The organism is Pirellulales bacterium (assembly GCA_035499655.1).
Classification (GTDB): domain Bacteria; phylum Planctomycetota; class Planctomycetia; order Pirellulales; family JADZDJ01; genus DATJYL01.
This window is the reverse complement of record DATJYL010000197.1, coordinates 1-89,376: the sequence shown is the minus strand read 5'-3', so window position 1 is coordinate 89,376 and position 89,376 is coordinate 1. Positions and strand designations below refer to the sequence as shown.

Sequence of the window (89,376 nt, the reverse complement as noted above, 5' to 3'; positions counted from 1 at the left end):
ATGAACACCACGACCACCGGGACCGTGACCATCGGCGCCACGCAGGTCCAGCGCAGCGGGGACGGCCCGGTGAACTACGACGGATTAACGACGCTGACGGTCAACGGCACGGCGGGGGCCGACACGCTGAACGTGACGGGTTCTTCTACGGCATCGACCAAGTTGGACGGCATGGGGGGAAGCGATCAATACGTGGTCACGCAGAACCAGTTGTTGGGACCGTTGAACGTGGCCGATAGTGGTGCAAGCGGCACGGATACACTGACCAGTAATACCACCGCTGCCGGTCCCGAAACCATTAACGTTTTCAATAATCAAGTGATTCGAGTCGGACAGCAGACCATCACTTATAGCGGTATTGAAGCGCTGACGGTGAATGGGAGCGCGTCGGGAGACACTATTTCCATTAACAATCCGACGGCCGGAAGCACTACGGTCAACGGCGGAGATGGAAATGATTCCATCACCTTGCAGCAAAATGTGGCCGGCAGCACGGTCATTTTGCACGGCAATAACAATGTCGACACCATCAACGTCCAGAACGTGGCTCTGAACAGCAATGTGCAGGTCTTTGGCGACGACGGGGACGATACCATTAACGTGGGGAGCAACACGGGTGCTACCGGCGTGTTGGATGGCATACAAGGCGCTTTGACGATTAACGGAAGCGCTAACGATACTGCCTCCCCCGGCGATTCGCTGATCTTCCACGATCAGGGGCAAACCGTCGGCCAAACTTATACGCTGACCAATACCACACTTACGCGCAGCAATCTGACTCACGCCACCATTACCTTTGGCACCGTGGAAACGCTGGAAATCGACAGCGGATCTGGAAGCGACAAGTTCGTGGTGAATTTTTCTTCCTACCCGGTTAGCCCGCTCATGACGGTGAAATTCGACGGCGGTGGGCAGCCTGCGGCCAACGGCATGGACACCGTGCAAATAAACGGCACGGCTAATCCCGACACCATTTTAGTGGGCGTGTTTGGCTCGGCCGGCGGCGAACCCATCCAAATCAACAACATCGAGTGTTTGCAAATTTTTGGCAACGCCGGCAATGACGTGCTGGTGAACGACACGAATGTGTCGTCGTTGATCGATGGCGGCGACGGCAACGATTTATTGGTGGGCGGAGATGCAACCGATGTCATTTTCGGCGGCGCCGGCCAAGACCAAATTTACGGCCGTGGCGGCGGCGACTATTTGTTTGCCGATTACGAGTTCAATAACCGTTCGCCAATTATTCCCGCCGGAACAGGCAATGCCATTGACCAGGTGTATGGCGATTTGGCGCCCCCCGCCTCGTTAACTTTGGCCGGCTACCCGACCATCCACTTGCCAAGTTTTTCCGCGGGCACAGCGGGGATCGACACCATTGTGGTTGGCCCAGGCGACATCGTGAACGCAGGAGGCCAAGTCGGCGATACGATCATTGGCTCCGGATTGGGGCAGTTGTCGGTGCTAGATTGGCTGCGGGCACGGTTCCTGCAACCGACGAGCAAGAACATTCAAGCCGCCATCACCGCCGCCCTGAACGTGCCATGCACCAAAATCAATTAATGGGCGGGCGAGCCGTTGAGTTTCAACTCGTTTCGCAAGAAATCGTTAGCCGGCGCTGCACTTACTTATCGTCCTTCACTGCTGTCTTCGTAATCTTGCCGTACAACAGCCCGCCGTGGTCGCCGCCGTCCCACATGCCGGCATATTTGCCGTCGAAAATCATCACTCGGGCGGTAAAACTTCCCATTCCCGGCACGGGCACTTTATCCAGGGTGATCACTGGCGTATCGCCTGCCCAAACCACTCGCAACGGCAGCGGCAAAGTTACGTCGTGGGTTCCGTACTGGATGCGGGCATTGAACAGCCAAATATCGCCCTGCATTTTGGAGACCGATGTAATGAAGTATTTGTCTTCCTTGGCCGGAGCGCCGTTTTCGTCACGGTTGTTGGTGAAGTGCCCTTGCAGGGTGGCGCCGGAAAGCGCGTCTTGGAATTTCTTTTCCAGCTCTTCTTGGTTGGGCGGGTTTGCGGAATTATTTTGCAAAGCCGATGGTTTTTCGGGCGCAGCTTTTGGCTCCTCTGCCTGTGCAAGCTTGCTGGTCCATTGAGCGGTGGCCAACGCAGCAGCAATCAACCATGCGCCGGCAGTCAACGATGCGGTTAACGACGAGTGGGAAAATTGACGTTTCATGGCGATTTCCAATGTCGAATTTTCATCGGCGATATCCCACGCCAACTCGCGAGGTTTACGCCTAGTTAGTTTACAGCGCAGCAGCCGCAGGCGAGTAGTCTTGGCCGTTATAAACTCCGTAAATACTTCACGGCCTGGCCGAGTTCGAATTCAGGATCGTGGGCCGTGTTACGCTGAATGGTGAAATAACCCCGGTATCCGCGCTCTTCCAGCGCCCCCAAGAGCGCGGGAAAATCGACCGAACCGCGGCCGAGCGGCACTTCGATGCCATGTCGCCGGACCAAATCATGCACGCCATCGGTGGCATGCACGTGCATGATATGCGGTCCGAGTAACTCGACGCATTGCTGTGGGCTAAACCCATTCATGACAAGTTGGCCGGGATCAACATCAATGCCGATCGAAACGTCCGGCAACGCGGCAATTAACCGCGCCAGATCAGCGGGGCTAGCGCTGCCGGTTTGGGCCGCCAGGAAAGCCCCGATGTGCTGACCATGTCGGCCCAAATCCGCAAGCACTTGCAGCAGGAGATTCCATTGCGGCCCTTGCGGCTCCGGCGGAATGTGTCCTACGTGGTTGACCACGACCGAGGCCCCCAGGACCTGCGCCATCCGCATGGCTTCCTTCGTGCCGGCGATTCGTGCATCAAGTTCTTGCAGCAGATTATATCCACGACGGGTGCGGTAACTAACGGCGCATACCCGTAGCCGGTGGTCGTCCAACGTTTTTCGCAATTGCCGCAGCGCGGTTTGGGAAAGTTCCGCCGGCTTTAGTTGCCCGCGGGCGTCGATTTCAACGGCATCGGCCCCTAACTTGGCTGCCAACGGAATAGCCCTTCGAAGCGGCACGCGTAAACTGGGCAAATGAATGCCTATTTTCAAAGAGGGCATGATTGATGACGATCGAAATGATTCAGAAGTTGCAAGCTGTGCGCGCCAAATAGAAAATCTTGTGCCTCGCGTGTCAGTATAGACATGCTGTATGTTGCATGCCCAGTATCGCCGGGCCAATGTCTTAGGCACGGCCCACCATCGTCAGACCACAATCAGGCCCAGGATGAAGAGAGGGAATCATTTAGCAATGCCCTGCTTTGTTGTGACCAGGGCGGCTTGCAAATTGGCGAGGCATGGTGCATCCTCAAGGTTGCCATGCTTACCGTCTCCGCCATCGCCGCATTTTTGGAAGATTTTGCTCCCCATCGGTTGGCTGCCGAGTGGGATAATGTGGGACTGCTTGTCGGCGATGCCAAACGTAATGTGCAGCGGATCATGACTTGCCTGACGGTCACGCCACACAGCGTCCAGGAGGCGGTGTCTGAAAAGGCCGAACTGATTGTTGCGCACCACCCGTTTCCATTTCGAGAGTTCAAACGCATCAGCGCTGACACTACCGAAGGGCGCATGCTCTTGGAAGTCATCGAGGCGGGCATTGCCGTGTATAGTCCGCACACAGCTTTTGATTCGGCCCGCTCCGGCATCAATCAACGATTGGCCGAAGGATTAGGATTGAGCGACGTCGGCCCTTTGGTATCGGATATCGCCGATCCGAAATTGGGCGCGGGAAGGTATGGGTTTCCGGAAGCCTCCGCCACGTTGGGCCGCGTCGCGACACGGTTGAAAGATTTTCTTAATTTGCCCGGCGTGCACTTGGTTGGCAACGCACAGATGCCGGTCCGCGCTGTGGCCGTGGCTTGCGGCAGCGGCGGGGAATTGCTGGAAGCGGCGCACCGCGCCGGTTGCGATTGTTTTGTCACAGGCGAGACCCGATTCCATACGTGCCTGGCGGCCGAAGCAATGGGCATGGGCTTGATCTTGGCTGGTCATTTTGCCAGCGAGCGGTTTGCGGTCGAACGTTTAGCGGAAATGCTTGCCGCGCAATTCCCCGCGGCAACAGTTTGGCCGTGTCGTGCGGAGCGCGATCCTGTGCAGTGGGTGTGAACGCGTCAAATCATAAGCGTTGGCCGGAGAGCAAAACCTGGAAATCAAGGGGCTGCCCCAATCAACCGCCGCTTATAGATTTCGATTTCCATGCTTTTAAAAGTGTCAACTCTGCCGATTACGCCCCAAATTCCGCTTCGTTGACTCGTCTTATTGTCGGTCTAAAATGGTCGTTGCCGTTCGTGCCGCAAAAAATAAAAGGGGAAGGGCGAAGTAGGAAACCTCAAGTTTACAAGTTGGCAGTCTGATCGCGGCACAAGTTTTGCCAGGCTTGTAAGATCGCTTTGTAGATTTGCATTTCAAAGTCATCGCGTCAGGGTATTATGGCCACTCGATTTTTAACCGCCTTGCCTGTGTACAACGAGGTGCGACACGTCGCTGGGGTACTGGACGAAGTGCTCCGTTACAGCCGCGAAGTCTTAGTGGTCGACGATGGCTCAATCGACGGCACTGCGGAATTGTTGGCCCAACGTCGCGATGTGCACGTGGTTCGGCATCCGAAAAACCGCGGCTATGGAGCGGCCTTGCGCAGCGCGTTTCAGTTTGCGCTATACAATGATTACGATGTGTTGATAACCATCGACTGCGATGGACAACATCAACCGCGATTGATTCCGCAATTCGTGTCGGCCTGCGACGGAGTCGATATTGTGTCGGGCAGCCGCTACCTCAAGCAATTTGCAGGGGACAGCGCTCCACCGGCGTCCCGGCGAAAAATCAACGAACTCATCACAGCTGAAATTAATTGCCGGTTGGGATTGAAATTGACCGATGCTTTTTGCGGCTTCAAGGCCTACCGGGTGTCGGCGCTGGAAAAACTGAATATCACGGAACCCGGCTACGCCATGCCATTGGAACTGTGGGTTCAGGCGGCACACCAAAACTTCAAAATCGTGGAACTGCCCGTGCCGTTGATTTATTTGGAGGAAGCCCGATCGTTTGGCGGATCGCTGGACAATTCCGACAGCCGCCTGCGACATTATCAGGAGGTGATTGACCTTAGCGTAGCGGCGCTGCGGGGCGAGGTGCCTCCCCAATTTCGTAAACATGTGGTCTGTTCGGGAGCCGCATCGTGAGCAACCCTTGTTCTACGGCAAGGGAATGCTGGCCCAAAAATTGCCCCGAAGAATCAGCCGGAAACAGGTTGATCCATTCCGATGCTCTCCTGCCGGGGCAACATGTGAACGGCGATCATCCGCAAACACGCTCGAATAATGAGGATTTCAACGCGACTACGTTCCGTTGGTCCGATTGGTCGCCTCGGGTGACGCGGCTGAACGCGCCGCGGGAACATGGCGCTAAACTGATTGAGCCTCCGCTATCGCTGGCCGGCGAAATGATGTCGCTCAACAAGCGCACCATCGCCCAAGCCGGTTACAATGTGCAAGGGCGTGGGTTAACGCAGTTGGCAAGTGAAGCCCGAGAACAACTGCTGGCGGAAGCCCTGCGTTACACTCGCAGCTATCGAAATGCGACGGTTCCGGCCAACCCTGGACACGTAATTCTGGCCGGACATCAGCCGGAAATGTTTCATCCTGGCGTCTGGCTTAAGAATTTTGCGCTGGCGCGACTGGCGAAAGATCACGGCGCGGTGGCCGTCAATTTACAAATCGACAGTGATGCGATGAAAACCGCGTCGCTGCGTGTGCCCAGCGGCTCCCTCGATCAGCCCCGCTTGGAAAATGTGCCTTTCGATCGCGCAGCGGCAGAAGCGCCGTTTGAACAACGGACGATTTTGGATCGCGCGTGTTTCGATTCGTTTGCCGATCGGGCCAGTAAGCATTTGCAGTCATTGGTGCCGCATCCATTTTTAGCGCGTTTTTGGCCACTGGCGGTTGCACGCTCTCGGGAGACCAATCATTTGGGCGCTTCGTTGGCGCAAGCTCGGCATCAATGCGAAGCCGCCTGGGGGTTGCAAACCTTGGAAATTCCGCAAAGCCGGGTATGCGACTTGCCCGCTATGCGTTGGTTCATGGCGCATTTGTTGGCCCACTTGCCTCGATTTTGGGAAACGTACAATGCGGCGCTTCTGGAGTATCGCCGGGAACACAAAGTGCGTTCCGCAGCGCATCCGGTCCCGGCGCTGGATCGCATGGACGACTGGCTGGAGGCGCCGCTGTGGATTTGGACGGAATCCGATCCGCGCCGTCGCAGGCTTTTTGTCCGACATCGGAAAGACGAATTGTTGCTATCCGATCGGGAACAATTCGAAGCCGCGTTGCCGCTTGTCCCCGAAAATGCCGCTGCGGCCGTAGAGCGGTGGGCGGCGCTTTCGGCTAATGGCATTCGCTTGCGAACCCGAGCGCTCATTACCACTATGGCCGCCCGGCTGCTGTTGGGCGATTTATTTGTGCATGGCATTGGTGGGGCGAAGTATGATCAGCTTACCGATCGCATCATCGAACGGTTCTTCGGCGTGGCGCCACCAGGGTACATGGTTGTGTCTGGAACACTTCGTCTGCCCCTTTCTCATTCTGCTGCTCCTACTGACGATGTGCCTCAACTTCGTCAGCGGATTCGCGAGTTGTATTTTCATCCGGAGCGATTTTTGAAGCAGCCTGGCCCCGATCGCATCACCACAGATCAGAATACAGCGGCCTTGGTTGCTGAAAAGCGCCGCTGGTTGGCAACGGTCGAAACGCCAGATAATGCGCAAATGCGCTGTCGTGCCATCCGTCAAGTCAATGAAGCACTGCAACCCGCGGTGGCGGCGCTGCGGGAATTGTGGGCTTCGGAGGCGGCCAAGCGGGCCGACCGACAACGGGCTGAAGCATTGCTAATATCGCGGGAATACGCATTTACTTTGTTTCCGGAAGTGGACTTGACAAATTTTTTGCTCCCCATCCTGGAAAACTCCGGCGCGAATGGTTAAGTTAATGCTCAACGGATGGATCGTTTCTCCAACAGCAGGGATTCGCGATGAGCAGAACGACCACTTTGCAGGTCGTATCACACGGGAGATCATCGGCGATACATTCTGGTCGTCGTGTTAAGTCGTCGAATGGTTCCCGTCAACGGCTTGCAACCGCTGCCAACCCTAAGCAAAAGCCTTCCAGCCTGCGCTCTGAAGCGGGCCGAGGGAAACCAAAGCTTGCCTCACGCTCAACCAAGGGCACTCGGCCCAAGCTGTCGAAGGCGGAAACTCGGTCGGTGGCCAATCAGCCCACGGCGATAATCCGGGGAGCTAAAGGAGCGGAAAAGATATGTTTACCCCTCAGGCAAGCGCGGCTGGGTGACGCATTGCCTAATTTGATGAGGCAAGATGTCTTTTCCGAAACGACGCCAACCGGTGAAGCGCGCTTGGTGTTGGGACGCAGCGGTGACCATGCGGCCGTGTACCACTCGCTGCTGGCGATTTTTCAAGGCCCTTCGCGGGAAGAATTTCATGTTCAAACGGAAGATCCATTTTATGAGCCGACCGACCGTCTGCTGGTGAAACGCGGCTATCGAGTATTATCGCACCTGCAGCTTACCCATCGTACGATGCTATTTGGCAAGCTGGAGTTGCCCGTGGCCGGTTTTCATTGGCTGGGTACGTTGCCGGAATTTCGCGGTCAACGGTTTGCTACACGGCTCTTAAGCGAAGCGGATCGGCGGATTGCCGCCGCCGGTGCTGTTTTGGGGCTGGTACGCACGCGCATTCCCCGGTTCTTTCATCGGGCAGGTTGGGCGTTGTGTGGGCGGCATTGTTTCTCTCAAGGCAAGGCGCGCGAGGTGCTGGCCCGATTGCACAGCGAGCAGGCCTTGCGCCCGGCCAAGCCGTTGAACATTCGTCTTTGGCGGCATGTGGAAATGCCGGCCCTGATGCGCATTTATCGGCAAAACACTTTGGGCGCTTATGGGCCCTTGGACCGCACCGAGGCATTTTGGCGCTGGCTCGTCGGACGCAAAGCGTACGATTCGCTGTTGGTGGCGCTCGATGGACCCGACAAACTCGAATTAGAAGAATCGATTGCTCCGATTGTCGGCTACACTGTGCTGCGAAATGAGCGGGTGATAGAATTGCTTGCCACTCCCCATCATCCCAATGCAAATCAGCAATTGCTGGCCCGGGCTTGCAGCGACGCCATCGAGCATAACCGGCAGGACCTGGTGCTGAATGCACCGCCGAATCATCTATTGCATCGATTGGTGGTTGCCGCAGGCGGCAGGTATCACCATCAGGAAGCAGACCAAAATGAAGTGTTCATGGTCAAAATTGGCGACCCGCTCAAATTTCTGGCGCTGATAGCGCCAGAATTGGAAGTCCGAGCCAAGCAGGCTGGGTTGCCCCGCGACACCGAATTGGGATTACAGGTGGACGGAGCAAAATGGCGCTTGGTTTACACACGCCACGGTTTTCGAGTGCGTAGCGGCAAATTGGGCCGCAGTTATTTGACGCTGAATCGAGCGGAGTTTACTCGTCTTGCATTAGGGCACGGCACGGTTCGAGAAACGGCATTCGCCGGACGCTTACAGGGCTCTACGCGAAGCGCGCTTGATTTGGCCGATATTCTTTTCCCCCGGCTTCTGCTTTGGCGTCCATGTTGGGACGATTTGGCTGTGTGATCGTTCGATGCTAAGCACCCTCCCGGAAAAGACTTAGCTTGGTCTAGCTGCAGTCTGATCGAGCTGGGCAAGCCAATGTCGAAACTCCGCAAAAATTGCAGCACTCCAAAGGGGCCAGGAAGTCCAAGGAATCTCGGAAAAATCCTGGACCCATGCAACTACACACTTTATACTGATGACCTCAGGGGGGCCGCAATCTTTCGCATTGAAAAGTCTCGGAGTTGCGGAAATGAGAAGGGCGGGTCACAGCCATGCGCCGTGTTTCCATCTCGTTGTGTGCACAATCTTCTTTTTTGGCGGCGCTTTGGGTCTGATCCAAGTGTCCCATGCGGCCATCACGCGCACCGTTAGCGGAAACAACTGGATTATTTCCAACGGCGCGCTGACCGCTACGTTTAGCACCACCGGCTCCGACATTACCAGCCTCGTGGTGGCCGGCCACAGCGACAACATTTTGGATCCCAGCAATTCCAAGCTGTACCCGGAATTTGCCGGCACGCCCTTTGGCAGCGGCACCATGACGGCCAATTTTCAGCAGACCAGCAATTACATTGACTTCTGGACCACCACGCAATCCAACCTAACCTTGAACTCTTCCGGCAACCCCACCAATCCCATCACCTATTCGTTTCATTACGTGATGTTTAATAACGATCCGGCGATTCATATGTATGAAGAGGTGAGCCATGCGTCGACGGATCCTGCCACCAGCATCGGCCAGGGGCAGTTTTTAATGCGGGTCGACCCAACGAAGTTTTCTACGCTGTACCAGTTCAACACCGGCCCCAATAACCCCGGCGCAACGGTCACCAATTTGCCCACCACGACGGCCCAATTGGCGGAACTCAATGGCAGTTCCACCGGTTACGGCAATGCCAATCGCTTGGATTTAGCGGAAGTGCTCGATTTGAATGGCGACGCCGATCTGGAGCAGTTGATCGGCCGTAATTTCTTGAACAAGTACGACTATTCCTCCTACACCCAGTTTTGGCAGGGGCAAACCGAAGTGGGGCCCAACTACGCTGTTTCCACTGTCCTCCCTTCCAAAGAGACCATGACCGGCGGTCCGACCAAGCAAAACTTGATGTTTACCAACAACATTTTGATGGTGGAGTTTTTGTCGGGCCATTATGGCGACAGTAACTATTCCTATGTTCCACCGCAGGGTGTCGACAGCAGCCGGCTGTTTGGCCCGTACGTATTCCGGGTGACGCCCACCAACGGCGAAACGCCTGCGCAGCTTTACCAAGACGCCATCAACTCGGCCTCGTCGTACATTCCGTTGTACGATACGGATTCTACCCTGCTGGCCAACGGCTACGTTTCTTCCACGCAGCGTGGTTCGTTGCAGATATCCCTTGGAAATTCCGCCGGCTGGAGCAATAACGTCAACAATAATACGCTGGTGCTTTCGGACCCCAACACCAACTTTCAGGAATCGCACCAGGGGTATCAGTATTGGGCGCAGGTAAACTCCAACGGCACGGCGTCGATTTCGGGAATTGCCCCGGGCACTTACCGGATGAGCATTTACGAGTACGGCCAATGGGGCGAAACCCGCGTCGACGGCGTGCAAGTCAAAGCCAACCTGATAACCATTCCGCAAAATGTAAAGTTCACGCCGGAAAACTTCGGCACGGCGGCTCCCATTTGGACGCTAGGCACTCCGAACCGATCCGCCAACGAATTCCTGAACGGGCATACCGCCACCGGCGCCGACAATCGAAATTATTACGGATCGTATAACTACTGGCAGGAAATGGCTGATTTGGGCAATAACGGCAAGGTGGTGTATTACGCCACAGCCGTCGGCAGCACGCCGGCCACCAACGATCCCAACAAATGGATTGCCAATCAATGGGGTTTGTTCAATCCCGCCCTGTATAATCCGGCCGACAATTCTAAAGACTTGTATCCGACGTTGGTTCCCGCCTACGTGACGGCCGGTGGCGGCCCAAGCATGTATACGGGTTCGCCCTGGGAAATTCACTTCACCACCACCAGCGCTCAATTAAACCAGGGGCAATACGTGGTTTTATCGGTCGGCCTGGCCGCTAATGAGGCCAGTTTGATCGTTACGCTCAATGGCCATACCGAGATCTGGCACTTCGGCGGCAGCAACAGCGATCCCATGGTCCGCAGCGGAGTAGCCGGCGTGTACAAGTTTTTGGCTTTCCAGTATCCCACTTCGGATTTGAATGCCGCCGGGACCGACAATGAATTTACATTCGGCGTGAGCCAAAACGACGGCGTAATGTACGATGCCATGCGCATGGAAATTACCAATACTTCCGCCAATCCTAGTGCCACCGGTTGGTTCGACTACGATTACATCACCGGCTCTAATACCCAAACGGCCTCCGGCGACTCCACGGGCCTAAGCGCACCGTTGGTGTTTGTGGTGCCCGAGCCCACGTCGCTGGCGCTGTTGGCAATCGGTTCAATGATTTTTCTAAGCCGCTCTATCAAAAGAAAACCATAGCAGAGATTCGGCCGTTTCTCATCCATCTCATCGGAAAAGAGCGACGAACCCGCTACTGTGGCCACTCAATCAAGCGGGCTTCTGTCCACGAGCCGCCGTGCTTGCTTAAAGCTGTGTGATGCAGATTGAAACACGCTGAGAATCCAGCACGGAAGCCTACATTCCGATGGCCGCTTTCGCTTCCTCCACGACATGTTCCGGTGTAATGTGGAAGTTTTTGTAGCACGCAGGGCCGGGAGCGCTGGCGCCGTAACTGTCCATGCCCACAAAGCGTCCCTCTCTGCCAATGTAGCGGTCCCAACCTTGACGAATGCCCGCCTCGCAGGCCACGCGGGCGGTGACGTCTGGCGGCAGCACGCTGTTGCGATAAGCTTCGTCTTGCATTTCGAACAGTTCCCACGAGGGCATGCTGACCACCCGGGCCGCAATACCTTGCGAGGCAAGTTGTTCGAAAGCCGCTACGCAAGTGGAAACTTCGCTGCCGGTGCCGATTAAAATCACGCGTGGCTTGCTCCCTTGCGCATCGATTAAGGTATAAGCGCCTTTGGCCAAGCCGCTGGCCGCAGCGTATTTGGTCCGATCGAGCGTCGGCAAATTCTGACGCGTGAGAATTAGCGCAACGGGACGATCTCCGATGTTCATTGTGGTTCGCCACGCTTCGGCCGCTTCGTTGGCATCGCCGGGGCGAATGACAACGGCCCGGGGGACAGCCCGAATGGCAGCCAAATGTTCGATGGGCTGATGCGTGGGTCCATCTTCACCCAGGCCGATGCTGTCGTGCGTGAAAATGTAAATGGCCGGCAAATGGCCGATCGCGCTCAAGCGGAATGAAGGCTTGCAATAATCGAAAAAGCAGAAAAACGTGGCCCCGTAGGGACGGAGCTTGGACAGCGCCATGCCGTTAAGCGCCGCCGCCATACCGTGTTCGCGAATGCCAAAATGGAAATTGCGGCCGCCGTAATTCTCTGGCGAAAAAGCCGAGGAGCCTTCGAACGTTTGCAGCGTCATGGTCGAGGGGGCCAAATCAGCAGCGCCCCCCAATAGCCACGGCACGCGCTGCGCCACGGCATTCAGCACTTTGCCGCCGGAAACTCGCGTGGCCAACCCTTTGGCGTCGGGGGCGAAAGTCGGGATGCCGGCATCCCAATCGGCGGGCAATTCACGGCGCTCCATCAATTGCCACTGTGCGGCCAGCTCAGGAAATTGCTTGGCGTATTTTTTGAATTTCGCTTGCCATTTTTTGTGCAACTTTTTGCCGCGGGCGGCAACGCCGGCTTGGAAGTTCTGCCGCGCTTCCTCGGGCACCAAAAATTGTGCGTCGGCGGGCCAACCATAGACTTCTTTCGTGAGCCGAACTTCGTCGGCGCCCAGCGGTTCGCCGTGAGCCTTGTTGGTATCTTGCTTGTGGGGCGAGCCGTAGCCAATGTGGCTGCGGACGATGATCATCGTGGGTTTGTCTTTGGTGCGGAGGAATTTTTTGTACGCCTTGAGCAACGCTTCCGTATCGTTGGCGTCGGGGCAGCGGATGACATTCCAGCCCAGGCCTTTGAAGCGCGTGGCCACGTCGTCGGTGTAGGCGATTTCGGTATTGCCCTCGATCGTGATGTGGTTGTCGTCGTAAATCCAGCACAAATTCGAAAGCTTGAGGTGGCCGGCAATCGAGGCGGCTTCGTTCGAAACGCCTTCCATTAAATCGCCGTCGCTGCACAGCGTGAACACATTGAAATCGAACAACTCAAAATCGGGCTGATTAAAATGCGCCGCCAACCAGCGCGAAGCAATCGCCATGCCCACGCTGTTCCCGCAGCCCTGACCGAGCGGACCGGTGGTCGTTTCCACGCCGCTGGTATCAACGGCTTCCGGATGCCCGGGCGTGCGGCTGTGCAGTTGGCGAAATTGCTTGAGTTGATCGAGCGTGACGGCCAACTCGCCGGTTGGCTGTCCATGCTCGTCCAATTGTTGAACACCGGCCAGGTGCAACAGCGAATACAGCAACATCGAAGCGTGACCGCAAGAAAGCACAAACCGATCGCGATTGGGCCAATCGGGGTTTTCCGGATCATACCGCAGCACATGCTGCCACAGCGTGTAGGCCACCGGCGCCAGCGCCATGGGAGTGCCGGGATGGCCGCTGTTGGCTTTTTGCACGCCATCCATCGCCAAAGTGCGAATCGTGTTGATGGTGAGCAGATCGAGATTGGCCGTTTCGATAGCGGGGCCGCTGTTTCCGGCCGCAGCAGTTTCAGTTGTGGTGGACATGATGATTTCGCGTCCTTTGTCCGAAGGGGGTTGTGTTTTGCTTCTGATGTCGGATACACAAGTGTAGCTGCGAGAAATAGGCTTGTTCGCTGAACCTGATTGCCCGGAAAAACCCTAGAAATCCAGTCGATTTTTCCAGCAAACCTGTTCAGTTTATCCGGTCCGCGCAGGCAGCGTCAATTGGCCGCTTGGCATCAACCCTTGGCAGCGTGCAAATGGCCGGCGCTGGATTGGAAATATTTTTTGCGGCGTGAGTTTGCTCGGTCGACAGCAGCATGGTCGGCAGCGGCGCTCTGCTGGAGTTTCAGGTCGCCTAAATTAGCCTGGCAATATCGGCATCCCACGGTTTCGATGTGGAAGTTAATGAAGCCGCTCTCCTCTTCGAGCAAAATGCCCAACAACTGGCTGCCCAATTGTTCTCGGCTGGGGCAACTCAGGCGGTAACGACGCCAAATTTCGCCCAACGAATGCACGCCCGAATCGCGGCGGGCGACCATCTCGGTAAGTTGCTGCGTCAATTTCGGATCATGGCGCAGTGCCTCTTCAATCGCAGCCATGCTTTCCACAGGCAGCGCTTCGTCAAGGTAGGCGATAAGATCGGCTGGAGTGAACATAAGCTCGGCAATTCATTCGCCTTTTTCCAACGAGTTGAGTTCCGGAAACACGGCGGCGGAAAGGTTCTGACGTTCCAGCAGTGTGCGCAGTCGGGCCAGAAAATCAAACTTTTGGTTGGCCACTTGCTGTTCGGTAATGTTTAGTTTGGCGGCCACGTCTTTATTGCTCCAGCCCCGCACGAAAAGCAATTCGGCGCAGCAGATTTTCCACCATTCGCCGCGGCTCCGCCAACGGTCGATTTGTTCGCGCATGGCGGCCGCCAAGGCCGCGGTTTCCAATTCGCGCCGTTCACCGCTGCGCATCAACGAGCTGGCCGGGCGGTCTTTGCCGGGCAGGTTCCAGCCCCCGCTGCTTGATTCCAATGTCGAAAGCGGCAGCGCCGGCCGACGCCCCTCGCGCCTGAGGTGATCGGTGAGCTTATGGGCTGCGATCGAGAACATGTAACTTTCCAGCGAACGGGTCGGATCGTAATTCGGCAGACTGGTCAGAAAACCAATCAATGTTTCCTGCACTACGTCTTCGGCGGCGTCCCGGCGGTGGAGGCGGCTTTCGACGAACGCCAGCAACCGCCCTTCGTACCGCGCAATCAGTTCGTTCCACGCCGCATCGTTTCCGGCGCGAATCTGCTCGACAAGCACAGCCTCGGCGGCGGGCATGGCAACCATGACGGATCGTCAATGTGTGGTGTTACAAAATCCGATGCGTTCGGCGAGTCTATGTTTTCGCAGCCGTCTCTTCAAGTTCCATGCGGGCCGCAGACTTGGCGGCAGTCATCCGCAAGTAAATGTAAACACCCCCCAACATTGCCAGGCTAATCGCGGCCATGTCGCCCAGCTGCTGCAAATGATCCCAGCCCACAATTTGAGAGTAGCGCCGTTCCACTTCGTCGCGAAATTTCTTGTCGAATACTAACTGTACGTAAAACTCCTTGCCCATGCTGGCCGTATCAGAAACCGGATAGGTCAGCCCCTTGCAGTGGGCCCGCAGGTATTCGGCATCGATGTTCACGATTTTTGATCGACCTTCGCCCGGATACAATTGCTCGTCGATCACCTGATCGGCCGCCAAAACCATTTTTGCAGCGAGCATTTCGTCGCGCACCGCCGGATTGTTATCAGCGGCATCCAAATGCACGACGTAAATCCAATCTTCGCCATGACGACGGGGCGACTGGCTGATCCAATCTGGCGGCGTATTGGAATTGGAATCAGCGTTTTTCGTTGCTTTCGATTCGGCTTCGCTCGGGTGATCGGCTGCCGCTAACGGGTCATTCGTGTTTTCGCTCGGATGAGAGACAGCCGCATCGCGCGGAGTTGTCTTCTGGGCATTGGCCGCAATGGTTGGTCCGCGGAAATTATCTATGAATACTTGGTTGGGAGGATTCACCACGATGTTGGGCGGATTCATGACCGCAACAGGTCCTGGCTGCTCCACCTTTGAGTGTGACTGCACTCCCACGAATCCCCACAACATTAGCAGCAACACAATGAACACCGCAAAAAGTCCGAGACCATGCGGATGAAACAGCAGATGGATGGTAAAACAACAAAGCTTAAAAACAAACACGGCCAACAGCACCGCGCCGATGATCAGCATCAGCTTTACGATGCCGGGCTGCTGCGCCAGTAACATCGGCGATGCAAACAGGAACATGTTCATGGATTCATCTCCGGCAGTGGGCGCGGCAGCTTGGCCCGCTCGGCAACCGTCAACCAGGGACTGGCCAATTGCACGGCAATGGCGATGGTGACCGTTAGCATCCATCCCCAAGGCTGCGGAAAAGGCCAGAACAAACCGATTAAGAAGGCACAAAACAGCGTGACCGCCGTGTGCCAAATGCTCAGGCGCGTGCTGCGCAGTGGATCGGCCAGCCGCCACCAGCGAACAAACACGAACAGAAAGCCAAAATAGGCTAAAAACGCAACCATGCGCGGCGAACCTATGCTATCGAAAAAGTTGTTCACTAAAGCGGTGGCGGGAATATCGCCCATTCTGGAATCGAAATGCAGGGGCACCGCCAGCCATGCCGCCAAACCAAACGATGCCACGGCGTAAACCAACCCAATGATGAGCATGACAAAGCGGCGCAGCACCGGATCGCCGCGCCTCCCCTCCCAAAATTTGGCGGGAACTAATACCGCCCACGATCCTAGCACGGCCGACGAAGCCAGCCACATAAATTGCACCGGATCGGGCGTTTCGCCGCGCAAAATCATGACGACCAATCCAACAACCAGGCAAGCCAGCGCCGCCAGCAACATTGAGCCCAGAAGCTGTGTAAATCGTTCTCGTGGTGTACCGGGGGTGTAGAGCGGGGTGTCGGAGATCTTCTGCCACCGCCGCCTGGTCGGGCTTACGCGCAGCGTTGCATTGGCGGAAGCAGGTTGTTGTGCGTTCTCAGGAGCTGGAGCCGTAGCATTGGGCTGGTTCGCTCCGTACGTCATCTGAAAAATCGGCGGTGCGGTTTTCTGAGAAGAACTGCCAGCTGCTTTCTTTGCTTGATTTTTTCGGTACAGCCAATAAATCACGCCCACCACCAGCAGGAATTCGCCGAAGGTGGTCCTCGTGCGGCCTTGTTCAATCAGTCCGGCCGAAGATTCAGCAAAGAAAAACAGCACATACAATCCGGCCCCCAAGATCAGCAGCTTTTGCCACGGCTTGAAATTCTTTCGCTTCCACCACGCGCTGAAATCGCTCTTGGTTTCGCGCGCCCATCGGGCAACTGGATCCTCTGGTGCAGTGGGTTGAACTTTTGCCGAACCGGCCGCCGGGGCTGGTTGTGTGGCATTTGCTCCGGCAATTTCCGGCGCCAACGAAAACCCAGTCGATTGGACTGCCGCTCCACCAATGGCTGCCCCAGCATTTGCCGCGGGCCGCTCTCCCATGGCAATGGCAGGGCCCGCAAACCGCGCACCCGCAGTTAAGGCGGCGCCGGCCGGCACAGGGGGCAACATGTCGATCAACTCGTGCACCGTGCTAAAGCGCTGTTGCGGATCTTTGGCCAGCAATCGCGAAATGATCGTGCGATACGGTTCGTCCAAGCGGCTCAAGTCGGGCTCAGCTGTCAAGTGCTTCATCAAAATCTCGCCGACACTTTCGCCCTCAAACGGCACGTGACCGGTCAGCATTTCGTACAAAATGATGCCCAGGGCATATATGTCGATTTCCTTGCCATACCGCCCATTGGCGATTTCCGGCGCCATGTAATGCACGGTGCCCACGCTGCCGGTTTGCCCGCTCCGACGGCTGCACGACATAAATTTTGACAAACCGTAGTCGCCGATTTTGACGATTCCTTCGTCGACAAAAATATTGCCCGGCTTCAGATCGCGGTGCACAATGCCGTGATCGTGCAAATAGGCGACGCCCGCGGCAATGCCGTGAATCCAAGCCAGCGTTTCGGGCAGATGCAAGCCATTGGGATTTCTGGCAAGCACTTCTTCCAGCGACTCGCCGGACATCAATTCCATGACGACCCAGTTGTCTCCTTGAGCATCCTGCTTGACGTCGTACAGCGCCAGCAAATTGGGGTGCTTGAGGTTTAAGCACTGGGTAACGCCGCGCAGCTCGACATCCCAATTGTGGCGGATCAGCTTCAGGGCCACCTCTTTGCCCGCATCGCTGGTCGCATAGTACACTTCGCCAAAGCCGCCGTGCCCGATGCCGCGCTTGATGGTGTATCCCGGTAAAGGGCGCGCTCCGCTGGCATACGTGAAGCGCCCCGTCGCGGCGGCGGCCGAACTGGGTGCGTTGGCGGCTCCGTCCGGTTTGCTTTCGTGCGGTTGCGTGGCTTGTAAATTCATGGCGGGAAGTGGCGTTCCGCTCTGCAATCAGCGGCCAGCCAAATCAAAGGATTCTTTATTATCGCAAGGCCTGATAACTTTTGCTAATACCACGAAGTCAAAGCAAATCGTCACTGTTTTAGCGGCTCTAACGAAAACGCAAATTCTTCTCCTTCCACGCGCGATCCTGATTTCAAAACGCAGCGCTCTGCCGTCTTAGTTGTTCCGTCAATCATAATCTTTGCCGAAGTGCGGCAACCCAGCTCGTCGGCCTGCCGAAACAGCACCACCTCGTGCCGCCATTGCGGCGCCACCACGTGGCTTGTTGCGGCCGGGCCCAATATGCAAGCCTCCGCCATCAATAGCACGCCGTTGGTGGAAGGCTGAGTCCGATGCGGACTGGCAAACTCCAGCCGGGCTGTCGCGCTCAGCGGGTGCGGCCGACGAAACCGCAATCGCACGCCGCCGCCTAACTCTATCGTACTACCATCCCACAGCGGTGCCGTGCGAGTCACGGCTTTTCCGTCGACCCGCACAGACCGCAAAGCTTCGATGGTGTAGGTTTCTCCTTCCCGGCGAATCACCGCCTGCCGCCGCGATAAATCACCCAAAATCGGCACGTCTGGCGCCGCACCGTTGGTGGCCGGCTGGCCCAGCGCCACTTCGTTGTTCTTGCACACCAGATAGCTGCCGACCGCATCGACCCACAGCATCCATCGATCGGGCATTTTGGTCGACCCGTTCACGGCATCTCTCCAGCGTACGACCAACGGCCACCAAAATGGCCGTGGCGAATCCCAGTCGTTATTCAACGGACGGATCATGTCAGCGTAATCGGAACCAGAACTAGGGAATAGGGGCGATCTATTAGTGAACATCCAAGTCGTTGTGCGCCGCGGGGGTATGCCCGCGGCGGCAACGCCTATTGCTACTTACTGACGCTGACTTCGGCCACCTTCACATCGCTGGTGTTCGAGCCAGCGGTGGCGGGACCATTCAGATATTCCGTCACTCGCTGGGCGATGTTGTCGGTGGCATTGGCCGGCTGATCGACGGGAATTTCCCCTTGCAGGTCCCCTTCGACGTTGACCATTTTCTCTTCGACCGACAGCCGGGTGCGTAAATCGCTGATTAAGTCTTTGCAGTGGCCCAACTCGCTGTTGTCGAAGTTGTAGCTGCTGCTGGTTTGAGCGACTTCCACCATTTTCAGCCGCGCTTCCAAGTTTTCCACGTCGACTTCAAGCTGGCGCTTTTGGGCCAGCATTTCGTCCAGCTTTTGCCGGGCGGCATCCAGACTTTTCTGCCGGGCATCCTGCATTTCGTGCAAGCTTGCCAGCGTGGCGTCAGAAGTTTTGTAGCGTTCCAATCGGTTCGCCAGATCGCCTTTTACTTGATCGACAGTATAAACGCGGCCGGCAAATTTTAACGTGCTGCCGCCGCTGGTTAGGTCGTCTCGCAGCGAAGTTAAATCGGCCCGGTCTTTTTCCTGCTTTTTGCTCAGTTGGTCAATCTCCTGGCTCAACCGATCCACTTCCACTTCTTCCTTGGCAATGATCTGCATATTCTTACGAATTTCCGGCATGATGTCTTTCACCATGTTGCGGGCCCGGTCGATCTCAAACTCCATCGGCACCGCCTGCTTGACGGAATCTTGCACCCAACCGGCCGCCGTGCCGACATAGCTGTGCAAATGCTTGCCAAAAATCAAAAAGGCCACTGCGGTTCCAGCAATTCCCCAAAACAAAACGCGGCGTAACATGGTAGGACCCTCCAGTAAAACAACATGGACCGTAATCAGTTGTCAGTGGTCGGTTGCAACGGACAACAAGCCACGGACTACGGACAAATAAATTGCTTGCCACAGGTGTTCTTCGCCCAGGATTGCGAAATCTTGGAAGAGATTGCGTTTTTTGCACTTGGACACTTAATGGCGGGCGAAAACTACGCTCATCGACATGCCCAACCTGTTGCCGCCACGTGTGTTACAATCTGAGTGGAGGCCGCCATGTCCGATCCAATACCTTGGCAAGATTTCGTTCGCCGCATTCATGCCGGCCCTGGCCAACTGGTGCTGGCGGTTACCGGCGGCGGCAGTCGGGCCATCGGCGATTTACTGTCAGTGCCCGGCGGTTCGCGGACCGTGTTAGAAGCAGTCGTTCCGTATTCGGTGGCGTCGCTGGTAGAGTTTCTGCATGCCCGGCCGGAGAGTTTTTGTTCTGCTCGCACCGCCCGATTGATGGCCATGGCCGCGTTTCAACGGGCCAGGCATTTACAGAAAGAAGCACCCTCATCCCAGCCCTCTCCCATCAAGGAAGAGGAAGAACAGCGGCCGCCCGTCGGCATTGGTTGCACGGCCAGCCTGGCCAGCGATCGGCCCAAGCGTGGTCCGCACCGCATCCACGTCGCGCTGCAAACCGCAGCGGCAACAGTTACCCATTCATTGGAACTCGTAAAAGGTCGCCGCAGCCGACTTGCAGAGGAGTCGATTGCCGCCCAAATGGTGCTCAACGCTGCGGCCGAAGCGTTTGGCATTGCCGAGCAGCTTTCGCTGCCACTGCTTGAGCCCGAAGATATTCAATCCACGCGCACTGTCGCACCTTCGCAGTGGCAAAATCTATTGCTTGGTCGAACTGAGAAGTTGTTGATACCGAGTCCGCAGTTAGCCCCCGGCGAGTCGCCGGGGGGCAAACCCAGGAAACCCCGTGCCATTTTCCCCGGCGCATTCAATCCGCTGCATGCCGGACATTTGCAGATGGCCGAAGTTGCCGCAGCCCGGCTTAGCCTGCCGGTGGAATTTGAATTATCCGTCGAAAACGTTGACAAACCGCCGCTGGATTACACGGAAATTCAGCTACGTGTTGCCCAATTCAACGAAAAACACTTGCCGCTATGGCTAACCCGCGCGCCCACGTTCGACGAGAAGTCGCAACTGTTTCCCGGCGCCACGTTCATCGTCGGGGCAGATACGATGCTCCGGATCGGCCAACCGCGCTACTATGGGAACGATCCGGCGGCCGCCAACGCAGCTTTTCAAAGAATCGCCGAGCGTGGTTGCCGGTTTCTAGTTTTCGGCCGGCTGGTCGATCATCAATTTCAATCATGCGGCGATTTGTCGTTGCCCCAGGCGTTGCGACAACTCTGCGATGAAGTTCCCAGCGAATTATTCCGACAAGATATTTCGTCGACGGAATTACGGAAAACAGCGACTAGCGATTAGCGGTTAGCAATTAGCAACGAGGCACCAATCTGTGCTTCGCTAATTGCTAATTGCTAATCGCTAATCGCTTCAATTACATTCTCTCGACGACTTCAATCCCCAGCAGTTCCAATCCCTGCCGCAGCACCTTCGCCGTTAAATCGCACAGCGCCAGTCGGCTTTGCAGCAACTCTGGAGTTTCGGCTTTGAGCACCGGACAGTTTTCGTAGAACGTGCTAAACCGATTGGCCAATTCGAACAAATAACTGGTCAACTGATTGGGTCGATAATCGGCCAACACCAGATCAATGGCTTCGGATAGTTGCAGCGCGGCCAAGGCCAAAGCCCGCTCCGCCGGATGCAAAAGCGATATGGTTTGCGGCCCAGCCGGCCGGGCCATTTCCCCGGAATCGCCCAATTGCTTCTGCCCTTTGATAAAAATCCCCCGCACTCGGGCATGCGCGTACTGCATGTACGTGGCGGTATTGCCGTTCATGGCCAACATTTTGTCGTAATCGAACACGTAGTCGGTGGTGCGGCTCTGCGAAAGATCGGCGTACTTAATTGCACCAATACCGACCTTTCTCGCAACATCAATCCGCTCGGTTTTTGTCAATTCTGGCCCATTTGGCTTTGCATCATCGTTTTCTTTGACGATCCCCAGCGCTTTAACTTCAGCTAATCCCAATAAATCGTCCAGTCCGATGGTCTCTCCCGACCGCGTTTTGAACGGCTTGCCGTCTTTGCCTAGTACGGTGCCGAAGCTGATGTGTTTGAATTCGACGCTGGACCATTCCGGATGCCACTTCCGCGCGGTGGCAAACAACTGCACGAAATGCAAACTCTGCCGATGATCGACCACGTACAAAATGGCGTCGGGATGCCAGCGATCCATGCGGTAAGCAATCGTGGCCAAATCGGTCGTGGCGTACAGAAATGCGCCGTCTTGCTTTCGGATAAGAAACGGCGTTTCGTAACCATCCAAAAACACACCAATCGCACCGTCGCTTTCCCGTGCTATGCCTTTGTTCACCAGATTGTCGACCACCGCCGCCAGCCGATCGTGATAAAAGCTTTCACCAAGTTGTTCATCGAATTTCACGCCCAGGCGTTTGTAAATCCGCTCGATGTCGCTTTCGCACTGTTGCCGAATTTCGTTCCACAGCCGTAAATTCTCCTCATCGCCGCCGTGTAACTTAGCCGTTTCGCTCAGCACGGCCTCTCGAATCTTTGGATTCTCTTCGCCCAAGCGATTCACGAAGGCATACAAAGCGCCGAACTCGCCTAGTTTTTCCGCCGCGCCACTGGCTTTAACTTTGTCCCGAATTTCTTGGCTTTTGTATCCATAAATAATCATCCCGAACTGGGTGCCCCAGTCGCCCAGGTGATTGTCGCTAATCGCTTTATGGCCGGCGAAATTCAGCGTCCGGTACAGGCAATCGCCGATCACGGTGCTGCGGATGTGTCCCACGTGCATCGGCTTGGCGACGTTGGGGGCACTGTAATCGACGATGTAGGTGTGCGGCTTTTCTACCATGGGGACGCCCAATCGCGCATCGACAGAAGCGGCCGCCGCTTGTTGTTCCAGCCAGTCGGTTTTTAGCCGCAAGTTGATGAACCCCGGCCCTGCAATTTCCGGCGGTTCGCACAAACCTGCAACATCCAGGCGGGCGACAATTTCTTTCGCAATCTCGCGCGGCGGCTTGCCCAATCGCTTGCCGAGTGGCATCGCACAATTGGCCTGATAATCGCCGAACTTCGGGTCTTGACTGGCCCGCACTTGAGAAAGCAAATCCGCCGGGCTATCGACCATCCCGCTCAGTGCGGCGGCAAAGCGGCGGTGAAGTTCGTGCAGAATGTTCACGGCAGTGGAGGTAAGGCGAGATTCGAGTGAAGTGAGTCGCGAAAGTTGAGGCGTTGCTGCCCTGTAGAGTTTGACACTGTCTTGGGACTTTGCCAATGGCGTTCACGCCGCCGGTCGATTGGCGGCTTCAAGCTGAATGACAGGCTGCGGCAGCAATGGTTCAATGCGCGCCCATGTGCGGGCAGTCGCGCCTTGCTGTGCTTTCACCAACTCCACGGCGTTGCGACCTAAACCATCGGCGTAAGCTGTATCGCTTAAACAGCGGCGGACGAAAGCGGTCAGTTCTTCGCCGCTAGCGACCCGCACCGCAGCGTCATTGGCCAACAGCAGCGCCACGACATCGCGGAAATTCTGCGTGTTCGGGCCAAAGCACAGGGCCACGCCATAAGCGGCAGGCTCAATCATATTCTGTCCGCCTCGGCTGGAGAACAAACTGCCGCCCACAAAGCCAATTGTCGCCGTGCCCCACCAGGCGCCGAGTTCTCCGACGGTGTCGACCAACAGAACCGGAGATGAGGAGTGAGTGGTGAGGGGTGAGTTAGTTGATTCGCTTAGCGCGGATCGTCTTTGCCACTTCAATCCGCTGCGATCCAGCAGCGCCGCCACTTCGTCAAAACGGTGCGGATGGCGCGGCACAATGACTAACCTTAATTGTGGATATTCGCCAGCCAGCGATTGAAACGCCGCCAGCGCCAATTGTTCTTCCGGCTGTTGCGTGCTGCCGGCCAGAAACACAACATCGTCAGCGGAAAATCCGGCCAATTTGCGCAGCGATTGCGTGCGCGGATTGTGGCGGTCACACTGGGCGCCGTCGAATTTCAGCGAGCCGGTAACGCAAACTCGCTCCGGCTCGACGCCCAAGTTTCGAAATCGCTGAGCGTATTCCTCGTTTTGCACGGCAATCACATCGATTGAATTTAACACCGGCAGCAGCCACCGGCGAATGTGATGGTAACCGCGAAAACTTTTTTCGCTCAGCCGGCCATTCACAATGCCTACCCGGGCACCGTGTTCTCGGGCGGCCCGTACCAAATTGGGCCACAGTTCCAATTCTGCCAGCACCAGCAGCGACGGCCGGATGCGGTTCATCGCCCGGCGTACTGCCCAAGAAAAATCGAGCGGACAGTAAAACACGGTGTATTGAGCGTATTTTGATTTCGCCAGGTCGTAGCCGGTTTTGGTGGTCGTGGAAATGACGCACTCGACGTCGGGCCGGTGCATGGCAATGTGTTTGAGCAACACGCCCAGCAAGTTCACTTCCCCCACGCTCACAGCGTGCAGCCAAATGCACGGACGGTTTGAATTTCGCCGCGGCGCCGCTCCCCAAAACTTGGCGGCAAATCCTTCCCGATATTTTCCACGGAAGACGCTTTGATAAATCAACCACGGCGCGGCCACGATCAGCGTGAGAAAATAAGCGGCGTTTAAGAAAAGTGCCGTCATGGGAATCCATTCCCGACTGATGTTGCGATTCGGAATCTCTCAGGCCGCCTGGCCGCCTTGCTTTCGCATGCAGCAGTTTTTGAATTTCTTGCCGCTGCCGCAGGGGCACGGATCATTGCGGCCCACGCGATCTTGCCGATTGCGGATCGGCTCGATTTTTTTATCGCTTTGCATGTTGTCGATGGCCGCTTGCTGTTGCTGGCCGATGTTGCTCGTGGGCGGCGGCGCTTCCTCGTGGGTGGCGGAGGTTTCCTTCCACGTGGAACCCACAAAGATTTCGTCCAACTGTTCCATGCGGAAAATCAAATCGGTGACGCGATCGCCGATGTTCGTCCACATGGCTTCGAAGGTTTGCATGCCTTCGCGCTTGTATTCCACCTTCGGGTCCACCTGGGCATAGCCCCGTAGCGACACGCTGGAACGCAAGTGGTCCATGGCCAACAGATGATCTTTCCAAGCCGCATCCAAAATTTGCAGTACCAAGTTGCGTTCCAGGCGGCGCATTTCAGGCCGGAAATGGTCGTCGACCGTGAGTGCGGCGCGAATTTTCAGATGTTCGTGATCAAGCTGTCCAATTTGCTCCGCCGGAAATTGCGGATCGTACTCTTTGAGCTTGGCGACCAGCGCCTGAACTGGCGCACTTTCCAGCCAGTTTGACCCCTGAACCGTGCGAACGGTTAACGACGCCCCATTCTGCTCAGGGTGTCCGTTGGGCGCGTTACTGAAAATGTCATCGACCAGGCGCTCGATTTCGGCTTGCGCCTCCGCCGCGGCACGCAAATTTTGGCGGCTATGTTCGACCAACACAACCCGAATTTCGTCCTGCTGCTTGTTCCTCAAGTCGTCAAGCGATAAATCCACGTGAAACCGGTCGCGCGCCCACACGACCAACTGATCGCGGTCGTAGCGCTTTTGCCCGGCGCTGTCCCGGGTGGTGAAGTGCAGCAAGCCCGCCATCACTGGAAATTCTGCTTCCTTCATTTCGTATGCTTTGCGAGCCTTGCGGCGCAGCAGCTCGACGAATGCGTCCGGCTCCAAATCTCGTGCCTCTTCCGGCTGAACGACAATTCCAAATTTATATTGCGCCCAGCCGCAGGCCGTGCGCACGCCCAAATCGGGTTCCAAAAAGCGGGCGCCCTCACCCAGATCGATCTGCCGGATCGACTCGCGTGCTTGCTCGATCATAAATTCGGCCACGCCGTCGCGGCCGTGCTTTTTCAAATCGCGATCGCGAAAGTTCGTCTTCCAGCGCGAGTTGGAAAATTTGGCCAGCGCCTCCCAATTCCAGTCTTCTTCCGTATTCTCGGGAAGATTTTCTTCCACCGCTTCAAACACTTGCGATTCGGCGATTCGCTCGGCTTCGTCCTTGGCCTGTTGCTGGGCGGTTTGGAAATCGAGATTGCGGAATTCCTTGGATTCTAATTCCACCGACAGCAGATTACCCGCCCATTTGGCAAAAGTTTCCGCGCCGTAATCTTTATCCAGGAACACAGTCAGGTTGTGTTCGATCTGGCGGTCAATCATGTCCAGAATCAACTGCTTGCAGTTTCCGCCGTCGAGAATCCGCTGCCGGTACGAATAGACGCGCTTCCGCTGCTCGTCCATCACTTCGTCGTATTCCAGCAGGTTTTTGCGGATGTCGAAGTTGCGCTCCTCGACTTTCTTTTGCGCCCCTTCGATCCGGCGCGAAACCATCCGGCTTTCAATGGCCTCACCCTCTTTCATGCCCAGCCGGGTTAGCACACTCTTCACCCACTCTCCGGCGAAAATCCGCATCAGGTCGTCTTCCAGCGATAGATAAAAACGGCCCGAGCCGGGATCACCCTGGCGCCCGGAACGGCCCCGCAGCTGGTTGTCGATGCGGCGGGCCTCATGCCGTTCGGTGCCGATGATGTGCAAGCCGCCCAAGGCTTTCACCTCGGCCCCTTCGGCCTTCGTCTGTTCGTGTTCTTCAATTGCCTTCACCAAGGCATCCCATTCGTCGCGTGGCACTTCCAATCGTGTCGGATATTTATCTTGAAGCTTGGCCCACGCCATGGCGTCGGCATTGCCGCCGAGGATAATGTCGGTGCCGCGACCGGCCATGTTGGTGGCAATCGTAACCGCTCCTTTGCGGCCTGCCTGGGCCACAATTTCCGCCTCGCGCTTGTGATGCTTGGCGTTGAGCACCTGATGCGGAATACCGCGCCGCTCTAAAAGTGCCGACAGCCGTTCGCTTTTTTCAATCGAAACGGTACCGACCAAAATCGGCCTCCCGCGCTTTTGAAGCAACTTGATTTTCGAGCGCAGGATGGTGCGCAGCTCGCGGTTGTCTTTGTCGTCGAAAGTGATTTCTTGTTCGTTCTCGCCTTTCACCGTTCCGACCAGCCAATTGCCGTCGGTCAGCTCCACAGTATCCCACTTGTGAATCCGTTCGATTTCATTGGCCACTTGGTTGAATTTGTCTTTCTCGGTGAGGTAAATCACGTCGGCGTGGTTAATGCGTTGCAGCGTCCGATTGGGCGGAATGGCAATCACATCGAGCTTGTAGATTTTCCAGAACTCGTTCGCCTCGGTCATGGCCGTACCGGTCATCCCGCAGATTTTTTTGTACAGCTTGAAGAAATTCTGCAGCGTGATCGTGGCCAGCGTTTGCGTTTCTTCCTTCACGCGCACGCCTTCCTTGGCTTCGACCGCTTGGTGCAGCCCGTCGCTCCATTGGCGGCCGGGCATTTTGCGGCCCGTGAATTCGTCGACAATGATGATCTCGCCGTCTTCAATGACGTAATTCACGTCGCGCTTGTACAGATGATGGGCTTTCAGCGAGTTGTCGATTAGATGCGGCCATTCCATGTTGCCGGCCGTGTAAAAACTTTCCACTCCGGCAAACCGTTCCGCGGCCCGGACCCCTTCGTCGGTGAGCACGACTGTATGTTCTTTCTCCTTGACTTCGAAATGAGCGTCTTTGGTCAGTTGCCGCGCCAGCTTGTCGGCCTTGGTGTATTTGGCGACGTCGTCGTGCGCCGGACCGGAAATGATGAGCGGCGTGCGCGCTTCGTCCACAAGAATGTTGTCGACTTCGTCAATAATGGCGTAATGCAACGGTCCTTGCACCTGCTGGGTGTGCTTGGGAAAGTGGTAATCGTCCCGCGCAGCCGGCCGCATGTTGTCACGCAGGTAATCGAAGCCGAACTCGTTATTCGTGCCGTAGGTAATGTCGCACGCATATGCTTTCTGCCGCTCCGCACCGTCCATGCCGGCTTGGATCGCCCCCACGGTCAGCCCCAGGTTCATGTATACCGGCGCCATCCATTCCATGTCGCGGCGAGCCAAATAATCGTTCACCGTAACCACGTGCACGCCTTTACCTTCCAAGGCATTCAGATATGCCGGCAGCGTGGCCACCAGCGTTTTGCCTTCGCCGGTGATCATTTCGGCAATCGAGCCGCTGTGCAGCACGATGCCGCCGATCAATTGCACATCGTAGTGCCGCATGCCCAAAAAGCGCCGGCCGGCCTCGCGACAAACGGCAAACGCTTCGTCCAGCAAGTCGTCCAGGGTTTCGCCTTCATTCAACCGCTGGCGGAAAAGCGCGGTTTGCTGCTTCAAATCCGCATCGCTCATGGTCTGGTATTTGGGCTCCAGAGCATTGATGCCGGCGATTTTCGGCTGTAACTTCTTGACATATCGGGCATTGGACGAACCAAACAGCGACGTAATGCCGCGCTCCACCGACCGGCTTAGACCGGTGAAAAAATTCCCAATGACTTCCCACAGTTGTTCCCAAAATTCCATCGTCTGGCCGTTTTCCAAAGTGAGCAGCTTTCGTTGGACGCGCGCGTACGGGATGCCAGTTCGGCAGAATCCCCGTGCCTGTTACAATAATGCAAGGGGCGCGCCAACTTCCAATAATGGACGTAAGAGTTTGCCGACAAAGAAGTTTATAGCGATTTGGTAGAGTGGGTCAAGAACGGTTCGGCGATTGGTAAACGTCGTAAGTTGTTGGGGCATAACGCCATCGTTTCCAACTAGTCCGGTTTTACATTCTTATTGCTCGCTGTTTCCTTCCATCTTTTCGTTATGCCCTTGCAACCGCAAACCGCTGATATTCGAGGTCAATTGATATTCCTGGGAACGGGGACATCGGTCGGGGTGCCTTGCATTGGCTGCGGCTGTCCAACTTGCACCAGCAGCGATCCGAAGAACCAGCGGACCCGTTGCTCGCTGGTGCTGGGTTTGCCCGAGGGGAATTTGTTGATCGATACTCCACCAGACTTGCGCACTCAATTGTTGCGCGAGAAAGTTGGTCTGGTGCATTCGGTGCTATATACCCACGATCACGCCGACCACGTGTTCGGCCTGGACGATTTGCGGTTATTTCCGCACTACCTTGGTCATGCGCTGCCGGTGTACTGCGAAGATTTTGTGGAGACCCGAATTCGCAAATCGTTCGATTACGCCTTTGCCGAAGACAATCACGGCTACGGCGGCGGCGTGCCGCAGTTAGACCTGCGACGAATTTCGTTGGAGCCGTTTACACTCTTGGGCCAGCCGATCATTCCCATCCGCTTGTGGCATGGCAAGTTCCGAGTGCTCGGCTTTCGCATCGGCAATATCGCTTACTGCACCGATACCAACGGCATTCCACCGGAAAGCTTTTCGCAACTGAACGGGCTGGATGTGCTCATCCTCGACGCTTTGCGCCCACGACCGCACGTCACGCATTACAGCCTGGATCAGGCTGTGGAAGTTGCCCAGCGTTTGCGGCCCAAGCGCACCTACTTCACCCACATGTGCCACGATTTGGAGCACGCTGCCACCAACGCAATGCTGCCGCCGAGCATGGAATTAGCCTACGACGGCCTGCGGCTGGAACTGTGTTAGGCTTGGTAGTGGGCCAATTTGAACATAGCCCGACTGTGTCAGTCGGAAAAAGCGGCTGTCGGAATTTCAAATTGTCCCACCACCGTTAGGCTTTATCCGATAGACGATAGAGGACGCTCTGTGTAAATTCATAGCTATAGTGCGACTGCGAGAGAATCGCTTCCAGGGAGTATTACCAAATGCAACCGACCAAGGAACTCGCCGACGAATTGTTTCGCGAGAAAATTCGTAATGCCCGGGAAATGAATCCTGCGGACAAACTGCTGGCCGGACCGCGGTGGTTTGACGAAGGCTGCAGAAATCTCCAGTCAAAACTACAATGCGCGTTTCCTCAAGCATCTGATGTTGAAGTTCATACGATGCTTGATGAATTCATCAAGATAATGAAACGGCGTGACTGGATTTGAATCAGCGGATGCAAGTGTTTTCACTGTGCTATTGTCTGTAATGGTGCGATCAGCACAGGACGTGGGAACTGCTCGATTCCATCCGCCAATCGATTCCGCCAGTTAGTTAGGGCTTCGACATCTTCCCCCATAAAGCCGCCGATGGGATCGGCGAGTCGCGCCATTCTAAACAGCATTGGCCTTCCGCCGCAGCAGCGCGCGACAACCGATGGCCGCCAGGCCGCCCAGCGCGACCAACACAAGTCCGCTCGGCTCGGGGGCCGGTACGAATTCACCGTATTGAAAATCTGACAGATTCGGATACGTCGCAGTGCCGCCAGCGGTGAACGAAACGTCTTGTATAGGTTCGCCCGACTCCGTATCAATGATCCCAATAAAATCTATCGTTGGTGCGCCCGAAGTGGGAACGGTAAAGGTAAGGTCTGAAAACCCAGTGTCAACATAAACCTGGACGGATTGGGGCACAGGTCCAATCCCATCAGTAACGGTGTAAAATCCCGTGCCGACAGCAGTTCCTAATGGACCACTCACGTCGAGTTCACCTACTGCCACCGCACCCGCACTTCCCGGCCCTTGCAAGACGGTTGGACTCGATCCGGTTGGCCATTGGTCGTATATTGGCGGATAATATGCTGGTTGGATAGCATAAAGAAAGTTTCCACCACCGGTCACGTTGCCGACGAATTCTATTCCCGTTGCTGTCAAGCCGCTTGGGGTGCTGTAATTCGTCAGCGCGCCGCTAGAATATGAATTGAAATCAATGGTCGATAGACCAGCGGTTTCAGCGTCGAATACGGACCGATCTGCCACAACATAAATGGCACCGTAGGACTTTGTTGCGCAAAGTAAAAGTACGATTACAGATAACCTGCTAGTCGTGCGGGTGAGTTTTACCAACGCTGTAATGGCTCTCGCAATGCAATTCACGAGCGGTTCCTTCATCGATGAGTGAATCGGAGTGGAAACGAAACCGCTCTTCTCTTTTCCAGAACTGCCCAGCATACCCCCCCCCCCCCCAAGTCAACTGTTTTGCAGCACCGGCGAAGATTTTTTGGAAAATTTCTCGAAACGTGACACCAAATAGCCGGACGGCCACGCCGTCCGGTCCGGATGCTGTGAGCATTCGGCTACAGTCGCAACAGATTCTTGAAAAATGGCCCTAATTCTCCGCTGTCTCTGTTTCCTTCTGTTCAATGAACAAACCGCTAACACACGTTAATTGGCGATAGTCCGGAGAAAAGCTACTGGCAATCCATTGCTGCTGATCAGCGTGAATCAGCGGTTTGTTCCATCAATTCGCAACGGCGTTCAATCGTAGTGCCGGTTTTTCTTCACAACGCAAGCCGCCGCAGGCGAAGGGCATTGCTGATCACCGAAACGCTGCTGAAGCTCATCGCCGCTGCGGCAATCATCGGATTCAACAGTGCAGCATGGCCGAAGATGGGATACAACACTCCTGCTGCAATCGGCACACCCAATGCGTTGTACACGAAGGCGAAAAACAAATTCTGACGGATGTTGCGCATCACGCCGCGGCTCAGACGCCGGGCTTTGGCAATGCCGCGCAAGTCTCCTTTCACCAATGTCAGTCCGGCGCTTTCCATCGCCACATCCGTGCCGGTCCCCATCGCAATACCCACCTGTGCTTGCGCTAGCGCCGGCGCATCGTTGATTCCGTCGCCGGCCATCGCCACAATATGCCCCTCACTCTGCAAATGTTTAATCGCGTTCCCTTTTTCGCCCGGAGCAACTTCTGCTAGAACTTCGTCAATGCCCAATTTTTTTGCCACTGCCTGGGCTGTGGTGCGGCTGTCGCCCGTCAGCATCACGATCCGCACACCATCGGCGTGCAGAAACCCAATCGCCTCGGGCGTACTTGCTTTGATCGGATCGGCCACGCTTAATAATCCGGTCAACGTGCCGTCGATGGCCACAAACATGACGGTTTGGCCATCGCGCCGCAGCGTTTCCGCCCGATCCAAAGCAGCCTTCGGCACGGCAATTCTCAACTCTTCCAATAATTTGACGTTGCCGAGCGCCGCATCGTGATTTTCGATGTTTCCCGTCACGCCCTTTCCGGTGATGGAACGAAACTTCACGACGTCAGGAACTGCGAGTTGCCTTTCCTGGGCGCCGGTAACAATCGCCGCCGCCAACGGATGCTCGCTGGCCTTTTCCAGCGCGGCGGCTAGGCGAAGGAGTTGTTCGTCCGACTTGTCATCAGCGCTACCAACGGTCGCGGCTTTATATCCTGCTTCCTGCGCCCTGCTCCCTGCGCCCTCCACCGTCATCAATCGTGGTTTGCCTTCCGTCAACGTGCCAGTTTTATCGACCACTAGCACGTCGACTTTTTCCAACACTTCCAATGCTTCCGCGTTTTTCACCAGTACGCCGGCCATGGCGCCCCGTCCGGTGCCTACCATAATTGCCATCGGCGTTGCCAGTCCCAAGGCACAAGGACAAGCAATGATCAAAACCGCCACCGCATTGACCAAAGCGTAAGCCAATCGTGGCTCCGGCCCCACGGTCGACCAAAGGGTGAACGTAAGAATCGCCACGCCAATCACCGCCGGCACAAACCATGCGGCCACGACATCGGCTAATCGCTGGATCGGCGCGCGGCTGCGCTGGGCCTCGCTCACCATGCGAACAATTTGCGCCAGCAACGTCTCGCTGCCGACGCGCTGCGCCTGCATCACCAGCGAACCCGTGCCGTTGACCGTGCCGCCGGTGACACGGTCGCCGGTTTGTTTTTCCACCGGGATTGGCTCGCCGGTGATCATCGATTCATCCACGCTGCTGGCGCCTTCCAGCACTTCACCGTCCACCGGCACTTTTTCACCAGGCCGCACCCGCAGCCGATCGCCCACTTGCACCTGATCCAGCGGCACATCGTGTTCGCTGCCATCGGCATTCATTCGACGTGCGGTTTTGGGGGCTAATCCCAGCAATGCGCGAATGGCGCTGGAAGTTTGCCCCCGCGCTCGCAATTCCAAAACTTGCCCCAACAGCACCAACGTGATAATCACAGCGGCCGCTTCAAAATAAACTTCAACTTGTCCGTTGTGCCCGCGCAACGATTCCGGAAACCATCCCGGCGCAAACGCGGCCACCACGCTGAAGCCGTATGCGGCGCCCGTGCCCATGGCAATCAGCGTGAACATGTTAGGCGAGCGATGTACCACCGATTGCCAACCGCGCTGGAAAAACGGCAGCCCCGCCCATAGCACGACCGGCGTGGCCAGGGCAAACTCGATCCACCGCAGCGTAGCCGCGCCGAACCAATGTTGCAGCGGCATCCCAGGCAGCATGTCGAGCATCGCAACAACTAGTAGCGGCGCACTCAATGCCATGCTAATCCAGAAACGGCGCGACATATCGGCAAGTTCAGGATTGGCTTCTTCCCCAACGATGACATTTTGCGGCTCTAACGCCATGCCGCAAATCGGGCAGCTTCCCGGCCCGTTTTGCCGCACTTCCGGGTGCATGGGGCACGTGAATTGAACACTCGCTTTTGCTCCCTCTCCCTTTGGGAGAGGGCTGGGGTGAGGGTGCAATGCATGAACCGCTATTCCGCGTGCTGGCTGCAAAACGGAAAGCTGTGGTCCGCTGGCGACCGGGACGGAAGACAAATACACATCCGGCTGCGCTTGGAATTTTTTCAGGCAGCCGGGATTGCAAAAATAATATGTCTGGCCCTGATATTCGAACTTGCCCGCGGCGCGAGCCGGATCGATCAGCATGCCGCACACCGGATCGCGCACTTTTTCGCCGCCGGCCGTCGGCAGCCTGTTGGCATGGCCAAGCTTGTGATGATGTTGTTCGCTCATCGTGTTGCGTTTGTCATTGCGACGAGATTGGCGAGTGTGCGGCTCGCGGCCCCGTTATCGATGATCATCTTTGCCCTGCTGGCCGCAGTCTGCAACGTTGTTTCGCTTCCAGCAATCCACGTGGCTGCTGCGCTATTCGCAATCACGATGTCGCGCGCAGGTCCGGGCTTGCCTGCCAAAACTTCGCGGATCATCTCGGCGCTTTGTTCCGCGTTTTTCACAACCAGCGAATCGAGCGAATCGGCCGTCGGCAAACCGAACAGGCTGGGAATCCACTGAAATTCGCGAATGCTGCCATCAGCCATCACTTCCGTCGCCTCCGTCGGACCAGCGATATTCACTTCGCCAAGTCCTTCGCCACCGCTAACAACCACTGCATGCTTGGTGCCCAACTTAGCCAATGCTTGAGCCATGACTGGCCGCGACTCTGGCCGGCCGACACCCAGCAATTGAAACGGAGCGCCCGCCGGGTTGCACAAGGGCCCTAGCAAATTGAAGATGGTGGGCATACCCAAGCGGCGGCGAACTTCAGCCACCCGCTTCATCGAAGGGTGTACCAGCGGCGCAAAGCAAAAACAAATCCCCAATTCATTGAGACAACGCTCCACGCAGGTTACCTCGGCCGCAATGTTGACGCCCAAAGCGGCCAATACGTCGGCCGACCCAGTGCGGCTGGTTACCGCTCGATTGCCATGCTTGGCGACTGGCGTCCCTGTAGCGGCCGTCACCAGCGCCGCCGCCGTGCTGATGTTGAACAGCTTCGAACCGCCGCCGCCGGTGCCGCAGGTGTCGATTACAATGGAATGCCGCGTGCGAATTGGCGTCATCTGCTTCCGCAGCGAAGCTGCCGCACCGGCAATTTCGTCAACCGTTTCGCCTTTGGCTCGCAGCGCGGTCAAGAGCAGGGCGATTTGCTCCTCGGGTACGTGACCTTCCATCACCGCGTCGAAAACGGCGGTCGCCTCAGACTGCGATAAGTTTTCCCCGGCCGCCAGGCGACCAAGCGTTTCTGTAAGCATGGAAAATACCGTGGAGAATAGGCTGGCAACAAATTCTATCGCAGCAGAAAGAATGGGGAATGGGAACTTGCCCTGCGACGGGTAATGGGTCAGTTTGATCAATGAGGAATGTAGCGACGGCTGTCCCCGGCCGTTTTTTCGGCGATTGTTGCGTCAGCCGCTGAGGACAGCCGCCTCTACATTTCAAACTGACCCACTACCGCGCGACGCCAATCCTAGAATATACCGGCTGCATGCGTTACCATCGTGTCAGCGATATTCGTTAACAGAGCATACGCCGATTAAAAGGTTCGTTCATGATTTCTCGCCGCACGATGCTTGGGGCTTGTCTGTGCGTCTGGTTGACCGGCGCAGCGGCATATGCCCAACAGTGGACGCGCTTCCGTGGTCCCAACGGCCAGGGGCAAAGCGAAGCGGCGGCAACCATTCCCATCCAATGGACCGAAAGCGACTATAACTGGAAAGTGGAGCTGCCGGGCGTGGGGCATTCGTCGCCGGTTGTTTGGGGCGACAAGGTGTTTGTCACCGGCGCCGATCCCGATACCGCCACGCGCCATGTGCTGTGTCTTAGCGCCAAAGATGGACAAAAAATTTGGCAGAAAGATTTTCCCGGAACCAAATATCACGTCCACGCGCAAAACAACTTTGCCGTCAGCACGCCGGCTTTGGACGACAAGCGGATTTATTTGGCCTGGGCCTCGGCCGACGAGTTCACCCTGCAGGCGTTAACCCACGATGGCGATGAAGTGTGGAAAATCAATCTGGGACCATTCATCAGCCAGCACGGCTTTGGCACTTCGCCGATTGTGGTGGACGACGAGGTCATCATCACCAACGATCAAGAAGGCGATCAACGATTTCTGATTGCCGTTGACTCGGCCACCGGGCAAGAGCGCTGGAAAATTCCTCGCAAGTACGCCGACAACCGCCAGAATGCTTCGTATGCCACCCCCTGTATCCTCGATACGCCGACCGGCCGCGAACTCATCGTCTGCAGTTGGGCCTACGGCATCACCAGCCACGATTTGAAAACCGGCGCCGTGAATTGGGAAGCGCCGGTGTTCAAACTGCGGCCCGTCGGTTCGCCCGTCTTGGCCGACGGTTTGATTTTAGCCAACTGTGGCGAGGGGCAGGAGGGCAAGGGAAATAACATGGTCGTGGCCATCAAGCCCGGCAACAAAGATGGCAGCCCGTACCAATTGGTCTACAGCATTCCCAAATCGTCGGCGCCGTATGTGACCACCATTTGCACCGCCGGCGATTTGGCGTTCCTGTGGGGCGACGGCGGAATTGTCAGTTGCATCGACGTGCCCACGGGCAAAGTTCACTGGCGGCAGCGGGTGGGCGGAATTTTTTACGGTTCCCCGGTCCGCGTGGGCGACCGAATCTATTGCATCTCCCTCGATGGCGATGTGGTCGTGCTGGCCGCCGCGGACGAATATAAGCAGCTGGCGCGCAATCCGCTGGGCGAAGGCAGCCAGGCCACCCCCGCCATCGCCGACGGCAAAATGTACCTCCGCACCCTGTCGCATCTGATTTCCATCGGCGGGAAATAATTCTTCTTGATTGTCCTGGTGAAACATCCTTTGAAACCGTTGATTTTTGCTCGCGTTTTGCTCATGGCTCGGTCTGCAGAGCGATCTACAAAAAAACACCGTCCGGCCTAGAATTCAGTGATGACACCCACGACTGCTGCTGAACGTCGCCGCTTGGAATCGTTGCCCCGCGCCGAGTTGGAGCAATATCAACTGCTGCGGCTCAATGCGCTGCTGGACCAGATCTTGCCCGCCAATCAGTTTTACGCGCAAAAGCTGGCCCGGATGAAACGGCCCGTAGATTCGCTGGCGGAGTTCGCACGCTGGCCGTTCACGTTCAAAGAGGAACTTGTCGTTTCGGCCAGCGGCGGTGATACAGCCCGCAACCACACCTGGCCGCGGGAGCGATATTCTCGCTTTCATCAAACTTCCGGCACCAGCGGTCGGCCTTTGGCCGTGCTCGATACGCCCGACGATTGGCAATGGGTGCTGCAGTGCTGGCAATACGTGCTGGACGCGGCGAACATTCGCGCCGGCGATCGCGTGTTGATGGCCTTTTCGTTCGGCCCGCACATCGGCTTTTGGGGCGCGTATGAATCGTTTTGCCAGCGCGGGGCGTTGGTTATTCCCACCGGCGGCATGAGCTCGCTGCAACGCTTGGATTTGGCCCGCCACAATGAGCCCACGGTGTTGTGTTGCACCCCCAGTTATGCTTTGCATTTGGCTGAAGTGGCGGGACATCACGATCTGGACGTCGCACAATTCGGCGTGCGAGTCTTGGTTTTAGCGGGCGAACCGGGCGGATCAGTGCCGGCCGTTCGCGCCAGGCTGCAACAATTATGGAACGCGCAGGTTCACGATCACTGCGGTGCCACCGAAGTGGGTCCCTGGGGATTCGGCGATTCGCAAGGTCAAGGATTATACGTGGTCGAAGCCGAGTACATTGCCGAGTTTCTGTCGTTGGCCACTGGTGGCCCGGCGGAAGATAGCGAAGAAGCGGAATTGGTCATCACCAATTTGGGTCGAGCCGGTTGTCCCGTGTTGCGCTATCGCACTGGCGACGTGGTGCGACCCACCTGGCGGCATCCAGGAACCAACCGCTTCGTGTTGCTTAATGGCGGCGTATTGGGACGCAACGACGACATGCTGGTGGTTCGCGGCGTCAATGTGTTTCCCAGCAGCATAGACCATATTTTGCGCAGCTTTCCCGAAGTGGTGGAGTACCGCGCCACGGTGTACAAAGTTTCCGAAATGGACCGCTTGCGGATCGAAGTGGAAGATCGACTGCAACAGCCCGATCGAATTATGCAGGAATTTAAATTGCGGATTGGGCTGCGCGTCGAGGTAGAAACCGTTCCCTTGGGTTCGCTGCCCCGATTCGAAGGAAAAGGGAAGCGATTTATTGACAAGCGGGAGCGGCGAGGATGAGTTCTACGTCATCTCATCCGATTAAACTGTCTCGCACGGGCGAAAATGCCTTAATCATCGATTGGAGCGATGGCGCGCGCCGCCAGTATTCGTTCCGCGAACTGCGCGATGCCTGCCCGTGTGCCACTTGCCGAGAAAAACGTTCCGCAGCCCCGCCATCCGCCAACTTGTTGCCCGTGCTGTCGGCAGCAGAAGCCCTGCCGCTGCAAATCGCTAAGATGGAGCCCGTGGGAAATTACGCTTACTCCATCGAATTCAGCGACGGCCACAGCACCGGCATTTATACCTTGGACCTGCTGCGGCAGTTGGGTCAAGAAAGCAACTAGCAAGCGTCTGCTCATCGCTATCCGCTAATTGCTAGTCGCTAATTGCTAATTGCTAGCCGCTTTACATCAAACTGCCCGATTGCGGATCCACGCCCACGCCTTTGGTCAGTTCGATCAGGGCATCCATCACGCCGAGCAACGCACTGGGGTCGAGCATTTCCCCGTCGTCCTCTTCCTCATCGTTGGAAACCTGTTCGAAATGCAGAATGTCGAACTTGGCATCGCACTGGGAAAGCTGGGCCAGCTTGGGTCGATCCGTAGCATCGACATTGCCTTTCATGTCCCGTTGCAGCTCATCCACCTGGTCCGACACTTCTTCGCCTGATACGTAGCTGATGTCCATGGCTGCGTAATCTTGCGGCGAACGAAGCGAAAGCGAATCAATGTGGCCGGCCTCGTCGGCCTCGCCGTTGCTCAATTCGAAACGTGGATTAATTTTGAGCAAGCGGCGCTTGACCTGTTCCAGCATCGGCCGCCGCGCCGAATCGAACAGCACGAAATAGGTTTCGCGCCATTTGTAGTCGTGATTTTCGAAAGTGGACATGGGCAAAGTTTCTCGCAGGTCGGCGCCAGCCGGAAGTAAATCAGAGGTACACGTATACGAGAATCATATCACTGCGGTTCTTCCCATTCTTCGTCTTCTCCCCCCACGCTGCCTTGCCAATTCTCCAGTGCATTCAGCACGGCATCGCGCTCCTCGCGCTTGGCCCACACCGATTCTCCTTGTTCCAAGCGGATTTCGTAGTTGCCCTCTTGGGTGCAATCGTCATGGCCGCAAAAGTGCGGCACCGCCGCGATCCACACGATGCGGTACAAGGGAATATGCTTGTCGTCAACAATGCAAAAAATAGACATAAATGCAAATCGCTGAGCACGAAGTTCGACCCGCGAATTTTGTCATTAGTTTTTAAGGTGAATCGTTCCAGACAATCGCTTCTCTTTGCAAGTATATACGCTTCGCTTAGCCGTTTGCCAATTCCGTTGCGCGGCGGGCCGCCGCTTCAACGGCGGAAATCAACGCTCCCCGTACGCCGTGGTTTTCCATGACGTGCAGGCCGGCAATCGTCGTTCCGCCGGGACTGGCAACGCGGTCCTTGAGCACGCCCGGATGATCGCCCGTCGTCAGCACCATTTCCGCCGCCCCTTTCACGGTTTGAGCCGCCAATTTCAGAGCGACTTCCCGTGGAAGTCCCAGCCGTACGCCCCCATCGGCCAATGCTTCAATCATCAGGTACACGTATGCCGGACCCGAGCCGGACAATCCGGTGACCGCATCCAAAAGTTTTTCATCCAACTGTATGGCCACGCCTACCGAGCCCAGCAGTTGGGCCACCAGCTCGGCGTCCGCCTGGGTAGCGCCGGGTCCCAAGCAGTACGCACTGGCGCTTTGCCCCACCAGGCACGGCGTATTCGGCATCACGCGCACCAATCGACACGGCCCCAACCCTTCCGCTAGTGCCTGCAAGCGGATGCCCGTCACGATGGAGATTACCAATTTGTCTTTTCCCAGGGCGCCGCGCAGCTCGGCCAGCGCGGTTTTGGCTTGTTGCGGCTTGACGGCCAGCACCATGATGTCGCTGCGCCGGGCAACCTCGGCATTCTCGCGCTCCGTACTGCACCCCGGCAGCAAACGCTGGAATTCCGCCAGGGCCGCGGCCACCGGATCGGCAGCCACCATTTGCGTTTCTGCTAGCAAACCGGCGGTGGTAAATCCACGAGCCAGCGCTCGCGCCATTTGTCCTGCTCCAATAAATCCAACCGTTTGCTTGAGCATGTCCATTTAAATTTGTCTTTTGCCGCTTGTCCTTTGCCACCGGTTAACTGTCAATTTGCATTGGTCAACTTTGAACAACTGACTACGGGACAAATGACCTTGCTAGCAATGCTACGTTACCCAGGCGAAACGGACAACCGCAGGGCAATTTCCGGGTAAATTCGTCTGGATCGAACTGCCGTTTTTTGCGACACTCCGCCACCTTTTCAGCGAGGATGCTGGGTCGTTCCGTCGGCGGAGAATTCCCTTGTCCGGCGGCCCAAACCATCTTCCAAGCACTTTTCTCAGTCGCAATTCGCTCCACAATCATCATCCCAATCGTCGCTTCGCCGAATAAGGTGCTGCGTCGTTGGGAATCATCGATTCAATCAATTGTCTACTATCTCACGGAGGAATCGGGCCATGTCGATGCGTCGTATGTTAGGCGCGGTATGCCTATTGGCGGTTTTATCCGTTGGCGTTTCCGCTTGGAGCCAAGGGTTGCCCTGGTTGCCGCTGGCTGCCGGCTCGCAGCAACAAACTTCCACCAATGACGCCCGCGGCGTGCAAAAAGACGATTCTCAATTGACCGTCGTCGAAGCCAACGCGGACGAAGCCCCACCCATGGTCGACACCGCCAGCAAAAAAAAGAAAAGCTCCTTTTGGAACAATAAAATCTTTCATCCCTCGCAATGGTTCTCGAAATCAAAGAAGTAGATTTCGGGTTGTAAAGGCGACGCTATGATTCGTTTCCGTCGATTCCTCATGCTGGCCCTGCTCGCCGGTGCGTTGCTCGCCGCCGCACCCGGCTGCAGTTTGTTCCGGCCAAAGCAACCCGAAAAACCGCGCACCGTGGAAGAGTGGATGGCTCAAAAGCGCGTGCAGCCGTAAGCTGTGTAAAAGGATGTTGACTCACATGAATTCAAAACGCTTTGGCATACTGAAGTTGGCGGGGCTCTGGCTGGCGATGCTCGTCGCCCCCGGATGCATGACCACGCATCCCAAGTCAGAAATCCCCAAACCCAGCCACGTCGCGGCGACCGCCAACGATTTCCCCACCGCCATTGAAGCGGGAATTCCGGCCTCAAACGTCAAAAAGTAAGCCGAAATTCGCACTTTCGCAGTCCATGCACCATCAAAAGCGGCGATTTTCTCCATTCGCCATCTTCCCAGGCCTGCGTATTTTTGCTATCAATACGCATTAGCAAACGGTTGGGCTGTCAGCAGCACACGCATGTTTTGGCCCGGAAAACGGAAGCCGGTTAGCTGCTCCCACCATCGTTGTTCTACCTCACGAGTTTTGGCAGTCGTCGGCCGATTTGCTGATTTGTTGATTTGTTCCATGGGTGCGGCAAGGCCCTGGGCTGCACCGGATAGTTGCCTTCCAGTTTGCCGAGGTTGGCGGTCCGCCGCTTTGCTTGGTTGGCCGATGGCAACAAGCCACGCATTTTTGTTCTCCGTTTGAATTGGCCATGTGTTGTAACCCCATTCACCGCCGTTGGCAGTTTGCTTTGCTGCTGGCAAGTGTGGCGGTGTTGCTGGTTCTCAACGGCGCCATGCTTTGCAACGGTCCGCTTCAAGCGGAAACCATCGCCGCCCCGCCCTCGACCGAGCTTACCCCGCGAGATCTGCACGTCTGGGGCCGCTTTGACCCGGGCACGTGGAAAAAGGTGCGTATCGTCACCGACACGCTCAACGACCGCGGCGAAGTGGTCGATACCACGATCACCGAAACCAAAACCACGCTGGTCCGCGCCGACGCCAAACGGCTTACCCTCCGGATCGAAGGCACGGTCGAAGTCGATGGCCGCCGCTTCGAAAGCCCGCCTCAAACCGTCGAATACGGTTACTATGGCGAATCGCCGAACGATTCCACCGAGCTGAAATCGCTGGGCACCGAGCCCCTCACCGTCGACGGGCGGCAAGTTCCCTGCCGCATCGAACAAGTTTCGGCCAACACCGGGCGTCAAAAGCAAGTCACCGAGTTGTTCCTGTCCGACGACGTAGAGCCGTACGTGCTCAAGCGCGAAACCCGCTTCTTCACCGCCGATGGCAAATCGCTCGACGAGCCGCAAACCACGGTCGAAGTCATCGCGCTGGACATGCCCTACAACGTGCTGCACGAGGTGAAATCGACCGCCTACGAGCGGACCATTCAGCGCAGTGCCCGCGGCACCAACGTCACCCTCGATGTCACCAGCGTCGACGTGCCCGGCGGCATCGTAGCCCGCACTTCCAAGGAGCTGGATGGCCAAGGCCGAGTGATCCGCCGCAGCACGCTGGATTTGGTCGATTACCACGTGGTCGACAACGACGACGATGGAACTGCCGATAACGGCGCCGGCGACAAAAACAGCGCCCAAAATCTCACCCGCCGCCAAGCCAAACGCGCCCGCAAACAGCAGCATTCCTAAGCGGTGCCGTTCCACACTGCTGTATCTCAATCCGTTTAGCCGCGACGCGCCAGCAGAGCGCTGGAAATCATAAAGCCGCGACCGTTGGTCGCGCAGGGCGTTAGATTTGGCGAAACCTATTGTTTAACCGCGACGCGCCAGCGGAGCGAGCCTCAACCGCTAATTGCTAATCGCTAACCGCTAATTGCCATGTTTGATTTCCAACGTTTTCTCGACGCCCAAGAGCACGTGTACCCGCGCGTCGTCGCAGAACTCCGCGCCGGCCAAAAACGCAGCCACTGGATGTGGTTTATTTTTCCGCAAATCGCCGGTCTAGGCCGCAGCGCCACGGCCCAAAAATTTGCCATCGCCTCATTGGCCGAAGCGCAAGCCTACGCCGCCCACCCGGTGCTCGGCCCACGCCTGCGCGAATGCACCGAGCTTGTGCTAAACATCGACAACCGCCCGATCGACGAGATCTTCGCCTACCCCGACCATCTGAAATTCCATTCTTGCATGACGCTCTTCCAAACCGCGACGCAGCATTACCCTGAAACTCACTCCCAAGACGCCGTACCCGACGATAACACGGTATTCGCCGCCGCCCTTACCAAATACTTCTCCGGCCACCCCGACGCCAACACACTGGCCATATTGGGCGTATAAACCCGCCCCACCGCTCCCTTAGCATAAAGCTGCGATCATTGGTCGCGCAGGGCGCTAGATTTGACGAAACCGATTCTTTTACAACTGAAACAGCGCGCGTAGCTTGCCGTCAACTTCGGTACTTGTTTTCGCTGAGATAGCGCCCAGCCGACGAACAATCGCACTGGCATGAATGGTTGCTAGTTTGTGCAATCGAAGGACCGACTTGGTTTTGAGATTGGTTGATGCACCGTCGGGATTCACAGGATCAATCACAAGATCGGTCGGCAACAGAACCGCCGGAATCACTGACGAAATATATGCCACCACCACTTCCGGCACGCTGCCCAAACGGTCAGTCAGCAACAACACAGGCCGCAGCTTCATGCCCGGAGCGTCGCCAAAGGGAAAGCTGGCCAAATAAATATCGTCAGGGTGCATTCACTGGCGCTCCATCGTCCAGCGTGTAAATATCTTGACGAGAGTCGCTCAACTCCTCGGTCCATTGGTTCGCGATTCCCGCCATCCAGGCTTGCTCGCCATCGTCCTGCTCGCCGGCTGGCAACACCAGAATCGTCACCGGCCCCGGCGGAACCGAATCCGGCGCACGCGCGGAAAGCAGATGCTGTTCGTCTACTTGACCGGTAATCGTGATGGGATTCATAGAATTTGCCAGTTTAGCGTTTGAAGTAACCATTAGCCTGCGCCAGAACGAAAGTCACGGCTTATACTAACATAGCCAGTGGCACCGGCGGTTACTCAAGTTAGTTTCAGGCCAAGTCGAGATAGTTCAATCGATACATTAACGATTGAGGGCTTACTTTATACTCTTTGGCCAAATCCTCAATCGCTTCATCATCATTGATGTCAAGTATATGATTGCTGAAATAATCCTCGAGAAACTCTTTCGGCATTAGTAGTTCAGCAGCAAATAGATTCGCCTCCATTTCATCAGTGTTAATGCCTTCACTGGATTCGGCATCTCTGAATCGTAAGACTCGGTCATCGAAATATAGGGATTCACTATGAAGAAAATGGTGCCCAAGCTCATGGGCGATCGTGAAACGTTGCCGATTCTCGAGGTGATGCCTGTTGACACCGATTATCGGAACTGCGCTGCGACGATCCAGAAACCCTGAAATAGATCTATCGTTAGCGTATTCTCTTACAACTTTGATGCCTTCATCTCTTGCGATTCGTTCGACGTCTACAGAAGGCGCAGTAATTCCGTGATTCAATAGAATCTTCGTGGCAAGGTCGCGAATGTGTTTCCGTCGCACTCGCATAATTTATCTGAGGACGTTAACACAGTTATTTTGGATGGCGCTTTCGATCCACTGTCGCGCTTCGGCCCTCAGACTCCTTGGAAAAATCGCTTCGTGTGATGTGGCGATTCCGTTCGGAAGCAATTGCTCAGGTGCTACGTGCAAAGCGGCTGCAATTTGTATGAGTGTGTGTGCCAATACCTTCTGTCTGCCGAGTTCGATATTTGCGATCGAGGCTCTTGTCAACGATATCGCACGCCCCAACTCGTCTTGGCTGAGATTGGGCCCGCCAGGATGAGTTCGGTATTGCCGGATTAACTCGCCGATCTTTTTGTAGATCGGGTCTGCCGCTTCTGACTTCGTGGCTGCCATGTCCTAACTATAAGCCCCAGAAACACCTACGTCAACAAGTATGCGTCGCAAACATGTTTTTTTCAGAAACAAATAATTATATAGATTCTGAAATTTGACAACCGGCGGCAAAATTGTTAATCTGACCATTATCGTTACTGTTCCAACGACCGTTGCTGGTAAGGTTTATCGGAAAAGTAACGGACGCGCTGTTTCCGCAGCGCGTCCGCACTGAGCCGTATGAGGGCCCATTCGAAGAACCTCATTCTCGGCAAAGTGCGGCTCAGTTGTCAAGCGCTGGATTGTTCCAGTGCTAGTCGTTTGTCGCACTGTCCTTTTTATTAAAGGAGACGAGGATGAAAAATGAATTTGAATTGTTTCTGCACCGGGAGGGTGTTCAGCCAGAATGTCTGGTCGCCACACCTGAAGAGACGCTTCGGAAGCTGCTGAAGCAGGATGGTGTTGGCATCGATGTTGCGTCCTTCGCAATCGAAGTTGTCGCACCAGACGGTATCGAGTCACCGGGCGATGACGATTTGGTTAGCCCAGAGTTTGACGCTACGCTGGCTAGCATTGGTGTAAAAAGCGGCTATCACATTTTCTGTCACCGTTGCCGTAGTGTTGCTGTTGTCGTGCATTATCAAGAACGCACGGAAGAACGACACTTTGCGTCGAGGACGCGCATCGGTTATGTGCTTGATTGGGCCTTGAGCAAATTTCCGCTCGCCGAGGGTCAAGATAAGAAGCACATGTTCTTGCAGGTCAATGGTACCAAGGTCGGTGCCCGTCGGACGCAGGATCTTTGCGAGTTCGTCCACGAAGGAAAATGCCATCTGACCTTTGACCTCCTTCCTGATCCTAAGATTCAGGGCTAAAGCGAGGACCTTATGACGCCTGATGAACGCGCAATGCGCGCCGACCTAAAGTCCGCGCGGTTCATGATTGGCTCAAACGAGGGCCGGTGGGGAGTATGCGAACCATCGCTGCTCCCGCCGGACCTGATTTGGCCAGATATAGTGCTTTGGGTTACGGCCAACGGAAATGGATTGGCTCCGAAATATTACTTTAAGTGGAATTGTGAAAAATATCCGATCGACGCATTAACCGGGAATCTTTGGGATCCCGAAACCAAAAACTGGCTGAGCATGGACAAGCGGCCGCAGATCGCCGGGCGCGGGGAAAAAGTCTTTGTAAACCCGACTTCGCTGTACCATCCTTACGATCGCGTAGCAGCGAACTCGCATGGTCAATGGAAGACAGAACTGCAACGACTGGTATGGGATCGAAATCATTCGATAGTCGACCTGCTAGAAGAACTTCATTTACTGTTGAACTAAATGGACCGCAACTTAGAGATTCCAGTTTTTGTATGGTTTCGATTGGTACGCTGCCTTCGTAAGGCCGGACGTGGTATCCATGAAAGTGGCGCGTTCTTGCTAGGCGTGCGGGGTGAATGGGCCGACAAAGTGACATCGTTTGTTCTCTACAACGAGTTAAATTCCCACGCGCTTGATACAGGGATTATTACCTTTGCTAGCGATGGCTTTTCCAACCTCTGGAAGGTATGCCGCGAAAGAAATGCGAGAGTATTAGCAGATGTTCACACGCATCCGGGAATTGCACTGCAAAGCAATAGCGATCGACAAAATCCAATGATCGGTGAGGTGTCGCACATGGCGATCATTCTGCCCAATTATGCAATGAATTGGTGCTTGAGCTTGCGCGGCGTTGGGTTTTTTGAATATCGCGGTAACCTTCAGTGGACGGACTGGACAAAATTAGAACATCGTCGTCAGCGGATCCATTTAAGCCTTTGGTAAAGGTGCGCGCAATGTTAGATCGAGATACATTTTCGCGGCGAGACAAGATTCTTATCGAAAAATTGAACATTTGTCCGGCGGAGGCTACCAGTATTTTATCGAAATCGCAGATCATGTTGTGCTGGGGGAAGGAGGTTGTGGGGTCAGCCGTATGGCAATCCGCCATATTGACGGCGGCGAATACAGCAGTGCGTTGTTTTCCTGGCATGGTGGTCTGCGACGGAGCAAATCCCGGACAAGACATGCCGCTTGCCGTTCCATTTGGTAGCGCGGTGAATTTTGCGGATGCGCTCAAGCGAATCGGTGTTCGCAAACCTCCACGAGCCGAACACACGTCCCGCATTGTATTTGGAAGTCGCCGCGATGTGTGCAATGGTTTGCACGTTACTTTTGATGGTTGGGCTGCAGCAGTTGGTCCTGGTGAAGAGGTCCGGCTGTTGGAGCGCGAACATAATCCGCTTGCAGGCGTTGCCGCAGGTGCTCTCGCAGTTTCTGAACTTTTTCTACGGATTGCGCGTGTCAACATTGAGGCGACCAAGCGGACAATTGGAATGTCGCTTTGGCGTCCTGAACTGTCGTGGGATGCGCTGGATGCGGTGGGTATGCCGCTAGAGGTTGTTCCGAATGAGGCGTGGTTGCTGGGATTAGGTCATCTCGGTCAAGCCTATCTCTGGTGTATTGGATTGTTGCCTTACAGTGACCCCAGTGATATGAATCTGCTGCTCAACGACTATGACACGCTTGTTACTGGTAACTGGGATTCAGGATCGATTTCCAGGAAGCGTGACCGCGGGAAGCTAAAATCGCGCGTGGCACTTCGTTGGTTGCGCGCACGTGGGTTTAGTCCTAAGCTTCTGGAAAGACCATTTCAAAAGGGGTGCCAGGTTGTTGGCAGCGATCCAGGCCTTGGGCTTTGTGGATTTGATGGTAAGGGACCGAGAGAAGCATTGGATCAAGTTGGCTTTCAATTTGTGACTGAAGCCGGACTCGGAGGAAGGTCTGACAATTTTGATGCAATCAGTATCCACAGTTTCCCAAATGGTCAGAAAGCAGCAACGAAATTTTGGCCCTCATCAGCAAGTCCGTCGATGGATGAATCAGCAATTTTAGAAAATGTTTTTTATCGGAGTGTTGCCGCACACGACGGTTGCGGCCACATGCAATTAGCTAGTGTTAGTGCAGCGGTTCCGTTTGTTGGTGCAGTCGCCGCCACAATTGTGCTTGCTGAGCCGCTTCGGATTTTGCATGGCGGAAAGCGCTACGACTCAGTCGACGTTCGCTTGGAATCCCCAACCGAGATCAGCGCGGTTCCTAGCACTGATGAAAGCCTGATCAACATCTCATATCAGTCAGTGCAATCTTTTTGGCCTCGACAAAAAGTTGATTCAAGTGCTTTCATTAAGAATTAACTAGATCTACACAAATTGGGCCACCCGTTGATTACAATGCGCGCCGCAGCGCTGGGGCTGTGCAGGCGGCAATCGTCGGAGGTTGGGCGGTTGCTGCGGCTGGGTCTTTGGCAACCTGATTCCGTTTTATGGGTGAACTCCCAGCTTGAATGCTGCGCTGTTTGCCGATTTGCGGCCGAACCCGCTCCGCTAGCGCGTCGCGGTTAAACGTTACGCAGCTATGTCGGTACGCTGTGACGCGTTGAAAGCGGATTCGCTCAACAAGCGCGCCGAATCGGCGTTGAATTTTGCACTGAGCGATGCGTACGACGCAACGTCTTAGCACTTGGTCACTTAATTGGCCAAGAGCGGGGATACATCACGCCTCGAAAAACTTAAGGCGTCGAGTTTTGTGCGCTCGGTTACTCAAACGGCCCGCAATTTCCCGAGGAATGGGAAGTTGCGTGCGGGCAAAACTCCCGGTGTTTTGCACGCAAAATCGAGTTCCCGTGTTTTGCGCACAAAACTCGGCCCGCAATTCGCAAAAAGCCCGAGAGAAATGCTGCTTGGATCCGATCTTTTGCACCAATCGGTCAAAACTAAGGTGCAAAAGTTCGGTCAGAGATTGGTACTCAGTTCTGAACCATTCACCCTCACCCCGGCCCGTATTTCAATGCAACTACCGCCCTGCGTGCGGTCGACTTGGGTCGACCGTACTCGGTTGCTAGGGAGAGGGAGAAAATTCGAGCGGTCCGTTCCGGGTTTTGGTTTTGTGCCACCGGGGGAGTACAATCAGGCCAAAGCACGGCGGTGAGCCGGACGTTTTTTACGCCGGGCGTAAAGCGATTTGCTCTGCCCGTTGGACGCCTGACCGCGCGAAGCGTGACCCTGCGATGATTGTCCTTGGGAAACGTGGCCGTGGTTGTTGTGTGTCCGCGCTCGGGCGTGGCCTCGGCGAGTTTGCGATCCGCCTCGTTCCCAGCGAGGGCGTGGCGGTCTGCCTTGCGGTTCGGAACCGGCGGCACGGTGATCAATCGCTGCTGCCTGCATGGCCGCGGAGGTGGGCGCGACCGGAATGGTTTTTCGCACAACTTTTTCAATATCTCGCAGGGCGCGGCGTTGGCCGTGTTCGCAAAAAGTGATGGCGATGCCGCTGGCGCCGGCCCGGCCGGTGCGGCCAATGCGGTGTACGTACGATTCCGGATCGGTCGGCAGATCGTAGTTGATGACGTGGCTGATGCCATCGACATCGAGCCCACGGGCGGCCACGTCGGTCGCGACCAGCACGTGTAGCCTGCCGGTGCGGAAACCCAACAGTGCCCGTTCCCGGGCCGATTGCGATTTGTTGCCGTGAATGGCATCGGCTTTGATGCCCTGCTGACCAAGTTTGCGGGCCACTTTATCGGCTCCATGCTTGGTGCGTGTGAAGACCAATGCTCGATCGCAGCCGTTTTCGCGAACCACGTGCTGCAAGAGCGCCTGCTTGTGGCGATGCTCCACGAAGTGCACTTGCTGTTCGATCCGTTGAACGGTGGTCGCCGGCGGCGTCACGCTAACCCGCACCGGATTATGCAGCAGGCTGTGAGCCAGAGCCGCGATGTTTTCCGGCATGGTGGCGGAAAAGAACAACGATTGCCGTTGGCGAGGCAAATGCGAAATGATTTTTTTCAAATCGGGGAGGAAGCCCATGTCTAGCATGCGGTCGGCTTCGTCAAGCACAAAAATTTCGAGTTCGTTCAGGCGGACGTGGCCCTGGGACATTAAATCGAGCAGTCGGCCCGGCGTGGCGACCAAAATATGAATACCTTTAGTGAGCGCTCGAACTTGAGGTCCTTGGCCGACGCCGCCGAAGATTACCGTGTGGCGAAAATGCAGGTTGCGGCCATAAGTGGCGAAACTTTGTCCGATTTGCGAAGCGAGTTCGCGGGTGGGAGCAATTACGACAACGCGCGGAGCCCGAGGGACGGCGGCGCGGCGGTGCTGGTCGATGCGTTGCAAAATGGGCAACGCGAAGGCCGCGGTTTTGCCGGTGCCAGTTTGGGCGCAACCGAGGACATCGCTGCCAGCCAGCACGTGCGTGATGGTTTGCGATTGGATGGGGGTGGGAGTGGTGTAACCTTCGGAAACCAGCGCACGCAAGATGGGCTCAACGAGCCCCAATTCAACAAAACTCATGCAAACTCCTAGAGGCGGAATCAAGATCCTGCACGGCGAACCCAGAAACGGGCGGCTGCCGAAACGAGGCACAAGACGACAGGCCTTGGCCGCAGGTGATGAAACGAGCCCTGTAAAACTTCCCAGGGCCTAATGCGATAAACGCCTGTAGGCGTTATTCAAAGAACCATTGAACCTGGAATGATCCTATGGATTTACCGAGAGGATCGATCAGTGAAGTATAGCACACGGACCTGTGAAACGCTAGTTCATGGTGGGGTGGGTCGAAACCAAGCCCGCTTCAATAGCGTGTTGCGGATAAACGTTTTTATGCCGTACGTTCGAGATTTTGGCTTTGGTTCAGCTTGTTGTACAGCGTTTTCAAACTGATCCCAAGTTCTTCGGCGGTTTTGGGTTTGTTGCCGCCGTTGCGTTCCAGTGCTTGGTAAATGGCCTGCATTTCCAAGTCGCGCAGCGAGATGGGAGCGGCGGCCGGAGTGAGTGGTGGAGTGGTGGAAGGGTGAGTGGTGAGTGGAGTGGTCGCACCGCTTACTGAAGTGCGCGGCTCTACATGGGGCAAAGGAAGCGAATCATGGCTGGAATTTTGGGCGTGAGCACCGTCGATCCGCAGGCGGCGGAGGCCGAAATGTTCGGGCAGATGTTCGCCGGTGATCGGCAGCTCGTCGCACAAAATCGAAGCGTGCTCCACCACGTTGGCCAGCTCGCGCACGTTGCCGGGCCAATCGTGGTGTTGCAGCTTCTCAATGGCCTCGGGCGTGAAGGCCACGTCGCTGGAGCGCAGGTGCGGGCGGAGTCGCTTCAGTAAATGTTGCGCCAGCAGCGGCACGTCGTCGATGCGCTCCCGCAGCGGGGCCAAATGAATTTCGAAAGTGTTGACGCGGAACATGAGGTCCTGGCGGAAATCGCCTGCCGAAACCATTTCGTCCAGTTGACGATGGGTGGCGCACACCACACGCACGTCGACCGTGAGCGATTGATTTTCGCCGACCCGCCGGATTTCGCCGCTTTCCAGGACACGCAGCAGCTTGGCTTGCATCGGTTTGGGAAGCTCGCCAATTTCGTCCAGAAACAGCGTGCCGCCATCGGCAACTTCGAACAGGCCCACCCGGTGCTCGTCGGCCCCGGTAAAGCTCCCTTTGCGATGGCCGAACAGTTCGCTTTCGATCAGGCTTTCCGGCAACGCCCCGCAGTTGATGGCCACAAAGGGCATTTCGGCCCGAGCACTTTGATCGTGTACGGCGCGGGCGACCAGTTCCTTGCCGGTGCCGGTTTCGCCGGTGATGAGGACCGTGGAATCGGTCGGCGCGACTTTGGCAATCAGTTTTTTCACGCGCTCGATTTCCGGCGAGTTGCCGATCAGTTGCGAAGTGCCTTCGACCGTTTCCAGCCGCCGCTTGAGGGCACGGAATTTGTGCGTGAGCTCGCGTTTTTGGATGACGCGGTTGAGCAGCGCTTCGATTTCCACCAGCTTGCATGGCTTGGTGAGGTAATCGAACGCCCCGTGACGCAAGGCAGCCACGGCGGTTTCCAGCGACGATTTGCCGGTGAGCACGACTGCTTCGGTATCGGGCGAAAGCTCTTTGCACTTGCCGATGACTTGGACGCCGCTGAGGCCGGGCATATCGAGATCGACGATGATGCAATCGTAGGTGTTGCGTTCCAGCGCGGCGACGGCGGTCAGGCCGTCGGGGCAGACCGTGACCTCGTGCCCCATGCGGTCGAGCTCAATCCGCATCAGTTCCTGGAGCGTACGTTCATCGTCGGCGAACAGCAATTTCAATCGTTTACGCGGTTTGGTAGCGATGATGCGGCTCCTTGTGCTTGGTGATCTGATGTCAGATGTCTTGTGGCGGGTAGTTCGCTTAGGCGGCCAGGGGTTGTTTGGCTGGGCTTGGATCGCTGTGCGCTTGATTTTCAAGGGGCGATTTTTTTGCTTCGGCCAGAGGCAACGTGACGTGGAATTGCGAACCGCGGCCCGGACCGGCGCTGGCGGCCTCGATTTGCCCGCCATGCTCGCTGACAATCCGGTACACGATCGACAGGCCCAGGCCGGTGCCTTGGCCGCCGCGCTTGCGGGTGAAGAAGGGCTCGAACAGGTGCTTGAGCACTTCGTCGGTCATGCCGCAGCCGTTGTCGGCGAAAATCATTTCCGCAAAATCGGGTTTGCGCGAAAGTTGAATGGTCAGCGTGCCGCCCGCTTCCACGCTATCCAGCGCATTGGTGACAAGGTTCAGCACCACTTGCTTGATTTCCTGAGCGTTGACCGGGGCGATGACGGGCTCGCCGGCGGGAAAGTCGATGTTGCGGTTTTGGTATTTGCCTAGGTGGCGCACCATATCGATGACGCCTTGGATCAAATCGCGCAAATCGGCGCTTTGTCGCTTGGCCGGACCCAGGCGGGAAAAGTCGAGCAGTTTTTCCGTGATTTCCTTGCAGCGGAAGGCCTCGGTCTGAATCATCTTGAGGTAACGCTGCACGACTTCAACTTGATCGCTACTGGTGGGGCACATTTCCAACAGGCGCCCTTCCAGCGACTCGGCACACAACGCGATGGAAGCCAGCGGATTGTTGATTTCGTGCGCCACGCCCGCCGCCAGGAAGCCGACGCTGGCCAGTTGCTCGCTGCGGACCACTTGCTGCGTGCGTAGTTGAACCTGACGATCCAGATCGTCGCGGATGGTGCGGAAGCGGGTGGTCATGTCGTTCATGGCGGCGCTTAGCTCCGCCATTTCGTCGTGCGATTCCAGCCGGATCCGATAATTGAAATCGCCGGCGGCGACAATGCGAGAACCTTTCACCAGCAACCGTAGCGGGCGGAAAATCCAGCGGTAGCACAGAAAAATGAACAGGCTCAGCAAGATCGTTGCCGCCACCGCGCAGATCCATGTGAGGATGATCCAGGCGCGATACCGCGTGCGGACTTCATCCTTCAGGGCTTGCATTCGTTCCTGCAGGAAACTGGGAAGCTTGGCGACCAGCCACTGCAATTGCTCCAGGTCGGACTTGACATAAGGAGTTTGGCACGCGTCGCCATCGTGATACCAGTGATCGGCGGCCGTGTCTTTTTCGATGTCGGCCAGAAGGCGCTTGACCTGGGCCAGCGCTTCGAATTCCTGACTGCGATTACCGATGCGAAATTCCGAGTGGGCGCTGTCTTTCAGCGCGCTGTCGTTCAGCGCGCTGTCGTAATCTTGCACCGTCGCCTGCGCTTGGGAAAATTCCTGCCGAAAGCTGTCGCTCAGTTTTGACTCTGATACAGGAGTCGGCAACTCTAAGTGGGGATACAGCCCCATCACCTCCAAATCCGCCAGCCAGACGCGCAAATTGCTCACCTGCTCCGACAATGCGGTCGCCAACGGCAACTCGCGAGCGCGGCTGCTAATGCTGCGCGCCAATTCGCGGTAGGCGTACGTCCCCTGGAAGCTGCTGGTCGACATCGTAACCATGATGATCAACAGCAGCGTCAGGCCTAACAACAACTTGTTCCGGATGGGCCACCGGGACAACACAAGCGACCTCCTTGTCGCAGATTGCCAATAGTGCTAGCAGCACGACGTCGTGGGCAGCCATGCCGGCCGTCATGCGCGGGGCGGGAAGTGTAGCAAATGAACTGCGGCGGCAGAAGGCAATCTTTCACGTTCGAAAGGGCGGAAATTTTAGTTTGACCCGTTTCCTAGTTTTCCTGTTGTAGCGGGGTCGATATTAACGGTGTGTAAATGCGTTTGGTGCTGCACTACCGAGGTTAGGTGCGACGCTATTGACGCTAGCAGGCATCGCTGGTACTCTCCGCCCGCTTTTTTTGCTGCCCAGAGAATGCCCGCCTTTTTACTGCCGAGAGAAAATTCTATGAGCATCGCTGTGGAGGCGCCCGTTCAGACGTGGTTTGCCCGATCACGGGGCTGGATTGGCATTGTCATTTTGGTCCCCTTCAGCGTGCTGATGTTACTGTCGATTCCCTTGTCCCTGGAAGGCAGTTGGGTCGATTTTGTGTTCGACCAGGCAGCGTGGCTCTTGTTTTTTGCCGGCGCTGCATTTCGCTGGTGGTCCACATTGTACATCGGTGGCCGAAAAACCGCGGAGCTGATTCAGGAAGGGCCCTATTCGCTGTGCCGCAATCCGCTGTACCTGGGCACGTTTTTAATGGTGCTTTCTGCCGCCGTATTTTTGGAAAGCTTGACGTTTGCCATCGGGTTGGTGCTCGCCAGTTGGGTATATTTGTCGACCACCGTGCCGGTGGAAGAACGCCGGCTGCGCAACCGGTTTGGCAAAGCATTCGACGAATACTGCCAACGGGTCCCGCGATTTTTTCCGCGGCCCGGCAGTTTCCGCAGCGCGGACACCGTGCAGGTGCGCGTGGGCGGGCTGTTGTCGGAAGGCATTCGAGCCGCACGCTGGATTTGGCTGCCGATTGTGTGCCTTCTGATTGTGCAATTGCGATCGCAGCCGAATTGGCCGCACTTATTTCATTTGCCGTAAGCAGCGGCGGAGCCACGATTTTCCCGCTTCCCCACGCCGCTTGTCTTTCTCTCCCCTACGGTGCGCCCAGCGATTCTAGCGTCGATATACTCTGCGCATGAACTGCACGCCGACGATGGCCAGAATGACGTTGCCGGCCCAGACGCCGCACACGGGAAAAAAACCGGCCTTGGCCTTCGACACGCCCAAAATCAGCAAGGGGTAATAACAGATTAAGATTGGCATGAAACACATAAAAAAGCTGCTCAGGAAGTCGGAGTTTCGCATGCAAATGGCCAGTGGCGCGCCCAACAGCACAAAACACAGGCAACTGAAGCCGTTCGCCCAGCGGCGCGAGGGCTCCATCTGCAACCGATACAGCCGCTGCTGCGCTTCAGTCAATTCCGATTGAGCGGCGGACCACGATGGACCTTCCAACTGCGAAAAATCCCCGCAGATCATTTGATAGGCTGCTTTGGCGGTAAATTGCTGCTGCAATTTCTGAATATGATTTTCCTGATCGATGCGTTCGCTCGGAATGACGTGCATCGCCAAGTACGAGGGACTGCCGCCCCCGCCGCTTTTGTGGCTGGCCTCGTTGAGCGGAATCGCCCGATCTAAATGCGGCATCTCGGAATTAAGTTCGCCGTATTGGATCGAACAGTTGTCGCACGAAATGTTCAGTGTTTGCGCGGCCAAATCGGTATGCAGCGTGGCTTCCTCGCAGATGATCGTGGTCGAGGGTTGATCCCCCTCGCCTTCCAAGGTGATGGTCGGGCTAATCAGACGCTTGCCATCCACATCGGCCACATTGATGGAAAACTTCTTCGCGCTATAGGCATGCTGTTGACGCAGCCGCCCGTAGGCGATTTCTTCCACGGCTTCCACCACCACCCGCGTGGCGCCGTCGTAGCCCCAAGAAACAGCCACATCGTTCAGCCACACTGCCCACAGGCTAACCAAAAATGCCAGCACGAAGGCCGGCCACAACAGAATCATCGGCGTAATGCCGCTGGCTTTGACGGCAATGATTTCGTTCGCCGCGGCTAATCGCCCGAACACGCTGCAAGCGGCGAACAAAATCGTGGCCGGAACCGAGAACCGCATGGCATCGGGCAACACATACGGTATCAGCTGCAACACCTGCTTCAGTCCCAAGCCTTCGTAGTACGCCAGCCGAACCACGCCAAACAACAAAAAAAACAACGTCATTCCAGCGAGAGCCACCAGAAAGACTTTGAGCAATTCAGCCAGAACATAGCGGGTAAAAATTGGCATAGTGGGAAAATTACTGTACTCGTTTCCCGCCGTTCCGGAAACGACAATTTCTCGACTCGCCACAGAACCTGTTAAAAATTCCCGGCCAGAAATTAAGATCTCGGTTCGAAGTGCTTACCCGACCGATCATCTGCCGCAGAACAACCCGAAAAAATCAACCATTTTCAGCGCGAGGCTGCGGCTGGTAATTTCCGGTTTGCACCCGCGCTTGTTGCTGGCGCAACTCATTCATCAGGAAACGCAGGGCAGTAGCGTACTCGCGGACGGCTCGTGGAAAATCCCGAGCATCTAACGCTTGTTTGCCCTCAAGACTACGAGCATTAAATGGCTCCCAATCGACCGACCACTGTTCTTCGGTGGCAGCTTCCCGCAATTGCTCAATCATCGATATCAGTTCCCGTACCAGTTCTTCATTGGGTTGGCATTCGATGGTGGCGTGTGGCCCGTTGCCTAACCGCACACCGGCAGGCAGATAGCGCATCGCTTGCTGTGTCGGTGTTAGACGCTGTAGGAAGCTAATCATGCCCAAGGCGATTGCGACCAAAATCGCGCACAGCGCGGGAATGGTCCATTGGGCGATGCCCAAAACAAGCGCGACCGTCAGACACACAGCTGCGGCAATCCACAGTGATTTGCCGCCAAGGGGAGGCGGGGGCGCAGCAGGGGGTTGCGCGGTAAGGGCCAGCGGTTCGGCCTGCCATCCGCCAGCCGACGTCAGCGCGGCATTGATTACTCGAACGACAATCACCGTGACATTGTCGGGTCCGCCGCGCAAATTGGCCAAGTCGACAAGCACCTGCGCGGCTTCTGCTGGAGGCAACGATTGCAGCAGTGCACCGATTTCAGCGTCTTGCACTTGGCCGCTCAGGCCATCGCTACACAGTAAAAACATGTCGCTCGGTTCCAGCGGATAAGGGCCTTCCAAATCGACTCGTACCTCGGCATGCGGACCTAACGAACGAGTGATAATGTTTTTAGGCACGAACCCGGGCAGCGCACTTTTGGGTACTTGTCCGGCGGCCGACATCTCCCACACCAAGCTGTGATCGAACGTCAGCTGTTCCAGACGTTGCCCGCGCAGCCGATACACGCGGCTGTCGCCAACATGGGCCACCAAGGCGCCTTGCGGCAACAGCAGCAGCGCGCTGGCAGTCGTGCCCATGCCTTGAAAATCCGGATTGGCTTGCCCGCGGCTATAAATTTGCCCGTTCACTTCCTCCACGCTCTTTCGAATGGCGTCGGCGGCGGGCAACGCGCAATATTTGAGATAATTGTGCGGAATGCCTTCCGCCGCCATCTCGCTGGCCAGTTCCCCTGCTGCATGGGCCCCCATGCCGTCGCAAACCACAAACATGTGACCGCGACGAAACCAACTTTCCGGATCGGGAGCGAGAACTTCCGCGTGGGCGTCTTGATTGTTCGCGCGACGCATGCCGACATCGGTGAGTGCGACGTATTCCAGGCAATCGTTCCAAGTCACTGCCGATGCCATGCACGAGCCTTGTCGATAGTTTTTCAGAACGCGAGAATCTGTCTACGCACTACAAGAAAAGTTATTCCGAATGCCCATACTTCAAAGTTCGAGCATCGGCCACGGCGGTGTTCCAAACGGAAAGGCAACGTTACCGTGCGATATGACAGCGTAACTTCCCGTTTGCGCTGTGCGTCGCAAAATACCCATTCTAACTGGAAATTTTGGGCGGGTGTAGTCTTGGATCGTCGGGGTGGTGGGCCAATTTGAACATAGCCCGACTGTGTCAGTCGGGAAAAGCGGCTGTCGGAATTTCAAATTGTCCCACCACCATCGTCGGCTGCAGCTTTGGCCTGTAAGGCAGGAATCGGGCTAGCAACAGTCGGGGCGCGCCGGCTATACTCCCGCGCTTTTCTCTGTGGCCGTTCGCGCCTCCCTATTTTGACCGACCGATGTCGATTGCTACCCATACAAATTGCCTCCGCCGCTTAGGTTTTGCACTGGCCCTGTTGGCGCTGGCGGAAAGCCTGTCCGGGTGCGTGGAGCGGCGGATGACCGTACGGAGCAATCCGCCCGGTGCGGAGGTTTATGTCGACGATTATCAAATCGGCTCCGCGCCCGCCTCCGCCAATTACACTTATTATGGCACCCGAAAAATTCGCTTAGTGAAGGACGGCTACGAAACCTTGACGGTTTATCAGCCGATGCCTGCTCCCTGGTACGATTGGCCGGGCATTGATTTTTTCAGCGAGAACTTTTGGCCGGGAAAAATTCGTGACGAACGTGCTTTCGATTACCAAATGAGCCCGTTAATAATGGTGCCCACCGAAGAGCTGAAAAGTCGGGCCGATCAGTTGCGCACCGCCAGTATCATGCAGACGGCGGCCGAAACGCCCGTGGTTACAGCGCCCCCGGCGACAGTCGCTCCCGCGATAGGGCCGCCAGCAATGGCGGCTCCGGCAATCGAGACGCCGCAAATCACTTCTCAGGCTGCGGGGGGTGCGCCGGCGTTGAATGCCAATCCGCAGGCGTTGCCGCCGATCAACGGGGCGCCAACGTTAATCCCGCCGGGCAATTATCCGCCGCCGGGCGGGTACCCTGCGCCCAATGCGTATCCTGCACCCAGTGCGCTGCCGCCCCCTCCCGCTGCCCCACCCACCAGTGGACCGCTGTTCAATCAGCCGGTCGTTCCGCCCGGTTGGCGGCCGATTGGCGAGGCAACAACGCCCCTGCAACGGTAAAATCCCTCACTGGCACGGACGACGGCCATTGCGATTACTTTAATCCTGGCCCAGGGCTGATGGCGTCGGTCACGATCACACCGGGATGACGCGCCACTTTGTCCGTGATGATGTTCACGTTGCAAATGATCGGTTCCAGTTCGCGGGTCAAACGATTGACGTTCGTCGCCGCCTGGCTGAGATTATTGTACAGCTCCGGATTGTTCACCAGTTGTCCCAGCGAGCCTTCTTTGCTGTTCAGCGCCCGGCTGAACTTGTTCATTTGTCCCAGCAAATCGTCCAAGCGTTCCACGCTTTGGGCAATGTTGCTGATCATCCCCTCGCCTTGTTCGTCCATGGCCTTGGTCACGGTTTGAATGTTTTGCAGGTTGTCGTTCGCCAAGGCGATGGTTTTTTGCATGCCATTGATGGTGTCGCGCGTTTCGCCCAGGAGTTTGGGCATTTCGGCAATGGATTGCTTGAGGTCGTGCTTCAGTTTCTCGTCACCGGCCACATCGTCAATGTCCTTGAGCGATTTTTGGAACATTTGCATGGTATCGTCGGTGTCTTTGATGATTTTGGAGAACTGCTCTCGATTCGTACCCAACACGTCGTTCAGATTCTTTGCCAGCTTGCCGACTTCGGTGCCGGCATCGGTAAGCGATTCCGCGGCGCGGTTCAAATTGCCTTCGATATTGGCGAAGGCTTGCAGCGGATCGGTCGATACGGCGCCGGCGAGCAGATCGCCGGGTTGAATCCGTGTCCGCTGGACCACTCTTTGGGGACCGGGCACAAATTCCAGTCTGGCATCACCGAGCAGGCTTTGTTTAATTTCCACGGCTTCGTCCCGATATAAATCGATGCCGCCATCAATGCTGGCCGTGATCAAAACGTCATTGTCGGGCGCGAACTGCACTTTGGTCACCTTGCCGATGCGAATGCCGCTTTTTTGCACGGGCGTGTCTTGCGAGACACCGGGCGCGGAATGGAATTTGATGTACACCACGTACGTTCCGCGCAGCAATGCCGGCGCTTCGCCAAACAGCAGCATCAGAATGCCGGTGATAATCAGTGCCGCCAGCACCGTGACACCAACGCGGAATTGTACGACACGTTCGTCCATGGACGGGGGTTTCAGTGGTCAGTGGGATAATTAGTGTGAGTTTTTTTGCATTTCGCGCAGGCGCGAGCCGGCCTCGCCGCGCACAAATTGCGAAACACGCTTGTCACTGCTGCGTTCCAGCGCATCGGGCGGACCGTCGAAAATCAATTGGGGTTCCTCCGGTTTGAGATTCGCCAAAGGAAACATCATCACCACGCGGTCGGCCACTTTGCGCACCGTGTTCATGTCGTGCGTCACCACGATGCTGGTCACGGAGTGCAACTTGCGGGTGTTGAGGATCAGTTCGTTGATGACGTCGCTCATGATGGGATCCAGTCCCGTGGTCGGCTCGTCGTACAGCATGATTTCCGGATTAAGGGCCAACGCGCGGGCCAGGCCGACGCGCTTTCGCATGCCGCCGGACAGTTCGGCCGGATGTTTGTCAAGCGCTTCAGCGGGCAGGCCCACTTCGGCCACTTTTTCCATGACAATGTGCTGAATTTGTTCCGAGGTTTTGTCGGTGTGCTCCTTCAGCGGAAAGGCGACGTTTTGCGTGACCGTCAGGCTGTCGAACAGCGCGGCTCCCTGAAACAAAAATCCGTACCGGGTGCGCTGGCGAGCGATTTCCTGATCGTTCAGCTGAGCCAAATTCCGGTCTTCCAGCAGGACGGAACCCTTGCTGGGCTGCCCCAGGCCGATCAGCATTTTCAACAGCACCGTTTTGCCGCAGCCGCTTTCGCCAATGACCACCAGCGTTTGTCCGCGCGGCACGGCAATGTTCAGATTGCGCAGCACGGCTTGTCTCCCAAAACGGACGTGGAGATTTTTCGTTTCGATCAGTGGTTTGGAAGTATCGCCGGTCATGCGATCAAAACAGCTTGGCTTGGCTGGGCCAAATTGCCTGAGAAAGTGCGTTCAGTCCAATGTTCAGGAACAAATCGAGAATCAAAATAATCACGAACGAGTACACAAAGGCATTCGTAGCGGCACGGCCCACCCCTTCGGCGCCGGGGTCGCAATGGAAACCGCGGTGGCAGCTGATTTGTGCAATCGCCGCGCCGAAAAACAGGCTCTTAAAAATACCAACGTATAAATCCCAGTTGCCGACATAGCGCTGCGAATTCTCCCAGTAGAAATGGGAATCAATTTGCAAAATACTGATGCTGTAAAAAGCACCCCCCACGACGCCCATGAAATCGGCCATGACGGTTAGCGCCGGAATCAACAGCAAGCAGCCCAAAAACCGTGGGACGACTAAATAGTAAATCGGGTTGGCGCCCATGCAGGTCAGCGCGTCGATTTGCTCGGTCACGCGCATGGTGCCCAACTCAGCGGCAATGGCGCTGCCCACGCGGCCGGCCAGCATCGTGGCCGCCAACACGGGGCCCAACTCGCGGACCAGCGATTCGTTAATGACTGCCCCCAACCGGCTCTCTAAGTGCATTTGCCGAAATTGATCGTAACTTTGCACCGACAGCACCATCCCAATGAACGTGCCCGTGATAGCCACCACGGGCAGGCTCAGCACGCCAATCTGGTAGAAGTTGGGCAATAGCGTGTCTTTGCGCGGCATCCGCGTGAACATCCAGCGAAATGTACGCCAGGTAAAAAGCGCGACGTCTCCGATCGTCGTAATCCAGCGGATGATGACCTCGCCCAAATCGGCAATCCAATCCATCGCTCCGTCCAGATGGCCGTGGGAGCGCGATGGCGGAGATAGTGAGGAACTGGCTTCGGTGGACATCTGCGTTGAGGGGTGTGGAAATGGTGTCTGCCGTGTCTACTCGACCGTTCATTCGGAGCGCAGGACGGCACTTCGCGCGCAAAACACCGCCGTCCTATCATTCGACCGTCTAACCTTGCCGCTTGAGAGAAGTGTGTCGGATGCGGGAATGTTTCCGGTTATTGAAAATCGGCAAAGCCGCTAGCGATGCTGGCAAACGCAAAGTGCCAGCAAAAAAGCCCGGGGCTGGCAACCCCGGGCTGATGTGATTTCCAAAACCTTAATCCGACAACTTTACGGACCTTCCCCGGCTGGCTCGGGCTGATCGTCGTCGCCGGTATTCGACTCCGCGGGTGTGGAAGCTGCGGCGCCGACCAATTCCGCCGGTTCGCCGATGCTGCCGATGAATGTCAGATGCTTGACCTTGCCCTCGTCGTCTTTCTTTACGTCGACCACGATGGTGTCTTTGCCTTGGAATTCGCCCTTAAGCAGCTCCTCGGAGAGCGGGTCTTCGATGCGCTGCTCGATTTCGCGGCGCAGCGGTCGAGCGCCAAAATCGAGATTCGATCCCTTGCGTATCACATATTCCTTGGCGGCATCGGTCAGAACCAATTTCAGGCCCCGTTCCGAAAGCCGCGAACGGACTTTCGACAGCTCGATGTCGATCACCTGCTTCAAATCGTCCTTCGTGAGATGACGGAACACGATCAAATCGTCCAGTCGGTTCAGGAATTCGGGCCGGAACACTTTTTCAATGCGCTCCGTGACGCGCTCCTTCATGCTTTCGTAGGAGCTGTCGCTGTCGGCTTTGCGGAAGCCAAAATCGGATTCATTCTTAATGGCTTCGGCGCCGGCGTTGGTGGTCATAATCAAAATGGTGTTACGGAAGTCGACGTGCCGACCAAAGCTGTCGGTCAAACGCCCTTCTTCCATGACCTGCAACAGCATGTTGAAAACGTCGGGATGCGCCTTTTCGATTTCATCGAGCAGCACGACCGCATACGGTCGGCGGCGAATTTTTTCCGTCAGTTGGCCCCCTTCCTCGTAGCCGACGTAGCCGGGTGGCGCGCCGATCAGGCGGCTGACGTTATGCTTTTCCATGTATTCGCTCATGTCGATTTGCACCAGCGCTTCTTCATCGCCAAACATGAACGCGGCCAGCGCTTTGGCCAGCAGCGTTTTGCCCACGCCCGTTGGACCGGCAAAAATAAAGCACCCGGTGGGCCGCTTGGGATCCTTTAGTCCGCTGCGGCTGCGACGCACGGCCTTAGAAATGCTTTTGATGGCTTCGTCCTGGCTGACCACACGGTTGTGCAGGTCTTCTTCCATTTTCATCAAGCGCATGCTGTCTTCGGTGGTCATGCGCGTCAGCGGGATGCCGGTCATTTTGGACACGACTTCGGCAATCACCTCTTCGTCGACCACGCCGTCGGCCTCGCGCGATTTGTCGCGCCAGTCGCGGGTGATTTGCTGCTTTTTCTTTTTCAGCTTGTCGGCCGAATCGCGCAGCGAAGCCGCCTTTTCAAAATCTTGATTCGCCACAGCCTCCTCTTTTTCCTTATTCAGCCGTTCGACTTCCTCGTCGATTTCCTTCAGATCGGGCGGCTTAGTCATGGCTTTCAGCCGCACCCGGGCGCCGGCTTCGTCGATGACATCGATGGCCTTATCGGGCAGGCAACGGCCTGTGACATAGCGGCTGGACAGTTCCACGGCAGCCTCAATGGCGTCGTCGGTAATTTGGACGCGATGGTGCGATTCGTACCGGTCGCGCAAGCCTTTGAGGATTTCGATCGTTTCGGATTTATTCGACGGCTCGACGATAATCTCCTGGAAGCGGCGCGCCAGCGCGCTATCTTTCTCAATGTACTTGCGATATTCATCCAGCGTGGTCGCGCCAATGCACTGGATTTCGCCGCGAGCCAGCGCCGGCTTCAGCACATTGCTGGCGTCGATTGCCCCTTCGGCGCCCCCGGCGCCGACCAGGGTATGTAACTCGTCGATGAACAAAATGGTGTTTTTAGCGCGGCGGACTTCGTTCATCACCGCTTTAATGCGCTCTTCGAATTGGCCGCGATACTTGGTGCCGGCAACCATCATCGCCAGGTCGAGCACCACAATCCGTTTATCGCTCATGATTTCCGGCACGTTGCCGTCGACCACGCGCTGCGCCAGCCCTTCCACGATGGCCGTTTTGCCCACGCCGGCTTCGCCCAACAGCACCGGGTTGTTTTTAGTGCGGCGGCAAAGAATTTGGATGGCCCGTTCGATTTCGCGCTCCCGGCCAATGACCGGATCGAGCTTCGATTGCCGGGCCAGTTCGGTCAGGTCGCGCCCGAAGCTGTCCAGCGCCGGCGTTTTGGATTTCCCGCTTTTTCCCGTCGGTTCCGAGCCGCCGCCGCCGCCACCGCCGCGTTCCATCCCGCCCCGTTCGCCTCCTTCGCTTTCCATGCCGTGGCCCAGCAGGCTGAGTACTTCTTCGCGCACGTCTTCCAATTTCAGACCCAGGTTCATCAGCACCTGCGCCGCCACGCCTTCCTGTTCCCGCAATAGGCCCAGCAAAATATGCTCCGTGCCCACGTAGTTGTGATTCAGGTTGCGCGCTTCCTCCATCGCATACTCAATGACTTTTTTCGCCCGCGGAGTTTGCGGCAATTTGCCCATGGTGACCATGTCGGGTCCGCTTTGGACTAGTTTTTCCACTTCCAGGCGAATTTTGCGCAGGTCGATATCCAGATTCTTCAGCACGTTGGCGGCCACGCCGCTGCCTTCTTTAATCAGGCCCAGCAGCACGTGTTCCGTGCCGATGTATTCGTGATTGAAGCGCTGAGCCTCTTGATTGGCCAGCTGCATGACTTTGCGAGCTCGATCGGTGAAGCGTTCGTACATGATTGCTCTCGTTTCTGAGTTGACTCATGCCCAGGGGTTGCAACCCTGGGCTTTCATTGACATTGATAAATTCCTTAAGCGGCTTTGGTGGTCGACGGCTGCCCTTTGACCGGATTAACCTTGATTGCTGTTTGATGGGTGATGGGCGAAGTTTGAAGTTGATTGAATTGGTCGTCCAAAAGTTGCCGTTCGCGTTGGATTTCGCTGCGCCATTTTTCGGCGCCGTCTAATGTCGTTATTCTACGCAGCCGTTCTGATGCCTCGGCCAGTTGACCTGTGCGGCGCAGCAGGCTGGCCAACATCAGTTGTGCATCCACGTCCTTTCCGTTGATGCCGATTAACTGCATGAGCAGTTGTTCCGCCTTAATCCAGTTCCCACTTAAGTATTCGCGTTGGGCGTGGCGAAACAAGTCCTCTGCGGTTTTGGCGGTTTGGTCGGAATTAAAACCCAACAACTGCCGAAACGACAGGATAACGGACGCCCCCCAAATCATTAACAGCAAAACCCATACCCCCAGCCGTTGCCAAGGATCGACCCATTCAGTCCAAACGAACGTGGACACAACGGCTAAGTTCAATAGCCAGGCGAAACCACAGCCGACCGCCAAACCCCACCAGGCTCCTGAAAACCAGAGCTGGGTAAGTCCCGGCCAAAGCGGCGTGAACCAGCGGGCCCAGCGCATGTCCCTAACTTCCTCCGTGATAACCGCTAAACTTCTTCCTTTGATCTGCATGTCGCTGGGGAATTCTAACCCCGGATTTAGCTCGCAGCAAGGCAAAATTATGGCTAGCTAAGTGCTGGCAAACGCTTCCGCCATGGCTCCGGGGGGCGGGGCACTTTGTGGTTGTCGAATTTGTGGCGCAGCGAATCCCAGTCGCAAGCATGCAAGTCAGGCCGTGCCGGCAACCATCCGATGCATTGCACTCCCGAACAACTGCGGCAGGCGAAAGTTTGAAGTCATTAACATTTTTTGCCGCCGGGGGTTAGGCCAACTCCGTCGCCGTCGCTGATCTCCGACATCAAAAAAAAACACAACAGAATTGGGCCACGCAACTGTTACAATCGTTGAAACCGAGCAAGAAACACCCAAATGCAGGAGCAAAACATGAAAGTCAATTTAGCCGTTGCCAATCAGGACAACACGGTGCAAGTGCCCCAGTGCCGACAGGCCGTTCTCATTCCCTCAAGCGTCACCAGCGCCATGCTGATCGACAACCAATACATTGAAATTGTGCAACCCGCCTGCGTCACTTTCGGACCCTGCGCGGAGGGATTGTCGATCGAACCGTTTACCGTCCAAGGGCCGGGCGACAATGACATCATCACCGTGGTTTGGATGGCCTGAACGAAAAATTACAGAACGTAAGTCCAAGAACGTCGCACCTCGCAGCGTGCGACGCCAAATAGGCTTCAGTGGACGAATTTTGACAATTTAGTAGATGGTGAGAACCATGTCGACAGCCATTAAAACCGTGCCGATCACCGCAGAAAATACCGAGTATTCCATCAATTTGGGCACCATCACCAACTTAACCATCGGGTGCCGCGAACAACTTGGCAACCTCCGCATCGCTTTGGAAAGCGGCCACGTCGCACCTCGCAGCGAGCCGTTTCTCGAAGTGAAGTACAGCAGCAAGCAATCGCTCAGTTTTACTCCCGCCGCCGATATAACGTTGTACATCGCCGCCGACACAACGGAAGTTGTCGCCGAAATTGTTACCAAGTAAAACGCCGCCGTCAGCGACGCCACGGGCACCCTGCAACTCCGGTTTAGGTCCCTCCCGCGTTGACGGCGGCCGAAAACAGGAGGATTGCCGCCATGAAACGTCAAAAGTATCCAATCATCGTGGATGGCGCAGTGCTGGTGCCAGCGCCGCTGAAGAAAAGCAAGCCGCCCCGTCAGCGAAAAGTCCGCGCAGCTCGGAAGGCGAAGCGCCGCTAACGCGTAACATTGCTCCGCCAAACATCACGTGGCTTCGGTCAACGTGCAATAGCCATCGATCCAAAGTATTAATCCAGCAACGTTAAAAATTGTCCGCCACCAAGAACGAATATGGAATACCAAGCTCAACGTGTCCATCTTTGTACCGCCAATGCCGACAAAGAAGCCACAGAACTGAATATCGACATCGACCCCCACGGCGAAATTACCGTCTCCGCCAGCCGCCCTCAAGATTGGCTCGTCGCCCTCGATGCTCAAGCGCACAAGCCGCGGCAATTTCCCATTCGGTTGCAGCCGGTGATCAACACCCAACCGCAGCCAGCGGCCCGCACAATTGCCGGCGTTCAGGTCCGCCGCAGACTTCCCCGCACTTCCTAACCCACGAATCCAACCATGACCATTCCCTTCGACGATGATATTTTCACCCTCGCCGACGGCGTGGAGCAAATCTCCATCGACTCGGCCGGCCCTTACCAGGCCATTGTCCGGAAAATTACTCGTGCCGAATCCGCAGGCTCGGGATTGCCCGACACCACGATTGTGTTCGTGATCGAATCCGCCGCCACGCCCACCGTGGGCGCCACCATCCAGCGCACCAGCGGCGAAACCTTCACCATCGTCAAAGCCGAGTTGCGATCGCACGAAACCCGCTGGGTCGTCTTCACCGGAACCCTGCCGGTTATGACGCAAAGCCAGCCCGAATTTCATACCATCAGCATCGCCGCGCCCAACACCGAGTACAGCCTGGCACTGACCAGCGTCAGTAATTTGAAAATCAATGGCCGCGACGCCACAAAAACTTTTCGCGTGGCCTTCGAGTCGGGCAAGGTCGCCGGCAGCGTGGAACCGTTCCATACGCTCCACGCCCACCAATCGCTGTCGTACAGCTTCAAACCGGCCCTCGACTTCACCTTGTACGTCGCCTCACCCTCCGGCGGCATCGCCCTGGAACTGGTCACCCAATAATCGGCCCGCCGTTGCCCACCCAAGCCGACGACTTGTCGTCGATTCGTCGCCCACTGCCCCCCGCTCTGTGCCCCAAAGGGGCAACCCAATATAGCCCAGGGCAAGTCCCGGCGCGCCGGGACGTCGCCCTGGGATACCGTCACCAAATAAACTAAAAGCCCCAACGGGGCGACATTGCCGCCACTCCGCCACTAGCATCCACCCCGCCCAAACTCGACAATGACAATCAAACTTTTTGCCACTCATCGTGCAGCGCCATGCCCAACACCGCCCCAACCAATCCGCATCCGCCCAACCCCGGCACCCAATCCGGCATCCTCCGCATTGTCGATGCCGAATCCAACCGCACCGCCGAAGGCCTGCGCGTCGTGGAAGATTACGTCCGCTTTGTCCTCAACGATCAACATCTCACCCGCCTGGTCAAACAGTTGCGGCATGATCTAGCAGCCGCCCTGCAGCGCATCCCCACCGCAAACCGCCTGTCCGCCCGAGAGTCGCAAGCCGATGTGGGAGCCGAACTCTCGGCGGCGGTGCAATCCAACCGCACCCAACTGGCCGACGTCGTCGCGGCCAGCTTCAAACGCATCCAGCAGGGCCTGCGCAGCCTGGAAGAATACGTCAAGCTGCTGCACCCCGCCGCGGCCGCGGAACTGGAGTCGCTGCGGTTCCGCTCCTACACGCTGGAACGCGCCGTAGGCATCACCGCAAATTCTTGCTCCCGGTTGGCAGAAACGCGGCTGTACGTGCTGATCGATGGCGGCCCCAACGAAACCGCTTTCGCCGCGTTGGCCCAATCGCTAACCGCCGCAGGCGTCCATGCCCTGCAACTGCGTGACAAGCAACTAACCGACCGCGAACTACTCGCCCGCGCCCGCAGCCTGCGCGACCTCACCCGCACCACGCCCACGCTGTTCATCATGAACGATCGGGCCGATCTGGCCGTGCTGGCCGGCGCCGACGGCGTTCACGTGGGCCAGGACGAACTCAGCGTGAAAGACGCCCGGGCGATCGTCGGCCCGCAGGCTTTGATTGGCGTTTCGACCCACAGCCTGGAGCAAGCCCGCCAGGCCGTGCTCGACGGCGCCAGTTACATCGGCGTCGGCCCCACGTTCCCCTCAACCACCAAATCGTTCTCTGCCTTCACGGGCATCAACCTACTCCACTCCGTCGCCGCAGAAATTTCTCTGCCCGCCTTCGCCATCGGCGGCATCACTCTGGAAAACATTCCCCAAGTGATTTCCTCCGGCCTCCACCGCGTAGCCGTCTCTGCCTCCATCACCGCCGCCCCCGATCCCACCGCCGCCACCCGCGCCATGTTATCGTACTTAGCCCCCGGCGAGTCGCCGGGGGCTAAATTATCTCCCTCTCCCACCGGGAGAGGGCCGGGGTGAGGGGTGTATCGTCTGGTGCCAAAGAGCCGCGCACGTCAGTAAGCGGTGCAATTTCCCCGACCGCTGGGAGAGGGTCGGGTGAGAGCGCAGTTACAAAGCCGGCGATGGTATCGCTGGTTGCCCACATTGCTCGCACACTTGGCGCGATGAATTCGCCGGGTGCTAAATAATCTCCCTCTCCCACCGGGAGAGGGCAGGGTGAGGAATGCCGAATAGCCGCGATTGCATAAAGCCGCGACCGTTGGTCGCGCTCCAATCCCACAACGCCCCCAATGCCATCCCTGGGTACCAAACAAATGCCCGCGGCTTAGCTCCGGCGTCCGGCCGGGGGTTCCCTCGCCCCAGCAACCGAGCACGACTGCCCCAACGGCAGTCGAGCGCAGGGCGGTAGACCGTATGAACACAGAGGGCACGGTGAGGGGTGCAAATGTAAAGCCGGCCCTAGCCCCGGTTGTCATACTGAAAAGATTAGATAAACTTATGCTGTGCTCAGTTGTACAGTATCCTTTTATTTCACATTCGGCGTATGCGTCAGTCTCTTTTATTTTGTGAACTTGAAGCTGATCAACCCAAAACAGAGCGCTCGTCGACAACATTTGCCGATAACCTGCGGCTGCCAGTGCACCGTTGGATTCGATTTAGTGCTGGTTTCTCCGGAGCTTGGGCGCAACACCTGATTCAAACCACTCGCAAGAATCTCGATGTCCGCGTGTTAGATCCATTCGCCGGATCAGGTACGACGCTCATCGCGGCGGAAAACGCTCGTGTCTCTGCATACGGTGTCGAAGCCCACCCGTTTGTATTCCGACTCGCAAGCGCAAAGCTATTGCATCGATCGAAAGCAGACGAATTCGCTAAATTGGCAAAAGCGATCCGCAATAGTGCTCAACATAGAAAGCCTTCAATCGAGGGCTATCCACAACTCATCCGAAAGTGCTTTACTGATGCAGCGTTGGGCGAGCTCGACTGCTTGCGGGCCGCACTAGAAGCGATGGACGACGGCTCACATGCTTCCCGCCTCGCATGGCTCACATTAGTAGGAATTCTTCGCGCCTGTTCGCACGTGGGAACGGCACAATGGCAATACGTTTTACCCAAGAAAAGAAAAAAATTCCCTGCAAGTCCGTATGCGGCGTTCGATGCTCTCAGTCGAGTCATGCTTTCTGACATGGCTAAGTCATCGGTAATCGACGGCCCACAAGCGAACCTCATCCAAGGTGATGCACGAGATTGTGGAGGCGTGCCCGACCAATTTGCTACGTTGGTAATTACATCGCCTCCGTATCCCAACAATTACGACTATGCTGACGCCACACGTTTGGAAATGTGCTTTCTGCGAGAAATCAATGGATGGGGTGACCTACAAGCGAGCGTACGCCGCTTCCTGATGCGCTCTTGTACCCAGCAGGTGCCCGAAAGCGCTGTCGATCTGCATGAGACAATTGCCGAACCTCTCCTCACACCGATCCGACCTCAAATCTCCGAAGTGTGTGACCGTTTGGCCAAAATCAGGTTGTCGAAAGGCGGAAGGAAAACATACCACCTTATGATCGCGACATATTTTCATGACATGGCAAGAACTTGGAATGCGTTGCGTCGCGTCTGCGACAGCCCAAGTCAAGTATGCTTTGTGATAGGCGACTCAGCTCCCTACGGCGTTTATGTGCCAGTTATTGATTGGATTGGTATGCTCGCAATTCGCGCAGGCTTCAAGTCATTCCATTTTGAAAAGACTCGGGATCGAAATACCAAATGGAAAAACCGGAAACACCGAGTGCCGCTTTGTGAAGGGCGGTTGTGGGTCGAAGGTTAAATCTTATGGCACACTCACCATCTCACCGCTTTGGCCAGATTATTGGGGACGCGCTGGAAACGGCTATTCGGCCGATCCTGCAAGCCGCCGCCACGGAGCTTGGTATGTATCTGGATGCAAAGGGAGAACGCAAGGTTCGCGGCTCAAAACGGAAGGTTGCCTGGATGGACGGAAAAGGCAATAGCCATGACCTCGACTACGTTTTTGAAGCCGGTGGAAACGACGAAGTAATCGGTTTGCCGAGAGCCTTTATCGAGATAGCTTGGAGACGATACACAAAACACTCAAGAAATAAGGCGCAGGAAATTCAAGGGGCAATTATTCCACTTGCTGAGAAATACAGCGACCAACACCCATTTCTGGGCGTTGTGCTGGGTGGCGTTTTCACGACGGGCTCACTCACTCAGCTTCGGTCGCATGGATTCTCAGTTCTTTATTTTCCCTATGAAAGCGTAATTAAGGCGTTTGCAATAGCAGGAATCGACGCTGGTTTCGATGAAGAAACTCCCGATCGGTCGCTCCTTCACAAAGTCAAGGCATATAAAAAACTCAAGCCGCCGCAGCGGGAAGGCGTTGCGCAGTCTCTTCGTAACCAACACAAAGCTGAAATCGACGAATTTGTATCGTCTCTGAAAACGGCCTTAACGCGGCAGGTTGCACAGGTCTACGTATTACCGCTTCATGGCCTTATCCGGACTCTCGATAGCATCGTCGACGCAATTATGTTTATCGAGGGTTTTGATGAAAGCAGTCCACATGACTCATTTACACGATACGAGGTTGGTGTTCGATACAATAATTCCGATGAAATTCGTGGACAATTTAAGGATAAAACCACCGCTATTACATTCTTGCGCGGAATGCTGTAAGACAGCCAAGAAATCGGCCCAAAAATCCGTTGAATCTCACGCGGATTTCAGATAGTGTACGTTTATATCGTACACACACTCCGCGCGCTAGAAAGCCGATACGCTGCCCTGAGAAAAAATGTGCCCACAGCCTACGGTCTGGAAATGTTCAACCCGCTAACCAATCGTCGTTTCGTGTTTAGGGCGTTTCATGCGTCACTGGCAGGCAGCAGGCGGAAGCCGCGGGAAGCTGTCAGCCGCCTGGGTCCGTCTTCCACCTTCCACTCCCTTCCCCCACGCTACCATGCCCGCCACAAGGGAAAGTTGCTGGAAAGATGTTTGGTTCACCACCCTATTTTTCCCGAGCATTACGTGCCCACACTTTCCCCCTGCGCTGCGCAAATTTTTTTTCGTCCGCCAAAAAATCGCTATATCCCTCGGGAAAATCCCCCCATCGCTGCAGGGCAGCGCGCGCCGGAAGGGAAACTTCGCCAACAATATCTCATTTATCTCGAGAATGTCGCACTCCGCTCACCACGGATGTTCCCACCCTCATTTCACACGCAAGCGCACAATCCGCGCCGCGCCTGCTCACTATGGATATTTCCCACCCTCATTTCACCTCCTCACCATTTTCGCCGTTTATGGTTTCTATTCGTTCATGGTTTAGCGTTGCTCCCCTCGGTCAGCAGTTGCGAAACCAGTTGCTCCATTTGCTCGGAGTAGCCGGGCTCGTAGCCGAACCACAGGGCGCGGATCACTCCCCGCCGGTCCAGCAGGACCGTCGTCGGGTAAACGAAGCCCCTCATGTCGGCCACGCTCGCCAAAACCTGGCGGTTGGCTCCGTCGGGGTCAACGTACGTCGGAAACGTCGCCTCGCGAGATTTAAGGAACTTTTCCGTTTCATCCTTCAGTTCCAATACGTTTTCCTGCGCGTGGCCACCGCTGGAAACCGAGATGAAAGCGAACTCCGGATTGCCCCGATTTTTGTCCCACAGTTCCACGAGGTGCGGAAATTCCTCCACGCAATAGCCGCACCAAGGTCCCCAATAGTTGATCAGCGTGACTTTGCCCCGCAGCGCTTCCAGCGATACGCCTTCGGTCGCGCCGGTCAGCGGCTGCAGCTCCAGCGCCGGCAGCGGCTGACTCACGCCCGGCTGATTGATCGCCTGCTGAAATTGAATGTGCGGCCTGAGATAACTCAGCCAAAGCACCACCAACACCGCGCCCACGGCCACCACGCCCCAGGTTCCCCATGCGGAACGAGCCGGCGGCGGCGAGTTTGGTTCCGATTGCATTTCGTCAGGCATGGCAGCCATTCGGTTCGGTTTTCGTGGCGAAGCGTTACGCAGAAGTTCCGTAGTAATGATACAATGTGGCCACCGTTCCGACACTCCCGCGGCAGTAAACGGGCACGAGCAAAGCAACCTTAATAATCGACGATTGTGGAATCTTATGCACATTGAAGTCGAGCAAAAATTTCCGCTGGAAGATGTCGCCGGGGTGGAGCGGCGGCTGTGCGCATTGGGCGCGCGAGAAGAAGATGTCGTCGAGCAAGTCGACCAGTATTTCAATCATCCGGCGCGCGATTTCGCACAGACCGACGAAGCCCTGCGACTGCGCAGCGTGGCGGCCGACAACTTCATCACGTACAAAGGGCCGAAACTCGACGCCACGACCAAAACCCGCCGCGAGATTGAACTCCCCTTGCCCTCCGGCTCTGCCATGGCGGCCGACTTCGCCCGGCTGCTGGAGTCGCTTGGCTTTCGGCCCGTGGGCATCGTGCGCAAAACCCGCCGGCGGTTTTCCGTCCCGTGGCAGGGAAAGTCGATCGAAGCCGCCGTCGACCAGGTGGACGGTTTGGGCCAATTTCTGGAACTGGAGCTATTGGCTACCGAAACCGACCTTGATGCCGCTAAATCTTCTATTGCTTCCCTGGCTTCCGCGGTAGGACTTTTTCGAAACGAACGCCGCAGTTATCTGGAATTGCTGCTGGCCGGCCGTGAAGCGACCATTGCAACCGCGACTCCCCTGCTGAGATAATAGCTTTTCGGGGCGGGAGTCGGGATTTTTGGCATTCGTCTGAAAATCACCTGGAACTCTGCTACGGGTGAAGTATGCGCCGTGCGCGGCTTTACAAGCGCCAATTGTATTTGGCCTTCGAGCAACTGGAACTACGCGCCATGCTATCGGTGGGCGCGGGAACCATTGCGCGGCCGCTCGTCGGCGCAGCATCAACGGGTTTGTCCGCAACAGTAAGTATGGCAAAAGTGTCGTCGTCCGTTCTCGGGCAGTCGGCAAGAACTGCGACTGCCGCGGTGGTAAAGCCGGCGGTTACCGCTTCTTTGCCAGGAGACTTAAATCAAGATGGCCAACTCGATCCGGGCGACGTGATTGCTATGGAGATGGCTTTGGTGGACCCGACCACTTATGCCAACAATCACGGTCTCACCTACCAGCAGTTAGTGACCCTGGCCGATGCCAACGGCGATGGTAAATTCACGAACGCCGATTTGCAATTTTTGTTGCAGGCGATCAGGAACCCGCCGAAGCCGCCACCACCCCCGCCTCCGACACAAAATGCAGTGCCGCTGATTATTCCCGCTGGGTCGAACGTGGCAGCCAGCGTGACGCCAGCGAATTCATCCACAGCGCCGCCTGCGTCGCAGGGTGGTGTCAGCCGCACTGCCGGTGTTTTTACCCCCTTGGGATCTGCCGAGGCGCTGTTGGCAGGTGGCGGGGGCGATTCGCAGCCGAGCCCGCCCACGGTGACGAACAACGGCCCGCCGATGCCGACGCGCTCGACAACCAGCGACATCGCATTAGTTGCCTTTGCTCCGCATCAATCTTCCGGCGGCGGCGATGCCGTGGAAAACATGCTCATGAAAATCGCCGACGTGGAAGAGCCACAGTTGCTGGCCATTGAATACGGTGATGAAGTGGTGAAACGGGAAGTGACGGTCCATAAAACCGTTGTGCCGTCGGTTCCCGCGGAACAGCCGGTGGTTGCGCCGCTGGCCGAAGCTCCTGTGCTTGCGCCCGTGGTGGAAAAGCTTACGGAGTTCCCGTGGCGCAGTTATGTATGGTTGTTGGCAATCCCAGCCGGCGCCGGGGTTGCGGCCGCCGCTTGGTGGATGTGTCGGCAGCGTCAACAAGGCAGCGGAAACGTGGGAACGCTGCTTCGTCGTTTGTGGTATTAAATCGAATGCTCGACAGTTCAACCCAATTGGAAGTGGGGCAAAAAGCACGCAGAGGTCAGAAAATACGGGACGCATAAGAAACTCAACTCATCAATCATTACCTTACAACATGTAGACGAAAGACACTCCGCAGCGACCACTCGTTGGAGAACAGCCATGTTACCCACACCTGATGAAACCACGCAGCTTGATGTTCGCCCGCCTAGCGACCTTCAACGGCCGCCTTCGAGCAGCGGAGGTGGAAAAATACAGGGCGCGACTGTGCCGCGCGATCATGATGGAACCGATCGAGCGCCGCAGGATTTTACCGTGGAGAAACCACCGGCCAAAATTGGCCGTTACGAGTGTCGCCAGCAAATTGGTTCCGGCACCTTTGGTGCGGTGTACTTGTGCTACGATCCGCAGCTGAAAAGGAATGTGGCCATCAAGCTTCGTCATCAGCGTACTTCGCCGCTGGATGAAAGCACGGCCGAATTGTTACACGAAGCGCAAAGCGTGGCCCGCTTGCGGCATCCGGAGATTGTCGCGGTTTTGGATACCGGCTGCACAGAGGATGGTCGGGGCTACATTGTTTATGAATATGTGGAAGGCAGTAATTTGAAGCAGCGCATCGATGCGGCTGATTTCACACGGGAGGACGCCATTGGCTGGATCGCTGAAACTGCCGATGCCTTGCATTACGCGCATTTGCAGGGGTTGGTCCACCGCGACATCAAGCCAGCCAATATTCTGATCGACCGTTCCAGCCATATCCGGCTGGCCGATTTCGGTTTGGCGAAATTGGACGATAGTTTTTTCACCGACGACGCAGGCCGCGTGTTGGGCACGGTGGCTTATATGAGCCCGGAACAGGCCGATGGGAAATCGCACTGGGCGACGTCGCAATCGGACATATATTCGCTGGGCGTGGTGTTGTACGAGCTACTGTGCGGCCGGCGGCCTTTTAATTCGGAAAGTTCGATCGATTTGCTGGAGCAGGTGAAGTTCCGCGCGCCGCCGCCGCCGCGTACCATTCACGACGATATTCCCAAGCCTTTGGAGCAGATTTGCCTGCACGCCATGGCCAAGGAGCCGGCCGACCGGTTCACCACGGCGGCCGATATGGCGGCGGAGTTGCGCGCTGTTTTAGCCGGGCCGCCGCGACGCCGCAGCGCATTGCATTATTTAATTGCCGCGTTGGGGGCGATGGCTTTAATCGTTGCGGCCGCCATGTGGATCCTGCACAGTCGGCAAATGGATCGTACTGATGAAGAAACGATGGTGCCCAGCAGCGCTTCCAGCGCCGCGCCGGCGGTTGCCGTCGCTCCCAAGCCGCCCGAGCTGGAAATTTTATTGCAACGGAGATTACAGGCCGACGAATTTGTTCTACTCAGTCCCAAGCAAACGCCGATTTACACGGGCGACAAAGTGCAACTGCACGTGAAGCTCGACCGGCCGGCCTATGTCTATTTGCTCTGGTACGACGCGCACGGCAAGCCCACGCTTTTGTGGCCGGCCTCCGAGGCGGATTTGGGACAGCAACACGTGGTCAAGGAAGTTTGGAGTCCGCCGGGCGCAGAGCAAAACGGGTCGACCAAATGCTGGCCCGTGGAGGGAGATCCCGGCGCGCAACTGGCGTTGGTTGCCACGGCTGAAAAACCGTTGTCGGCCGTGGACCTGGATCAATTTGAGCATCTCACCTTTGTGCTGAACGACGAATTGACGCGCCCCAGGCAAATGCTGGAGTTTGTCCATCCGGACTTGGCGTTGGTTGCGAATGCGCGCGGCCTGGGAATGAACCCGATCGTAACGACCAAGCGCGCCGTCCAGGCTTTGGAGCCGGAATTAGATTCTCGGTTTAGCACCTATCGCGGTTGGTTGTTCTTTGAAGAAGGGACAAAACCGTGACTAGGGTGCCGGACCACGAGTCGCCGCGTCGCTGGCGGTTGGCCGCGCAGGCCGCTTGGGCTCTGAGCTTGTGCGGACTGTGGCTGATGGTCGGCGTCCTGCTCGCCGACATGCCACCGGCCGACGTGCGATTAGCGAACGACCTGTACCACGCTGGCCAATACCGTCAGGCCGTGGACATGCTCGACCAATTGCTGGAACCGCGCGCGGCCGCCAACCTTTCTGAGCCGATTTTGATTTCCGCGCTGGATTTAGCGGTGGAAGTCAATCAAGCTTCAGGCCGTTTTGATGTGGCGCTCCAATATGCGCGTCGCCGCGAACAGCTGTTCGATCGTCAAACGCAAGACTCACCCGCCAAACTGAATATTCAACGCCAGACCCTGGCACTCACGATGGCTGATTTGCAAATGGCATTGGATCGGCCAGCAGAAGCTGAAAAATCCCTGCGCGCGGCGTTCGCGCTGCCGGAAGGCGCGCGGCTAAACGACCCAACGTGGGAAGCCGACGTTCAAGTTCGTCTGGCCCGGGCAATTGCTGCCCAAGAAAGCGCCCATGGCCAGGCGATTGCCCAACAACGTGCTCAACAACAGTGGACCTTAGCAGAATCTAATGCCAGCCAGGCCGTTAGCGGTTGCCTGCGTAGCCGTTCGGAAGCGAAGCAATTGTTGACGGCAACGAAATTGCAGACTGAATGTTTGTTGGCATTGAACCGCGCAGGCGAGGCGGCTGCGCTGGTTGATCGTTTGTTACGCGATGGGCTGCCAGACCGGGATGAAAAATCACGGATTGATTTGAGTGATGAATTGGCACAATGTCGCCATGCGGAGCACAATTACGCCGCGGAACGCACGGCTTTAGAACAAACACTGGACTGGCAGCAACAGGCCGATCACAGCGAACCAACCGTCGCACAAGCTGCGCTTTTCAATCGCTTGGCCCAAGCACTGCAAGCGTTGGGAGAAGATGCGCATGCTGTAGAGAAATGGAAATCGGCGGCAAAACTGTATCACGAACTTTTAGGCCAAGCGACCGACGATTCCGGCAAGGCGAATAGCAAACCCGAAGCAAAATTCCTCGAGCTGCAATGTCTTCAGGGACTGCAAGAAATTGATTTGCGGTTGGGCGACTGGTCGGACGGCGTGCAAATCTCACGACAATTGCTCCAACGATTAGAACCGCGGCTGCGGTCTGACGATCCGGCCCTGATTCGCGCCCAGACGGCGCTGGGAGCGTTTTTGGCCAAAACCGACGATTGGAACGCAGCCCGGCCCCTCTTGCAGCAAGCGGCCGAGTTTTGGCGCGCTCGTATTCCCCCGGCACCCGCGGAGTTGGCTGGAACGCTGGTAAATTTGGCGGAAATCGCCCGTCAAACCGGCAGCTTTGCCCAAGCTCAATCGCTGTTGGAAGAAGCGCTCGCGTTGTATCGCACGGCTCTGTCGCCGGACGACGTCAAATTGGGCGATACGCTTTCGAATTTGGCGGCAGTGCAAAACGCTCGAGGCCAATTCTACGAGGCAGTGACGAATTTCCGGGAAGCGGAGTCAGTTTGCCGCGCTCTGGCAAATGTCGATAACCCTCGTGCGGAAGAATTGCTGGGCGCTACGCTGCTCGATTTATCGATGTTATACAAAGCACAGCGACAGTTCGATGCCGCCGCGACAACTTGCGAGCAAGCACTGGCTCTGGCGAAAAAACGGCATCCTTCAGATACCAATCTTGCGCTGTTGCCGTTTCACATTGCTTTGGCGTCCCTCTATTTGGCCGAAGATGTTTCGCCGCAGGATGAATCGATGGTTCCAGTATCGCAAGAGAACCAAGTCAATCTTTCCAGCGATCAGCCCGTAGGCGCGGTCAACGCGGCGCTACAACAAGCCGATTCCCATATTCATTCCGCGCTTGATCTTTGCACCCTGCATCATTTGCTGCAAAAGCCCGCCGCAGCCAATGTGTTGCATCTGGCAGCTACGCTGCAATATCGCCGGGGTGATTTGAACGCCGCGCAAGAAACGTGGCAATCGGCGCTGCAAATCGCCCAGCAAAATGGCCAAACCGCCGTGGCCTTTCGCTGCTTGAGTTATTTGGGCCAAGTCGCCGTCAAACAAGGCAAGCTCGACGAGGCGGAAGCCATTTCGCGCCGCGCCGTCGCATTGCAGGAAATCGTTCAAGCTTACCCCGCCATGCACTACATGGCGCTGGTGAACCGTGCCCAGGTGCTCCGCAAACTGGGACGCAAGGACGAAGCCTTGGAGTGTTTGCAGGAAGCGGTGCGGGTCATTGAATCGCCACGTGCAGAAACCACGGGCGGCGAGGCGAAACGGGCCGTATATTTTGCACAATTTTCAGCGGCGTTTGATTTGTTGGTCGATTGGAGCGTGGAGGAAAATCGCTGGGACGATGCGCTGAGTTATGCCGAGGCAGGCCGCAATCGAACTTTTCTCGACGAGATGCGAGCGGTGGGCGTTGATTTGCGAGCCTCGCTACGGGGCACGCCCCAGGAACACTTGCTCGATGACGAAAAGCAAATCTTGTCGCAATATCATGCACTGCAGGCCAAGGCGATCGAGCGGCTTGCTTCTGAAGACGACGCTGGAGCCGCGGCCAACGCAACAAATCAGTTGCCAAACCAGACCAGCAAAGCAGAATCATTAAGCAATTCCGTAGACAATTCTGCCAGCGACTCGGCCGAGTTGGCACGCCGCTTGGCCGAATTGCGCCGACAATATGCAGATATCCAAACAGCCATCCGCGACGCAAGCCCTTTTTATCGGGAATTGCTCTTGGGCAATCGCGGTTTGCAAGCGTGGCCCGTCGTCAAGCCCCACGTGTTGTCTTCCGACAGCGTCATGCTGCTTTATAATCTCGGTCAAACCGGCGGACACTTGTTTTTGATCGATGGCAATTCGAACTTGCACAATGCTTCCATCGATCACACCGCTGTGGAGAACGCCGGCGATTCCTACAGTGGCAATGCTTCAAACAGCAAGAGCGAGGTCACGCACTACTGCCTGACGGTATCGCCGGAGCAATCGTCGCGGTTGGGCATTCCGCCCGGTCCGCTGTCGCGCCAAGCGGCCGCCCAATTGGTGTTCCGTTACGTGACAACGCTTTGCGAACCCGAGCAAACGCGCGGCGCCAATCGTGGTTTGGGGGCAAAGGCCATCACGAGCGCTAAGTATGCCGTGGGACCGATTGAGCAAACGATGATTACCGACATCCTCGTTCCGCCGCCCGTGCGCGAAGAATTGCATCGCCTCAATCCACGGTATATTACCGTGGTTCCCGATGGAGCGCTGGACCAGCTTCCGTTGGAAGCATTATGTGTGTCCGTGGATCCGCCTCGTTATTTGCTCGATGAACTGCCCCCCATCGCTTATGCACCATCGGCGATGATTTTGGCGGCAATTGCGGAGCGCAAATCTCCAGACAGTGTGAACGATTATTCCTTGCTGACCGTCGGCAATCCGCGCTATCCAGAAATTGATCCGGCGGTTAGTCGCTCTTCCAGCGACGTGGCCTTGGCCGATTATATGGCCGCGGGGGGCACCCTTTCGCCCCTCCCCGGCACATCGACCGAATGCCGCAAGGTTGCCGCCGCCCTGCGCTCCGCAGGCGTGAGTAATGTGACCACGCTAGAAGACAGCAAGGCCTCGGAACTTAATGTGCGCGAGCAATTATCTGGTCGGCGGTTTGTGCATTTGGCGGCGCATGGCCTGGTCGACCAGCAATATCAAAATTTATTCGGCGCGCTGGCGTTAACACAGCCGGAGAATTTCCAGAACACTACGACCGAGAACGATGGCTTTCTGTCGCTGTTCGAAATCTATGGTCTGCCGCTGGGAGACTGCGAATTGGTTGTGCTCAGCGCCTGCCAAACGAACGTGGGCCCGGATCGTCCGCTGGAAGCTGGTTCCACCATGGCTCGGGCGTTTTTGGCGGCCGGAGCGCGACGTGTGGTGTGCAGCCATTGGGATGTCGATGACGAGTCGACGTCAGAACTGATCGGCGCCTTCGCAGCCGGCTTGGGCGAGGCGCTCCGTGCCGGTCAAAAACCAAATTACGCCGTCGCCTTGGCCGAGGCCCGAAAATACGTGCGGGGACAATCCAAATGGTCGTCGCCATATTATTGGGCGCCATTTGTACTAATGGGCCCGGCAAGATAAGGCGGAGGCATTCTTCGCAATGGTATTCAAAAGGGCCGGAGATTGCCGCATTTCACGGTATTTTCATAGGCGGGGATCAAACGAAGCCTAAGTAGCGTCTATAATCGTATAAGTGGACAGTGGCTTAAACTACCGTCCCCGCTCGACTGCCGTTAGGGCAGTTAAGCAGGATTGCTGGCAGCGAGGAACACCAAGTGGCCACAGGAATTGCATCGCCAGATTCCGGTTCTAGGCCGACGCCGCAAAAGCCAGGCGGCAAATCATCTGTCGGCAAAGCTTCCCATCGCGACCAGTTAATCGATGGGCAGTTGCGTCGAACCCGCAGTCGGGTGAAAGCCGTGGAAGTTGCCGTCGGGCTGATGACATTGGCCGTGGCGGCTTTGGCGTTTTTCCTATTGGTGGTGGTGTTCGATCATTGGGTGCTTCACGGCGGGCTGAGTTCTGCGGAGCGGTTTTTTCTGTTTGGAATGCTGATCCTCGGCGCCGGCTATTGGTTGGCGACCGCCGTTTTGCCGGCGGTATTTGGCCGGGTGAATCCGATTTACGCGGCGCAAACCATTGAACGCAGCAAGCCCTCGCTTAAAAACAGCCTGATTAACTTTTTACTGTTTCGCAAGCAACGCAACAGCCTCCATCAAGTGGTTTACAACGCGCTGGAGGAACAAGCGGTTACCGACCTTTCCGGCGCTCACGTGGAAAGTGCCGTCGATCGGACTCGTCTGATTCATTTGGGTTATGTGTTGATCGGCTGCGTGATTGCTTTCGCTGTATACTTTGTCTTTTCGCCTAAGGATCCTTTTACCACGGTTCAGCGCGTTGTTTTGCCGTGGGTCGATGTCCCGGCGCCGGCGCGCGTCAGCATCCTCGACATTCGGCCGGGCAATACCACGGTCTTTCGCGGCCAGCCGGTGCCAGTTTCCGCCGAAATTCAAGGTTTGGGCGGCGACGAAAATGTCAAGCTGTTGTACACCACGGCCGATCGCCAAATTGTCGACCAGGCAATCGAGCTGCACGTGCCGGAGGGTTATCGCCACACCGGTGTTCTGCCGGAGAGTCAGGAGGGCATTCAGCAAGACGTTGATTATCGAATCGAGGCGGGCGACGCCGTTAGCAGCATTTACCATGTGCATGTGGTGCCTGCGCCAACAATTGTCGTGGACCGTGTCGATTACAAGTATCCGGCCTACACTCGGCTCGATTCAGTCACGGTGCCGCACCGCGGCGATTTGAAGGCGCTGGAAGGCACGCAGGTCACCATTCATGGCGCGGCCAATCAGCCGATTAAATCGGCTTCGATCGATTTTAACTGCGACGGCAAATCTGACGGGGCAATGAAAGTCGACGGGCAGGACGCCACGATTTCGTTCATCCTGTCGCTGAACGATGCCCGCACCGCGCCCCGATACGACAGTTACCAGTTGCAGATCGTCAATATGCAAGGGCTGGAAAATCCCGAACCCATCAAGCACGGCATCGAAGTGGTGCCCGATCTGCCGCCCGAAGTGGCGTTTTTGGCCCCGCAACAAGACGAAATCTCGGTGCCCGTAGATGGCAGCGTCGTGCTGGAAGTGCGCGCGATCGATCCCGACTTTGCGCTGAGCGGCGTCAAACTGTTGGCCAAAACCGAGCGCGGCGCGCTGGTCGATCAAGCGTTGTTGCCCGATGCGCCGCACGTAGGTCCGTTCAACGGAAAATATCAATTTTCACCTGCGAAGTTGGGTTTGAAAGAGGGAGACATCGTGCGTTATGTAGCGGTGGCGGACGATAACAAAACGCCGCAAGCCAACGAATCGACGTCTTCAGAGCGGCGGATTCGTATTGTCGCGGCCGAAAATGCCAACCCTCGGCAACAGGCTGATCCGCTTGCGCAAAACGACGCGCCCCAGGATCAAACGAAAGCACCGTCTGATGTGCGCAACGACGGCCGAGTACAAAATCAAGGTCAGGGAAACCGCGCTTCCAAAAATGACGATTTGCAACCGCAGAATCCCCCGAATGAAAAGCAGCCTGACAACGGCGATAATCAGCAGAACAATCAAAACAATCAACGGCAGAATGAAAACGATTTGGATCATGGACAGCAGTCCAACCATCAACCCCAGCTTCCGAACGCCGACAAAAATCCCGGAGATCAAACCGCAGCGCCGCTGGCCGACAAGCCGCGGCCGCCCCAACAGCCGGGTAACAAAAACAATCCGCAAAACGAGCAGCGCCCCCAAGACAACGAACCACGCCGCAACACGCCTCAAAATTCCGACGCACAACAACCAAACCCGGAAAAAAACGACGCCCATCAACGGCCCAATCAGTCCAACGATCAGTCGTCGAGCAACGATCAACAGCAAACCAGCAAAGATAATCAACCGGGGAACAACGACAATCAGCAGAAGAACAAAGATCAGCAGCAAGGGAATCAAGGCGGCAATTCACGCGGCGGACAGAGCGGAAAAAGCGGATCGCAACAATCGGGCGCCGGTTCATCGTCGGGCGCTCAGGATCAATCGCAATCAGAACAAAACGGAGCACAAAGCGGAACGCAATCCGGAAAACAAAGCAGCGACGGCTCGCAGAACAATCAGGGTCGTTCCGGCGATCGTTCGTCCTCGGCTGGTGGCCAAGAGCAATCCTCGGGGCAGCCGAACAAGAGTGCTCCGGTTCCTTCCGACGGAAGCGACGACGGCAAGGGCGTGGAACGCATCCTGCAGCGCTTTGAAAAGCAGGAATCGCAGCCCGGCGCCAATCAACAGGGCCAAGTGAATGATCGCAAACAAAACGGAAACGTCGACAAGCAGCAGCCCGAAAAGCAATCGTCCGATCAGCCCCCGTCCAACAAGCAAACCTCTGACAAGCAGCCGACTGATGAGCAATTATCTGAGAAGCAATCCGACCAAGCCGGTGCAAAGAACGATCAAGGGGAACAACACAAAAACAATGACAAGCAGGAACAGGCTGGCGCGAAACCATCCGGCGTGAATGAATCGGCCAGCGGAAAATCCGACAAAGGCGAATCCGAAAACGACGGCAAATCGAATGCTCAGCAAGGTAACACCGACAATCAGAATCCAAATTCACAAACCGGCGGCGATCAAACTTCTGGAAACAGTTCCAAACCCGAAAACGGGCAAGCTTCCGCCAATAATCAGCGGACCGATGGCGGGCAGCCCACTGGAGACGGCGAAAAGTCTCAGCAGGGACCGCAGACTGAAAATGGCCAGAAGTTAGACGGCCACAAACCTGATAGCCAAAAGAACGATGGTGGGCAGCCACGCAAGGAAAAATCATCCGATGCCCAAGGCTCGAAATCTGGCAGCCCATCGCCAGCGAACAACGGTGGCCAGAGTGAACAAGGCCAGAGCGAAAAGGGCCAAGGCAAAGACGGACAGAACAAAGAAGGACAGAACAAGGACGGCCAGAGCAAAGAAGATCAAAGCAAAAACGAGCAGGGCAAAGACGGACAAAGCACAGACGGACAGAAATCGGGCGACAAGTCGCCATCCAATGGAGAGAATCAATCGACGTTGGAAAAATCGAATTCGCGGACTGAAGACGGCCAGCCACAAGGGAAGCCGTCAGAAAAATCGTCCGACGATAACGCCACCCGTTCGCAGCAATCGCAGCCCGATACTTCCGCTGGTTCGCCAAGCAAGTCGGGCGACAGCCAAAGCAAAGATCAGCAGCAAAGCTCTCCCACTGGGCAGCAAAATGGGCAGCCCCGCGAAAAGCCCTCGGGCGACTCCAACAAGCCGAACGATTCGTCATCTTCGGACGCACAATCGTCCAGCAACAGTCAGCGGCCCTCGAACACGCGCGGGCAGCAAGACGGCGATCGATCGGGCAATGGTGGCCAAGGGGGCGGACAAGGGGCCAACAGCCAAGGCAAAGGCAGCGCCGGCCAGAACACGCCGTCAGACCAAGGCGCCGGCAAGTCGGAAGAACCTGGCAAGGGTGAGTCATCAGACAAGCCCGGGGGAGATCAAAAATCGGATCGGCCTACGGCCCAGGCAGGAAATCAAAAAGGTCAAGGCTCTTCCAGCGGCACGCCCAACAACGGGGAATCCAAGTCCAGTCCGGAATCCAAATCGAATTCGGATTCGCAAAATAAAAACGAATCGAGCGATGGCTCCGCGAACGGCGGCCAGCCGAGTTCCAATTCGGACTCCAGCTCTGCTTCCAATTCGAAGTCCAGCAGCCATTCGCAAGCGAAGCCCACGGGCCAGCGCGAAAATCAGTCGGATCAAAAACCGAACGAGCAACCGAAATCGGACGATTCGCAACCGGCCCCTTCGCGATTTACTCCCAATGCGCCGCAGCGGGAAGACCCTGCCTATCCGCATCCGCCTTCGCAGGGCGCGGCCAATGGAATGGGCGGATTGGGAAACGGCGACAGCGGCGCTGCGGCGGATGGTCCGCAAACCAAGCCTGATAATGCCAACTTGGATTACGCCAAAAAGGCCACGGAGCTGGCGCTGGAGCACCTGAAAAACGCGATGAAAAACGGCCAAGAAGGGAACGAGTTGCTGAAGAATTTGGGTTGGACGCGAGCCGAGGCCGAAGATTTCATCAAGCGTCAGGAGCAGCGGTTGCAAGATGCCCAGCGGCCCGATCCGAACGATCCGGCGCGGCGGGAGGCGGAAGACGCACTGCGCAGCCTGGGGTTGCGGCCCGACCGCACCGATCGCTCCGGCAATACGATCACCAGCGACGAGCAGCGCGGCCTGTCGAGCGGGCGCCACACCACTCCGCCGCCGGAATACATGGAACAGTACAAGGCTTACAGCCAGGGAATTAACAGCGGCAAGTAACTGGACCGTGGCCAGTGGTCGGTGGCCTGTTGCCGGTGTAGAGTAAGACGAATTATGGACTCTGCGCCGCGTTATCTTGTGCCGTTTCATCCCAAACGGGTGCCGCATCATTTTGCCGACGTGCTGATTATTGGTGGCGGGCTGGCCGGTTTGCGGGCGGCTAATGCCGTGGATCCCCTGCTTTCGGTGTTGGTCATCACCAAGGAAACTTCGCGGCAATCGAACAGCGCGTACGCACAAGGCGGCATTGCCGGAGTGCTCGACCCGGAAGATCGCTTTGAAGATCATATTGCCGACACGCTGACGGCCGGCGGCAAACTGTGCGACCGGGCCGTGGTGGAAATGGTGGTTCGCGATGCGCCGGAGCGAATTCGCGAGTTGATCGAGTGGGGCACGCACTTCGATGTGGAAGCCGGCGAGCTGGCCTTGGGGCGCGAAGGGGGCCACAGCCACGATCGCATTGTGCACGCGCTGGGGGACGCCACCGGCAAGGAAGTGATGCGGGCCGTCATCGCCCACACCGCCGGATTGCCCAACGTGCAAATGTGGGAAGACACATTCACGATCGATCTGCTCACATTCGAGGGGAACTGCCGCGGCGCGCTGGTGTGGAATGCCGAACATGGCAAAACCCTGGTCTGGGCCAAACAGACGATTTTGTGCACCGGCGGCTGCGGGCAAGTGTTTCGCGAGACGACGAATCCGGAAGTGGCCACCGGCGACGGGCTGGCCATTGCATGGCGGGCGGGCGCGGAACTGCGCGACATGGAGTTCATGCAATTTCATCCCACGGTGTTGTATATTGCCGGCAGCAGCCGTAATTTGATTACCGAAGCCATGCGCGGCGCGGGAGGGCAATTGACTGATCGGAACGGATACCGCTTCATGCCCGATTACGATCCGCGCGGCGAATTGGCCCCGCGCGACGTGGTAAGCCGAGCCATAGTTTCGCAGATGGAAAAAACGCGGCATCCGAATGTGTATTTGGATATGAGCCATTTGGATCCGGCCGTGGTTCGGGCCCGGTTTCCCGGCATGGCCGCCATTTGCGCCGAGTTTGGATTGGACATCACGCGCGATCCCATTCCCGTGCGTCCGGGAGCGCATTACATGATCGGCGGAGTGACGGTGGATTTGTCGGGCCACACCACGCTGCCGGGCTTGTGGGCGGCCGGAGAAGTGACTTCCAGCGGATTGCACGGCGCCAATCGGTTGGCGTCGAACAGTTTGTTGGAAGGATTGGTGTTCGGCACGTATGCCGGGGCGGGCGCCTCGGAAGCAGCGGCGCGCGTGCCCGACACGTTCCAAGTGCTGCCGCTGGAAAATCCGCCGGTGGTCGACGGGGGCGAGCCGTTGGATTTGGCCGACATCCGCAATTCGCTGAAAGCGTTGATGTGGCGATCCTGCGGCGTGCGGCGCGATGCCGAACATTTGACCGCCGCCGCGGAAGACATCGACCGGTGGTGCCGCTACGTGCTGCCCCGGCAGTTTACCGACCCCAAAGGCTGGGAATTGCAGAATATGCTCTCGATTTCGCGATTGATGATTCGGGCTGCCTGGCGGCGGGAAGAAACCCGCGGCGTACACGTACGGACAGATTTTCCCGCGACGGACGATGCCCACTGGCAGCGGCACCAGGCGTTTCGACAGAGCGTTTAACCGAAAATTATTTTGCGGCGGCCTGTGCGAAGAACGACTTGCAGCGCCACGCCAACGAACGAGACAGAACGCGACAGTGTATTTATGTTCACTATTTCAAGGCGTGCGCGGGTAGGTACGGTGGATGATGATGCGATTGGGCGGAAATGCATCGCAGGAGTCGCTGCCACAGCCAGGGTTGCCCGCGCTTGATTTGGGAAGTTTTTGTCGATGACAAATCGTCGCTTAGTGATTCAAACGGTGGGTGCACTTACGGTTTGTGCGGTGTTGGTGGCGTTTTGCTATGTGGCGATTGATCGCAGCGTCGCCCTGTGGGCTGACAATCATCCGTGGCTGTCGCCCGCTTGGATCTCTAATTCGCCCGATGTAATCATTGGCATGGAGGTTGTGGCTCCCGTGCTGTTGGTTTTGGCAGCAATTCGGCGACTTTGGGGACCGTGGCGACGGTGGGAGGCGATGGTCGCGGTGCTGGCCCTAAACGTGCTGGCGATGTTCATTTTGAAGCAAGGCCTGAAATGGATTTTTGGACGGCCCTGTCCCAAATTTTGGCTGGCCTACGAGCACTCCGTCATCGAAAACGCTGCGGCCTACCAATTTCATTGGTTCCAAGGGGGTCGCTCGCCGTACGATTCCTTCCCCTCAGGCCATGCGACCATCGCATGCGGGTTGGTGGCCCTGATGTGGGTGTTTTGGCCAAAGTGGCGGTGGCCGGCGGGGATCGTTTTGCTGGCGCTACTGGTTTGCCTGGTGACAACCAATTATCACTACGTGGGCGATGTGATTGCCGGCAGTTGCCTGGGCTGGCTCGGCGGCTGCTGGACCGCGCGCTTCCTGCCGAACTGGATGAAGCCGGAAGCGAATGGATCGACGATTCACGATTGAAATTCTCTCAGCCGGAGTTTGCCGATGCAGGTCATACAATGCGACGCAAAGTGGGCCGACCAAATCCTGGCAATCTTCAACGACGCCATTGCCAACACCACGGCACTCTACGATTATCACGCCCGGACAATGGATTCGATGCACGCCTGGTTCGACGACAAGCGGAAGGGCAACTATCCGATCATCGGCGTCGTGAACGAAGCGGGCCGGTTGATGGGATTTGGCACGTACGGCGTGTTTCGAGTGCGGCCGGCTTACAAATACACGGTGGAACATTCGCTCTACGTCGATGCCCAGTTTCGCGGGCAGGGGGTGGGCAAACTATTGATGCGCGAGATTATCGCGGCGGCCCAAGGGCAGAATTACCACGTGCTGGTTGGCGGAGTCGATTCGCAGAACGCTGTCAGTATTGCGCTACACAAGCAGTTTGGGTTTACGCACTGCGGGACGATTCGCCAGGCGGGTTTCAAATTCGGCCGCTGGCTCGATTTGGATTTTTACCAACTGATTTTGAAAACGCCGGAGAAGCCGGTGGATGGGTGAGAGCCTGAGTTTCAGATAGCGCGCACGGCTAGCGCCTCGCGGCTAAACGTAGTTCGCGGTGACGAAAGCAATCTACCGTGTGGTCGTTGACCATGCCGACGGCTTGCATGTGCGCGTACACGACCGTCGGGCCCATGAATTGGAAGCCGCGCTGCTTCAGGTCTTTCGACCAGCGCAGGGCGACATCGTCGTACGGCGGAACTTCCTTCATGCTGCGGAAGCGGTTGACGATGGGTTGGCCGTCGACCCAGCGCCACATGTATTTGGCGAACGTGCCGAACTCGTCGCGCACTTCCAGAAATCGCTGGGCGTTGTTCACGGTGGCTTTGATTTTGGCTCGATTGCGGACAATGCCGGCATCGGCGGACAGCCGCTTGAGATCGCGCGCGGTGAAGCGAGCCACTTTGTTGAAATCGAAGCGGGCGAAGGCGGCGCGAAAGTTTTCGCGCTTGTGCAACACACAGCGCCACGACAGGCCCGCCTGAAACGCTTCCAGAACGAGGAATTCGAACAGCTTGCGGTCGTCGTGCAGCGGCACGCCCCATTCGGTATCGTGGTAGGCCACGTACAAAGGGTCATCCAGCGGCGGCCAGGGGCAACGAGCGAGTGCGGTCATGAGGAACGAAGAATGGGAAGTGGTGATTGGTTAGGAGTGAGTGGGGAAAGAGAGTGACGGACGAGACAGGGTATAGCCGCGATGCGCCAGCGGAGCGCTCGGCGAAGATTAGCTTGGATGTTGTCTTATCCAGTATTCGCGGAAGGACCGCAAACGAGGAAGCGATTCAAGATCTCTTTGCCGACCGGCCGCTGCCTTGCTGGCGATGATGTCGTCGATGTGGCAAACTGGAAAGCCTTCGACATTGACGTGTCGCTGCCAGGCGTCTTGGAACTGTTCGATTCCGTCGGGCGCGAAGATCAGATCGAGATCGAAGGGGCCATTCTTGAGTTGGACGAAGTCTTTGCCCTGTTCGATTTCGGCGGCTTGCTGATCGCTCAGCGAAAAATTTAATTCGCGCAAAGCCAGAATGAGAGCGCGGCAATTTCCTTCCTTTTTTTCGACGTACAGATCCGCATCTTGTGTCGTGTCCGGAAAGCCTAATAGAATTGCTCCGGATTTTCCAATAAATAGGAACCTTATGCCGTGCCGTGCGAAAACATCGCGAATTTCCTCAGCCTGACGATATTCAAACACGCCCATAACCGAGCCAATCAGGTAAGTTTTGTTCGCACCATTGCCGATAGTCTGCCAGCGAATCGAAGGCTCGAAACGCGACATCGTCCAGCACAGGCTTATGAGTGCGAATGAATGCGTATTTGAAGCGTTCGCGCAGGGGTCTGGCCGCCGCCGCCGCAAAGTCTGCGAAGTCTGCGGTTGAAATTGAGGAGGTTGTCGGGACTAGATTGGGTAGGGGCATGTTTCGCAGCCGGTAAGAGAAGCGGATAAAAGAATTGTATCACGTCGGAGGGCGATCCAAACCGTAGTTTTTTGCGTAGGGAGTTGGTCTGGACAGATTAGATTCTGGAATTGTAAGTTCTTGGGCAGACAGTGGTTGAGCCCAGCACGAGATATTCGTCGGTGCTTCACTAGCCAGCGGAGTATAAGCGCCGTAAACTACTGCCGGAATTAGT

General features: G+C 56.6%; 73 protein-coding genes and 2 pseudogenes. 39 read left to right on the top strand and 36 right to left on the bottom strand.

Annotation, left to right across the window (positions count from 1 at the left end):
• The coding region (locus tag VMJ32_14715; protein ID HTQ40275.1) for a hypothetical protein at positions 1–1,563 on the top strand (1,563 nt) is incomplete at its 5' end.
• A 61-nt stretch (positions 1,564–1,624) separates the two neighbouring features.
• On the opposite strand, the gene VMJ32_14710 is transcribed toward VMJ32_14715, so the two are convergent.
• Both VMJ32_14710 and VMJ32_14705 read right to left on the bottom strand, forming a co-directional pair.
• Positions 1,625–2,194 (bottom strand): hypothetical protein, encoded by a 570-nt coding sequence (locus VMJ32_14710; protein HTQ40274.1) that lies wholly within the window; start codon positions 2,192–2,194, stop codon positions 1,625–1,627.
• 107 nt (positions 2,195–2,301) lie between these two features.
• Complete coding sequence (locus VMJ32_14705; GenBank protein ID HTQ40273.1) at positions 2,302–3,018, bottom strand: sugar phosphate isomerase/epimerase family protein; 717 nt, start codon at positions 3,016–3,018, stop codon at positions 2,302–2,304.
• Between the two features lie 324 nt (positions 3,019–3,342).
• Here VMJ32_14705 and VMJ32_14700 point away from each other — a divergent pair, with 324 nt between their 5' ends.
• From VMJ32_14700 to VMJ32_14680, 5 genes are all read left to right on the top strand, one after another.
• The gene (locus tag VMJ32_14700) at positions 3,343–4,131 is read left to right on the top strand and encodes a Nif3-like dinuclear metal center hexameric protein (protein ID HTQ40272.1); all 789 of its coding nucleotides are present in this window, start codon (positions 3,343–3,345) and stop codon (positions 4,129–4,131) included.
• 323 nt (positions 4,132–4,454) lie between these two features.
• Positions 4,455–5,207, top strand: a complete 753-nt coding sequence (locus VMJ32_14695) for a glycosyltransferase family 2 protein (GenBank protein ID HTQ40271.1) — start codon at positions 4,455–4,457, stop codon at positions 5,205–5,207.
• Between the two features lie 68 nt (positions 5,208–5,275).
• Complete coding sequence (locus VMJ32_14690) at positions 5,276–7,003, top strand: hypothetical protein (protein ID HTQ40270.1); 1,728 nt, start codon at positions 5,276–5,278, stop codon at positions 7,001–7,003.
• Positions 7,004–7,383: 380 nt separating this feature from the next.
• A complete protein-coding gene (locus VMJ32_14685; protein HTQ40269.1) occupies positions 7,384–8,679 on the top strand; it encodes a GNAT family N-acetyltransferase in 1,296 nt (431 codons plus the stop codon).
• Between the two features lie 274 nt (positions 8,680–8,953).
• Complete coding sequence (locus tag VMJ32_14680) at positions 8,954–11,161, top strand: polysaccharide lyase family protein (protein HTQ40268.1); 2,208 nt, start codon at positions 8,954–8,956, stop codon at positions 11,159–11,161.
• 156 nt (positions 11,162–11,317) lie between these two features.
• On the opposite strand, the gene tkt is transcribed toward VMJ32_14680, so the two are convergent.
• From tkt to VMJ32_14645, 7 genes are all read right to left on the bottom strand, one after another.
• Positions 11,318–13,420 (bottom strand): transketolase, encoded by a 2,103-nt coding sequence (gene tkt / locus VMJ32_14675; protein ID HTQ40267.1) that lies wholly within the window; start codon positions 13,418–13,420, stop codon positions 11,318–11,320.
• Between the two features lie 194 nt (positions 13,421–13,614).
• Complete coding sequence (locus VMJ32_14670; GenBank protein HTQ40266.1) at positions 13,615–14,034, bottom strand: hypothetical protein; 420 nt, start codon at positions 14,032–14,034, stop codon at positions 13,615–13,617.
• Positions 14,035–14,046: 12 nt separating this feature from the next.
• The gene (locus VMJ32_14665; protein HTQ40265.1) at positions 14,047–14,700 is read right to left on the bottom strand and encodes a sigma-70 family RNA polymerase sigma factor; all 654 of its coding nucleotides are present in this window, start codon (positions 14,698–14,700) and stop codon (positions 14,047–14,049) included.
• A gap of 49 nt (positions 14,701–14,749) precedes the next feature.
• A complete protein-coding gene (locus tag VMJ32_14660; GenBank protein ID HTQ40264.1) occupies positions 14,750–15,694 on the bottom strand; it encodes a hypothetical protein in 945 nt (314 codons plus the stop codon).
• Positions 15,691–17,838 carry a serine/threonine-protein kinase gene (locus VMJ32_14655; GenBank protein ID HTQ40263.1) on the bottom strand — a complete coding sequence of 716 codons (2,148 nt, stop codon included), beginning with the start codon at positions 17,836–17,838 and terminating at the stop codon, positions 15,691–15,693. Before VMJ32_14655 ends, VMJ32_14660 begins: the two co-directional genes overlap by 4 nt.
• A gap of 110 nt (positions 17,839–17,948) precedes the next feature.
• A complete protein-coding gene (locus VMJ32_14650; protein ID HTQ40262.1) occupies positions 17,949–18,563 on the bottom strand; it encodes an FHA domain-containing protein in 615 nt (204 codons plus the stop codon).
• A 182-nt stretch (positions 18,564–18,745) separates the two neighbouring features.
• The gene (locus VMJ32_14645; protein HTQ40261.1) at positions 18,746–19,576 is read right to left on the bottom strand and encodes a hypothetical protein; all 831 of its coding nucleotides are present in this window, start codon (positions 19,574–19,576) and stop codon (positions 18,746–18,748) included.
• A 246-nt stretch (positions 19,577–19,822) separates the two neighbouring features.
• Between VMJ32_14645 and VMJ32_14640 the strand changes: the two genes are divergently transcribed.
• Complete coding sequence (locus VMJ32_14640) at positions 19,823–21,034, top strand: hypothetical protein (GenBank protein HTQ40260.1); 1,212 nt, start codon at positions 19,823–19,825, stop codon at positions 21,032–21,034.
• A gap of 73 nt (positions 21,035–21,107) precedes the next feature.
• On the opposite strand, the gene argS is transcribed toward VMJ32_14640, so the two are convergent.
• The 5 genes and pseudogenes from argS to VMJ32_14615 all read right to left on the bottom strand — a co-directional run bounded on the left by argS (position 21,108) and on the right by VMJ32_14615 (position 28,094).
• Positions 21,108–22,877: an arginine--tRNA ligase gene (gene argS / locus VMJ32_14635; GenBank protein ID HTQ40259.1), complete on the bottom strand. Its 1,770-nt coding sequence runs from the start codon at positions 22,875–22,877 to the stop codon at positions 21,108–21,110.
• A 102-nt stretch (positions 22,878–22,979) separates the two neighbouring features.
• Positions 22,980–24,320, bottom strand: a complete 1,341-nt coding sequence (locus VMJ32_14630) for a 3-deoxy-D-manno-octulosonic acid transferase (protein HTQ40258.1) — start codon at positions 24,318–24,320, stop codon at positions 22,980–22,982.
• Between the two features lie 39 nt (positions 24,321–24,359).
• Positions 24,360–26,045 carry an SEC-C metal-binding domain-containing protein gene (locus tag VMJ32_14625; GenBank protein HTQ40257.1) on the bottom strand — a complete coding sequence of 562 codons (1,686 nt, stop codon included), beginning with the start codon at positions 26,043–26,045 and terminating at the stop codon, positions 24,360–24,362.
• Positions 26,046–26,600: pseudogene (locus VMJ32_14620) on the bottom strand (preprotein translocase subunit SecA).
• A 267-nt stretch (positions 26,601–26,867) separates the two neighbouring features.
• Positions 26,868–28,094 (bottom strand): annotated as a pseudogene (locus VMJ32_14615) (preprotein translocase subunit SecA).
• 285 nt (positions 28,095–28,379) lie between these two features.
• Here VMJ32_14615 and VMJ32_14610 point away from each other — a divergent pair.
• Both VMJ32_14610 and VMJ32_14605 read left to right on the top strand, forming a co-directional pair.
• Positions 28,380–29,183, top strand: a complete 804-nt coding sequence (locus VMJ32_14610; protein ID HTQ40256.1) for an MBL fold metallo-hydrolase — start codon at positions 28,380–28,382, stop codon at positions 29,181–29,183.
• A gap of 179 nt (positions 29,184–29,362) precedes the next feature.
• Positions 29,363–29,590, top strand: a complete 228-nt coding sequence (locus tag VMJ32_14605) for a hypothetical protein (protein ID HTQ40255.1) — start codon at positions 29,363–29,365, stop codon at positions 29,588–29,590.
• Between the two features lie 165 nt (positions 29,591–29,755).
• Here VMJ32_14605 and VMJ32_14600 read toward each other — a convergent pair whose 3' ends face one another.
• From VMJ32_14600 to trpD, 3 genes are all read right to left on the bottom strand, one after another.
• A complete protein-coding gene (locus VMJ32_14600) occupies positions 29,756–30,532 on the bottom strand; it encodes a hypothetical protein (protein ID HTQ40254.1) in 777 nt (258 codons plus the stop codon).
• A gap of 389 nt (positions 30,533–30,921) precedes the next feature.
• Positions 30,922–33,420: a heavy metal translocating P-type ATPase gene (locus VMJ32_14595; protein ID HTQ40253.1), complete on the bottom strand. Its 2,499-nt coding sequence runs from the start codon at positions 33,418–33,420 to the stop codon at positions 30,922–30,924.
• Positions 33,417–34,439 (bottom strand): anthranilate phosphoribosyltransferase, encoded by a 1,023-nt coding sequence (gene trpD, locus VMJ32_14590; GenBank protein ID HTQ40252.1) that lies wholly within the window; start codon positions 34,437–34,439, stop codon positions 33,417–33,419. The genes VMJ32_14595 and trpD overlap by 4 nt, the downstream gene beginning before the upstream one ends.
• A 296-nt stretch (positions 34,440–34,735) precedes the next feature.
• On the opposite strand from trpD, the gene VMJ32_14585 reads away from it, so the two are divergent.
• From VMJ32_14585 to VMJ32_14575, 3 genes are all read left to right on the top strand, one after another.
• The gene (locus tag VMJ32_14585; protein ID HTQ40251.1) at positions 34,736–35,995 is read left to right on the top strand and encodes a PQQ-binding-like beta-propeller repeat protein; all 1,260 of its coding nucleotides are present in this window, start codon (positions 34,736–34,738) and stop codon (positions 35,993–35,995) included.
• 120 nt (positions 35,996–36,115) lie between these two features.
• The gene (locus VMJ32_14580; protein HTQ40250.1) at positions 36,116–37,402 is read left to right on the top strand and encodes an AMP-binding protein; all 1,287 of its coding nucleotides are present in this window, start codon (positions 36,116–36,118) and stop codon (positions 37,400–37,402) included.
• A complete protein-coding gene (locus VMJ32_14575) occupies positions 37,399–37,728 on the top strand; it encodes a DUF971 domain-containing protein (protein ID HTQ40249.1) in 330 nt (109 codons plus the stop codon). The genes VMJ32_14580 and VMJ32_14575 overlap by 4 nt, the downstream gene beginning before the upstream one ends.
• Positions 37,729–37,789: 61 nt before the next feature.
• On the opposite strand, the gene VMJ32_14570 is transcribed toward VMJ32_14575, so the two are convergent.
• The 3 genes from VMJ32_14570 to proC all read right to left on the bottom strand — a co-directional run bounded on the left by VMJ32_14570 (position 37,790) and on the right by proC (position 39,502).
• Positions 37,790–38,272, bottom strand: a complete 483-nt coding sequence (locus VMJ32_14570) for a hypothetical protein (protein HTQ40248.1) — start codon at positions 38,270–38,272, stop codon at positions 37,790–37,792.
• 68 nt (positions 38,273–38,340) lie between these two features.
• A complete protein-coding gene (locus VMJ32_14565) occupies positions 38,341–38,583 on the bottom strand; it encodes a hypothetical protein (GenBank protein ID HTQ40247.1) in 243 nt (80 codons plus the stop codon).
• A gap of 106 nt (positions 38,584–38,689) precedes the next feature.
• Complete coding sequence (gene proC / locus VMJ32_14560) at positions 38,690–39,502, bottom strand: pyrroline-5-carboxylate reductase (GenBank protein ID HTQ40246.1); 813 nt, start codon at positions 39,500–39,502, stop codon at positions 38,690–38,692.
• 402 nt (positions 39,503–39,904) lie between these two features.
• Here proC and VMJ32_14555 point away from each other — a divergent pair, with 402 nt between their 5' ends.
• The 5 genes from VMJ32_14555 to VMJ32_14535 all read left to right on the top strand — a co-directional run bounded on the left by VMJ32_14555 (position 39,905) and on the right by VMJ32_14535 (position 42,540).
• Positions 39,905–40,198: a hypothetical protein gene (locus VMJ32_14555; GenBank protein HTQ40245.1), complete on the top strand. Its 294-nt coding sequence runs from the start codon at positions 39,905–39,907 to the stop codon at positions 40,196–40,198.
• Positions 40,199–40,222: 24 nt separating this feature from the next.
• On the top strand, positions 40,223–40,372 hold the full coding sequence (locus VMJ32_14550) for a hypothetical protein (GenBank protein ID HTQ40244.1): 150 nt from the start codon (positions 40,223–40,225) through the stop codon (positions 40,370–40,372).
• Between the two features lie 25 nt (positions 40,373–40,397).
• Positions 40,398–40,583, top strand: a complete 186-nt coding sequence (locus VMJ32_14545) for a hypothetical protein (GenBank protein ID HTQ40243.1) — start codon at positions 40,398–40,400, stop codon at positions 40,581–40,583.
• Between the two features lie 370 nt (positions 40,584–40,953).
• On the top strand, positions 40,954–41,895 hold the full coding sequence (locus tag VMJ32_14540) for a hypothetical protein (GenBank protein ID HTQ40242.1): 942 nt from the start codon (positions 40,954–40,956) through the stop codon (positions 41,893–41,895).
• Between the two features lie 189 nt (positions 41,896–42,084).
• Positions 42,085–42,540, top strand: a complete 456-nt coding sequence (locus tag VMJ32_14535; GenBank protein HTQ40241.1) for a DUF1810 domain-containing protein — start codon at positions 42,085–42,087, stop codon at positions 42,538–42,540.
• A 78-nt stretch (positions 42,541–42,618) separates the two neighbouring features.
• On the opposite strand, the gene VMJ32_14530 is transcribed toward VMJ32_14535, so the two are convergent.
• The 3 genes from VMJ32_14530 to VMJ32_14520 all read right to left on the bottom strand — a co-directional run bounded on the left by VMJ32_14530 (position 42,619) and on the right by VMJ32_14520 (position 43,757).
• Positions 42,619–42,960: a type II toxin-antitoxin system PemK/MazF family toxin gene (locus VMJ32_14530; protein ID HTQ40240.1), complete on the bottom strand. Its 342-nt coding sequence runs from the start codon at positions 42,958–42,960 to the stop codon at positions 42,619–42,621.
• Complete coding sequence (locus VMJ32_14525; GenBank protein HTQ40239.1) at positions 42,950–43,183, bottom strand: hypothetical protein; 234 nt, start codon at positions 43,181–43,183, stop codon at positions 42,950–42,952. The genes VMJ32_14530 and VMJ32_14525 overlap by 11 nt, the downstream gene beginning before the upstream one ends.
• Positions 43,184–43,289: 106 nt before the next feature.
• A complete protein-coding gene (locus VMJ32_14520) occupies positions 43,290–43,757 on the bottom strand; it encodes an ImmA/IrrE family metallo-endopeptidase (GenBank protein ID HTQ40238.1) in 468 nt (155 codons plus the stop codon).
• A gap of 734 nt (positions 43,758–44,491) precedes the next feature.
• Here VMJ32_14520 and VMJ32_14515 point away from each other — a divergent pair.
• The 4 genes from VMJ32_14515 to VMJ32_14500 are packed head-to-tail and all read left to right on the top strand — an operon-like array spanning position 44,492 to position 47,364.
• Complete coding sequence (locus tag VMJ32_14515; protein HTQ40237.1) at positions 44,492–45,010, top strand: hypothetical protein; 519 nt, start codon at positions 44,492–44,494, stop codon at positions 45,008–45,010.
• A 12-nt stretch (positions 45,011–45,022) separates the two neighbouring features.
• Positions 45,023–45,472 carry a hypothetical protein gene (locus VMJ32_14510; GenBank protein HTQ40236.1) on the top strand — a complete coding sequence of 150 codons (450 nt, stop codon included), beginning with the start codon at positions 45,023–45,025 and terminating at the stop codon, positions 45,470–45,472.
• Entirely contained in the window at positions 45,473–45,955 is a 483-nt protein-coding gene (locus tag VMJ32_14505) for a hypothetical protein (GenBank protein HTQ40235.1), read from the top strand.
• A gap of 11 nt (positions 45,956–45,966) precedes the next feature.
• The gene (locus VMJ32_14500) at positions 45,967–47,364 is read left to right on the top strand and encodes a hypothetical protein (protein ID HTQ40234.1); all 1,398 of its coding nucleotides are present in this window, start codon (positions 45,967–45,969) and stop codon (positions 47,362–47,364) included.
• A 771-nt stretch (positions 47,365–48,135) separates the two neighbouring features.
• Here VMJ32_14500 and VMJ32_14495 read toward each other — a convergent pair.
• The 3 genes from VMJ32_14495 to VMJ32_14485 form a co-directional block, all read right to left on the bottom strand.
• Positions 48,136–49,518, bottom strand: coding sequence for a DEAD/DEAH box helicase (locus tag VMJ32_14495; protein HTQ40233.1), 1,383 nt, complete (start codon positions 49,516–49,518; stop codon positions 48,136–48,138).
• 307 nt (positions 49,519–49,825) lie between these two features.
• On the bottom strand, positions 49,826–51,298 hold the full coding sequence (locus VMJ32_14490) for a sigma-54 dependent transcriptional regulator (GenBank protein ID HTQ40232.1): 1,473 nt from the start codon (positions 51,296–51,298) through the stop codon (positions 49,826–49,828).
• Between the two features lie 82 nt (positions 51,299–51,380).
• Positions 51,381–53,027: a HAMP domain-containing sensor histidine kinase gene (locus VMJ32_14485; GenBank protein ID HTQ40231.1), complete on the bottom strand. Its 1,647-nt coding sequence runs from the start codon at positions 53,025–53,027 to the stop codon at positions 51,381–51,383.
• Between the two features lie 337 nt (positions 53,028–53,364).
• On the opposite strand from VMJ32_14485, the gene VMJ32_14480 reads away from it, so the two are divergent.
• The gene (locus tag VMJ32_14480) at positions 53,365–53,994 is read left to right on the top strand and encodes an isoprenylcysteine carboxylmethyltransferase family protein (GenBank protein ID HTQ40230.1); all 630 of its coding nucleotides are present in this window, start codon (positions 53,365–53,367) and stop codon (positions 53,992–53,994) included.
• Positions 53,995–54,069: 75 nt separating this feature from the next.
• On the opposite strand, the gene VMJ32_14475 is transcribed toward VMJ32_14480, so the two are convergent.
• Both VMJ32_14475 and VMJ32_14470 read right to left on the bottom strand, forming a co-directional pair.
• The gene (locus VMJ32_14475; GenBank protein ID HTQ40229.1) at positions 54,070–55,251 is read right to left on the bottom strand and encodes an LptF/LptG family permease; all 1,182 of its coding nucleotides are present in this window, start codon (positions 55,249–55,251) and stop codon (positions 54,070–54,072) included.
• Positions 55,252–55,405: 154 nt separating this feature from the next.
• Positions 55,406–56,743: a protein phosphatase 2C domain-containing protein gene (locus tag VMJ32_14470; protein HTQ40228.1), complete on the bottom strand. Its 1,338-nt coding sequence runs from the start codon at positions 56,741–56,743 to the stop codon at positions 55,406–55,408.
• Positions 56,744–57,174: 431 nt separating this feature from the next.
• Here VMJ32_14470 and VMJ32_14465 point away from each other — a divergent pair, with 431 nt between their 5' ends.
• Positions 57,175–57,963: a PEGA domain-containing protein gene (locus VMJ32_14465; protein HTQ40227.1), complete on the top strand. Its 789-nt coding sequence runs from the start codon at positions 57,175–57,177 to the stop codon at positions 57,961–57,963.
• Positions 57,964–57,997: 34 nt separating this feature from the next.
• On the opposite strand, the gene VMJ32_14460 is transcribed toward VMJ32_14465, so the two are convergent.
• The 5 genes from VMJ32_14460 to VMJ32_14440 form a co-directional block, all read right to left on the bottom strand.
• Positions 57,998–59,065 carry an MlaD family protein gene (locus tag VMJ32_14460; GenBank protein ID HTQ40226.1) on the bottom strand — a complete coding sequence of 356 codons (1,068 nt, stop codon included), beginning with the start codon at positions 59,063–59,065 and terminating at the stop codon, positions 57,998–58,000.
• Between the two features lie 30 nt (positions 59,066–59,095).
• A complete protein-coding gene (locus tag VMJ32_14455; protein ID HTQ40225.1) occupies positions 59,096–59,839 on the bottom strand; it encodes an ATP-binding cassette domain-containing protein in 744 nt (247 codons plus the stop codon).
• A gap of 73 nt (positions 59,840–59,912) precedes the next feature.
• Positions 59,913–60,722, bottom strand: coding sequence for an ABC transporter permease (locus VMJ32_14450; protein HTQ40224.1), 810 nt, complete (start codon positions 60,720–60,722; stop codon positions 59,913–59,915).
• A 339-nt stretch (positions 60,723–61,061) separates the two neighbouring features.
• Positions 61,062–63,653: an ATP-dependent Clp protease ATP-binding subunit gene (locus VMJ32_14445; protein HTQ40223.1), complete on the bottom strand. Its 2,592-nt coding sequence runs from the start codon at positions 63,651–63,653 to the stop codon at positions 61,062–61,064.
• Between the two features lie 74 nt (positions 63,654–63,727).
• Positions 63,728–64,216 (bottom strand): tetratricopeptide repeat protein, encoded by a 489-nt coding sequence (locus VMJ32_14440; protein HTQ40222.1) that lies wholly within the window; start codon positions 64,214–64,216, stop codon positions 63,728–63,730.
• Between the two features lie 543 nt (positions 64,217–64,759).
• Here VMJ32_14440 and VMJ32_14435 point away from each other — a divergent pair.
• From VMJ32_14435 to VMJ32_14400, 8 genes are all read left to right on the top strand, one after another.
• On the top strand, positions 64,760–64,999 hold the full coding sequence (locus tag VMJ32_14435) for a hypothetical protein (GenBank protein ID HTQ40221.1): 240 nt from the start codon (positions 64,760–64,762) through the stop codon (positions 64,997–64,999).
• Between the two features lie 106 nt (positions 65,000–65,105).
• Positions 65,106–65,381, top strand: a complete 276-nt coding sequence (locus VMJ32_14430) for a hypothetical protein (protein ID HTQ40220.1) — start codon at positions 65,106–65,108, stop codon at positions 65,379–65,381.
• Between the two features lie 92 nt (positions 65,382–65,473).
• Positions 65,474–65,596 carry a hypothetical protein gene (locus tag VMJ32_14425; protein ID HTQ40219.1) on the top strand — a complete coding sequence of 41 codons (123 nt, stop codon included), beginning with the start codon at positions 65,474–65,476 and terminating at the stop codon, positions 65,594–65,596.
• A 111-nt stretch (positions 65,597–65,707) separates the two neighbouring features.
• Positions 65,708–65,974: a hypothetical protein gene (locus tag VMJ32_14420; GenBank protein ID HTQ40218.1), complete on the top strand. Its 267-nt coding sequence runs from the start codon at positions 65,708–65,710 to the stop codon at positions 65,972–65,974.
• Positions 65,975–65,989: 15 nt separating this feature from the next.
• A complete protein-coding gene (locus VMJ32_14415) occupies positions 65,990–66,562 on the top strand; it encodes a hypothetical protein (GenBank protein ID HTQ40217.1) in 573 nt (190 codons plus the stop codon).
• Between the two features lie 257 nt (positions 66,563–66,819).
• Complete coding sequence (locus tag VMJ32_14410; protein ID HTQ40216.1) at positions 66,820–67,953, top strand: thiamine phosphate synthase; 1,134 nt, start codon at positions 66,820–66,822, stop codon at positions 67,951–67,953.
• A 526-nt stretch (positions 67,954–68,479) separates the two neighbouring features.
• Positions 68,480–69,766, top strand: a complete 1,287-nt coding sequence (locus tag VMJ32_14405) for a DNA methyltransferase (GenBank protein HTQ40215.1) — start codon at positions 68,480–68,482, stop codon at positions 69,764–69,766.
• A gap of 5 nt (positions 69,767–69,771) precedes the next feature.
• A complete protein-coding gene (locus VMJ32_14400; protein ID HTQ40214.1) occupies positions 69,772–70,635 on the top strand; it encodes a hypothetical protein in 864 nt (287 codons plus the stop codon).
• Positions 70,636–71,273: 638 nt separating this feature from the next.
• On the opposite strand, the gene VMJ32_14395 is transcribed toward VMJ32_14400, so the two are convergent.
• Entirely contained in the window at positions 71,274–71,924 is a 651-nt protein-coding gene (locus tag VMJ32_14395) for a TlpA disulfide reductase family protein (protein ID HTQ40213.1), read from the bottom strand.
• Positions 71,925–72,069: 145 nt separating this feature from the next.
• Between VMJ32_14395 and cyaB the strand changes: the two genes are divergently transcribed.
• From cyaB to VMJ32_14355, 8 genes are all read left to right on the top strand, one after another.
• On the top strand, positions 72,070–72,657 hold the full coding sequence (gene cyaB / locus VMJ32_14390; protein ID HTQ40212.1) for a class IV adenylate cyclase: 588 nt from the start codon (positions 72,070–72,072) through the stop codon (positions 72,655–72,657).
• Positions 72,658–72,731: 74 nt separating this feature from the next.
• Positions 72,732–73,814 (top strand): dockerin type I repeat-containing protein, encoded by a 1,083-nt coding sequence (locus tag VMJ32_14385; protein HTQ40211.1) that lies wholly within the window; start codon positions 72,732–72,734, stop codon positions 73,812–73,814.
• Between the two features lie 156 nt (positions 73,815–73,970).
• Positions 73,971–75,701, top strand: coding sequence for a protein kinase (locus VMJ32_14380; GenBank protein ID HTQ40210.1), 1,731 nt, complete (start codon positions 73,971–73,973; stop codon positions 75,699–75,701).
• A complete protein-coding gene (locus VMJ32_14375) occupies positions 75,698–79,861 on the top strand; it encodes a CHAT domain-containing protein (GenBank protein ID HTQ40209.1) in 4,164 nt (1,387 codons plus the stop codon). Before VMJ32_14380 ends, VMJ32_14375 begins: the two co-directional genes overlap by 4 nt.
• Before the next feature lie 194 nt (positions 79,862–80,055).
• On the top strand, positions 80,056–84,663 hold the full coding sequence (locus tag VMJ32_14370; GenBank protein ID HTQ40208.1) for a hypothetical protein: 4,608 nt from the start codon (positions 80,056–80,058) through the stop codon (positions 84,661–84,663).
• 54 nt (positions 84,664–84,717) lie between these two features.
• Complete coding sequence (gene nadB / locus VMJ32_14365) at positions 84,718–86,322, top strand: L-aspartate oxidase (GenBank protein ID HTQ40207.1); 1,605 nt, start codon at positions 84,718–84,720, stop codon at positions 86,320–86,322.
• Between the two features lie 210 nt (positions 86,323–86,532).
• Complete coding sequence (locus VMJ32_14360; GenBank protein ID HTQ40206.1) at positions 86,533–87,204, top strand: phosphatase PAP2 family protein; 672 nt, start codon at positions 86,533–86,535, stop codon at positions 87,202–87,204.
• A 24-nt stretch (positions 87,205–87,228) separates the two neighbouring features.
• Positions 87,229–87,747: a GNAT family N-acetyltransferase gene (locus tag VMJ32_14355; GenBank protein ID HTQ40205.1), complete on the top strand. Its 519-nt coding sequence runs from the start codon at positions 87,229–87,231 to the stop codon at positions 87,745–87,747.
• A 28-nt stretch (positions 87,748–87,775) separates the two neighbouring features.
• On the opposite strand, the gene VMJ32_14350 is transcribed toward VMJ32_14355, so the two are convergent.
• Together VMJ32_14350 and VMJ32_14345 are read right to left on the bottom strand one after the other, a co-directional pair.
• The gene (locus tag VMJ32_14350) at positions 87,776–88,363 is read right to left on the bottom strand and encodes a DNA-3-methyladenine glycosylase I (protein ID HTQ40204.1); all 588 of its coding nucleotides are present in this window, start codon (positions 88,361–88,363) and stop codon (positions 87,776–87,778) included.
• Positions 88,364–88,471: 108 nt separating this feature from the next.
• Positions 88,472–88,945 carry a hypothetical protein gene (locus tag VMJ32_14345; protein HTQ40203.1) on the bottom strand — a complete coding sequence of 158 codons (474 nt, stop codon included), beginning with the start codon at positions 88,943–88,945 and terminating at the stop codon, positions 88,472–88,474.
• Positions 88,946–89,376 lie beyond the last annotated feature (431 nt).

Coding starts and splice junctions, on each gene's coding strand:
- VMJ32_14585 (HTQ40251.1), top strand. CDS start 34,736: ATGATTTCTCGCCGCACGATGCTTGGGGCTTGTCTGTGCGTCTGGTTG.
- VMJ32_14575 (HTQ40249.1), top strand. CDS start 37,399: ATGAGTTCTACGTCATCTCATCCGATTAAACTGTCTCGCACGGGCGAA.
- VMJ32_14425 (HTQ40219.1), top strand. CDS start 65,474: ATGAAACGTCAAAAGTATCCAATCATCGTGGATGGCGCAGTGCTGGTG.
- tkt (HTQ40267.1), bottom strand. CDS start 13,420: ATGTCCACCACAACTGAAACTGCTGCGGCCGGAAACAGCGGCCCCGCT.
- VMJ32_14450 (HTQ40224.1), bottom strand. CDS start 60,722: ATGGATTGGATTGCCGATTTGGGCGAGGTCATCATCCGCTGGATTACG.
- VMJ32_14660 (HTQ40264.1), bottom strand. CDS start 15,694: ATGAACATGTTCCTGTTTGCATCGCCGATGTTACTGGCGCAGCAGCCC.
- VMJ32_14445 (HTQ40223.1), bottom strand. CDS start 63,653: ATGTACGAACGCTTCACCGATCGAGCTCGCAAAGTCATGCAGCTGGCC.
- VMJ32_14525 (HTQ40239.1), bottom strand. CDS start 43,183: ATGAATCCCATCACGATTACCGGTCAAGTAGACGAACAGCATCTGCTT.
- VMJ32_14645 (HTQ40261.1), bottom strand. CDS start 19,576: ATGTTACGCCGCGTTTTGTTTTGGGGAATTGCTGGAACCGCAGTGGCC.
- VMJ32_14555 (HTQ40245.1), top strand. CDS start 39,905: ATGTCGATGCGTCGTATGTTAGGCGCGGTATGCCTATTGGCGGTTTTA.
- VMJ32_14515 (HTQ40237.1), top strand. CDS start 44,492: ATGAAAAATGAATTTGAATTGTTTCTGCACCGGGAGGGTGTTCAGCCA.
- VMJ32_14610 (HTQ40256.1), top strand. CDS start 28,380: ATGCCCTTGCAACCGCAAACCGCTGATATTCGAGGTCAATTGATATTC.
- VMJ32_14460 (HTQ40226.1), bottom strand. CDS start 59,065: ATGGACGAACGTGTCGTACAATTCCGCGTTGGTGTCACGGTGCTGGCG.
- VMJ32_14665 (HTQ40265.1), bottom strand. CDS start 14,700: ATGGTTGCCATGCCCGCCGCCGAGGCTGTGCTTGTCGAGCAGATTCGC.
- VMJ32_14580 (HTQ40250.1), top strand. CDS start 36,116: ATGACACCCACGACTGCTGCTGAACGTCGCCGCTTGGAATCGTTGCCC.
- VMJ32_14595 (HTQ40253.1), bottom strand. CDS start 33,420: ATGAGCGAACAACATCATCACAAGCTTGGCCATGCCAACAGGCTGCCG.
- VMJ32_14700 (HTQ40272.1), top strand. CDS start 3,343: ATGCTTACCGTCTCCGCCATCGCCGCATTTTTGGAAGATTTTGCTCCC.
- VMJ32_14385 (HTQ40211.1), top strand. CDS start 72,732: ATGCGCCGTGCGCGGCTTTACAAGCGCCAATTGTATTTGGCCTTCGAG.
- VMJ32_14685 (HTQ40269.1), top strand. CDS start 7,384: ATGAGGCAAGATGTCTTTTCCGAAACGACGCCAACCGGTGAAGCGCGC.
- VMJ32_14605 (HTQ40255.1), top strand. CDS start 29,363: ATGCAACCGACCAAGGAACTCGCCGACGAATTGTTTCGCGAGAAAATT.
- VMJ32_14500 (HTQ40234.1), top strand. CDS start 45,967: ATGTTAGATCGAGATACATTTTCGCGGCGAGACAAGATTCTTATCGAA.
- VMJ32_14670 (HTQ40266.1), bottom strand. CDS start 14,034: ATGTTCACTCCAGCCGATCTTATCGCCTACCTTGACGAAGCGCTGCCT.
- nadB (HTQ40207.1), top strand. CDS start 84,718: ATGGACTCTGCGCCGCGTTATCTTGTGCCGTTTCATCCCAAACGGGTG.
- VMJ32_14550 (HTQ40244.1), top strand. CDS start 40,223: ATGATTCGTTTCCGTCGATTCCTCATGCTGGCCCTGCTCGCCGGTGCG.
- VMJ32_14355 (HTQ40205.1), top strand. CDS start 87,229: ATGCAGGTCATACAATGCGACGCAAAGTGGGCCGACCAAATCCTGGCA.
- VMJ32_14625 (HTQ40257.1), bottom strand. CDS start 26,045: ATGAAAGAGGGTGAGGCCATTGAAAGCCGGATGGTTTCGCGCCGGATC.
- VMJ32_14530 (HTQ40240.1), bottom strand. CDS start 42,960: ATGCACCCTGACGATATTTATTTGGCCAGCTTTCCCTTTGGCGACGCT.
- VMJ32_14415 (HTQ40217.1), top strand. CDS start 65,990: ATGACCATTCCCTTCGACGATGATATTTTCACCCTCGCCGACGGCGTG.
- VMJ32_14545 (HTQ40243.1), top strand. CDS start 40,398: ATGAATTCAAAACGCTTTGGCATACTGAAGTTGGCGGGGCTCTGGCTG.
- VMJ32_14535 (HTQ40241.1), top strand. CDS start 42,085: ATGTTTGATTTCCAACGTTTTCTCGACGCCCAAGAGCACGTGTACCCG.
- VMJ32_14435 (HTQ40221.1), top strand. CDS start 64,760: ATGAAAGTCAATTTAGCCGTTGCCAATCAGGACAACACGGTGCAAGTG.
- VMJ32_14505 (HTQ40235.1), top strand. CDS start 45,473: ATGGACCGCAACTTAGAGATTCCAGTTTTTGTATGGTTTCGATTGGTA.
- VMJ32_14400 (HTQ40214.1), top strand. CDS start 69,772: ATGGCACACTCACCATCTCACCGCTTTGGCCAGATTATTGGGGACGCG.
- VMJ32_14380 (HTQ40210.1), top strand. CDS start 73,971: ATGTTACCCACACCTGATGAAACCACGCAGCTTGATGTTCGCCCGCCT.
- VMJ32_14480 (HTQ40230.1), top strand. CDS start 53,365: ATGAGCATCGCTGTGGAGGCGCCCGTTCAGACGTGGTTTGCCCGATCA.
- VMJ32_14510 (HTQ40236.1), top strand. CDS start 45,023: ATGACGCCTGATGAACGCGCAATGCGCGCCGACCTAAAGTCCGCGCGG.
- VMJ32_14360 (HTQ40206.1), top strand. CDS start 86,533: ATGACAAATCGTCGCTTAGTGATTCAAACGGTGGGTGCACTTACGGTT.
- VMJ32_14350 (HTQ40204.1), bottom strand. CDS start 88,363: ATGACCGCACTCGCTCGTTGCCCCTGGCCGCCGCTGGATGACCCTTTG.
- VMJ32_14410 (HTQ40216.1), top strand. CDS start 66,820: ATGCCCAACACCGCCCCAACCAATCCGCATCCGCCCAACCCCGGCACC.
- VMJ32_14470 (HTQ40228.1), bottom strand. CDS start 56,743: ATGGCATCGGCAGTGACTTGGAACGATTGCCTGGAATACGTCGCACTC.
- VMJ32_14395 (HTQ40213.1), bottom strand. CDS start 71,924: ATGCCTGACGAAATGCAATCGGAACCAAACTCGCCGCCGCCGGCTCGT.
- VMJ32_14630 (HTQ40258.1), bottom strand. CDS start 24,320: ATGACGGCACTTTTCTTAAACGCCGCTTATTTTCTCACGCTGATCGTG.
- VMJ32_14655 (HTQ40263.1), bottom strand. CDS start 17,838: ATGAATTTACAAGCCACGCAACCGCACGAAAGCAAACCGGACGGAGCC.
- VMJ32_14710 (HTQ40274.1), bottom strand. CDS start 2,194: ATGAAACGTCAATTTTCCCACTCGTCGTTAACCGCATCGTTGACTGCC.
- VMJ32_14420 (HTQ40218.1), top strand. CDS start 65,708: ATGGAATACCAAGCTCAACGTGTCCATCTTTGTACCGCCAATGCCGAC.
- VMJ32_14465 (HTQ40227.1), top strand. CDS start 57,175: ATGTCGATTGCTACCCATACAAATTGCCTCCGCCGCTTAGGTTTTGCA.
- VMJ32_14405 (HTQ40215.1), top strand. CDS start 68,480: ATGCGTCAGTCTCTTTTATTTTGTGAACTTGAAGCTGATCAACCCAAA.
- VMJ32_14600 (HTQ40254.1), bottom strand. CDS start 30,532: ATGAAGGAACCGCTCGTGAATTGCATTGCGAGAGCCATTACAGCGTTG.
- trpD (HTQ40252.1), bottom strand. CDS start 34,439: ATGCTTACAGAAACGCTTGGTCGCCTGGCGGCCGGGGAAAACTTATCG.
- VMJ32_14640 (HTQ40260.1), top strand. CDS start 19,823: ATGTCCGATCCAATACCTTGGCAAGATTTCGTTCGCCGCATTCATGCC.
- VMJ32_14565 (HTQ40247.1), bottom strand. CDS start 38,583: ATGTCTATTTTTTGCATTGTTGACGACAAGCATATTCCCTTGTACCGC.
- VMJ32_14475 (HTQ40229.1), bottom strand. CDS start 55,251: ATGCCAATTTTTACCCGCTATGTTCTGGCTGAATTGCTCAAAGTCTTT.
- VMJ32_14695 (HTQ40271.1), top strand. CDS start 4,455: ATGGCCACTCGATTTTTAACCGCCTTGCCTGTGTACAACGAGGTGCGA.
- VMJ32_14570 (HTQ40248.1), bottom strand. CDS start 38,272: ATGTCCACTTTCGAAAATCACGACTACAAATGGCGCGAAACCTATTTC.
- VMJ32_14495 (HTQ40233.1), bottom strand. CDS start 49,518: ATGAGTTTTGTTGAATTGGGGCTCGTTGAGCCCATCTTGCGTGCGCTG.
- proC (HTQ40246.1), bottom strand. CDS start 39,502: ATGCTCAAGCAAACGGTTGGATTTATTGGAGCAGGACAAATGGCGCGA.
- VMJ32_14430 (HTQ40220.1), top strand. CDS start 65,106: ATGTCGACAGCCATTAAAACCGTGCCGATCACCGCAGAAAATACCGAG.
- VMJ32_14540 (HTQ40242.1), top strand. CDS start 40,954: ATGTGTTGTAACCCCATTCACCGCCGTTGGCAGTTTGCTTTGCTGCTG.
- VMJ32_14345 (HTQ40203.1), bottom strand. CDS start 88,945: ATGGGCGTGTTTGAATATCGTCAGGCTGAGGAAATTCGCGATGTTTTC.
- cyaB (HTQ40212.1), top strand. CDS start 72,070: ATGCACATTGAAGTCGAGCAAAAATTTCCGCTGGAAGATGTCGCCGGG.